General features: G+C 32.0%; 85 protein-coding genes and 3 tRNA genes (1 of these 88 running past the window's edge). 35 read left to right on the top strand and 53 right to left on the bottom strand.

Annotation, left to right across the window (positions count from 1 at the left end; all coding sequences use genetic code 11):
* The 5 genes from HY951_06555 to HY951_06575 all read left to right on the top strand — a co-directional run.
* The coding region (locus HY951_06555; protein ID MBI5539702.1) for a gliding motility-associated C-terminal domain-containing protein at positions 1-445 on the top strand (445 nt) is incomplete at its 5' end.
* A gap of 104 nt (positions 446-549) precedes the next feature.
* Positions 550-1224: a hypothetical protein gene (locus HY951_06560; GenBank protein MBI5539703.1), complete on the top strand. Its 675-nt coding sequence runs from the start codon at positions 550-552 to the stop codon at positions 1222-1224.
* Positions 1225-1370: 146 nt separating this feature from the next.
* The gene (locus HY951_06565; GenBank protein MBI5539704.1) at positions 1371-2237 is read left to right on the top strand and encodes an SPFH domain-containing protein; all 867 of its coding nucleotides are present in this window, start codon (positions 1371-1373) and stop codon (positions 2235-2237) included.
* Between the two features lie 27 nt (positions 2238-2264).
* Complete coding sequence (locus tag HY951_06570; GenBank protein MBI5539705.1) at positions 2265-2468, top strand: hypothetical protein; 204 nt, start codon at positions 2265-2267, stop codon at positions 2466-2468.
* A 9-nt stretch (positions 2469-2477) separates the two neighbouring features.
* Positions 2478-2651 (top strand): Arc family DNA-binding protein, encoded by a 174-nt coding sequence (locus tag HY951_06575; GenBank protein MBI5539706.1) that lies wholly within the window; start codon positions 2478-2480, stop codon positions 2649-2651.
* Positions 2652-2662: 11 nt separating this feature from the next.
* Here HY951_06575 and HY951_06580 read toward each other — a convergent pair whose 3' ends face one another.
* Both HY951_06580 and HY951_06585 read right to left on the bottom strand, forming a co-directional pair.
* Entirely contained in the window at positions 2663-3241 is a 579-nt protein-coding gene (locus HY951_06580; GenBank protein ID MBI5539707.1) for a tetratricopeptide repeat protein, read from the bottom strand.
* Positions 3242-3248: 7 nt separating this feature from the next.
* Positions 3249-3965: an SH3-like domain-containing protein gene (locus HY951_06585; GenBank protein MBI5539708.1), complete on the bottom strand. Its 717-nt coding sequence runs from the start codon at positions 3963-3965 to the stop codon at positions 3249-3251.
* A 258-nt stretch (positions 3966-4223) separates the two neighbouring features.
* On the opposite strand from HY951_06585, the gene ccsA reads away from it, so the two are divergent.
* Positions 4224-7355, top strand: a complete 3132-nt coding sequence (gene ccsA / locus HY951_06590) for a cytochrome c biogenesis protein CcsA (protein MBI5539709.1) — start codon at positions 4224-4226, stop codon at positions 7353-7355.
* A 114-nt stretch (positions 7356-7469) separates the two neighbouring features.
* Here the strand turns inward: ccsA and HY951_06595 are convergent, their stop codons facing one another.
* The 7 genes from HY951_06595 to HY951_06625 all read right to left on the bottom strand — a co-directional run bounded on the left by HY951_06595 (position 7470) and on the right by HY951_06625 (position 21250).
* Complete coding sequence (locus HY951_06595) at positions 7470-10562, bottom strand: SBBP repeat-containing protein (GenBank protein MBI5539710.1); 3093 nt, start codon at positions 10560-10562, stop codon at positions 7470-7472.
* Between the two features lie 31 nt (positions 10563-10593).
* A complete protein-coding gene (locus HY951_06600; GenBank protein MBI5539711.1) occupies positions 10594-12222 on the bottom strand; it encodes a PD40 domain-containing protein in 1629 nt (542 codons plus the stop codon).
* Positions 12223-12309: 87 nt separating this feature from the next.
* Complete coding sequence (locus HY951_06605) at positions 12310-15198, bottom strand: OmpA family protein (protein ID MBI5539712.1); 2889 nt, start codon at positions 15196-15198, stop codon at positions 12310-12312.
* Positions 15199-15281: 83 nt separating this feature from the next.
* Positions 15282-15818 carry a GNAT family N-acetyltransferase gene (locus tag HY951_06610; GenBank protein ID MBI5539713.1) on the bottom strand — a complete coding sequence of 179 codons (537 nt, stop codon included), beginning with the start codon at positions 15816-15818 and terminating at the stop codon, positions 15282-15284.
* Between the two features lie 3 nt (positions 15819-15821).
* Complete coding sequence (locus HY951_06615; protein ID MBI5539714.1) at positions 15822-17435, bottom strand: PD40 domain-containing protein; 1614 nt, start codon at positions 17433-17435, stop codon at positions 15822-15824.
* A gap of 19 nt (positions 17436-17454) precedes the next feature.
* Positions 17455-19842: a PD40 domain-containing protein gene (locus tag HY951_06620; protein MBI5539715.1), complete on the bottom strand. Its 2388-nt coding sequence runs from the start codon at positions 19840-19842 to the stop codon at positions 17455-17457.
* A 106-nt stretch (positions 19843-19948) separates the two neighbouring features.
* Complete coding sequence (locus HY951_06625) at positions 19949-21250, bottom strand: 2-oxo acid dehydrogenase subunit E2 (GenBank protein ID MBI5539716.1); 1302 nt, start codon at positions 21248-21250, stop codon at positions 19949-19951.
* A 112-nt stretch (positions 21251-21362) separates the two neighbouring features.
* Between HY951_06625 and HY951_06630 the strand changes: the two genes are divergently transcribed.
* Positions 21363-22055, top strand: a complete 693-nt coding sequence (locus tag HY951_06630) for a hypothetical protein (GenBank protein MBI5539717.1) — start codon at positions 21363-21365, stop codon at positions 22053-22055.
* On the opposite strand, the gene purN is transcribed toward HY951_06630, so the two are convergent.
* Complete coding sequence (gene purN, locus HY951_06635) at positions 22044-22643, bottom strand: phosphoribosylglycinamide formyltransferase (protein MBI5539718.1); 600 nt, start codon at positions 22641-22643, stop codon at positions 22044-22046. The two genes, HY951_06630 and purN, sit on opposite strands and share 12 nt — an antisense overlap.
* A gap of 152 nt (positions 22644-22795) precedes the next feature.
* On the opposite strand from purN, the gene HY951_06640 reads away from it, so the two are divergent.
* Genes HY951_06640 through rnc form a run of 3 tightly spaced genes read left to right on the top strand, consistent with a single transcriptional unit; the run spans position 22796 to position 25045 of the window.
* Positions 22796-23032, top strand: a complete 237-nt coding sequence (locus tag HY951_06640) for an acyl carrier protein (GenBank protein ID MBI5539719.1) — start codon at positions 22796-22798, stop codon at positions 23030-23032.
* A gap of 16 nt (positions 23033-23048) precedes the next feature.
* On the top strand, positions 23049-24302 hold the full coding sequence (gene fabF / locus HY951_06645; protein MBI5539720.1) for a beta-ketoacyl-ACP synthase II: 1254 nt from the start codon (positions 23049-23051) through the stop codon (positions 24300-24302).
* A 5-nt stretch (positions 24303-24307) separates the two neighbouring features.
* Positions 24308-25045: a ribonuclease III gene (gene rnc / locus HY951_06650; GenBank protein ID MBI5539721.1), complete on the top strand. Its 738-nt coding sequence runs from the start codon at positions 24308-24310 to the stop codon at positions 25043-25045.
* A 43-nt stretch (positions 25046-25088) separates the two neighbouring features.
* On the opposite strand, the gene HY951_06655 is transcribed toward rnc, so the two are convergent.
* The 18 genes from HY951_06655 to HY951_06740 form a co-directional block, all read right to left on the bottom strand.
* Entirely contained in the window at positions 25089-25409 is a 321-nt protein-coding gene (locus HY951_06655) for a hypothetical protein (protein ID MBI5539722.1), read from the bottom strand.
* 77 nt (positions 25410-25486) lie between these two features.
* Positions 25487-27124, bottom strand: a complete 1638-nt coding sequence (locus tag HY951_06660) for an amino acid permease (GenBank protein ID MBI5539723.1) — start codon at positions 27122-27124, stop codon at positions 25487-25489.
* A 170-nt stretch (positions 27125-27294) separates the two neighbouring features.
* Positions 27295-28095 (bottom strand): acyl-ACP--UDP-N-acetylglucosamine O-acyltransferase, encoded by an 801-nt coding sequence (gene lpxA, locus HY951_06665; GenBank protein MBI5539724.1) that lies wholly within the window; start codon positions 28093-28095, stop codon positions 27295-27297.
* A gap of 23 nt (positions 28096-28118) precedes the next feature.
* Positions 28119-29537, bottom strand: coding sequence for a bifunctional UDP-3-O-[3-hydroxymyristoyl] N-acetylglucosamine deacetylase/3-hydroxyacyl-ACP dehydratase (locus tag HY951_06670; GenBank protein MBI5539725.1), 1419 nt, complete (start codon positions 29535-29537; stop codon positions 28119-28121).
* Between the two features lie 132 nt (positions 29538-29669).
* A complete protein-coding gene (gene lpxD / locus HY951_06675; GenBank protein MBI5539726.1) occupies positions 29670-30722 on the bottom strand; it encodes a UDP-3-O-(3-hydroxymyristoyl)glucosamine N-acyltransferase in 1053 nt (350 codons plus the stop codon).
* Positions 30723-30815: 93 nt separating this feature from the next.
* Positions 30816-32051, bottom strand: coding sequence for an HD domain-containing protein (locus tag HY951_06680; protein MBI5539727.1), 1236 nt, complete (start codon positions 32049-32051; stop codon positions 30816-30818).
* Between the two features lie 6 nt (positions 32052-32057).
* Entirely contained in the window at positions 32058-32744 is a 687-nt protein-coding gene (locus HY951_06685; GenBank protein ID MBI5539728.1) for a ComF family protein, read from the bottom strand.
* A gap of 96 nt (positions 32745-32840) precedes the next feature.
* Positions 32841-33836, bottom strand: coding sequence for a ketoacyl-ACP synthase III (locus HY951_06690; GenBank protein ID MBI5539729.1), 996 nt, complete (start codon positions 33834-33836; stop codon positions 32841-32843).
* Between the two features lie 4 nt (positions 33837-33840).
* On the bottom strand, positions 33841-34779 hold the full coding sequence (locus tag HY951_06695) for a phosphate acyltransferase (GenBank protein MBI5539730.1): 939 nt from the start codon (positions 34777-34779) through the stop codon (positions 33841-33843).
* A 9-nt stretch (positions 34780-34788) separates the two neighbouring features.
* Complete coding sequence (rpmF, locus tag HY951_06700; GenBank protein ID MBI5539731.1) at positions 34789-34974, bottom strand: 50S ribosomal protein L32; 186 nt, start codon at positions 34972-34974, stop codon at positions 34789-34791.
* 11 nt (positions 34975-34985) lie between these two features.
* Complete coding sequence (locus HY951_06705; GenBank protein MBI5539732.1) at positions 34986-35498, bottom strand: DUF177 domain-containing protein; 513 nt, start codon at positions 35496-35498, stop codon at positions 34986-34988.
* A 139-nt stretch (positions 35499-35637) separates the two neighbouring features.
* Positions 35638-36789, bottom strand: coding sequence for a HAMP domain-containing histidine kinase (locus HY951_06710; GenBank protein ID MBI5539733.1), 1152 nt, complete (start codon positions 36787-36789; stop codon positions 35638-35640).
* An 87-nt stretch (positions 36790-36876) separates the two neighbouring features.
* The gene (glgP, locus tag HY951_06715; GenBank protein ID MBI5539734.1) at positions 36877-41121 is read right to left on the bottom strand and encodes an alpha-glucan family phosphorylase; all 4245 of its coding nucleotides are present in this window, start codon (positions 41119-41121) and stop codon (positions 36877-36879) included.
* Between the two features lie 132 nt (positions 41122-41253).
* Complete coding sequence (locus tag HY951_06720) at positions 41254-42339, bottom strand: T9SS type A sorting domain-containing protein (protein MBI5539735.1); 1086 nt, start codon at positions 42337-42339, stop codon at positions 41254-41256.
* A gap of 133 nt (positions 42340-42472) precedes the next feature.
* Positions 42473-45823 carry a T9SS type A sorting domain-containing protein gene (locus tag HY951_06725; protein MBI5539736.1) on the bottom strand — a complete coding sequence of 1117 codons (3351 nt, stop codon included), beginning with the start codon at positions 45821-45823 and terminating at the stop codon, positions 42473-42475.
* A 125-nt stretch (positions 45824-45948) separates the two neighbouring features.
* The gene (locus tag HY951_06730) at positions 45949-49245 is read right to left on the bottom strand and encodes a T9SS type A sorting domain-containing protein (GenBank protein MBI5539737.1); all 3297 of its coding nucleotides are present in this window, start codon (positions 49243-49245) and stop codon (positions 45949-45951) included.
* 75 nt (positions 49246-49320) lie between these two features.
* Positions 49321-50745 (bottom strand): T9SS type A sorting domain-containing protein, encoded by a 1425-nt coding sequence (locus HY951_06735; protein ID MBI5539738.1) that lies wholly within the window; start codon positions 50743-50745, stop codon positions 49321-49323.
* Between the two features lie 187 nt (positions 50746-50932).
* Positions 50933-55816, bottom strand: a complete 4884-nt coding sequence (locus HY951_06740) for an ATP-binding cassette domain-containing protein (protein ID MBI5539739.1) — start codon at positions 55814-55816, stop codon at positions 50933-50935.
* Positions 55817-55935: 119 nt separating this feature from the next.
* On the opposite strand from HY951_06740, the gene HY951_06745 reads away from it, so the two are divergent.
* On the top strand, positions 55936-56334 hold the full coding sequence (locus tag HY951_06745; protein ID MBI5539740.1) for a hypothetical protein: 399 nt from the start codon (positions 55936-55938) through the stop codon (positions 56332-56334).
* 3 nt (positions 56335-56337) lie between these two features.
* Here HY951_06745 and HY951_06750 read toward each other — a convergent pair whose 3' ends face one another.
* A complete protein-coding gene (locus tag HY951_06750; protein MBI5539741.1) occupies positions 56338-58383 on the bottom strand; it encodes a Na/Pi symporter in 2046 nt (681 codons plus the stop codon).
* Between the two features lie 241 nt (positions 58384-58624).
* Between HY951_06750 and HY951_06755 the strand changes: the two genes are divergently transcribed.
* The gene (locus HY951_06755; protein ID MBI5539742.1) at positions 58625-59806 is read left to right on the top strand and encodes a PLP-dependent transferase; all 1182 of its coding nucleotides are present in this window, start codon (positions 58625-58627) and stop codon (positions 59804-59806) included.
* A 90-nt stretch (positions 59807-59896) separates the two neighbouring features.
* The gene (locus HY951_06760; GenBank protein ID MBI5539743.1) at positions 59897-61171 is read left to right on the top strand and encodes a tyrosine--tRNA ligase; all 1275 of its coding nucleotides are present in this window, start codon (positions 59897-59899) and stop codon (positions 61169-61171) included.
* Positions 61172-61187: 16 nt separating this feature from the next.
* On the opposite strand, the gene HY951_06765 is transcribed toward HY951_06760, so the two are convergent.
* Positions 61188-62639: an oligosaccharide flippase family protein gene (locus tag HY951_06765; GenBank protein MBI5539744.1), complete on the bottom strand. Its 1452-nt coding sequence runs from the start codon at positions 62637-62639 to the stop codon at positions 61188-61190.
* Positions 62640-62785: 146 nt separating this feature from the next.
* On the opposite strand from HY951_06765, the gene HY951_06770 reads away from it, so the two are divergent.
* Positions 62786-63808, top strand: a complete 1023-nt coding sequence (locus HY951_06770; GenBank protein MBI5539745.1) for a hypothetical protein — start codon at positions 62786-62788, stop codon at positions 63806-63808.
* A gap of 56 nt (positions 63809-63864) precedes the next feature.
* The gene (locus tag HY951_06775; GenBank protein ID MBI5539746.1) at positions 63865-64788 is read left to right on the top strand and encodes a hypothetical protein; all 924 of its coding nucleotides are present in this window, start codon (positions 63865-63867) and stop codon (positions 64786-64788) included.
* Here the strand turns inward: HY951_06775 and HY951_06780 are convergent.
* Positions 64760-65053 carry a hypothetical protein gene (locus HY951_06780; GenBank protein ID MBI5539747.1) on the bottom strand — a complete coding sequence of 98 codons (294 nt, stop codon included), beginning with the start codon at positions 65051-65053 and terminating at the stop codon, positions 64760-64762. The two genes, HY951_06775 and HY951_06780, sit on opposite strands and share 29 nt — an antisense overlap.
* Before the next feature lie 142 nt (positions 65054-65195).
* On the opposite strand from HY951_06780, the gene HY951_06785 reads away from it, so the two are divergent.
* Complete coding sequence (locus tag HY951_06785; protein MBI5539748.1) at positions 65196-66251, top strand: O-antigen ligase family protein; 1056 nt, start codon at positions 65196-65198, stop codon at positions 66249-66251.
* Positions 66248-67060 (top strand): methyltransferase domain-containing protein, encoded by an 813-nt coding sequence (locus HY951_06790; GenBank protein ID MBI5539749.1) that lies wholly within the window; start codon positions 66248-66250, stop codon positions 67058-67060. Before HY951_06785 ends, HY951_06790 begins: the two co-directional genes overlap by 4 nt.
* Positions 67061-67072: 12 nt before the next feature.
* On the opposite strand, the gene HY951_06795 is transcribed toward HY951_06790, so the two are convergent.
* The 9 genes from HY951_06795 to HY951_06835 form a co-directional block, all read right to left on the bottom strand.
* Complete coding sequence (locus HY951_06795; protein ID MBI5539750.1) at positions 67073-69418, bottom strand: tetratricopeptide repeat protein; 2346 nt, start codon at positions 69416-69418, stop codon at positions 67073-67075.
* Between the two features lie 104 nt (positions 69419-69522).
* A complete protein-coding gene (locus HY951_06800; protein ID MBI5539751.1) occupies positions 69523-71004 on the bottom strand; it encodes a PD40 domain-containing protein in 1482 nt (493 codons plus the stop codon).
* Positions 71004-71906 carry a type IX secretion system membrane protein PorP/SprF gene (locus tag HY951_06805; GenBank protein ID MBI5539752.1) on the bottom strand — a complete coding sequence of 301 codons (903 nt, stop codon included), beginning with the start codon at positions 71904-71906 and terminating at the stop codon, positions 71004-71006. Before HY951_06805 ends, HY951_06800 begins: the two co-directional genes overlap by 1 nt.
* A gap of 36 nt (positions 71907-71942) precedes the next feature.
* Complete coding sequence (locus HY951_06810; GenBank protein MBI5539753.1) at positions 71943-73271, bottom strand: gliding motility-associated C-terminal domain-containing protein; 1329 nt, start codon at positions 73269-73271, stop codon at positions 71943-71945.
* 377 nt (positions 73272-73648) lie between these two features.
* Positions 73649-75070: an inorganic phosphate transporter gene (locus HY951_06815; GenBank protein MBI5539754.1), complete on the bottom strand. Its 1422-nt coding sequence runs from the start codon at positions 75068-75070 to the stop codon at positions 73649-73651.
* A 202-nt stretch (positions 75071-75272) separates the two neighbouring features.
* Positions 75273-75346, bottom strand: a tRNA-Ala gene (locus HY951_06820).
* A gap of 95 nt (positions 75347-75441) precedes the next feature.
* Positions 75442-77751 (bottom strand): response regulator, encoded by a 2310-nt coding sequence (locus HY951_06825; protein ID MBI5539755.1) that lies wholly within the window; start codon positions 77749-77751, stop codon positions 75442-75444.
* A gap of 24 nt (positions 77752-77775) precedes the next feature.
* Positions 77776-78219, bottom strand: a complete 444-nt coding sequence (locus tag HY951_06830; GenBank protein ID MBI5539756.1) for a response regulator — start codon at positions 78217-78219, stop codon at positions 77776-77778.
* A 3-nt stretch (positions 78220-78222) separates the two neighbouring features.
* Positions 78223-81303 (bottom strand): PAS domain S-box protein, encoded by a 3081-nt coding sequence (locus HY951_06835; protein ID MBI5539757.1) that lies wholly within the window; start codon positions 81301-81303, stop codon positions 78223-78225.
* A 341-nt stretch (positions 81304-81644) separates the two neighbouring features.
* Between HY951_06835 and HY951_06840 the strand changes: the two genes are divergently transcribed.
* On the top strand, positions 81645-83735 hold the full coding sequence (locus tag HY951_06840; protein ID MBI5539758.1) for a tetratricopeptide repeat protein: 2091 nt from the start codon (positions 81645-81647) through the stop codon (positions 83733-83735).
* A 194-nt stretch (positions 83736-83929) separates the two neighbouring features.
* On the opposite strand, the gene metG is transcribed toward HY951_06840, so the two are convergent.
* Positions 83930-85963: a methionine--tRNA ligase gene (gene metG, locus HY951_06845; GenBank protein ID MBI5539759.1), complete on the bottom strand. Its 2034-nt coding sequence runs from the start codon at positions 85961-85963 to the stop codon at positions 83930-83932.
* A 189-nt stretch (positions 85964-86152) separates the two neighbouring features.
* On the opposite strand from metG, the gene HY951_06850 reads away from it, so the two are divergent.
* Together HY951_06850 and HY951_06855 are read left to right on the top strand one after the other, a co-directional pair.
* Positions 86153-88435, top strand: a complete 2283-nt coding sequence (locus HY951_06850; protein ID MBI5539760.1) for a hypothetical protein — start codon at positions 86153-86155, stop codon at positions 88433-88435.
* Entirely contained in the window at positions 88432-89337 is a 906-nt protein-coding gene (locus tag HY951_06855) for an LD-carboxypeptidase (GenBank protein ID MBI5539761.1), read from the top strand. Before HY951_06850 ends, HY951_06855 begins: the two co-directional genes overlap by 4 nt.
* Here HY951_06855 and HY951_06860 read toward each other — a convergent pair.
* Positions 89331-90047, bottom strand: a complete 717-nt coding sequence (locus HY951_06860; protein MBI5539762.1) for a DUF4412 domain-containing protein — start codon at positions 90045-90047, stop codon at positions 89331-89333. The two genes, HY951_06855 and HY951_06860, sit on opposite strands and share 7 nt — an antisense overlap.
* 96 nt (positions 90048-90143) lie before the next feature.
* Between HY951_06860 and HY951_06865 the strand changes: the two genes are divergently transcribed.
* The 8 genes from HY951_06865 (at position 90144) to HY951_06900 (ending at position 95698) form a co-directional block, all read left to right on the top strand.
* Positions 90144-90524 carry a YraN family protein gene (locus HY951_06865; protein ID MBI5539763.1) on the top strand — a complete coding sequence of 127 codons (381 nt, stop codon included), beginning with the start codon at positions 90144-90146 and terminating at the stop codon, positions 90522-90524.
* 5 nt (positions 90525-90529) lie between these two features.
* Positions 90530-90982 (top strand): D-tyrosyl-tRNA(Tyr) deacylase, encoded by a 453-nt coding sequence (locus HY951_06870; GenBank protein MBI5539764.1) that lies wholly within the window; start codon positions 90530-90532, stop codon positions 90980-90982.
* 88 nt (positions 90983-91070) lie between these two features.
* Entirely contained in the window at positions 91071-91319 is a 249-nt protein-coding gene (locus tag HY951_06875; protein MBI5539765.1) for a pyrophosphatase, read from the top strand.
* Entirely contained in the window at positions 91316-92284 is a 969-nt protein-coding gene (locus tag HY951_06880) for a lipoate--protein ligase (protein MBI5539766.1), read from the top strand. The genes HY951_06875 and HY951_06880 overlap by 4 nt, the downstream gene beginning before the upstream one ends.
* Positions 92285-92349: 65 nt before the next feature.
* Positions 92350-92790 (top strand): hypothetical protein, encoded by a 441-nt coding sequence (locus HY951_06885; protein MBI5539767.1) that lies wholly within the window; start codon positions 92350-92352, stop codon positions 92788-92790.
* A gap of 226 nt (positions 92791-93016) precedes the next feature.
* Positions 93017-94564, top strand: coding sequence for a HAMP domain-containing histidine kinase (locus HY951_06890; GenBank protein ID MBI5539768.1), 1548 nt, complete (start codon positions 93017-93019; stop codon positions 94562-94564).
* On the top strand, positions 94561-95253 hold the full coding sequence (locus tag HY951_06895; protein ID MBI5539769.1) for a response regulator transcription factor: 693 nt from the start codon (positions 94561-94563) through the stop codon (positions 95251-95253). The genes HY951_06890 and HY951_06895 overlap by 4 nt, the downstream gene beginning before the upstream one ends.
* Positions 95254-95257: 4 nt before the next feature.
* Positions 95258-95698, top strand: coding sequence for a PaaI family thioesterase (locus HY951_06900; protein ID MBI5539770.1), 441 nt, complete (start codon positions 95258-95260; stop codon positions 95696-95698).
* Between the two features lie 32 nt (positions 95699-95730).
* Here the strand turns inward: HY951_06900 and HY951_06905 are convergent, their stop codons facing one another.
* From HY951_06905 to HY951_06920, 4 genes are read right to left on the bottom strand one after another with little or no spacing between them, the layout of a single operon-like run.
* Positions 95731-96162, bottom strand: coding sequence for a lasso peptide biosynthesis B2 protein (locus HY951_06905; GenBank protein ID MBI5539771.1), 432 nt, complete (start codon positions 96160-96162; stop codon positions 95731-95733).
* On the bottom strand, positions 96159-96437 hold the full coding sequence (locus HY951_06910) for a PqqD family protein (protein ID MBI5539772.1): 279 nt from the start codon (positions 96435-96437) through the stop codon (positions 96159-96161). The genes HY951_06905 and HY951_06910 overlap by 4 nt, the downstream gene beginning before the upstream one ends.
* Positions 96438-96439: 2 nt before the next feature.
* Positions 96440-97303 carry a sulfotransferase domain-containing protein gene (locus HY951_06915; protein MBI5539773.1) on the bottom strand — a complete coding sequence of 288 codons (864 nt, stop codon included), beginning with the start codon at positions 97301-97303 and terminating at the stop codon, positions 96440-96442.
* The gene (locus HY951_06920) at positions 97300-98199 is read right to left on the bottom strand and encodes a hypothetical protein (GenBank protein MBI5539774.1); all 900 of its coding nucleotides are present in this window, start codon (positions 98197-98199) and stop codon (positions 97300-97302) included. Before HY951_06920 ends, HY951_06915 begins: the two co-directional genes overlap by 4 nt.
* A gap of 181 nt (positions 98200-98380) precedes the next feature.
* Between HY951_06920 and HY951_06925 the strand changes: the two genes are divergently transcribed.
* The 3 genes from HY951_06925 to HY951_06935 are packed head-to-tail and all read left to right on the top strand — an operon-like array spanning position 98381 to position 102499.
* Positions 98381-99289 carry a T9SS type A sorting domain-containing protein gene (locus HY951_06925; protein MBI5539775.1) on the top strand — a complete coding sequence of 303 codons (909 nt, stop codon included), beginning with the start codon at positions 98381-98383 and terminating at the stop codon, positions 99287-99289.
* A 44-nt stretch (positions 99290-99333) separates the two neighbouring features.
* Positions 99334-101721, top strand: a complete 2388-nt coding sequence (locus tag HY951_06930) for a TonB-dependent receptor (GenBank protein ID MBI5539776.1) — start codon at positions 99334-99336, stop codon at positions 101719-101721.
* Positions 101722-101725: 4 nt separating this feature from the next.
* Positions 101726-102499, top strand: a complete 774-nt coding sequence (locus tag HY951_06935) for a PCMD domain-containing protein (protein ID MBI5539777.1) — start codon at positions 101726-101728, stop codon at positions 102497-102499.
* Between the two features lie 92 nt (positions 102500-102591).
* On the opposite strand, the gene HY951_06940 is transcribed toward HY951_06935, so the two are convergent.
* Positions 102592-103149: a polysaccharide deacetylase family protein gene (locus HY951_06940; protein ID MBI5539778.1), complete on the bottom strand. Its 558-nt coding sequence runs from the start codon at positions 103147-103149 to the stop codon at positions 102592-102594.
* 24 nt (positions 103150-103173) lie between these two features.
* On the bottom strand, positions 103174-106407 hold the full coding sequence (locus HY951_06945; protein ID MBI5539779.1) for a DUF2723 domain-containing protein: 3234 nt from the start codon (positions 106405-106407) through the stop codon (positions 103174-103176).
* A 169-nt stretch (positions 106408-106576) separates the two neighbouring features.
* On the opposite strand from HY951_06945, the gene HY951_06950 reads away from it, so the two are divergent.
* The 4 genes from HY951_06950 to HY951_06965 all read left to right on the top strand — a co-directional run bounded on the left by HY951_06950 (position 106577) and on the right by HY951_06965 (position 108543).
* Positions 106577-106647 (top strand) — tRNA-Gln (locus HY951_06950).
* Positions 106648-106658: 11 nt separating this feature from the next.
* Positions 106659-106729 (top strand) — tRNA-Gln (locus HY951_06955).
* A 235-nt stretch (positions 106730-106964) separates the two neighbouring features.
* The gene (locus tag HY951_06960) at positions 106965-108230 is read left to right on the top strand and encodes a site-specific integrase (GenBank protein MBI5539780.1); all 1266 of its coding nucleotides are present in this window, start codon (positions 106965-106967) and stop codon (positions 108228-108230) included.
* Between the two features lie 142 nt (positions 108231-108372).
* Positions 108373-108543 (top strand): hypothetical protein, encoded by a 171-nt coding sequence (locus HY951_06965; GenBank protein MBI5539781.1) that lies wholly within the window; start codon positions 108373-108375, stop codon positions 108541-108543.
* 65 nt (positions 108544-108608) lie between these two features.
* Here the strand turns inward: HY951_06965 and HY951_06970 are convergent, their stop codons facing one another.
* From HY951_06970 to HY951_06990, 5 genes are all read right to left on the bottom strand, one after another.
* Entirely contained in the window at positions 108609-109142 is a 534-nt protein-coding gene (locus HY951_06970; protein MBI5539782.1) for a hypothetical protein, read from the bottom strand.
* Positions 109143-109183: 41 nt separating this feature from the next.
* Positions 109184-111001: a fibronectin type III domain-containing protein gene (locus HY951_06975; GenBank protein MBI5539783.1), complete on the bottom strand. Its 1818-nt coding sequence runs from the start codon at positions 110999-111001 to the stop codon at positions 109184-109186.
* Positions 111002-111688: 687 nt separating this feature from the next.
* Positions 111689-112078: a hypothetical protein gene (locus HY951_06980; GenBank protein MBI5539784.1), complete on the bottom strand. Its 390-nt coding sequence runs from the start codon at positions 112076-112078 to the stop codon at positions 111689-111691.
* 4 nt (positions 112079-112082) lie between these two features.
* Entirely contained in the window at positions 112083-114875 is a 2793-nt protein-coding gene (locus HY951_06985; protein ID MBI5539785.1) for a class I SAM-dependent DNA methyltransferase, read from the bottom strand.
* Between the two features lie 58 nt (positions 114876-114933).
* Positions 114934-115343 carry the final stretch of an AAA family ATPase gene (locus HY951_06990; GenBank protein ID MBI5539786.1) on the bottom strand. It continues 1495 nt past the right edge of the window, so only the last 410 of its 1905 coding nucleotides appear in the window; its start codon lies off the right edge, out of view; its stop codon occupies positions 114934-114936.

Genomic DNA, 115343 nt, shown 5'->3' on the forward strand with positions numbered 1-115343 from the left:
GTGGAGAATTTATGATGAAACAGGTGACCTTGTTTATTCAACTACTCAGGAAGCTCCAAATTATATTTTCGAAGACGAGGGTTGTTTCCAGATAGTATTAGTTGCAGAAAGCAAATGGGGATGTAAAGATACAACAGAGTACAACCCACTTTGTGTTGATGCATATCCTTCTTTAGAGGTACCAAATTCATTTACACCTAACGGTGATGGAATGAACGATGTATTTAAAGTACATGGAAAATCAATAGTTGAGTTTCATGGTGTAATCCTTAATCGCTGGGGTAAAAAACTATACGAATGGAATAATGCTGATGAAGGCTGGGATGGAAAAATTAGCGGAAGTGAAGCCTCTCCTGGTGTTTATTACTATATAATTACAGCAAAAGGGAAAAAAGAAGTAGATTATGAATTCAAGGGATTCTTCTATCTGCTGAAAGAAAAATAAGATTTAAACGAAAAAGGAGGCATTTGCCTCCTTTTTCGTTTAAAAGTTTCTTTAAAATAATCAATATTTATACAGATCTTTTTATATTTACAAAAACATTTTATATGAGATTTATTTACCTTTCATTTGTCGCAATTTTATTTTTTTCTTGTCAATCAAACGAAAAAATTAATTCAAATCAAACAGATTCATTATTAACCAATGCAAGTAATTCACTAAATTCTGACATTAAAATTCTTGAAGATTTATTTTTAATAAAAAATGAAAAAGAATTAAAACAACTTTTTGGCGATCAAAATGTAAGTTTTGATACTATTTGGGGTGCAGAAGGTATGTTTTATATGGGCACAAAATTATTTAACAAAACTCCTAATGAAGTAATAATAACATGGGGCGACACTTTATCAAATTCAAATATTACAAATTTAGGTATCCGTTGTTATTATGATATTAACACCAATGAATATGATTTAAAAAGCTGCTGGAAATCAAAAACCGGAATCTCACTTGGTACAACTCTTACAGAACTAGTTAAACTTAACGGCAAAGATTTTACATTTTACGGTTTGGGTTGGGATTATGGTGGATTAATTTCTTCATGGAATGGTGGTAAACTAGAAAATGCCGGCATCGGTATTAGCTTAGGTACAGTTTCTTTCGACAATCAGACTAATGATTATAATAACATTGTAGGAGACACTGAGATAAATTCATCAAACTCAAGTGCAGTAAAAGTTAATCCTATTGTTTTAGAACTATTTGTTTCAAAAGCAAAATAAGCTTAATTCCTTTTTCGAAAAATATTACTATTTTTTATGTCACATTATCAGCTTGTTATACAATGCTGTTCAAAATTTATTGAAAAATATTTGCAATACGACATTTTGAACGATATCTTTGTGATATCATTTTAATATCATTCATTATGGAAAAAGCTAAAACATTATCAGCAAATTCGGGTTATTATGGTCTACTAATTGGATTTATTATGTTATTATCGCCGTTAATTAACATTTTAATTCTTGAAAACCCTGTAATAATCGGCATTACAATTTTTATTGCATTACTTGGGATATTTGCATTTGCAGGCTTAATGGTTGTAGATCCAAATGAATCAAGAGTTCTTATTCTGTTTGGAAAATATAACGGAACAGTAAAGCAAAATGGTTTTTATTGGGTAAACCCGTTTAATATTAAAAAGAAAGTAAGTCTTAGAGCAAGAAATTTTGATAGCGAACTTATTAAGGTTAATGATAAAATTGGAAATCCAATATTAATCGGTGTTATTTTAGTTTGGAAAGTTGACGAAACATTTAAGGCAGCTTTTGCAGTAGATGATTATGTTAACTTTATTAAAATACAGACCGAATCTGCAATAAGAAAATTAGCTCATTCGTACCCTTACGACAATTTTGACGACGAAGAAAAAGATATAAGTTTACGTTCTGGTGGCGACGAAATAAACCACAAACTCGAAGAAGAAATACGTGAAAGATTAGAAATAGCGGGAATTAATGTACTCGAAGCTCGTATCAGTAACTTAGCTTATGCCCCTGAAATTGCAAGTGCTATGTTACAAAGACAACAAGCAACAGCTGTTGTTGCAGCAAGATTTAAAATAGTTGAAGGTGCTGTAAGTATGGTTGAAATGGCATTGGAACAACTTTCAGAAAAGAAAATTGTTGACCTTGATGAAGAAAAGAAAGCTGCAATGGTAAGTAATTTAATGGTTGTTCTTTGTTCAGATAAATCTGCCTCCCCTATTGTTAACGCAGGAACATTAAACCATTAGCATATTGTTAAACTAAAAAATAATATTATGGAAACGCAAATGTGTTCTCATTTTACATGGTTAATTCCTTTAATACTTTTTGCAGCATTATGGGAAACCATATGGAAAATAATAGCTATGTGGAAAGCTGCTCGAGCTAATAAAATAGCCTGGTTTATTTGCATTGCATTAATAAATACTGTTGGAATTTTACCAATAATATATATTTTAACACATCGTAAAAAAGAATAAACTTTAGCTGTGGGAAAAAAGAAAGCTTTTGTATTACGATTGAACGAGGAAACTCTTGAAGCTGTACAGAAATGGGCAGATGATGAATTCAGGAGTATTAACGGACAACTTGAGTGGATAATTGATCTATCGCTTAAAAAAGCTGGTCGCCAGAAAAAATCCAAAGAAGAAAAGATACAATAATCTGAACTTTGTTAATTTGGTGTAATGGAATTAAATATTTTCATCTCGTTATCAGATTCCTTTATTTTTCCTAGCTGTTTGTATATTATAGCTAAGTTATAATGCGACTGAGCGTGATTAAAATTTCTTTTTATATTCTCATTCAAAATTTCAATAGCAATTTCGGGCTTATTTATATTTAAATAACAAGTTGCATAATCGCACCTGACGTTTATATTGTTATCGTCAAGCACAAGCGCTTGCTGATAATATTCCAACGCTTTATCGAACCGCTGGGTATCATAATAAACATTTCCTAAATTGATAATTGCATCTAAATTTTTACTGTCAATATTTATTATTTTAGAAAAATGAAATATGGCCTTTTCAAATTCATATTTGGAATAATACCTTAAAGCAAGATCAAGTCTGTTATCAATATTTAACGAATCCTGAATTAGTGCATTTTCAAGCATTTGCACTGTGTCAGTTTCAATAGCAATACTATCCACAAATTGCTTGTTATTTTTATCGGATTCGCCGGAATTGCACGATATTAGTAATGTGCAGAATAATGCAATATTGCAAAAACAAAGTATACGTAAAAACATTAAGAAATTATTTTACAACTTTTGCATCTTCAACCAAAACATCATAAAAATAACCATAACCAAAGTCTTTATCAATAGCAACAGTTCCTTCTATGGTTACAATATCTCCAACCTTAAATTCTTCGGCTGTTGTAACTGTCAAGTCAAATTTGCCGTCCGCTTCTGTTCCATCCTGTAAATGAATCCAGTTCTTTTTCATAATTTCTACGCTGAACTTTGTTACTTCGGCTTTTATCTTTACAGTTTTACCAGCATAGTTTGCTTTATTCTTAAATAATTCACCAACAGTAATTGTACCTGCAGCCGCTTCAATTTTAATTTCTTTTTTCTCAACAGTAACTGGACCCGGACTTGTCATTGCCTGCTGTGTATTACCCATTGCATTTGTAGTTGCAGCTTTATCTGTAATAGGTTCTTTAGAAATTTTATCTACAAAATAAACTGACTCAAAAGTTCTGTTTAACTCTTTACTTTTAAATTGATTCATTTCCATTGCACCTTCATAATAGTAAACATCACCAACTTTAGCATCCATTGCTGTAACAGCAAGCCATATTTCTTTATCATTTTCTTTACCTTTTAAATATGTATATGAGCCTGCACCAAGAACTTCTGTTACTTCAATTTTGTGCGAATTTGGATTTTTGTTTTCGGTCTGATCTGTCTGACAAGAAGATGTGAAACCAATTACAAATAATGCTATAGAAATTAAAAAGAGTCTCATTTTTTTTAAATTTAAATTAATAATGGTGCAAAATTAGTCAGAAATTTTTAAAATACTATAGTTGGCATTTTATGTTTTCTAACATTTATTAATAGCATTAAGATTGCCTACAGATTGCGATTTTTATATTAACTCTTTTTATGAAATTGACTGATTTTTAATTCTATTATTATTTCTAAATTTACGAACTTTTAAAGCTTATAACTTTAAGCACTTAAGGCCTGTATATTAGAATATTAATTAATACTTTTTCTTATTATGAAGCGCATTTTAGACCTTCTGTTTTCTTCAAAACTTACAGTTATATTATTAATAATTGTTGGATTTGCATTAGGATTAGCAACATTTATTGAAGATAAATATGATACAGCAACAGCAAAAGTTCTTATATATAATTCAAAATGGTTAGAGTTTCTTTTCCTTTTGATGATTATTAATTTTATAGGACATGTTAAAAAATATAATTTTTTGAAAAAAGAAAAGCTTGCCGGTTTCTTATTTCATCTATCGTTAATTGTAATGATACTTGGAGCCGGAATTACCAGATATTTTGGTTTTGATGGCAGCATGCATATCCGTGAAGGAGAATCATCTAATGTAATGTATACATCCGAAGCCTACTTTCAGGTATTAATGAACGGAAAAGATGGTGATTACAAATATGAAAAACCCATGATGTTTAGTCAGGTAAGCAGTAATACTTTTAGCATTAGCATACCATCAACAGATAAAGGTGACATTAAAATTGATTTTGATAGTTTAATTAAAAACCCTGTTGAAAAAATCGAAGAAAATGTTGAGAATGGAGTAAATATTATTGAATTAATGAGATTTACGCAAAACGGGCAAGAAAAAATACTTATTGAAAATGGCGAAACAAAAAATATTGAAGGAACAGATATTGGCTTTAATGTTAACAATAACAACACTTTTAATATATCAGATAAAACCGGTAATTTAACTTTTACTGCTCCTTTTGACGTTGTAGCTGCAAGCATGAGTGATCAGGCAATTCAAGATACAATTAAAAAAGATTCTATTGCAGAATTTAAATCGGGTTTTGTATATAAAGCTAATTCAGGAACCTTTTTATATGCAAATTATTATAAAAAAGCCAAAAAGTTTCTTGTAAGTGGTGGTGTTGAAATGGAAAATCCAGGACCCGATGCTTTTATTTTAACTGTAACTATTAATGGCAAAAAACATACTGCAAATGTGTTTGGTGGTGCAGATTATTATGAAAATTTTCAGGAATTTAATTTTGACGGAACAAAAATAAATTTTAGCTATGGGAACAAAAAAATTGATCTTCCTTTTTCTCTTAAACTAAATAAATTTGAACTAGAAAGATATCCTGGCTCAATGAGCCCATCTTCATTTGCTAGTGAAGTTACCCTGATTGACTTAAGAAATAACCTAAATGAAAATCATCGAATTTTTATGAATAACGTTCTTGATTACGACCAATACAGATTCTTCCAGTCATCATATGACAAGGATGAAAAAGGAACCATTTTATCTGTAAATCACGACTTCTGGGGTACATGGATTTCATATTTTGGTTATGCTTTGTTATCTTTGGGATTTGTTGTAACATTCTTTACTAAAAAGTCTCGCTTTTTAACACTTCGTAGAAATATTGTTGAAATAAGAAACAAAAGAAAAGCCAGTCTTCTAACAATTGCATTTTTACTCGTTTTTAGCACATTCTCATTCTCGCAGAATGTTAGCACTGTTAACGACAGTACAGCTGACAAATTTGGAAAATTACTTGTACAAACATACGACGGCAGGTTTTCACCAATAAGTTCTCTTACAAATGATATTATGCATAAAATTTCCCGCAAAGATAAGTTTGAAATTGAGGGAAAAGGGAAAATGGATGCTGTTAAAGTAATTATTGACATGTTGATTAATCCTGAATTCTGGAAAGAACAAAAGATTATATATATTAGAGAAAAATCAGTTCGTGATGTTATTGGTATAAATGACGGCTATGCATCTTTTTCTGATTTCTTTGAAAAAGACGGTAAATATAAATTACAAACATACGGCGAAGAAGCTTTCAGAAAAAAACAGCAGGAACAAAACAGATTCGACAAAGAAATAATAAAAGTTGACGAACGTGTAAATATTTTTATGATGGTTTTAAATGGAAGTATTTTAAAAATATTTCCTGAACAAAACTCACCTGAAAATAAATGGGTAAGCTGGGATGAACCTACTGCATCTGTTCCACTTACAGGCATGCTTACTATAATTAACGATGATTTAAAACTAGCTAATTTTAATTACTCTAACATTTTAGTCACATTCTTAGCTGAAGTAAAAAAAGGTGATTTTGCAAGAGCAAATGTTATTATTTCCTACATTTCAAAAATACAACGATCGGGAGCCATTGCCGACCAATTACCATCTGACAATAAAGTTAATGTTGAAATTTTTTATAATAATGCCAATATCTTTATTTTCCTTAAAAACTTTTATGCAGGAATTAGTGTTATTTTGTTATTACTTGCATTTATTGATAACTTAAGAACTAAAAAGAGTAAATTTTTAACTTACTCATTAAATGTTCTTATTGGAATTCTAGCATTAGCTTTTATATACCATACCGTTGGCCTTGCTATGAGATGGTATTTAACCGGTCATGCGCCATGGAGTAACGGTTATGAGACATTGCTTTTAGTTGGTTGGGGAGCATTGTTAGCAGGCTTTACTTTTGTAAGGTATTCTAAAATTACATTGGCGGCAACTGCGTTACTTGCTTTCTTTGTATTAATGACTGCCAGTCATAGTAGCTACGATCCTCAGTTAACAAACTTACAACCCGTATTAAAATCTTATTGGTTAATTATTCATGTGGCAACACTAACTATTAGCTATGGCTTTTTAGGACTAGGCTTTATGCTTGGAATTATGAATCTGTTAATTATCTTTTTTAAATCAAAAAAGAACAGCGAAAAACTCGACCTAATAGTTACCGAACTTACATTAATTAACGAAATGAATCTTGCTGTTGGCATTGTGTTAGCAACAATAGGCACATTTCTTGGCGGTGTTTGGGCAAACGAATCGTGGGGAAGATACTGGGGTTGGGATGCTAAAGAAACATGGGCATTAATTATTGTTATTGCTTACACTATTGTTTTACACTTAAGGCTAGTGCCTAGTTTAAAAAGTAAATATATATTTAACGTTGCCTCAATAATTGCATTTGGAAGTGTTGTTATGACTTTTGTTGGAGTAAATTATTACTTGTCAAAAGGAATGCATAGTTATGGAGCTGGCGACACACCCGTATTCCCACTATGGGCATGGGGTTTAATTCTTGCAACTTTGCTTTTAATCGTACTTTCGGGATTACGTGAAAAGTTTTCGAAAAAGTAATACCGATGTTCGTCATGGCGGTCTCGAACCGTCATCTCATTTTAACGCGAGTTAGATTTGGAAATCTTAAACAGAGTCCCTTTCAGAAGACTCTGTTTGAGAAAATCTGATCAACTAATCTTTAGCAAATTTGCGAAACTTAAATGAGTTACCAGCACTAAGTTTTAAAAGATAAAAACCTGAAGTAAACCCAGTTGTGTTAACAATAGTTTTTTGTATTAAGTTCCCCTGAAAAACAACTTCCCCGATTGAATTTATAATTTCAAAATTTTGTTTTTCAAAGTTACCGTTATATTCAATTATTAATTCATTGCTAACCGGATTGGGATAAATAAACAATTTATCTGTTTTTTCTAAATAAACCCCAACTGTTGTTATATAAACACAATAAGATGTATCTGAGCATAATCCCTGAGTAATTATTACCGCATAATTTCCATTTACAGTGGCTGTGAAATTTTGATTTATTTCACCACTGATGGGTGCATAACCATTATCGCAATCAAGCCATTGATATGAGCTGCCATTCATATTTGCTGTTACTGTAGGTTCAGAAACAGTAAGTGAAGTATCAATATTTACAACAGATAAATTCAACTCAAATATACTATCGCAGCTATTTGTAGTTAGCAAACTATCATAGTAATGTCCGGCAATTGAATATGTTGAATTATGCCAGTTATAAGATTCACCACCACAGATTGAATAGTTTTCGGAAAAAGAATAAACGGGATTAACGGTTAAATTTAAAGTATATATACTGTCACATCCATTTATGGTGTTGTGAGAAGAAAAATATGTGCCTGAAGTTGTGTAATTATTGCCATGCCAATTGTAAACAACACCATTGCAGATAGAATGATTTTCGTCAAAATTAAAAGCCGGATAAACAGTAAGATTAAGTGTGCTAATGCTATCGCAACCATGAATAGAAATTAAACTGTCATAATAAACCCCCGCTATTGAATAATCAATACCATGCCAGTTGTAAGTTTGATTATCACAAATCTGTACGTTGTTAGTTGTGTTGTATAACGGACTTACATCAAGCGAAAGAATGTAAATGCTGTCACAATTATTAACAGTTTGCAAACTATCATAATATATACCAGACGTAAAATACGTATTACCATGCCAGTTGTAGTTTTCGCCATTGCAAATAAATTGAGTTTCTGCAAAAGAATAACTTTGATTAACTGTGAGATTTAATATAAATATACTGTCGCAACCATTAATAGTATTTAGGCTATCATAATAAGTTCCTGTAATTGTATAAACATTTCCATGCCAATTATAGGTTTCACCATTACATATATCAATGTTATTTATAAATAAATATGTTGGAGAAACCGTTAGATTTATTACAAATATACTATCACAACCGATAGTATTAAAAATAGTGTCATTAAAAATACCTGATATTGTGTATGAATGTCCATTAAATATATAACTATCACCATTGCAAATGGACTGTGGATTATTAATTGTATAAATGTTGGTAACTGTTAAAGTTGCAGAATTTGATGTGTCGGCTCCAAAATTATTGGATATAAAACATCTGTATTCATAATTACCAGATACAAGAGTGCCGCTTACAATCATTGTGTCGGCAGTTTGATTGTTATATAAAGCACCTGAAGGGTTACCATTTACGACATTATTCCAACTACCATTATAAAATTGCCATTGATAAGACAATGGTGCTGTACCTGATGCATTAATACTTAAACTTGTACTACTTTCTTCACACATTGTCACGTCCAGTGGTTGAGAGATTATTGTAGTTTGTTTATATTTTGCAAAAAAAGCATCAATAGTAATTGCTGTAAGATTTGCTATTCCTGTGTTAGGATCAAAGTCAGCTGTACCTTGGAAAGATCCTGTTATATATACATTTCCTGAACCATCAAATGTTATGTAGTTGGCCACATCAGAATTTGTGCTACCTATGTTTTTTGCCCAAAGATAATTTCCGAAAGCATCGAATTTGGAAAAGAAAATATCATAAGAGCCAGCCGATGACAGATTTGTTATTCCTGCATCAGGGTCAAAGTCAGCTGTATTTTGAAAAGTACCGGCAACATATATTTTACCTAAACTATCTATAGCAATACTGTTACTATAATCATAATTTGTACCCCCAAAGATTTTGGCAAAATTATAGTTTCCACTATTATCGTATTTAGCAACAAATATGTCAGTATAGCCATGCGACAATAAGTTTACTATTCCTGTGCCAGGGTCAAAGTCCGCACCTTCAGACTCTCCAGTAATATATACATTTCCTAAGTGGTCAACATCTATGCTCCTTCCATAATCAAAACCAGTACTTCCGATATCTTTTGCCCAAAGATAATTTCCGTTAATATCATATTTAGCAAAGAAAATATCATCATAATTATTTGAACCATGTACAGACAGATTTGCAGTACCTGAGCCTGGATCAAAGTCGGCTATTCCTTGGAACGACCCAGTAATATAAACATTACTTAAGTCATCAATTGCGATACAATAACCTCTATCGTTAGAGGTTGACCCAATACTTTTAGCCCACAGGTAATTCCCAATATTATCGTATTTGGCAAAGAAAATATCATCATAGGTAGAAACAGTTGTGAGGTTAGCTGTACCTGTACCTGGATTAAAGTCAACTGTATTTCGGAAACACCCTGTAATATAAACATTTTCTGAGCCATCAACTTTTATGCTGTAACTGTGATTACTAGATGTTGAAACACCTATTTTTTTTGCCCAGATATAATTCCCGTTATTATCATATTTAGCAAAAAAAAGACCATTAGGACCTGAAAGATTTGCTGTTCCTGTGCCAGGGTCAAAGTCAATGTCTCCTTGATACTCTCCTGTAATATATACATTTCCTGCGCCATCAACTGCTATACTTCTACTATATTGATCGTTTATATTGCCTATTCTTTTTGCCCAAAGATAATTCCCATTATTGTCATATTTTGCAAAGAAAATATCATTACCACCTGCAGATATTAAGTTTGCAGTACCTGTGCTAGGGTCAAAATCGGCTGTACCACTAAAATGCCCTGTAATATATACATTGCCCATGCCGTCAACTATTATACAATAACTAATTCCTTTTCCGATTGTATTTGCCCATTGATATTCCTGAGAATAACAAGGATTACAAAAACTAACAATAATCAGAAAAAAACTAAAGTGTAATAAACTTTTCATAAAGCAAAGATTATTTGAGAATTTTAATCTCCTACCTCTTCTTCACCACCCCAATAGGATTTAAAATAATAGGTTTATTAATTTCTTTGAACGCTGTTTTTTCGGGTATGCTTATTTTTTCAGGTGAAAAAATATAGTCGGGTGTTTCGCATGAAAACAAATAATCTTTTCCTTGTTTCAATATAATGACATAGTTGCCCGTTTCTTTATTAGGTTTATAACTTCCGATTAATTTTCCTGTCTTTGATTCCTTAACATTAATCACAATATTTTTAGGAACTTCTGCATTACCTTCCATTTTTATTGTACCCTTTATTACAGCCGAAGATCTTTCGGGAAGCGAAAGTAAATTCATTACATAAATATCTCGACCTCCTATTCCATCCTCCCTAACAGATGAAAAATAAGCTCGTTTACCATCAGCCGACATAACAAAATACACATCATCAGATGTTGTATTTACAGGATAACCCATATTTGTAGGTGCTCCCCATGTTCCGTCTGCTTGTAATTCGCTGTAAAATAAATCATATCCTCCCATACTATTATGTCCCTTAGACGAGAAATAAAGCGTGCTTCCATCAGGGTGTATAAATGGTCCTTCTTCGTCATACTGTGTATTTAAAATATCGCCCATGTTTTGAGCTAAACCCCATTCACCTGTAGGGTTACGACGAACTATATACAAATCCTTACCACCTTTTCCATTACCTCTATCGCTGGTAAAAATTAGTGTTGTTCCCTCTGAAGAAATTGTTGCATGACTTTCATTAGCAGAGGTACTAATATTTGAGCCAAGCTTTACAGGCACAGTCCAGTCATTGTTTTCAAATTCGCTTACATATATATTTCCATCACCATAATCGTCTTTGTAAATATACATTTCCTGTCCATCGGCTGATAAACCAATAGTAGCTTCATGCCCTTTAGTGTTAATTTTATCACTTATTTTTTCAGGAAAACTCCATTTCCCATCAACTTTTTTTATAATATAAATATCTTCAAAATATTTTCCGTCATCAGTAAGTAAACCGCCGGTATTTCCTCTTCTGCGGGAGGTAAATACCATAGTTTTTTCATCAGCGGTAATACATGGTGTATGCTCATCAAACTCGGTATTAAAATTAGCTCCTAAATTTTCAATAGAAATTTCGACAGAATCTTTTATCAGTTTTTGTGCATTCTTACACATTTCAATATACCTGTCGGCAAGTTGAAGTTCTTTAGGATTACTAAAAACAAGTTCTTTATATTTTACAAAAAAATTATCTGCTTTATCAAACTGGTAAGCAAAATGATATGCCTGACCAATATGATACATTGTTTTGTACGGGGATTTTTTTTCTTTAAAATTTAACTCTTTATATTTTGCAGCCATATTGCGTGATGCAACATTAAAATAAGGAATTGATTTTTCCTTTTCGAAGGGACTATTAAGATAACACAATCCAACCAGATAATTCAAATTTGCATTAGAGGTATCTGCACGCTGTAACTTTAAAAACAAAGGCAATGCTGCGGAATAGTTTGAAAATAAAATAAACCTCTTAGCATCATTAAAATTACTCTTCTTCGCAGACTTTGTTTGTTCTTGTGCACCAACTGCAAAAGCAATAAAAAGAAATGCTGTTGAAAAAAATAACTGCTTAAACTGCTTCATGTTTATTAGTTTTAAACAAAAATACAGTATTGCAAACTCAAAACAAAATAATAATAAAGAATCGGGTTTTTTTACCTATAAAAGCAGTTATTTGTATTTCTCTGTATTAACAATAAAAGCATTACCATAACCGGCTTTCTGAATTTTCTTAATTTCCTTTCTTGCCTCATCCACAGTTGTATATTTACCGTACAGATATTTATACTTTCCATCGTTACCAATTATTTCGCGTACACCTTTAAGATTTTCATAACGACTTAAATTTACGGGTTCAGATAATGATTCTAGCTGAATTGTAAACTCACCCTTTTGCTCAACCTTTTTATTAAAGTTTTCGAGTTTTACAAGAAATGCTCCCGGAAAACCAAGTTCTATCATTCTTTGTTTTTCTTTTTGAGCAGCTGCCAGACCTTCTATTTCACCATAAGTATATCTATAAAATCCATCAAGGCAGAGGTTTTCTTTAACACCCTTAACATTCTTAAATAAAGCCATTTCAGCAGGTTTTGTTAGTGCACTTAGCTGAATAGTATATAAGGTTTCATCATTAACAACTGATAAAGCTGAATCTGATTGGTTAAGGTTATATGAAATATTTATTTCATTCTTAATCTTTCCTATTGCTGATTGGTTTTCGATAGTTGCCTCGGGGAAATTCTCATCTATAACAATGTTCAAAAGCTTCATCGCATCTGATTTGTTAGCAAAATCACCAACAGTGTACATCACCATATCATCAACCTTTGTTTCATTTATTGGCGATCCTGTTGTTTTTGAGAACATCTCTGTTTTAGATAGAGTGCCAACAAGTGTCAACATTTTATTTGTTATATCGAAAGTAATGGTATTACCTTTTTGTTTAAGTAAAAGTATGGTATATCGTTCTGAAGAATGTTGTTGTCTTCCTTCACGCGAAAATCTTAATGTTTCTGGAACTTTAATATCTTCAACTACAATATTCTCTGCTGTTGAATTTAGAAGTTTCATTTCTACACGACGGTTAAGCTGACGACCTTCGGGGTTATCGCTTCCGTCTGCATTCTGATTAATTGCTATAAAATGTGATTTACCCATCCCTTTTGAAACAAAGCGACTCTGATCAATACCTTGAGCCACTAAGTAATCAATTGATGCTTTTGATCTGTTCTCTGAAAGTTTCTGATTAAATTTATCGCTACCAAGAGCATCGGTATGTCCAACAATTTCGATATAAAGTGAAGGATTTTTTCTCATTAAATCAGCAAGACGCTGTAAATCTTCCTGTGATTCTCTTCTTAAATCAAACTTGCCATAGTCAAAGAAAATACTTCTGATTACGTAGTATTCACCTTTGGTAACTTCAATTGGAACCATTTCTACGTTAATAACAACTTCAGATCTGGTATAAACCTCAGGTATATACAAATTCTCATAATGAGTTTTATACCCATTACACTTATATTCTATTTTAAAGTTTCCTGATTTTATTTGTGTTAAATAATTACTTAACAAATAATTTGGTTTACATTTTATTAGTGTATCACCTTTTATGCTATCAATTAATGAAATTATAAAGTCATGGGGCAATTCATTTTTCTGATCCTGAAGTGTTATATCTCCTTTTAGAATAATCTCGGTTTCGTGCCCATCAGGAATACTAACAGCAATCTTAAAAATATCATTTGAGCCAATACCTCTTTCGTTATTATTTAGAGGGAAAAAAGCATATTCTCCATTTGCTTTAGGCAGATAAAACAAATCGTTACCTACTGTATTAATTGGATATCCAATGTTTAATGGCGACGACCAAGTATTATTGTCTAACAACGTAGTGTGAAAAACATCAAAACCTCCCATGCTGTAATGTCCCTGCGAACTAAAATAAAGAGTTTTACTATCATTCAAAATAAACGGAGTTTCTTCATCGTATTTTGTATTAATTGTTGGACCAAGATTTACAGCTGGTCCCCATTCTCCCTGCTCATCTTTTACCGAACGGTAAATATCAAGGCCGCCGAAGCCACCAGGTCTGTCGCTTGTAAAATAAAGAGTTTTTCCATCTATTGTAAGGGTTGCATGAGATTCCCACTGTTTTGTGTTAATGTTCTTGTTTAGTAATTTCATGTCGGACCACTTATTATTCTTATAATAGCTAACACAAATATTACCGTTGTCATTATCATCGCGAACTAAATAAAGCTCTGTTCCATCTGCGCTTATAGTAACAGGAACAGTTCTGGAAGTTGCGCCAATTTGCTTTGTTACATTTACAGGATCAGTCCATTTACCCTCAGCTTTTTTGGAGAAATAAATATTATCCATCTGATAATCATAATTGATAACATTAATATCTATTTCTGCTGAAAAAACATTTTTATCACCGGCTGTAAAAATAAGTACAGTTTCATCATCAGAAATAACCGGACAATTTTCAACTTTTGATTCGGAATTTATTACTTCTCCAAGATTTTCTGTGATTAATTTTAGTGGCAACTTAACCAGCTCTTTTGCGTTTTGTGTACATTGAATTTCACGGTCGATATAGTCAATATAAAAAAGATCTTTTGTATTTAATATTTCGCGATACTTTTTATAATTTTCTACTGCTTTATCAAACTCTAAAAGGTTTCTATACGCATTTCCTAAATAAAATAATGCATCTTTTGGTGCACCTTTTTCTAAATAAGAACCCTCTTTATATTTAGGATTTATATTTGTAATCGCCTTTTGAAGATATTCAAGTGCTTTTCTGTTTTCGGCAGGATCGGGAACATGTAATAAACAAATACCAATTCGGTAATTTATATTTGCATTGTCGGGTTCTAATTTTATTAACTCAAGGTAAATTGGCAATGCTTCACTAAATTCTTCGTAAAGGAAATAATATTCCGCATTTATAAACTTCTTTTTAAAATCCTGGGCAGTTGCAGCATTTGCTAACACAAAAAAAATACTTATGCAAACAACTGTTTTTATTATTGCTATAAATTTCATCATTTTCCTTTGAACTTTTTTCTAAAATGGCTTATACGTTGTTTTTGGTTAATGGTTTAATAATATGAGCCGAAAATAGAAAATATTTATTGTTTATTATTAATTAATTGAAAAAAACCTGCCTGTTCCCATTTGTTTGAATTTAAAATCCAATCGTTAATAATTCCACATTTCTCAAATTTACTTTTTAAAAACAAGTCTATACTTGCCTTATTATTTATTGAAATAAAGCAATATAGTTGATGTAAATTTAATATTGAAAAACTATAGTTCACTAAAATTTCCAGAGCAGTACATGCAACACCCTTTTGTCGGTAATTATGATTTCCGATTAAAATTCCAATACCTGCTTTCCTGTTTATAGCGTCATAATCAAACAGATCTACCATTCCAACAGTTATCTCTTCTGAACCATCAATAACATCAATCATCAGTCTGAGTTGTTTTGCAGTTTGTATATCAGCATTTGCAAAAGAACAGTACTCTTTTAATGTGTATTTTGAAAATGGCGAAATTGTTTGACTTACCCGCCAAACCTCTATCTCGTTTTCCCAAAGATACAGACTTTCCAGATCTGAAGGTTCTACCGCACGAAGCTTAACATTTTCTTTTTCAAGAGTCATATCTTATTCTACCTCAACTATCGGATCTAACACAATTGGTTTCTGTAAATAATAGAATGAAGAATTATCTGGTATACTTAAAGGTTCTGTTGGAAAAGTTAACCCGCAACCATTACAGGATAAAGTATATTGCTTTGACTTTGGCAACACAATAGTGTATTTGCCTGATTGTCTGTTTGGTTTAAATTCTCCGATAAGAGTTCCAGTCTTAAAATCATTTATTTTTAAAATAACATCCTTAACGACTTCTCCGGTTTTTTTGTTTTTAATAAAACCATTAACCACTACTAATGCACGCTCTGGCAATGAAAGTAAATCCATTAAATAAATATCTTTTCCGCCTACTCCTTCTTTCTGAACTGTTGAATAATATGCTCTTTTGCCATCAGCCGATAAAACATAAAAAACATCATCATCAATTGAGTTAATAGGATATCCCATATTTTCTGGTCGCGAAAATGCTCCATCATCTTTCAAAATTGTAAAAAACAAATCATAACCTCCCATACTATTGTGACCTTTAGAGCTAAAATACAAAGTACTTCCATCTGGATGAATAAATGGTCCACTTTCATCTTTTTCTGTATTAATAATACTTCCTGCATTTTTTGCTAAACTCCAATCTCCGTTTGGCAAACGATATGAAATATACAGATCATAACCACCTAAACCACCGGGTCGGTTACTTGAAAAGTATAATGTTGAACCATCTGAAGATATTGAGGCATGGCTTTCATCATAACTGGAATTTACATTAGAACTGAGTTTTTCTGGCTTAGCCCATTCTGTTCCATTAAAATGACTTAAATACAAATTACCATCTCCAACATCATCTTTATAAATAATCAAATCATTTCCATCAGCAGAAAGGGCAACAGAAGCCTCGTGTTCCATTGTATTTATGTTTTCACTGATTTTTTGAGGAGCCCCCCATTGTGAATTTTCTTTACGTGAAATATAAATATCTTCGAAATATTGTTTATCACTGGTTTTAAAATTACCTGTACTTCCCTTTCTTTTGGAAGTAAAAATCATTACAGTTTCATCAATATTAAATACCGGACTGTGATCATCAAGTTCTGAATTAATAACAGCACCCATATTTATAAGACTGATCTTAACCGGATTCTTTATTAATTCCTTAGCGTTATTAGATAAAGAAATCATTTTTTCAGCATCTTTACTTTTCTGTACATCAGTTTTTACAAATTCTTTATATTTCTCGAGTGAGGTTAATGCATTATCAAACATACTATTCTTATATTGAGCCAAGGCTAATATCCACAATGCCTCAGGTGAAGCTTTGTTTTCTTTTGCGTTTGATTCCTGATACTCCGGATTTATTTCTGTTGCTTTTAAAAGATAAGGAATACATTGACTTTTAGTAGCATCGGTTTTAAAATAACACGAACCAAGTAAATAGTTAACATTTGAATTTGTGGAATCATTTTTAAAATACAAAAGTAAATCTTCAATAGCTAATTGGGTTTCGCCCAGCTGCATATGCTTTTGTGCATTAATAAATGTTTGCTTGGCATTAAATTTTTGAGCAAATGCCGGCATTTGTAACATTATAACTGCCACAAAAAGCGATAGAAAAACCAGTTTCTTAGTCATAAAGTTTAATTCTGAAATATTATTTGTTATTAATTTTATATTGTTCCGGTACCTCAACAGGCTTAAATGTTATTGGTGTTTTGCCTTCTTTTAAAAGTTTAAATTCTACTCTTCTGTTTAATTTTCTCGATTCAATATTTAAATTTTTGGCTACTGGATTTTTTTCACCAGCACCCTTAACAGTTATCTGTTCCTTTTTAGAGCCTTTATCAATCAAATAATTTTTCACAAAATTTGCTCTTCTTAAACTTAGAGTTTTATTATACTTGTAACTCCCTTTATTATCGGTATTACCGGTAATTTCAATTATTGCATCAGGATTTAACACAAGCCACTGAGATAAATTATTTAAATTTTCGATAAATGACTTTGTTGAATATTTATCGAATTTAAAAAAGATACATTCAATAATTAAACCATTTTCACTATTAATTTTATTTATTACGTCAGTATTGGTATTTGTCTGTACCTGATTTTGGGTTGTGTTTTTTTCATCAGAAACAATATATAATAATATCGCTTCTTTATTTCCTGAAGGTTTCTTAAGTGTTTTAATCTGACCTTGAGGAACCTTTAGATCTAATAAATTCTCAGTAATGATTTCTGCTCTAATGTTATTTAGGTCAACATTTGAATTATTTGAAGGAAGAATAATTTCAGCATTATATTTTTCGGCAAACAATAATATTTTAGCTATTGTTATAAAATTATTGGATTCTTTATCATTTAACACGGTTCCCGAAGGGTCAAAATGAAAGTAATATTCCTTTGTTAGTTTGCCAAGTAAAATCGGATCTAATTTAATTGCTCTTTGAATTTGCTGATAAGATGTACCGTCTTTTACCATTAAGTCGTCGCTAAAAGGCAAAAAGCCTTCAGCATCAACTGTAACAGTATAATTTTTACCAGGTTTTAAAATAAACAAATACTTTCCTGTTTTTGAGTTGGGTGTATATGTACCAACAACTTCTTTTGTATCCTTATCAGTAACTGTAATTGAAACGCTATTAAGCTGGGTTCCGTCGGCCATTGTTATAACACCAGACATAACAGTAAGTGATTTCTCTTCGCTTTCAGGGAGAGTTATCAAATAAATATCATTTCGTCCAACACCTCCTGCTTGCTGAGATGCATAATAACCTCTTTTCCCATCAGGAGTTGGAGTATAAAAAATGTCATCAGCAGTAGTATTTATAGGATATCCAAGGTTAGTTGGTTCTGCCCACACACCTTCTTCGTCTTTACTAGTAAAGAAAATATCAAAACCACCCATATTCATGTGACTTTTACTACTAAAGAATAAAGTTACTCCGTCAGGATGAATAAAAGGACCTATTTCATCTTCTGAAGAATTTACTATTGTTCCAAGATTCTGTGCAGGTGCCCAATCTCCATTTGGTAATTTATTTGAACAATAAATATCCATGCCGCCATATCCACCTGGCCTATCACTTGTAAAAAACAACTGAGAACCATCAGCAGAAAGTGATGCATGGTTTTCGTTATCTTTTGTGTTAATTGTTGGTCCTAATTTTATTGGAGTTGACCAAACTTCACCATCCAATTTACTATAATAAATATTACCGTCTTTTTCATTTACAACATTTGATTCATCTTTGTAAATAAACAACTCCTGACCATCAACAGAAAGACCAATTGTAGCCTCGTGGCCTGTGGTATTTATATTTGAACTTATTGAAACAGGACTATTCCACGCTCCATCTTCTTTTTTATGAGAAATATAAATGTCCTCGAAGTACTGCCCATCTTCAGTAGTTTTTTCGCCTGTACTACCTGTTCTTTTAGAGGTAAAAATTAAGGTGGATTCATCAGCGGAAAAAACAGGGCTATGTTCATCGAACTCTGAATTAATTGCATTTCCCAAATTGGTAACAAACATTTTAACTGGATACTTAATTAGGCTAATACCATAATTACAGTTTTCATAAAGATTATCTATGTTCTCAACAAATTCTGCTTTATAATCCGGAATCATAATTTTTAATGTGTCGAGTAATTTTATGGCTTTTTCAAATTTATAATCTAAATGATATGCTTTTGCTAAATAAAGATATGATTCTATAGGAGCAGATGTTTCATAATAAAATTCGGGTTGTGCTTTTAAATTAATATTTTTAATTGCTTTCTCGAGATATGGAATTGATTTTGATTTTTCGAGTACAGTATTCATGTAACAAAATCCAGCTTTAAAATTAAGGTTTGCATTTTCCGGATCCATCTGTAATAATTCTTTATATACAATAAGTGCTGCTGTGAAGTCTCCCTTTTCCAGCAAATTTTCTGCATTTGTAAAGTTCTTTTCAAAAAGATCTTTATCAATTTTCTGAGAAAATGAATTTAAGGCTAAAAACCCAATAAAAACAAATACTACAAATACCTGCTTCATAAACTGTAATTTAATAATAGCATGATTAGCAATGCAATAGCCGCAAAACTAGTCAAAATTAATCATGCAATTTAGTATAATATTTTAAGAGATTGACCTTTGGTGATTAAAATTTCCTTAAAATGTCGAAATTTTCAAGGTATTCTGCAGTTCTTTTTAAAAATGCTCCGGCTAATGCTCCGTCAACAATTCTATGATCAAAAGTTACCGAGAGCATTGTTATTTGTCTTATAGCAATCGCATCACCAGCAGGAGTTTCAATTACGGCTGGTTTTTTATTAATTGTACCAATAGCAAGAATCGCAGCCTCGGGTTGGTTGATAATTGGTGTTCCGGTATATGTCCCGAACGAACCAAGATTAGTTATTGTAAAAGTTCCACCCTTTATTTCATCCGGCAAAAGTTTGTTTTGACGGGCTCTGTTTGCTAAATCGTTTACTGACTTTGAGAGTCCTATTAAATTTTTTTGGTCGGCATTGTGAATTACAGGCACAATTAAATTCCACGAAGGAAGTGCTGTTGCAATTCCAATATTGATATTCTTTTTTATCAGAATTTTTGTACCATCAACAGAAACATTTATTAAAGGAAAATCTTTAATTGCCATTGCTGTAGCTTCTATAAACACCGGCATAAACGTTAGTTTTTCACCATGTTTATTCTGAAATTCTTCTTTCAGTTTGTTTCTCCATTCCACAATTCTTGTAACATCAGCTTCAATAAAAGAAGTAACATGTGGTGAGGTATGAACAGAACGAACCATATGTTCAGCAATTATTTTTCTCATTCTGTCCATTTCAACTACCTCAACTTCACCGGTCGAAATTGCAACTTCTGATTTAATTGGTTCTTCTATTAATTGTGGTTTAACATCGTTAACAACTACAACTTTTTGAATTTGGCTTTTAATATTTATAAAATTTTCAATATCTGTTTTTGTTATTCTTCCCTCAAGACCTGAACCCTTTAAGTTTTTTATATCATTTTCGGTAATCAGATGTTCTTTCATTATCTGACGAACAAGCGGGCTTAAAAAAGCTTTGCCAGATGTTTTTACTATTTCATTTTCTGTAATTTGGTTTTCCTGTTTAAAATCTGGAGTTGCAACTGTAGAAATTTCGTTAACTTCAGTTAAAATTACTTGCTTATTTAAATTCTCGCCAGCAACATTAGTTTTTAAAATTAAAATTGGAGTACCAATTTGAACTACATCTCCTTCGTTAAACAATAGCTTTTGTACAACTCCCTGCTTTGGCGATGGAATTTCAGAATCAACCTTATCAGTTGCAACTTCAACTATTGGCGTATCCTCATTAACAGAATCACCTTCCCTAACAAGCCATTTAGTTATCGTTGCATCGGTAAAGCCCTCACCCATTGAAGGTAAAAGCATTTCGAAATCAGCCATTTTTAATATTTATTTAGTCTAAATAATGCGCTAAATTAATTCAATTGTATAAAGATTCAAAATTATTTTGAAGAAACCTCTATTTTTAAATACATTTGAAAAAATATTTTATATGAAAAACCTGATTTACTTTTCGTTCATAATTATTTTAGCTGTTTCCTGCGCACCAGCTTATACACCTAATATGGTAAACACACCTCTGTTATCAAATGAAGGAGAATTTCAGGCAACAATTGGAACAGGGACATCCGGAATTGATCCTCAGGTTGCTTATGCAATAACAGATCAGATTGGAATAATGGCTAATGCCAGCTTTGCAAATCGAAGAGACAGTTCAAATTTTCACAAACATTCTTTTGCAGAAGCGGGACTTGGTTATTTTTTAACTATAGCAAAAAGAGGGCGTTTTGAAGTTTACGGTGGTGCCGGATATGGAACTGTTGATGCTATGTATCGTCAAGACATCTTTTATGGCAGGTCACATGCAAAATTAACAAGGGTTTTCATCCAACCTTCAATTGGATTATCTTCTGATGTTTTTGAGGGAGCATTTACACCTCGTATTGTTTTTTTAAACATCAATAATTACAGTAATGTATTACATTCAAGTTCTTTTGAGCCTTTTATTGAACCAACTTTTACTGCTAAAGTTGGATGGAGATATGTAAAAATGATGTTTCAGGTTGGATTATCCTTACCATTAACCGAGTTAAGAACATATTCAAACCAGCCATTTATGTTTTCAATAGGATTAGTTGGAAAAATTCCTGGCAAAAAGAAAACAACAACTGAGTTAACAGAATAAAAGCTTTTCTATTTCTTTTGGGAAGTGTTCGTACTCTAATAAATGAATCTTTTTTGCTAAACTATCTGGTGTATCATCTTTTGTAATGGCACACTTTGCTTGAAAAACAATATCACCTTCGTCATATTTTTCATTTACATAATGAATAGTAATACCAGATTCCTTTTCACCCATTTCAATAACTTTCTCGTGAACAAAGTGTCCGTACATTCCTTTACCACCATACTTAGGCAATAAAGCTGGGTGAATATTGATAATTTTATTTGTAAAATTTGAAGTAATATTTTCAGGAATAAGCCATAAAAAACCTGCTAAAACAATAAAATCAATATTCTCGGCTTTTAAATCGTCAATTATTACTGTTGATTGTCTGAATTCATCTTTATTAAAAATAAATACCGGTACATTTAATCTTATTGCTCTTTCAATTACACCGGCTTCTGCGTTATTTGTGTATATTTTTGAAACTTTTACATATAAATTGGAATTAAAATGCTTAATGATGTTTTCCGCATTAGTTCCTGATCCAGAAGCAAATATGGCGATATTTTTTACTTTTTGATTTCTTTCCTCCTTAAAAATGTTCATAAATTATTATATTATATATTGCTGAATATCAGAATCAACTTCTAATTATTTGGCAAATTTTGCTATTTTTTTTTGATTTATCGCTGTCAAATAGCTTACTTTGCAATCTCAAAATTATAAAGTTTTAGTATTAACCAATAAATTTTTTGAATATGTCTGACATTGCTTCTAGAGTTAAAGCAATAATCGTTGACAAACTAGGTGTTGACGAAAACGAAGTTACTAACGAAGCTAGCTTCACAAATGATTTAGGTGCCGATTCACTCGACACAGTTGAATTGATTATGGAATTTGAAAAAGAATTCAACATCGCTATTCCAGACGATCAAGCTGAGAAAATTGGAACAGTAGGAGACGCAGTTTCTTACATCGAAAAAAACGCAAAATAATTTTTAAAAAAGTTTTATGGAACTCAAACGGGTAGTAGTAACCGGGCTTGGAACAATTAATCCTTTAGGTAATAACATTTCAGATTATTGGAATGGCCTAGTTAATGGTGTAAGTGGTTGCGATTTAATTACCTATTTTGACACTTCCAAATTTAAAACTAAGTTTGCCTGTGAAGTAAAAAATTACGATGCAGGTAACTTCTTCGACCGCAAAGAAGCCAGGAAATTGGACAAATATGCCCAGTTTGCCCTGGTAGCTGCGGACGAAGCTATTAAAGATTCAAGTTTAGCGTTAGACCAAATTGACCTCGACCGCGCAGGTGTAATTTGGGCATCTGGAATAGGTGGTATCGAAACATTTCTTGAAGAAGTAAGAGGATATGTACTTGGAGATGGTACTCCACGTTTTAGTCCGTTTTTTATTCCTAAAATGATTGCTGACATTGCAGCTGGTCATATTTCAATAAAATACGGTTTCCGTGGACCAAACTTCTGTACTGTATCCGCTTGTGCTTCATCAACTCATGCAATTATCGATGCTACAACTTATATCAGACTTGGAAGAGCCGATATAATTATTACAGGTGGTTCCGAAGCTGCAATTAATGAAGCCGGAATGGGCGGATTTAATGCAATGCAAGCTCTTTCTACAAGAAACGACGATTTTAAAACAGCTTCAAGACCTTTCTGCTTAACCCGTGATGGTTTTGTAATGGGCGAAGGAGCCGGTTCTTTAATTCTTGAAGAATATGAACATGCAATTAAACGCGGTGCAAAAATTTATGCTGAAGTAGTTGGATCCGGCTTAACAGCAGATGCTCATCATCTTACAGCTCCACATCCAGAAGGAATTGGTGCAAGAAATGTAATGTTAATGGCATTAAAAGAAGCTGGTTTAGAACCAAGTGTAATTGATTATATCAATGTTCATGGAACTGCTACTCCACTTGGAGATATTGCCGAAACAAAGGCAATTAAAGAAGTTTTTGGCGAACATGCATACAATCTTAATATAAGTTCTACAAAATCAATGACAGGACATCTTTTAGGTGCTGCCGGAGTTATTGAGGGTATTGCATCAATACTTGCAATTAATAATCAAACCATTCCGCCAACGATTAACCATCACGAAGTTGATCCGAATATTGATCCGAAACTCAATCTTACATTTCACAAAGCTCAACAAAGAAGTGTAAATTATGCCTTAAGTAATACTTTCGGCTTTGGAGGACACAATGCCTCTATCCTTCTTAAAAAGTACCAAGGTTAATTTACTTGCCTGCTAACTTTTTTCATCGGATTAATAGACTGTTTATTAAAAAAAACAGACTATATCTTTTTATTCGTGAAATTACAGGTTACTCACCAAATAATATTGAATATTACGAACTGGCTTTTGTACATAAGTCGGCATCGGTTTACCATGGAAAAGGATTTTCGGTAAATAACGAAAGGCTCGAATTTCTTGGCGATTCTATTCTTGATGCTATTATTGCAGATTATCTTTTTGAGAAATTTTCCAATGAAAATGAAGGTTTTCTAACAAATCTAAGATCAAGATTGGTAAACAGACAATCACTAAATGAACTAGCTGCAAAAATTGGTCTCGATAAACATATAGTTGCGCATACAGATAAATCAGGACTTGCGCCATCTGTTCTTGGCAATGCGTTAGAAGCATTTATTGGTGCAGTGTTTCTAGATATTGGTTATAATAAAACACGAAAATTTATTATAAAAAAACTAATTGAACCACACATTGATTTAAAAAGATTAGGTGAAACAGACACAAACTTTAAAGGACAAATAATTGATTGGGCTCAGAAGCAAAAAAAAGAAATTGAATTTATTTGTTCTGAAGAAATATCAAACAATAAATCTGGTAAAATATTTATAGCCAAATTAATTGTAAATGGACAGGAAATTGGTTGTGGACAAGCTGAATCTAAGAAAGAGGCTGAACAAAGAGCAGCTGAATCTGCGCTAAAAAATGGAATAAAAAAAGTAGAATAAAGTTTTCACTAAATTCTACTCTCTAAAAAATCATTAAAAATTACTAGCAGCCTTCGCCGTATGTAACTTCTTTTACTTTTATGTCTTCGCCGTACTCAACGATTTTTACTTTAAATTTTTCGCCATACTCAACAGCTTTCCAGCAACCTACTTTATCTTCGCCATAATCTACGTATTTAATTTTAAGATCTTCGCCATAGTCTACAAATTTTACTTTGTAATCTTCGCCATAGTCTACAAATTTAATTTTTCCATAAACATGACAGCCTTTGCTTTGAGTATCTTTTACAGTATCAAAAGACATTAAGCTTAACAGAAGTACAGATGCTACTCCAAATAAAATGAATGTTGATTTAAATTTCATATGCAATTTAATTTAGTGATTAATAATTTTTAAGTAAAAATATAACTATTTACGAAACAAACTTAAAAAAGTTTAAACTATTTAAGTTGTTCTGTTTTATTAAGCTTACTTCTACTCATGCTATAAAAAAAGTATATCAATAATCCTGCCACAAGCCAAATTAAAAACCTCATCCAATTTGTTACTCCAAGCTCAGACATGAGATAAAGATTTGTTAATAGGCCAAGAACCGGAATTAATGACCACTCACGAATTATAGCAAATACTGTGACAACAATTGACACTAATATAAAAATTAATGTAGGTAATGATTCCAAGCTTAGATTTTTAAAAACCAACATTGAATCAAAACCCTTACGATTTAAGAAAAATAAACTTAATGCAACTGCAATCCAAATGGGGATTAAGAAATATCTTGAATTAATAAAATAAATTTTAAACTTGCCATTAAGAGGATTTTTGCTTTTTTTATCATCAAGTACAAGAACTCCACCAGAAACCAATACAAATGCAAATAAAGTCCCGATACTTGTAAGATCAGTAACTTCTGTAAGATTCATAAATAATGCTGGAATAGCAACTAAAAACCCATTTACAACAGTTGCAAACCCTGGTGTTTTATATTTCGGATGTAATTTTGAAAATCGAGGAGGTAATAATCCATCTCGACTCATGCTCATCCAGATTCTTGGTTGACCTACCTGAAATACAAGTAATACACCAGCCATTGCAATAATAGCTCCTAATGCTATGAAGCCTGAAAACTGTGTTAATCCAAGTTTTTGAAAAGCATATGCAAGTGGATCACCAACATTTAATTCAGAAGAATGAACAAGACCGGTTAAAACAAGGCTAATAACAACGTACAGAACAGTTGTAATAACAAGTGCATAAATCATGCTCCTTGGCAAGTCGCGTTTCGGGTTTCTACATTCTTCGGCAGTTGTAGAAATTGCATCAAACCCAATATATGCAAAAAAGACTCCGGCAACACCTTTCATAACACCAGGGAAACCGTTTGGAGCAAAAGGATTCCAATTATCCGGATTTACATAAAACGCACCTACGGTAATTATAATTAAAAGAATAACAAGTTTCAATAAAACCATAATATTCCCAGCAACTTTAGTTTCATATATCCCAATATAAACTAGTGTTGCAATAAGGGCAACTATGCAAAAGGCAGGAATGTCGGCAATAAGTTTAACATCAAATAAAACAGGAGCATTACTCCACGCATGATATGCTTCCTGAATATAATGCGGTAATGAAGAAAGCACATGACCGGATTGCATTTGGCTAACAGCTTCGGTAAAACCTCTGGATGCCGTAACATAATCTACAGTTAAAAATTCCGGAATATGTACCCCTAAACCATTAAGTAAACTAGTAAAATAATCACTCCACGAAATTGCAACAGCTATATTGCCCACTGCATATTCCATAATTAAATCCCAACCAATAATCCATGCTATTAATTCTCCAAAACTTGCATATGCGTATGTGTAAGCACTCCCACTAATTGGAATTGATGAAGCAAACCTTGCATAACACATTGCAGAGAAACCACAGGCAATTGCAGTAAAAACAAATAACAATGAGACTGCCGGGCCACCGCTTGATGCAGCTGTACCTATTGTACTAAAAATACCGGCTCCAATAATTGCTGCAATTCCAAGCGCTGTAAGATCAACAACGCCCAGACTCTTTTTCATTTGTGTTCCGCTGGTATCCTCTGCATCACGAAGAATAGAGGACAGCGTTTTTTTTCTGAATAATTGCGACAATTTTTTAAATGTTTAGTGTAAAGATAAAATCAATTTCATGTAAAATAAAAAAACCGCAATTTTTTTAATTGCGGTTTAAGAATAATTTTATGATATTATTAATCTACTACTGATTCTTTATCGTTAGAATAGCCACGCATAATTCCACGAGTTGAGTTTCTTACAAAAAGTAAAATTTCATCACGTTCTTTTGAAGCCGGCAATTCTTTTTCGATAAAATCCAAAGCCTGACTGATATTATGTCCTCTTAAGAATAAATATCTGTATATTTCTTGAATTTGCTGAATTTGCTCGTTAGAGTAATTTCTTCTACGTAAGCCGATAGAGTTTATTCCAACATAACTTAATGGTTCGCGAGCTGCTTTTACAAAGGGTGGAACATCTTTACGAACAAGACTTCCGCCCGTAATATATGTATGTGGCCCAATATGAACAAATTGATGAACTGCAGCCAAACCTCCGATATTTGCATAATCCTCAATAACAACATGTCCTGCAAGAGTTGCATTGTTAGCTAATATACAATTATTTCCAACGAAACAGTCGTGGGCAATGTGAACATAAGCCATTAAAAGAGTGTTATTTCCTACTACAGTTTTATAGCTTGCCTTTGTTCCACGATTAATTGTAACGAATTCACGTATAAGACAATTATCTCCAATTTCAGCAGTAGTTTGTTCGCCGGTAAATTTTAAATCTTGTGGTACAGCAGAAATAACCGCACCAGGAAATATTTTACAATTTTTCCCGATTCTGGCACCTTCCATAATAACTACGTTTGGACCAATCCATGTTCCTTCACCTATTTCAACGTTTTTATCAATAGTAACAAATGGCTCTATTACAACATTACTGGCTATTTTAGCTTCTGGGTGAACGTATGCTAAGGGTTGTTTCATTTACTAAATATTAATTAGTTCTATTATTTTTTAGGTTTATCGTCAGTAACTTTTGTAATCTGAGCAAGCATTTCAGCTTCCATTACTATCTTATTGCCAACAGTTGCAACGCCTTTCATATGGCAAAGTCCACGACGAATAGGTGACAATAAATCCAATCTAAAAATAAGTGTATCTCCTGGAATTACCTTGTTTCTAAATCTTACATTGTCTATTTTCATGAAAAGAGTTGTATAATTCTGTGGATCAGGAACTGAACTTAGAGCCATAATTCCACCTGTTTGAGCCATTGCTTCAATCTGCAGAACTCCAGGCATAACAGGTTCGTCGGGAAAATGACCAACAAAAAAACCTTCGTTAACAGTTACATTTTTTAATCCAACAACATAAGTATCTTTCATCTCTAGAATTTTATCTACTAGAAGAAATGGATACCTATGTGGCAATCTTTTTCTTATCTCATTAATATCAAGTAAAGGCTTGGCATATATATCATATGTAGGAACTTGATTCTTAACTTTTTCTTTTTTAACCTGTTGTTGAATTAATCTTGCAAGTTCGATATTGGTTTTATGACCAGGTCTGGTTGCAATTATTTTTCCTTTTATAGGTAATCCAACTAAAGAAAGGTCACCAATTAAATCAAGAAGTTTGTGACGTGCAGGTTCATTTGAATGCCTTAATTCTGTATTGTTAAGTATTCCTTTTTGTGGTTCAAAATCGAGATGCGGTTTTTGAAATAAATCTGCAAGATGATCTAATTCGCCTTTTGGTAAATCTCTATCAACAATTACAAGTGCATTATCTAAATCGCCACCTTTTATTAGCCCGTTTTTTGCTAAAATTTCGAGCTCGTGAAGAAAAACAAAAGTTCTTGCAGTAGATATTTCTGTCTTATAATTTTCAATATTTTCAAGAGAAGCAAACTGGTTTACTAAAATAGTTGAATTATAGTCAATTAACACAGTTACATTATAGCCACTGTCTGGAATTACAAGATATTCAATCCCTTTTTCGGGGACTGACAATGTAATCGGCTGTTTTATTTCAAAATAAACACGAGCCTCATTCTGTTCTAAAATTCCGGCTTTGTCAATTGCGTCAACAATTTCACCTGCACTTCCGTCAAGAATTGGAACTTCAGGTCCATCTATTTCAATAAGGGCATTGTCAATTCCTAACCCATAAAGCGCACTTAATAAATGCTCTACAGTATTCACTGTAACTCCATTTTCGCCAAGAGTAGTACCACGAGCAGTTTCAGAAACGTTATCAATAATTGACCTGATTGTAGGAGTTCCTTCAACGTCAACACGTTTAAAAATATAACCGTGATTAACTGGTGCTGTTTTAATTACAACTGTTGCAGGCTTACCTGTGTGTAATCCAATACCGGAAATTGATACCGGCGATTTTAGTGTTTTTTGTTTTTCGCCTGCCATTGGCAGAATATTTTTTATTTAAAAGGCAAAGATATAGCTTGTGATTAATTTACAAAAACAAAAGCGTAGTTTAATCACAACTTTTATGAAATAAATATATAATTTTATTAAAGGAGAAAGAAATTGAGCTTATCAGGCATTATCCTGATGTAATTCTTTTAATAATTCTAATTCGTGTTGAAGCTGATTTATTCTTTGTTGTAAATCAGGAAGATTTTTAAACACGACATAAGATTTCTGATAATTTTTAATTGAAAATGCTGGAGAGCCCTGAACAACTTCACCCTTTTGAGTAATATTATTACCAATACCAGATTGTGCTGCAATTTTCACATCATCTGCTATTGTAAGATGACCTGCTATTCCGCACTGTCCGCCAATCATACAATTTTTACCAATTTTTGATGACCCTGCTATTCCTGTTTGAGCAGCGATTACAGTATTTTCTCCAATTTCTACATTATGTGCAACCTGAATAAGGTTATCAAGTTTAACACCTTTTCTTATTATTGTTGATCCCATTGTAGCACGATCGATACTGGTATTCGACCCTATCTCTACAAAGTCTTCGATTATAACATTTCCAATCTGAGGAACCTTTTTGTAGTTAGTATCCTGCTGAGGTGCAAATCCAAAACCATCAGAACCAATAACAGTATTAGAATGAATTATACAATTACTCCCAATAATGCAATTGTAGTATATTCTTGTTCCTGAGGATATTACGGTATTGTCGCCAATTTTTACGTTTTCACCAATAAAAACATTGGGGTAAATTTTTGAGTCTTTACCAATTTTTGCATTTTTTGCTATGTAAGTAAAAGCACCAACATAAACATTTTCTTCAATAGTAGCTGTGTTATCTATAAAACTCTGAGGCTCTATCCCTTTGGGGCATGAGATTGTTTTCTGATAAAGCTCCAGTAAATCTGCAAATGCCTGATAAGCATTTTCTACCCTAATTAATGTAGCATTAACTTTTTGGCTTGGTTCAAAATCGTTATTGATTAAAATTATACTTGAATTAGAGGTATAAAAATATTTTTCATAAAGCATATTGCTCAAAAAGGATAAATCTCCTGCTTTCCCCTCTTCAATTTTTGCAATAGAAGTGACAATAACATCTGGATCTCCCTCAATAGTTCCATTTAAAAATGCAGCAATATTTTTTGCAGAAAATTCCATCAATAAACTTTTTGTAAAAGTAATTCCAAAATTAACAATATCAAAATTCCTAAACCGTTTAGCTACTGCGCTAATTAACTATTTATTATGCTATTATTTGCGACATTCTTCGGGATAACAAAAAAAGTATTTTACAACATTTTTCGACAATATCTGAAGATTCAGCATATCAGAAGCTATAGTGATATCTTTAATATCTCCTGATTTGTAAAGAATATTTATTCGGTCATCATTTGCATTATAGGCATTATTTGTTGCTGAATTTGTAAACACAAAAGACTTAGCCTCATCACCGGTAATTCCAAATATTTTTGAAGTTTTAGCAATGTATTCGTCTATTTTCTCTTTTGAAAAAGGCTCATTCTGAATTTCAATCTTTAGGAGCTGTCTGTTTATAAACCTGTTGCAAAGTAATGAAAACGCCTTATTATCACATTCTGCCCAAAGTTTTATTGATGAAAGCAAATCGTTATCATCAAGTTTTGAAAAATCATTTAATAAATTAGGATTATTACGAAAATCATTCTCAGTGTAATTGTTAGACAAAAACTTAAACATTGTTGTTGTCATCTGTAAATTTACTTTCTGCAAAATTAATTCTCTTGCCTTTTGCATTATATTAACTAACATCTGCTCTGCAGCAAGTACTGTTTTATGAAAATAAACCTGCCAGTACATTAATCTTCTTGCGATAAGAAATTTTTCTATAGAATATATTCCCTTCTCATCAACAACTAAATTATCGTTAACAACGTTCAACATTTTTATTATCCTATCACTACCTATAACTCCTTCGGAAACACCGGTAAAAAAGCTGTCGCGCTTAAGGTAGTCTAATCTATCCATATCTAGCTGACTGGAAACAAGCTGATGTAAAAATTTTTTATGGTAATTATTTTTAAATATTTTCAAAGTTAAATCAAGGTGACCGCCTAACTCTTTATTTAGGCTTTCCATAAACAATTCAGAAATCACTTCATGTCTAATGTTATATAAAAAAGTGTGTTCAAGTGCATGTGAAAATGGTCCATGTCCAATATCATGCAATAAAATTGCAGCACATATTGACGAAGATTCTTCATTAGTTATTTCAGTACCAGTACTTCTAATAACATCAACAGCAAGTGTAGTTAAATAATGTGCACCAAGCGCATGCTGAAAACGTGTATGTATAGCACCCGGATAAACTAAAAAAGCCAATCCAAGCTGTCGAATATGCCTTAATCGTTGAAACCATGGATGTTTTACGAGTAAATGATTTTTACCTAATGGCATATTAATAAATCCATAAACAGGATCATTAATAATTTTATATTTTTCTGTTGTCATATTAATTTAAGCTGTTGCCAATGCGGCAATATTTACTTTTACACCTTCGGTTTTTAATATTGCCTGAGCACATGCTTCTAATGTTGCACCTGTAGTTACAACATCGTCCACTAAAAGGATATGCTTGTTATTAAGTTTTTCGGGTTTCTTTATTTTAAAGATGGAGTCTAAATTTTGCCACCTTTCAATTCTTGACTTTTTTGTTTGAGTTTGGGTTTCAACACTTCTCACCATATTTCGGGACTGAATCTCAATTCCCATACTATCTGCAATTCCTTTAGCAATGCATTCTGCTTGATTATATCCACGTTTTTTCTCGCGTTTAGGATGTAATGGTACCGGAATAACAACGTTAACAGAATTAAATAATTCAGATTTTTTTAATTCAAAGCCTAATTGTCTTCCTAATTCTTCTCCAATATCTTGCCTACCATTATATTTAAGTAAGTGTAATAAGTCCTGAAAACGAGACCCTTTTTGAAACCGGAATAATGCTGTTGCATTTTGTACGTTTACTCTACCCCAAAACAACTGGCTTACAGGGTTATCATGTTCATAATGAAAATTGGTACGAGGCAAATCTACAAGACATCTAGTACAAATAACTTTCTCTTGTGTTAAAAGTCTTTCACCACATGCAGCACAAATATTCGGATAAAAAAGCTGAAAGAAATCAGCAAGCCAATTTCGCATTAACTAAATAATTTTAAAGAAGTAAAATTATACAGAAAATTAAGAAATGGAAATACAGAGTAAAATAACAAATTACAAAAAGAAAATAAATAGAAATCAGCTATTATAGCCCCATTTTAAATAAATAGCTCCCCATGTAAATCCGGCTCCAAATGCAGATAAAATAATATTATCGCCTTTTTTAAGTTGTGGTTCCCAGTCACTCAAACATAATGGCAAGGTAGCAGAAGTTGTATTGCCATATTTCTGTATGTTAATCATAACCTGCTTCTTATCTAATTTCATACGATTAGCAGTTGCATCAATTATTCTCATGTTTGCCTGATGAGGAACAAGCCATGCAAGATCTTCGGGTTTAATGTTATTTCGTTCCATAATTTCAACGGAAACATCTGCCATTTTAGAAACAGCCCATTTAAAAACGGGTTGACCTTCCTGATATATAAAATGCTCTTTAGCTGCAATGGTTTCAAAGGATGCAGGTTTTACCGATCCTCCTGCTTTTTGATGTAGATGAACTCTGCCAACTCCATCTGAAAGTAAAATCTCGTCAATAATTCCGATATTCTCAGTTGTTGGCTCTAACATTACGGCACCTGCACCATCGCCAAAAATCGGACAAACAGAACGATCTGTATAGTCAACAATTGATGACATTTTTTCGGTACCTACAACAATTACTTTTTTATATTTTCCTGTTTCAATAAACTTACAACCAGTAGCTAAAGCATAAAGAAAACCGCTGCAACCTGCATTTAAGTCATAACTGAAAGCATTTTTTATTCCTACTTTATCGCAAATAACATTTGCAGTTGCAGGAAATTGCATATCAGGAGTAACTGTAGCACAAATTAGCAACTCTATTTCTTCAGGTTTTATTTTTGTTTTTTGCAGAAGTTGATTTACCGCCTCAACACCTAAATCACTAGATCCTTTTCCCGGTTCGCGTAAAATATGTCTTTCTTTAATACCAATGCGTGTCATTATCCACTCATCAGTAGTGTCAACCATCTTACTAAGTTCCTCGTTAGTTAAAATATAATCAGGAACATAACTGCCAACTCCAGTAATTACAGCTCTTAAGTTTTGCATGATTTTAAAAAATTTCTTTCAGTTTGTAAATTAATTTTGAATTTTCAACATTATAGGTGAGAATAATCATATTCATTATTGCTTTAGAAGTAGAAGCTCCATGACCAATAACAACAGTTTTGTTTACACCCAAAATTGGTAATCCACCATAATTTTCAAAATTAAACCTTTCAACATATTCGTTAGCTAAATTGCCTTCTTTAAGCATTTGGTAAAATCCTTCGGCTTGTTTTAATAAAATATTTCCAACAAAGCCATCACAAATAGCAACATCGGCTTTATCACTATTAAATAAATCGTTTCCTTCTATATTTCCAATGAAATTAAAATGAGAAGTTTCTTTCATTAAATCATAGGTTGCTTTAGCAAGAAGATTCCCTTTTTCTGGTTCAGAACCAACATTTAAAAGTCCAACGCGTGGATTGTTAATGTTATAAATATGTTCTGCATACTTTGATGCCAGAATTGCATACTGATATAACACATCAGGTTTGCAATCGGGATTAATACCAACATCGGCAAGAATCAGATTACTTCCGTCTTTACGAGGTACGGTAGCAGCAATACATGGGCGAATAACACCTGGTATTGATTTTATTGTATAAGTTGCCCCAACTAAAACAGCACCAGTATTACCAGCACTTGCAAAGCTATCAATTTTACCAGTATTTAACAGGTCGAAACCAACAGAAATACTGGATTTTGGTTTTTGAGCAAATGCTTTTGCAGGATGATCGCCCATTTCAATAACATCAGGGGCATCAACAACCTCATAATTATTTAAATTTTCATTTTGTTCTAAAAGAAGTGTATTAATTCTTTCGGCAGGGCCTATTAAAACTAATTTTACTTCCTCAGAAAGTTGTTTACGTGCCATTACAGCACCTTGTAGTGTAAACTCGGGGGCGAAATCGCCACCCATAATATCAACACCAATCTTCATTAACGAAAATTAAACAGCTACTTCTTTCTCAATGGCTTTTTTGCCTCTGTAGAAACCGCATTCTGGACAAACATGATGAAATTGTACAGTTGCTCCGCAATTTGAACAAGTTGCTAAGGTAGGAGCTATAGCCTTATCGTGGGTTCTCCTTTTGTCTCTTCTTTGTTTAGAGTGTTTTCTTTTTGGATGTGGCATTTTCTTATTATTTAATTATTCAACAAATTTTTTAAATCATTCCAACGTGGATCTGATGTTTCTTCTACATTATCAACTAAATGTGACTTTAGTTTTTTAATCATTTCCGGATTACATTTATTTTTTCCTCTCTTATCAGGATGAACTCTTCTTAAGGGCAAAGAAAAAACAATGCATTCGTAAATAAATTGTGATATATCTATCTCGCTCTCATCTGGTTTAAGATACACTATATCATCTTCTGCATCCTCAACATTTTCGCGTTTTGCAATAAGGTATGAATGATAGTCAACAGGTAAGCTTACATCGTCGAGGCAAATATCGCACTCAACCTGCACACTTCCATTTAGCTGAAAATTGAATTCCAGTAAATTATTGTTTTTTATCATTTTCACTTCCACGTTCAGCTCAATGTCTTTTATTTCAGAATTATTAAAATTCTTCAAAAATGAAGTCCCTATCTTATAGTCGAATACGTGCTCACCCGTCTTCAATCCTATGAAAGGAATTATAAACTCTTTCATCTTTTTCACTTTCGAAAAAATTTTCGCAAAGGTATAAATATTATCAGAATAAAAAACTCAAAAACTAATTTTATAAAGGTAAACAAGTGTTATTTAAGGAAATAAATATACTTTTTGTCAAAAAGTATAAATCCGACAATTATTTTTTCAAAGCAATACGAAATGTAGTACCCACATTAACTTCCGAAGATTTTACAAATATTTTTCCATTATGATACACCTCAATAATTCTTTTTGACAGGCTCAAACCCAAGCCCCAACCACGTTTTTTGGTAGTATACCCAGGTTGAAAAACTGTTTTTTGTTTTGACTTTGGAATTCCTCTTCCGGTATCCTTTATATCAATAAAAAGTACCTGCATTTGATCAAACAATGAAATTTCAATTGTACCAGAACTTTCCATTGAATCAATAGCATTCTTACAAATATTCTCTATAACCCACTCAAAAAGGGGAGGGTTTAGTGGAACTATCAATTCTCCTGTTACTGGAAATTTTAATATAAACTGAACTTTTGATGAAGTTCTAGTTCGCATGTAACTAACAACATTATTAAGTACTTCTATAACATTTACAGGTACCAGGCTTGTGCCAGAACCAATTTTAGAAAACCGTTCGGTAACAATTTCCAATCGTTTAATATCCTTACCAATTTCTAATAGTATTTCCTGATCTACATTTTTTAGTGATAGTAATTCTATCCATGCCATTAATGAAGAAATTGGCGTACCTAATTGATGAGCTGTTTCTTTTGCCATTCCAACCCAAACCTGATTCTGCTCTGCTTTACGTGATGAACTGAAAGCAAAATATGCAACCAAAATAAAAAGAAATATTACAGCTAATTGAATATAAGGGTAATAAAGAAGTTGAATAAGAATGGTAGAATCTTCGTAATAAACAATTCGAGTTAATTTCTCTGACCTTATCATTTCTATTGGTTCGCAGTGCTTTTTCATTTCCGTAAGCCTGCTTTTTAAATATGATGGATCATTAGTTTTTAGAGAATCAAGATTACGAAATACAACTATACTGTCATTTTCGTCAGCTATAATTACAGGAACAGTTTCGTTATTTTTTATTACTTCAAAAATAAAAGTTATATCCTGATTGGGGTTTTCAGTATTAGCCAGAGCTTTCATTCCTTTTGCCCAGAGTTCGATTTTTTTTCTTTCTTCAAGTTCTAACTTATTTACTAAATTATTTGTAACCCAAAGAGATGATATTCCAATTATTACGGCAATAATCAGAAGTAAAAGTTTCCAGACTTGTTTTCTTGAGTATATGTTCAATGATCTAGTGCTAAAATGAAACGCAAAAGTAAAAAATTTTAGGTGGAATTAAAAATTAATCCCACCTAACAATAGCATCTAAAATCACTAAATCCATTTAACCAAAGGGAAGTCCATTCGATGAGGCAAATCGTGATTTTTAGGGAATACCCTGAAAGAGTAGTCATAAACACCTGAACGGGTTGCCGGAACAACACATTTAAATGTAACGACTCCACCATGTTCTGCAATTGGTTTCATTTCTTCAATAAAATGTATTTCTTTCACCTCGTCAAATACTTTTTGTCCAAAAACAATTTCAATCCCTATATCAGAAGTTGGTATTTCGTGGAGGTTTAATACTATTTCTGCAACAAAGTCTTCACCAAGTAATAATGGTTTTTGTGTAGAATCGTGACAATCGACTGAAACAATTTCAACACTTTCCCATCCTCTAATCATTTTTTGTTTCCAGGCAGCAATCTTTCTAACCATTTCGAAATTGTTCTCAAAAAGCAAGCTTCTTCTTTCTAACAATTTGTTATAATATTTTGAATAATAGTCGTCAAGCTGACGTTTCATTGTAAAGCGTGGAACTATATCAGCAATTGTTTTCTTAATGTGAGCAATCCACTTTGTAGGCAAACCAGATTTATCATTATTGTAGAATGTTGGAACAATCTCATTTTCGAAAAGGAAGTATAATGTTTCTGCATCCAGTTCATCCTGAAAATTTTGATTGTCATATGTACGTTCTTCTTTAAGAGCCCAGCCTGCACCTTTAACATATCCTTCTGCCCACCATCCATCTAACACACTGCAATTAACTACTCCGTTCATTACTGCTTTTTCTCCACTTGTTCCGGAAGCCTCTAGTGGTCGGGTTGGAGTGTTTAACCAAACATCAACACCTTGCACTAATTTTTTTGCAAGCTCAATATCATAGTTGTCAAGGAAAAGGATTTTACCTACAAACTCTGGTAAACGTGATATTTCTACTATTTTTTTAATTAAATCCTGTCCGGCTTTATCTGCAGGGTGTGCTTTTCCTGCAAAAATAAATTGTACTGGCTTTTCCTTATTATTTACTAATTCTGCTAATCGTTTTAAATTACTAAAAATTAAATGAGCTCTTTTATAAGTTGCAAAACGACGTGCAAAGCCTATTGTTAATGCGTTTTCGTTAAGTCTTTCAACAGTTTCTAAAACTAATGTAGGATTTTCCTGGCGATTTTCAAGTCCTTCCATTAATTTTTTGCGAATTGTTACAAATAATTCCTGACGCAATTGTGATCTTACTTCCCAGATTTTTTCATCGGGAACTTTATTTATTGCCGACCACGAATTTTTATTTGACTGATCGTTAATAAATTCTTTTGGTAAATATTCGTTATATAATCCCCACCATGGTTTTGCAACCCAGGTTGGAAAATGAACTCCATTTGTTACATAACCTACATGTAATTCCTGCGGAAAATAATCACTCCACAAAGGATTAAACATAGTACGTGAAACTTTTCCATGTATTTTACTTACACCATTTACTTCCTGAGAAAATTTACATGCAAGAACCGACATCGAAAATGTTTCCTTTATATCATCTTCGCGAACACGACCCAGTCCCATTAATGTTTCCCAACTAATATTTAGTTTATCTGTAAAATATGAAAGATAAGTTCTTATCATGTCTTCGCGGAAGGCATCGTGCCCTGCAGGAACCGGTGTATGGGTTGTAAATAATGAAGAAGCGCGAACAACCTCTAATGCTTCATAAAAATTCATGCGTCTTAATTCAACACATTTCCTTAACCTTTCTAAACCAATAAAAGCTGCATGACCTTCATTACAATGATATATTTCAGGTTTTATACCAATAGCATCAAGCATTTTAATACCACCAATACCTAACAGAATTTCTTGTTTAAGGCGATGTTCCAAATCTCCACCATAAAGTTGATAGGTAATTGATTTGTCGGCATCAGAGTTTTCTTCAATATCTGCATCAAGTAAGTACAATGGAACTCTTCCCACATCAACTCTCCAAACTTTTGCATGTAACAAACGACCCGGCATTGGTAAATTAATAATTACCCATTCTCCTTTTTCATTTCTAACAGGGTGCAAAGGAAGTGCAGTAAATCTTTGTGGAACATAATTTGCAATTTGTTCGCCGGAAACTGAAAGAGATTGTGCAAAATATCCATATCGATATAACAAACCGATTCCAACAATATTAGCTCCTGAGTCGCTTGCTTGCTTTAGATAATCCCCTGCCAATATTCCCAATCCTCCTGAATATATTTTTAAAGTATCGTGCAAACCAAACTCCATACTAAAATATCCAATTTGCTTATCATTGGTAGTATGTTTGGATTTCATATATTCATCAAAAGCAGAATTTACTCTGTTTAATTTTTCGAGAAACATTTGATCTTTTTCCAGTTCTCTGTATTTTTCAAGTGTAATTGACTCAAGCAATACAATTGGATTGTGTCCTACCTCTTCCCATAATTGACTATCAATCATTTCGAACAGCTCGTGAGCATCGTAATTCCACGACCACCAAAGATTTTTAGAAAGTTTTTGTAAATTAAAAAGACTTTCAGGAATAAATGATTTAATAAAAACTTTTTTCCATGCAGGTTTTACTGTATCAATATTTTTAAGTGATTTTAACCCTTCTGGTAATTGTTTGTGTTTATAATCCTCTATTCTTAATTCGGCTTTTGTAAGAGCAACATGATATGCTTCATGATAATAAGCTATAAGATTTTTCCATAAAACAGTTTGAGAAATTTCATATGCGATTTGTCTGGCCGATGCAATTTCACTTTCTGATTTAGAATCATATTCCAAAATAAATTTTGCAATTTTATGAAATACCTCATCCTGATTAAAATCATCACGTTCAATAACTTTGATGCCATCACCTCTTTCGTCTCCCTGTTGTTTTATCCATAGTCCAAATCCAGCTAATGTTGTTGTAACTGTTGGAATATGAAATGCAACACTTTCTAACGGAGTATATCCCCATGGCTCGTAATATGAAGGAAATACCGATAAGTCAAAACCAATTAACAAATCATAATAAGGTAAGTTAAATACTCCATCTACTCCATTAAAATAACAAGGAACAAATATTATTTTAACTTTATCATTAGGACCATTGTTAAGATTTTTCTCTTTTATTCTTTTTAAAATCGGATCGTACTCAAAATCGTGAAGATTATGAGTTAAATATTCATGTGAAATAGGATTGTTAAAATCACAGTTATGAATTCGCTCTATTAATTCGGTACGCGGACCAGCATGATTTGCCGGAACAGTAATATAAGCAACAATTTGTTTCTTAAAATCCGGATTATCATTTATTTCGGCCATCGAATCAATAAAAAGATCAATTCCTTTATTTCTAAACTCATAACGACCACTATTGATAATCAACAGGCTGTTTCGGTCAATTTCCTGATTAAGTAGTGCTTCGGTAACGTTAAATAATTTATTTCTTGCAACTTGTCGCTTTTCTTCAAAATCACAATCTAACGGTACAAATGAATCTTCAAAACCATTTGGTGTAATTACATCTGCTTTTTTATTATGAAACTGAATACATTCCCTATCGGTAATTTCACTAACAACGGTAAATGCGTCACAGTTATTTGCAGAAAGCATTTCGAGTGATTGCTTTGACTGAATATTAAATTTTTCGGCAAGTTCGTTTGCATTATATTTTTCAAGATCTCTGTATAATGGTAATCCGTTTCCTGCAATTGAACGACCAACAGTTGTGGCGTGAGTAGTAAATAGCGTTCCAATTTGTGGAACTTCTTTTTTCAAATATAGTATTCCTGAGCCTGTCATCCACTCATGAAAATGAGCTATGATGCGATCTTTTGAGGTATGCGAAAATTCATAAAAACTTTCAATAAGCTTAGCAGCAGCATACCCAAAAAGAGTAGGCTCCATATAATCCCACTGACCATGAAGTGAATCCAAGTGGTAATTTTCCCAGAAATCGTAAAATATTTTATCTTTCTGACTGAAGTATGGAGTAAAATCAACTAATATAACTACTGGTGAACCAGCAATATCCCAACGACCAATCTTAAATTTATGACCTTCAATCTCAGCCTGCCTGCGCCATGTTTTAAATAAAAATTTATCTTCAATAAATTCTGTATTATGATGTGTTTCTTTCCAAACATCAGGTCCGATTAATATGTAATTATCTTTTAAATCATCTACTATTGACTTTGCTTTTGTTGAGATTACAGTGTAAATACCACCAACTTTATTGCATACTTCCCAGCTTACTTCAAAAAGATAGTCGGGTAAAAGTTTAATTTCAGCCATTTAAATAATTTTATTTTGTAATGATATATATCGAAATAATCTCGTAAAGTTAAAAGCAAAATGAATATTTCACCTATTAATAGATAAAATATTCACCTTGTTTGAAAAAAATATTTTCTTTGTCGTAACTGTCTATTTTACAACAAAATTTGATTTAAATACTTTGCCGGTTTCTGTTTCAATTTCTACAAAATATAAACCTTGGTCAAAAGTTTTTACAGAAATTGAATTTAGATTGTCTTTAGAGCTTTGCTTAAAAATCTCTTTACCCGAAAGATCTAAAATTCTAATTAAATATTTTTCACCCTTTAAATTACCATCGATTTTAATTGTTGCATAATCTGAAACAGGATTTGGGAAAACAGAAATTGAAACTTCATCAGAATTAACCTGATTAACATTCAGATGTGCCCATGACACATACTCTATTCTTTGCAAAATCCCTGCATTATTACAATAAGCAATTGCTACAGGATGCCTTTCGGTTGGAGCCCAGAATAAATATTTATTTATTGTGTCTTTCTTAAATAACAATGAATAATACGTTGTACCACCAAATGATGCAAATACACTATCTGTTGTAACTGAAAACTCATGTACTCTTATAACATTTGAAAACACTCCATAAGGTGTGGTCATGCTTCCCCATGCATCGCAATTAATATTTTTATGGGTACGGCTTCTGTATAAAGTGTCAAAGTCAGTTGGAACATATGCAATACTCACTTCCCATTTCGAATCATAATTCTGATTATGACCATAAGTACAAGGAACAGGCATCAGCATTTCTTTTGGATTTGGATTAATGTTTTTCTCACCATGTCCATCATAATCGCTGCGATAACCTTCAACCCACATTCCGGTTGAATTTACAGACCACATTGTATAACCAACGCCGGCACCCGGACTTGGAGCTCCTGGCCCGCCATACAAAACAGCAGGACCGTAAGTATAAGTATTAGAGTTTGGAAAAGAAGCACTAAAAGCAAGATTTGCTGTTATTCCGTATGGCGCATATTTGGTTGAATCATTTGCCAATGCACTATAGTTCCAAACCTGAGCCGAAGCAGATGCTGTTCCCAAAGAAACAGTTGGAGTTTTATCTACATAAAGCATAAATGTATCTCCCGGTTGAGGAAGATCCTGTTGATAAATTGTAATTTGTGCGTTTGAGTACAAACATAAGATAACTAACAGAATAGGTAATAGTTTTTTCATAATAGTTTATTTTTGTTGAGGTAAATATACAAATTTCTGGAAATAAAAAAAAGCTGCAAATTTCGAGCAGCTTTTAAATATAATGTTATAACATTACCTGTTGTCAGGTCTTTCGACTTGACAACATTTCATATTACAGTTTTACAAATTTCTCTCTTTTTACAAACTTATCGTTTTTAATTTCTATTGTATAAATTCCTGAACTAAGTGAACCTAGGTCAACTTTCGTTTCAGACCGTAAAATTGTTTTTTCTATTACTGCCTTGCCTTCAATGTTGTATATTGTTATTATTGAAGATTCATTAATTTCATTACTAAAAATTATTTTTATAAAATCAGACGCCGGATTTGGGAAACATATAAAATCATTGTTCTCTACAAAAATTTCATTTACTCCAATAAAACCTGTAGTGTCGGCATAAATTCCAAATCCATAGTCTTTGTAAATAGAAGTAGTGTCAACAATAAAATTAACATTTGCAAATACTGTATCGTTTGAATTTATAACTATATGATGATTTGTTACCTGAGGTAATCCGGGCATATCAACATACAATTTATAATTACCGTTTGGAATATTGTTAATTGAATAATATCCATTCTGATTTGTTAATTCAAATCGTGCAGGAAGCTGATTAGGTTGATACCTAATATATACAGTAGCATTTGCAACAGGAGCAAGAGAACCATCATACCTAACAAAACCATAAATTCTGCATTGTCCCCCAGTAGCTGGTGTCATTGTATACAAAGGTAAATTTGCCGCTAATGTATCACAACTACCAGTAGCTGTTAAAATAGTTGCATTTTCCCAGCTGTAAGAGTTATTGTAATATGAATTTGCAATGCCCGGATAAAGTAACGGATTAATTTTAGATAATTTTAAATAGTAGTTTTGATTAGGTTCAGCCCAAAGAGAAAAACTTCCTGATGAAGTAAGATTGCAATTGCTAAATGGACTATTTTCGTAACTAACATCATTAAATAATTCTGCCTTAAAATTAGAGAAATCAGTAACCAAAGATGATTGAGCAATTCCTTCTATTTTATTTGTTTTAAAATTAACCCTGACAACAGTTGACGTGTCTCTACAAATTCCATTTACTGTAATCCAGTAAAAATCGTGATAACCATAATTATTGCTGTTAATTGTTACAACAGGATTTAGATTTGTAGGGAGAGGCGTGAAAATTGTTGACATTACAGTATCTAACCAATATCCATAACCATACCCTGATGATTGTGCATTCAAAAGATTAAAAACAGGACCACAAACTACAGAATCAGCAGGATTTACAAGATGGTTTGCAGGCATAATACTGCCAAAGTATACATTTACTGAATCGTAATTTGTACAGGAACCATTATTTTCGAACCAATACATTGTAACGGTATCATTTTCATAAACTATAGCACGAATCCATGTACTGGAAGAATCGGCATAAGTAGGATTATAGTGACTCGTAGAATCAATAGGGGCATCATAATATGCTATACCAGCTGGACCACTCCACTGACCACCAGTAGTAGTTGTTGTTGCAGAAATATGTGCAAATTTTCCGCATACAAAAAAATCTAAGCCCGCATCTGGCATTGGTACCGAATTAAAAATAATTGTAACAAAATCTGAAGAATCGCAAATGCCATTAATTTCGTGTAATTGAAAAGTATATGTCCCAGCTGATGTAACAGTAACATTATAGCCAATAATATTAGAAATTCCAGGACCAGATACCATAGACCAACTTGATACATTCCCCGGAGCAGGTAAAGAACCTTGTAACTGATATGTTAAACCACATACTGCAGTATCGGGTCCGGCATTTGGCGTTGGAATAATACAGCAACCTGGGGTTCCAGAATTTACCTGAACCTGATGATTGGTTAATATGCTCATACAACCATTATTTTGAACAACAAGGCTAATATCATAAATTCCCGCAGCACTCCATGTAACATAAAATGGTCCGACACCAGTGCCAGATAATACTGTTGCGGTTCCAAAATTCCATGAATAAGTAGACATAAATCCTCCGGTACCAGTGTAAACAACAACACCTGAATCACCTAAACAAATAGGAGATTCTGCGGCAAAAGTTGAAGTAGGAACCGATTGAAAATTAATTGTTACAGTATCAGAATCAACGCAGCCACCGTTGGTTTCAGTCCAAATGAACGAATAAGACCCTGGTTGAGGCACAGTAAAAGAAGAAGTTGGAGAAGTCGGATTTGTTAATACACCCATTACTGGTCCACTTAATTGAGTCCACACTGCAGCACCCATTACACTAGGAATTGCTGCCATTGTATAATTTAGTTGACAAACATTAGCATCGGGTCCTGCATTTGCAACAGGTTGTTGAGTAAAAGTTACTTTAACAGTATCAGTACAAGTAATTCCAACAGAATTTGTTACCTGCCATATTAAATTAAATATTCCAGGATAAGAAGCAGTAATTACGGCAGTTGGAGAATATATATTAGTATATGTTATACCTGATTGTGGTAGCCATTGAGTATTAACATCGCCTGTATTTACTGTAGCATTAAGCGTTGTAGTTAAACCACACACTGAAATATCGGGACCTGCATTTGCTGTACAAGTTAAGCATGCAGCAGGTGCAATATATGTTGTAGTATACATACAATTAGGGGCATTAGTAAAGATTGCAGTTAAAGTGTGTGAAGCTCCATCAGAAAAATTACCATATAGATTAAATGCTACAGGACTTGAAGAGTTTATGAATGGCCAATTAAAAATATAGGTGATTCCACTTGGTTGATCAGTTAAAATAATCTCGCCAGTCATTAAATAATTTGATGGGGAAAAATGAAAATACATATCACCAGAAACAGAATATTGATTTGTTAATGGATTACAAGCTCCAACAATTGTAGTGATTGTATCAAAATTACAATAAACATTATAATTGTTAATAGTGCCTGCACCTCCCTGCCCAATATTAGTTTGCTTAAATATAATATTTGCTGCCTGATTTAACGGATTTGTAAATAAAATAATATAGTATTGTCCGGTTTGTGAATTTGGAATATAAGCATACTCCTGCCATGAAGGATCGGAACTACAATCTATCATATTGCCATCAGGATAACCACCCCCGGCACCTGAACTATGATGCGATACTGGAGTTCCAATTGCAGTAAGTTGATTTAAACAAGGTGCAGTATTGGAAGTAAATGGTCCCCACAAAACAAAATCAACATCTTGTTGTGGAACTGTATGAATTTCAATAGAGATATCTCCCGGTTGTTCTACTAATAAATAGTACCATGAAGGATTTGGTAACGATGTTAGACATCCATAATTTGGACCTACTTCAGCTGTTCCTGTATTAATACTTAATGGAAAAATAAATGTTGTGTCGGTTCCTAAAGGTAATGCTCCATTACATAAACTATTTTGAGAATTTCCTTTAAAAGTTAACAAAGCAAATAATAATAACAGATAAATATAGTTTTTCATAATTATAATTTTAAGCAGTATGTTAATAAGACAAATTATTTTTGATTTGGTTGCCCGATAAATTAATTTTATTAAAACTGTTGGTATACTGTAGTCAGGTCTTTCGACCTGACTACAACAATAAGTTATAGTTTTATTACTCTTTTTACCGACTGCCCTTCATTAGTTACCATTCTGATTAAATAGAATTGTTCTGTGGTGTTATTCTGAAAACTATAATTAATGGTGTGATTGCCTTGTTGCTTTGTTTCGTTACATATTGTTGCAACTTTATTTCCAAGCAAATCATAAATTTCAATCACAACAGGAGATGATTCCTGCAAATAGAAATGAATGTTGCAATTATCTGTAAATGGATTTGGTGAAACATATAAATTACTTTCATCTATTGTCTGTTCGCTTACCGAAATCGGATCATAAATGTAAGATGATGTAGTATTCGTAACAACTGGTAAGTTATAATCGAAATAAATATAAGCTGTATTTTCTATCAAATCACCAACAGTTAAATTTGTTTTTGGTTTAATACTGTAACTTATATAACCATTACTTAGTGGTTCGTTAACATTGCTATCTGGCAATAAGATATTTGGGAATGTCCAAATTACAGTACCATGATCAAGTATTTGCATGTTTACAGGATGACTTGAACCTATTATTTGTAATGTTCCAACATCTAACAATGAACTTAATGTGTCTTTTAAAACAACAGTAAATGCAGTATCTGTTCCTGTATTTTGAAAATGTATTGTATAGTCCAGACTATTACCTGCTGCTAATTGCGCTGGTGTAAGCCCATTTATTGGACTAACTGTCTTTTCATTTGGATCAAAAGATCCAGCAACTGCTCTTTGAGGAAAAGTTGAATTATTTAAAGGTTGTATATCTCCTATAACAGGAAAAACATATGCAGAATCTTTAAGTAAAGTTCCTATTGCTAAGGTAGAAGGAATTGTTGTATTAATACTAATTCCTCTATAAAAATTGGCAGGCAATAGAATATTATTCCATTCTAAAACATTACCATTAATAACATCCGGAGCAATTGAAGCTGAATCAAAAGTAATTCTTGAATCAATAATAATTTTAATACTTGTGATAATTGAATATTGACCATTATTACATGCATTAAAATTATGCATACAAGTAAATCCGGGTCTTGCATTAGTTAAATAACCATATATAGATAAACTTGTATCAGTACATAATGTTAATGCAAAATTATTTAGAGAATCTATTGCCCCCGACCCCGAAAAAACAGCAGTGTGTGTATTTGGACTTGCCTGAATTGAATTTGGAAGAGACGGAATTGAAATATTATGATTACCTGACAAAGCAATATAATTATACTTACCAAATAAATCGGTAGCTACATAATCATTATCTATTTTAACAACAATATTAGCTGCAGATTGATCTCCATTATCAAAGGTTCCATTTAAATTTAAATCATAAAAAACAGTCCCTTTTATTTCATTACAGCCGTCAAAAAAAGTAATGCTTACTGTATCTGAGTTACTAAAAGAATTTAAAAGATTTGTTTCGGTAAGCACAAAAGTATAAACAGTACTAACAGAAGAATAATTTGGTAAAATTACTTGTGGATTTAACAACGTGCTATTTGAAAACAATACAGGTGCTGTTAAACAACTCCATTGAAAAGAACTGCCATTAATAAAATTCGGTATAGCATTAAAAGTATAAGATTGCCCACAGGTAATATCATCAGGTCCGGCAAATCCACAATCCTGAAAAGAAACATCAATAGTATCAACAGACAAACAATCGTCAAATAATACCCCCCATCTCATCATCTTTAAAACATTTACAGATGAAGACTTAATCCAGGTGGATGGTAATAAACTATTTGTAGGCATAAGATTCCCGTTTATTGTATCATAAAACTCTACACCGCCAGAGAGGCAAATCCATTGACCAACCCCTTGAATTGCAGGCGTTGCATTTAGATGAGCCCATTGACCACAAACTGTAATATCGGTTCCGGCAACAGCTCTTGGAGACTCTTTAAATCTAACCCTAACAACGTTTGAAGTATCTCTGCATATACCATTAACAGTAATCCAATAAAAAGAATGAATACCAGAATAATTTATACCACCGGTATCAATTAAAGCATAAGGATCTGGAACATTTGCTGATGGTATAAATTGTGTGTTCATAACAGTATCCATCCAGTATCCATAACCATATGCAGGCAATTGGGCATTTAAAACCGGGCAAACAGGACCGCAAACTACTGAATCTGCCGGATCACCTAATGAAATAGCTGGTTGAATAGAAGCAAAATAAACATTTACAGAATCATATCCAGTACAAACACCATTACTTTCAAACCAATACATTGTTACTAAATCATTTTCAGATGGGTATCGAATCCAGGTACAAGCAGAATCTATCTGTGAAGGAGTATAAGTTCCATTTTGTATATCATAATATGCTATGCCTGCTGGGCCACTCCATTGGCCACCAGTCACGCTTGGTGTTGCACAAATATGTGCCCATGAACCGCAAACTGTTATATCTAAACCTGCTGATGGCATTGGAACAACTTTAAATTCAACCCTTACTGTATCTCTGTCAAAACATACTGAATTGTTAATATTTATTTCTTTCCAGACAAAATAGTAAATACCATAACTTGAAACCGTAACAACACCATTAGGATCATTTGCAGGCACAAAATTAGAAGAACCTGGACTAGGTGGAACTGTTTGCATTGACCAAATACCACTGTGACCTGTTATACTCCACGCAGCGCCCAAATCATAAGATTGTCCGCAAATAGCAGTATCCAATCCTGCATTTGCATCGGGTTTCTGATAGAATGTTACAAGAACACTATCTGTACTAAAACATGCTTGTGAATTTTGTCCATGCCAGTAAAACCAAACAGCCCTTTGACTATTTACCCAAAAACCAGAACCTAATACCGAAGCATCAACAATGGGATTCCAGGGAATAGGATCTAAAGCTGAAGGTGTAATGAGTATTCCGGGTACACTTGAAGTCCACCAACCATTTACAATACCCGAGCCTAATGTATCAGCTGCTAGTTGCATTGTTGTTCCACAAACAGATTGGGACATTCCGGCTTCTGAATGAGGTGGTTTAATAAATGTTATAACTACGTCATCAGCAGGTGTACAACCTGTTTCGTTCCATGTAAACGTTGCCTGAACTGAAGCACCTACATATGAAGGAATAAAAACATTAGCATTCGGATCAGTATTGGAAGGCGAATAAATTGCACCTACAGGTCCGGTCCAATAACCACTTACACCCAAAGAATGTAATTGTGTTGTTTGTCCACAGGCAATAGCATCGGGTCCTGCAGAAGGACATTGTGCAAAAATGCTAAATGTTATTACCAAAAATAACATTATAGATAAAAAGTATTTCATAATTAGTTTATTTAGTTGTTCTGCTATTTAAGACAAAATAGGGGTAAGTTTCGTTGCCTGTGACAGCTTATTATTTTATAATTTTATTACTCTTTTTACCGATTGCCCTTCATTAGTTACCATTCTGATTAAATATAATTGTTCGGCATTACTATTCTGAAAACTATAATTAATGGTGTGATTGCCTTGTTGCTTTGTTTCGTTACATATTGTTGCAACTCTATTTCCAAGCAAATCATAAATTTCTAGCACAACAGGAGATGATTCCTGCAAATAGAAATGAATGTTGCAATTATCCTTACAAGGATTTGGAAATATTGATAAATTATCAAATACGATAGTATTATATAGGTTAAATATATTTTGTGGGTTATTGAAAGTAACATTTAAAGTATCAAAACCCGTACAAACGCCATTACTTTCAAACCAGTACATTGTTATAGTATCATTTAGGGAAGAATTATAAATCCATGTACAAGGTTGAAATTGATTTAAAGGAGTAATGTTACCATTTTGAGTATCATAATATACAATACCACCCGCAGGACTTGACCAAGATCCACCAGGAACAGATGGAGTTGCACAAATATATGCCCAATTACCAGCAACAGAAATATCTAAACCTGCATCAGGCATTGGAACAACTATAAACTCAACCCTTACTGTATCTCTGTCAAAACATACTGAATTGTTAATATTCATTTCTTTCCAGACAAAATAGTAATCACCATAATTTGTAACTGTTACAGTTGCTGTTGGAGAAGTTGGTGGAATAAAGTTAGATGAACCTGGATTAGGTAGCGGTGCTGTTGACATAGACCACATACCACTGTGACTTGTTATACTCCATGCAGCTCCCAAATCATAAGACTTTCCGCAAACAGCAGTATCTATTCCTGCATGTGCATCGGGTTTCTGGTAAAATGTTACAAGTACACTATCCGTACTTAGGCAGCCTGAGGTGTTTTGTCCGTTCCAGTAAAACCAAACAGATCTTTGACTATTTACCCAGAAACCAGAACCTAATACCGATGCATCAACCATTGGATTCCACGGAATAGGATCAGTTCCTGAAGGTGTAATAAGTACTCCCGGCACACTTGATGTCCAATAGGCATTAATAATACCTGTACCAATAGTATCTGCAGCTAACTGTGTTGTTGTTCCACAAACAGAAAGTGACATACCCGCCTCAGCATGGGGAGATCTCATAAATGTAATAATTACATCATCAGCAGGTGTACAACCTGATTCGTTCCATGTAAATGTTGCCTGAACTGAAGCACCTACATATGAAGGAATAAAAACATTAGCATTCGGGTCAGTATTGGAGGGCGAATAAATTGCACCTACAGGTCCGGTCCAGTAACCGGCTACACCTAAAGAATGTAATTGTGCTGTTTGTCCACAGGCAGTTGCATCTGGTCCAGCAGAAGGACATTGTGCAAAACTGCTAAATGTTATTATCCAAAATAACATTATAGATAAAAAGTATTTCATAATTAGTTTATTTAGTTGTTCTGCTATTTAAGACAAAATAGGGGTAAATTTCGTTGCCCGGGATAACGTATTTTACATAATTTCAACACTATTACAACATGCAACTATTTACATATTTTAATGTCGCGCTTTACATTAAACAGCATTTTTTAGAAAAACATAACAGTATATTACACAATTATAACATTTAATACTTTGATAAGCTTACTCTGCCCGAATAAACAATTTCTCCCCCCTTTGCCCCAGCACCGGGTCCAGTTTCTATATGCCAATCTGCACACTTTAATAATAGCGGTTCGTGACTAACACAAATAATAGAACTTCCTTTTTTTATAATTTGCTGAAAAAGATTTATTAATTTTTCAATATCATAAGCATGAAGTCCCCCAGTTGGTTCGTCAAGCAAATAAAGTGTTTTACTTTTTAAAGATTCCGAAATTGCCTTTACTAATTTTAACCTTTGCATTTCACCGGTTGACAAAGTATTTAAAGGTTGCCCAAGTGTTAAATATCCCAATCCAATTTGTTCAATTAATTGCAATATCGAATTAAATTTTGCTTTGTTCTTCTCGGCTAAGTTCTTTTCGAAAAATAATTTAAGTTCAGAAAAAGATATATTTAACAAATCGCCTATTGAAAAACCATCTATTTTTATTAATAAAACTTCTGAATTATATCTAAATCCATTACAAATTTCACAAGGCACTTTTGCATCAGTAAAATAATCAAGGCTTACAGATATACTTCCCGCTCCTAAGCAATTAGGACATTGCCCATCTTTCGTGTGATATGAAAAATGCGATAATTTATAGCTTTTTGTTACACCTTCTTTCGATTTTGCAAATGTGTCGCGAATTATATCAAATATTTCAAGATATGTAGCCGGAATGCTTAAAGCAGATTGAAAGGGCATTTCCTGCTCAACAGAAACTATCTGTTCAAATTTATTAAACCCTGAAATATTCTTACAGTTAACAGGTTTTTCGGCTAAATACGATTCGTAAATAACATCGTTCAGTAAACTTGTTTTTCCACTTCCGCTAACTCCAGAAATTACAACAAACCCACCTTCGGGAATTTCTAAATTAATTTCTTTTAAATTATTTGCAAATGCCTTTTCTATTATAATTCCCTTTGTTAAAGAGAAATTAAATGGCAATACTTCTGATTTTTTTCTTTGAGATAGAACTCTGTCTGGAACTCCTTTTGCAATAATACTTCCTCCTTTTTTACCTCCTTCTGGTCCAAGTTCTATTACATAATCTGAGATTGAAATTAGTTCCTCTGATTGTTCTACCATTACGACAGTATTTCCTGCATCTTTTATTCCTGTTATAACTGATTTAATTTTTGACAAATCATTAGAATGTAACCCGAAAGATGGTTCGTCAATTAAATATGTAATTCCTGTTAATCCCGAACTTAGTCCGGCAGCTAATTGCAATCGCTGAAATTCGCCACCAGAAAGACCTGAAAGAATTCTATCAATAGAAATATATCCAAGTCCTACATTTAATAACGGTTCAAGCAAAGCTATAATTTCTTTAGAAATAGTTAGAGTAATTGAGCTTTGTTGTTGAGTTTTGAAATTAATTAAAAACTTATTGTCATTTAATAGATAATAACATTCTTCAATAGGTAATGCTGAAAACTCTGAAATATCCATACCTGCAACAGTTACAGAAAGAGATTCCTGATTTAATCGTTTACCATTACATACAGGACATTTTTCATGTCTCATTAAAGAAAGCATCGCTTCACCACGACCATCTTCATGTTTTCTAAAATATTCATCATTAACAAGGTTCACAAATCCTTTCCACTCTGTTTTAAAATTATGAGTTCCTTCAACATTTCCACGTTTATAATTCCAATCTACATCGAACATTCCGGAATGACCATACATTGCAATATTTTTCTCTCCTTCTGATAACAATTGCCACGGTTTATCATAATCAATGCCTAATGATTTACCAACTGTTATTAACGCAGCAACATATTGTCCGAATGGATCTCCATAAAATTTTCCGGTTTTTGACCCATTCATTGCACCATTAATTAGTGACAATTCTTTATTAGAAACTAATTTATCCGGATCACATGTGGTAACATACCCCATTCCCTTGCAATCTTGACATGCACCTGATTCGTTATTAAAAGAAAAAGAAGATGCTAAAAGCTGGTTTACTCCTTCAGGATATTTTCCGGCGCGACTATAAAGTAGTCGTAACAAATCATAAATCCCTGTAAAAGTTCCTACTGTTGAACGGGGATTTGAACTTACTCTTTTCTTTTCAATACTTACCGATGGTGTTAAACCAAAAGCTGAAACAACCTCAGCATTTCCTGTTTTTCCTATAAATTGTCGGATATAAGACGAAAGACTATCATTAAACCGTCGCTGACTTTCTGCATTTAAAGTATCAAAAACCAATGAGGATTTACCACTTCCAGAGACTCCACAAACTGTTGTTATGCTGTTTAATCGAAATGCTAATTTTAAGTTTTTTAAATTATGAGTAGTTATTCCGTTTAGTTCTATTTCTTCTTTGAAAGAAGAGTGGACATATGTTTCATTTTTTTGCGAAAAACAACTAAGCTTTTCACCATCATTTGCAATATGTTTTTTTAGTTCTATTCCGGTAATACTATTTGTACAATCAATAAGTTCTTTAGGAGTTCCTGAAAATAACAATTGCCCTCCATTTTCACCACTTCCCGGACCAAGATCAATAACGTGATCAGAAGATAAAATAAAATCAGGATGATGTTCAATTGAAAGAACAGTATTTCCTTTTTCTATAAGCTTTTGTAGCGCTAAAAGTAAAACTTTAATATCGGCTAAATGAAGCCCGGTTGTTGGCTCATCAAGAATATACAGAATTTTTCCTGTTGAAGTTTTGGCAAGTTCTGTTGCAAGTTTTACGCGTTGAGCCTCACCACCAGAGAGAGTATTACTTGATTGACCAAGTTTAATATAACCAAGCCCCAAATCAAGTAATACCTGTGTGTATTGTGTTATTTTATTTTCTTTCTCAAAAAACTCATGCGCTTCTTTTATTGAAAGCTCAAGTACTTCATATATATTTTTGTCTTTGTATTTAATTTCAAGAGTTTCTTTATGAAATCGCTTTCCATCACATTCTTCACATACCACTTCAACATTTCCTAAGAAATGCATTCCTACTTCCTGCACTCCAGCACCCTCGCATGCTTCACATCTTCCACCTTTAACAACAAAAGAAAACTGTCCTTTTTTATAGTCACGTTTTTGTGATTCTGGCAATGCGGCAAATAGATCACGTATGTAATCTGACATACCGGTATAAGTAGCCGGATTGCTCTTTGGTGTTCGTCCAATCGGGGATTGGTCTAAATGAATAACTCTTTTGAAAATTTCTGTGCCATTTGTTTTATTTGCTACAGACTTTTCTATTAATTCATCTATTAAACTTGATTTACCACTACCCGATACTCCTGTTATTACATTAAAACAATTTGCTTTAAATTCTACAGTAATGTTTTTAAGGTTGTGTTTTATTGCGTTTGGGATGCCAAAAGCATTAATTTTCGTAACAATACTCCTGCCAGATAATGGTTCGACTCCGCTCACCATGACATTACTGGCAGGTCGTTGCTCAGTATGACTATAAATAAATTCTTCTTTATTTATTAGAAAATTATGAGTTCTACTATTTGGCAAATCACTTTTTAAAAACTCTTCAAGACTTCCGCTAAAAAGAATTTCGCCTCCAGCTTCACCTGATCCGGGACCAATATCTATTATATAATCTGCTTCAAGCATTGTTTGTCTGTCGTGCTCAACAACGATTACGGTATTTTTATTTTCAACCAGAGATTTAATTACTTTCATCAATCGTTGATGGTCTGCAGGATGCAATCCGGCACTTGGCTCATCTAAAACATATAGCACATTTCTTAAACCTGTAGCAGCCTGATTACCTAATCTTATTCGTTGATATTCTCCACCAGAAAGGGTTGTGGATTCGCGATCTAACGACAGATAACCTAATCCCAAATTCATTAAAATCTTTGACCGATTTAAAATAAGTTCCCGAACAGGATCAACAATTTCCTTTTCTTGTACTGATACTTTAAGATTAGTAAAATATTCAAAAATCTGATTAATGTTATATTCTGTAAAATCGGAAATACTTTTTCCCCATAAATAAACAGAAAGTGATTGATCGCTCAACCTTTTTCCATTACACTTATTGCAATTAACCGATTTAACAAATCGAAGAATGTTTGGATTTCTGTCGCGCTTAAGAATTTCTTCCATCACGGGTAAAATTCCTTTATAAAAACCTTCTTCACGTGGTTTGGCTGTAATGCCTGTCCACTTCATTCGCGACTCCAAAGTGTGTTTGCCAAATGGAATTTTGATTTTCTCTGTTCCGTTCCAGATAATATTTTTCTGGTAATCCGTCAACTCATTCCATGGAATATCTACATTAAACCCTTCAGCATTGCAAACATCGTTCAAAACATCAATTGTTACCTGAGAATAAATAATGTAGCCATTTGGGGTTGACAAAACCATGCACCCCTGTCGCAATGTTTTTGTGGAATCTGAAATAATTAAGTCAGGGTCTATTCTGTCTTCTACACCCAACCCCTTACAAATCGGGCATTGTCCTTGAGGAAGGTTAAAAGAAAAAAGGCTTCGATTTATTTTTAAATTTTCGACTTCAGTTTTACCAAGTCTTGCAAATAAAAGTCGTAAATAGTCATAAAGTTCAGTTAATGTTCCAACTGTAGATCGTGGGTTTCGTACCGAATTCTGTTGATTTACTGATATAATCGGGAAAAGACCTTTTATTTTATTTACATGTGGCTTTCTAAGCTTTTTTCCTGCCTGCTGACTCCCAGCTAGAAAATTTTCTAAAAATAATCGTTGACCTTCTCTACAAATAACATCATACACAAGACTGGATTTACCACTTCCTGAAACACCTGTAACAACAGTTAACTTATAATGCGGTATTTTAACACTTACATTTTTTAAGTTATTTTCGTTTGCGTTTTCTATTATTATTTCTGGATTCAAATCTTTATATTTTGGGTTGAAATTAGAAAATTTTCTTCAAAATATTTTTATAACTCGATTTATAAAGTTTAAAAACACATTTATTTTTTTATTTAATTTGCTTTTGAAAACCAAAAACTATGAAATACAAACAAGCTAAAAACCGGTTTGCCTGGCATGTGCTGTCTATGCCGGTAATTTACAGCATGATAATTCCACTGGTAGTTCTCGACATTTGGATTGAAGTATACCATAGAATATGCTTTGCTGCATATGGTATTCCTTATGTAAAAAGAGGCAAATACGTTAGAATTGACAGACATAAGCTACAATATCTTAAACCTTTTGAAAAATTTAATTGTATGTATTGCGGTTATGCAAACGGGTTACTTCAATACTCGTGTGTAATAGCTGGCGAAACAGAAAAATACTGGTGTGGAATAAAACACAAGCCTGATAATGAGTTTTGCGAGCCTCAACATCATGCAGATTTTATTCCATATGGTGATGAGGAAGCATATAGGAAATTACAAGTCTAAGATCTAATTAATTCCTTTCAGCAATATTCTTGCAATATTAGATGCATGACGATTTATTGCATTAAACATTCCCAGCAATTCCATATGAAACCGGCTGCTATCAACTGATTGCCGAACCTCTCCTGCAAGTCTTAAAAAATGACTTTTTTCAAGTTCAATTGCTAAATCACTGTATTTCTTTCCTTTTCTATTAATGACTTTTGCTTTTTCTAAATTCACATCTCTAAATACTTCTATTGCACGTGACAATTGCTTTTGACATCGATTATGAAAATCAACTATTTCCTTTTTTCCCTCATCGCTCAAGCTATGGCCACACACAACCCATTCTTTGGCTTTTGACAAAAGATTTACAGCAACAATATCCGCCATTTGTTCAAGTTCCTTAACAACAGATAACATTTGAAATGCTTCATTTGTGTTTTCTTCATGAACATTTAAACGACTGATTTTTACCAGATATTCTGAAATTATATCTCTTAAATAATCAACCTGTTTTTCATTTTTTTCAACTTCCGGTATAACGTTTCCTTCATTTAACAGAAACGGTAACAATACATCATTAACCATATCCTGAACTATATGTGCCATTCGTATTGTTTCCTGTTTTGCAAGGTTAAGCGCAAGTGGCGGAGTAGATAAAAGATTATCATCAATAAACTGAACTGAAAGAAAAGTTTGAGTATCGGTTTTTTTTGTTGGAACAAGTTTATCAATAAACTTTGCAAATAAACTTGTTAATGGAAGTGAAATAATTGTTAGACCCAAATAAAACAATGTATGCGAATTTGCTATTTGTCTTGGAATTGCAACAGAAACACCTGCAGTAGCTTCTGAGACAGAAACAGACCTAACAATCTCTGCAAAAGCAGGAATCCACCAAACAATTAAACCTGCACCAATAATTCTGTAAACGGTATGAGCAACAGCAACTTTTTTGGCTTCTGTAGAAACCCCAACAGCAGCAATAATTGCTGTAACAGAAGTCCCAACATTTGCACCGATTAAAAGTGGAATTGACGCTTCTAATGAGAGTAATCCTTGCGAACCAAGAATTATTACTATTCCAATAAATGCACTTGCGCTTTGTGTTATGGCAGTAAAAATTATTCCTGCAAGAACGCCAATTAGTGGATTTTCCATTTCAAGCAAAGCATCTATTACGGGCTGAAAGGTTTTAAGTGGAGCAATTGATTCTGACATTAACATTAAACCCAAAAACAATAATCCCAATCCAGTTATTATTTGCCCCAAATGTTTAAAATAATGCCGCTTTGCAAAAAAATTAAGAATAAAACCCACAGCAACAAAAGCCAATGCATATTTACTGATATTTAGAGCAACAAGTTGAATAGTAAGCGTAGTTCCAATTGCAGAGCCTATTATAACCGGAACAGTTTGTCGGAATTTCATAAGCCCTGAATCTACAAAGCTTATAAGCATTACAGACATTGCACTACTGCTTTGGATAACCGTAGTAATAAATGATCCAATTCCTAAACCCGCAAGTCGGTTTTGTGTGAGATTACTTAAAATGGTACGCAATTTATTCCCGGCTGCACGCTGTAAACCATCACTTAAATAATTAATACCAAATAAAAATAATCCCAACCCTCCAAGCAAACCAAATACAACCCACCACGCCCAATAATTATTTCTAACTGTAGCTTTATATGCAAGTATTCCTGAGTTTGTGTCATTTGTTAAGGATGCTGCTAATAAATAATCACCCGATTCCTCAGCAGGTAAATAATTAAACTCGGCAATCCCATTATTATTTGTAATTATGGTTGCAGGAGAGACTATTCCTTTATTATTTATATCCGGAGATAATAAAACTTTTAACTCTACAGATACTCCAGAAACCGGATTACCTTTTTCTGAAACTAAAACTTTTATTGTTTTAAATAAATGCTGACCTGAAGTTACTACTTGATTATCTCCACAATAATTTAACGAATCTTTTATTGTTGGCTTAGACAAAACATTTTGGCCACTGACAAAGCCGGTAAAAAAAAGTAAAACAAAAATAAAAGTTATACTTCTCATAAAGTATTTAAGAGTCAGTTTTAATATTCAAACCTACATTTTTTTGAAGATTTCACAAAATTAATATTTAATAAGTGCCTTAAATACTTAAAGTTTAAAGTACTTAAAGTTTATTAAAAAAATCTGGGGCAATTCACAATCAGTTATCTCGAGCTTAAATTATTTTTTTGTCTAAATTATTACTTTACTCTATTTCGCTATATTTTATAACAGAACATTATCTTTGCAAAAAATTTAAATAATGGAAAATACAAACAGTGGTTTTAACACAAAACTGATTCATGCAGGTGATGCTCACGATCAGTGGGGAAGTGCAGTAACTCCTATTTATCAGACTTCAACTTTTGCTTTTAAAAATGCAAAACATGGTGCAGATTGCTTTGCCGGCAAAGAAAAAGGATTTATTTATACCAGAATTGGCAATCCAACAATTGAAGCCTTAGAAAAAAAGGTAGCGGTTTTAGAAAATGGTTTTGGTGGAATCGCGTTAGCGTCTGGAATGGCTGCCGTTACTGCTGTTTACATGACTCTTTTATCAAAAGATTCACATGTGTTAAGTACAAGTGCTGTTTACGGTCCGAGCCGAAGTGTTTTAGAAACTCATTTCATGAAATTTGGAGTTGAGTGCACATTTGTTGACACTTCAAATATCGAAAATATTGAAAAAAATATTCGCCCAAATACAAAAATGCTTTATATCGAAACCCCTGGCAATCCAACTATTTCTATTACAGATATTGCTGCATGTGCTGAAATTGCTCACAAACATGGAATTCCGGTTGTTGTTGACAATACTTTTTGCAGTCCATATTTACAAAAACCTTTAGACTTAGGTGCAGATATAGTTTTACATTCTATAACCAAATTCATTAATGGACACGCCGACGTTGTTGGTGGAGTTATAATTGCAAAAGATTCAGAAATGTATGCAAAACTTCGTAAAACAATGGTTTACATGGGTGGCAACATGGACCCACATCAGGCATATTTGGTAGTGCGTGGTATTAAAACTCTTACAATTCGTATGGATCGCGCTCAGGAAAATGCAATTAAAATTGCAGATTATTTAGAAGCACATCCAAAAGTTGAAAAAGTAATGTTTCCTGGACTAAAATCACATCCACAATACGAACTTGGAAAAAAACAAATGAAAGGTCCGGGTGCTATGATCAGTTTCGAACTTAAAGGTGGATTTGAAGCAGGTGAAATTTTAATGAATAATGTAAAAATAGCTATGCTAGCTGTTTCACTTGGTGGAATAGAAACTTTAATTCAACATCCTGCATCAATGACACATGCGGGAATGGGAAAAGAAGGCAGATTGGCGGCAGAAATCACCGACGGACTAGTTCGTTATTCGGTAGGAATTGAAGACGTTGAAGATTTAATTCAGGATTTAGACCAGGCTTTAGCAAAAATTTAACAAGAATAAATTCCAAATCTCAATCCGCCTCGGCGGAACAAATTCCAATTTAAAAAGGAATAATAATTAAGATTTAGCAAAAACAACCCTATGAATTTGATTCAAGAATTACAGTGGAGAGGCATGGTTCAGGATATAATGCCGGGAACAGAAGAAAAACTTTTAAAAGAAAAAACCATAGGTTATATTGGTTTTGATCCCACAGCTGATTCACTTCACATAGGAAGTTTAGTACAAATAATTTTACTTATGCACCTTCAAAGAGCCGGTCACCAGCCGGTTGCTTTGGTTGGTGGTGCAACAGGAATGGTTGGTGATCCATCCGGAAAATCTGAAGAAAGAAACCTGCTTTCTGAAAATATTTTGAAACACAATGTAGAATGTGTTCACAATCAACTAGCAAGATTTCTTGATTTTACTTCTACAACAAATCCTGCAATCATGGCAAATAACTATGATTGGTTTAAGGATATGGGTTTTTTAACTTTCATCAGAGATGTAGGTAAACACATTACAGTTAATTACATGATGTCGAAAGATTCTGTAAAAAAGCGTATGGAAACAGGCATTTCATTTACAGAATTTAGTTACCAGCTTTTACAGGGCTACGATTTTTACTGGCTCTTTAAAAACAAAAATTGTCACCTTCAAATGGGTGGTGCCGACCAATGGGGAAACATGACCACAGGTGCTGAACTTATTCGTAGAATGTGTGGTGGCGAAGCATTTTCGTTTACAACACCATTAATTACAAAAGCAGATGGTGGCAAATTTGGAAAAACAGAAAAAGGTAATATCTGGCTTGATGCAGCAAAAACATCACCTTACGAATTTTATCAATTTTGGGTAAACGTTTCAGACGAAGATGCAGAAAGGTATATTAAAATTTTTACATTCATTTCAAAAGAAGAAATAGACACTTTAATAAATCAACACAGGCTTGAGCCACATATGCGTTTACTTCAAACCAGGCTGGCAAAAGAAGTTACGTGTATGGTTCATTCAGAATCTGATTATAATACTGCTGTTGAAGCATCGCAAATACTTTTTGGAAAAGGCACAAAAGAAATGCTTGAAAAAATGGATGAAAATTTATTTTTATCAGTTTTTGATGGTGTACCACAATTTAATATTTCTAAATCAGAACTTGAACAGGGAATTTTGATTACAGATTTACTCGCAGTTAAAACACAGGTTTTTCCAAGTAAAGGCGAGGCAAGAAAAATGATTCAGGCAGGTGGATTAAGCATTAATAAAGAAAAAGTAGGCGAAGATATTAATCTAAATTCAGCCGGTTTACTTAATGGAAAATTCTTGCTAATTCAAAAAGGAAAAAAGAATTATTTTATTTTAAAAGCAGAATAAAATACAGAAAGTAATCTTATTCTTCGTCCCTGTTTTTAATAATTTGAAACATCCCTTTTAAATCAATGAGTTTTAAAGCAAACGCTGCTAAAATTCCGGTAACTCCAATTAATACAAATCCAGTAAACCAACTTTCGAAAGTGTTTTTGAAAAGAATTCCTATTCCTGTAACACCAACCACAAAAACAGAAAGAATAAATATAAATGTATAATTTGCCTTAAATTGAAATGCCTTATTTGCAATAAGTATTTGAATAATAGCAGTAAGAGATTGAGTGGTTAGACTTGCCACTGCAGAACCAAGTGCCTGAAATCTGGGAATCAGAATAATGTTTAAAATTATATTTAATACCATTGCCGAAGCAGCCATTATATTTAATTGCTTAAAACTTCCATTAGCCGTAAGCAAAGTTCCATATATATAAGTTGTTGACATTGCTATTAATCCCGGAATGATAATAGCGAATATCTCTGCAGAATATGATAATCGACTACCATGATATAATAGTTTAATTATTTCTTCTCTGTAAATAATTGCGCCAATTACAAAAACAAGTGCAGGAACAATAATCAACCTATAAGAAAATTGAACTAATTGATGAACCGGATCTTTATGCTTAAGCATTTTAGAAAAAATAGGCAATAAAAGACCTGCAAAAAGATATGCAATCATTGAAGCTGCATCCAAAACTCGGTATGACTGAGCATAAATACCCGCTTCTTCCGCACCATTTGGCAGCATTCTTTCAAGCATAACAGAATCAATTCTGTTATAAAATGCCATTAAAAAAATTAAAAGAGCAAAAGGATAACTTTGCTTTAAAAAAACAACAAAAAAGTGCCAGTCGAAATTTAATTTTAATAAACCCGACTTTCTTAATACCAAAAAGAAAGTAATTACTGCGGTTGTAAGATATGCTGCAGTTTGAGAATAAACAAACCATTCTATTTTAAAAGGAGTAGAGGTTATATGCCCCCAAAGTAAAACACTACAAATTAATATCATTAACAAACGATCAAGTACAGAAATAAAACTATCTGTCTTAAACATGTGCAAACCACTTAAATTTGACCGTAAATAAAGAATAAACGAAAGCAGAAACTGATTTGCAACAAGAAACAGCAACATCTGTATTTGTCTGAAATCATATTTGATAATAAATGCAATTGTTAAGCAAACAATAGTATAAAAAACTGCCAATAAAAATTTTAAAACGATTACGTTAGATAAGTGCTTGTTAAGCAGCTGATTGTTTTGTGCAATGTTTTTATTGTTGTAATTAGTTATTCCTAAATCAAGTAAAATATTTAGAATTAAGCTAAAATTAAAAAGTGCTATATAAAATCCATAATCTCCTGATCCTACAACATTTTGAACGCTTCGGTCAATGCCAAACATCCAGAATGGTTTAACAAGCAGGTTAAGAAAAAGTACTAATCCAAGGTTTGTAACAAATAGTCGTTTCAACTTTTTACTTATATAAAAGATGGCAAAAGTAAAAAAATATGTGGTATTTATTGAAAATTAGACTGAACTCTTATATAAAAGGTTGTTTTTTTAATGTTTTTAATTTCCCGTTAATTATTTTAATTTTGACCGAAATTATTTGAAGATTGAATCAAACAATAGAACAAAACGGTTTTAACTCAATTAAGCTTTACGAATTTATTTTACGTAATCTTAAACCATTAATTGTTATTGGTATAGCTGCTTTTATTGTTTCTTTAGTTATAGCAATTATCCTTCCATCGAAATACAGAGCAACTGTTGTTTTGTTTCCGGCAACTTCAGAATCTGTATCAAAATCGCTGCTTTCAGACAATCAAACTACAAAAGGATTATTAAATTTTGGTACATCAGAAGAAGTTGAACAATTTCTTCAGGTTCTTTATTCTGATGACATCAGAAAAAAAATTACAAAAAAATACGATCTGTTTAAACATTATAATATTGATACTGCTTCAGATTATCCCAATACTCAGCTTCGTAAAAAATTCGAAAATAACGTTTCATTTAGAAGAACTGAATTTTTATCAATTGAAATTGAAGTTTTTGATAAAAATCCGATAATTGCAGCTGATATTGCTAATGATATTTCTGATTATGCTGATAGTACAATAAATATTATGCAACACGAAAGAGCGTATAAAGCATACACTTTGGTTGAAAAAGAATATTTAAATGCAAGTAATTATCTTGATTTTATTCAGGATTCATTAACAAAATTAAGAGAACTTGGAGTATTTAATTATGAGGCACAATCAGAAGTTTTTAGCGATGCATATGCTGTTGCTATTGCAAAAGGAAATAAAGAAGGCGTTCGCGATTTAGAAGAAAAATTTAAAATTCTGGCAAAATATGGAGGCGCATATCAGAATTTTAACGAAATGGTTACCAATGAAACCAAACGCTTAAGTCAGTTAAAACAAAAGCTTGCAGAAGCAAAAATTGATGCAGAACAAAATATTCCTCATAAATTTGTAGTTAGCCGGGCAGAGGTTGCCGAAAAAGAATATTATCCCATCAGATGGATGATTGTCTTTTCGGGAGTGTTATCATCACTTTTCTTTGGTTTAATTATTCTTGCATTCGCTGAACTACTAAAAAAAAAACGATATACTTCACCCAAAACTTAAACATAAACAAACTTAAAGCCCTCGAAAATAAAGTAATATTATTTAATTACGATAATATGGAAGCGTTCTTCAAAAACAAAAGCCTAATTGAAATGGCAAACAGATGGAAAATACATCTGATAATAATTACTGTCATTTCTGCTGCAATTGGTGTATTTATTTCTTCACCCATTGTTATGACACCAAAATTTAAATCATCTGCAATTTTATATCCAGTAAATATTTATACTTACTCTAAAGAATCAACAACAGAACAGATGTTGCAGGTGTTTAATTCTAATGACATCAAAGAAAGAATGTTAACAACATTTAATTTGGCAGAACATTATAAATTGGATAAAAAAGATCCACAGTTCTATACCACTTTCTTAGGTGAATTTAAAGATAATGTTAGTATAAGTAAAACAGAATACGAATCAGTAGAAATAACTGTTTTAGATGTAAATCCTGTAATTGCAAGTAATATGGTTGATAGTTTAATAACTTTTTACGACCAAAAAACAGCATCAATGCATAGGAAAAAACAAAAAGAGGTTATTGTTATTTCCACACAACAATTTAAAATAAAAAGCCGAGAGTTAGATAGTCTTGAAAGATTATTAAATAATCTTAGGCAAACTTATGGGATAATGAACTATAGTACTCAGGTTTCTGAGGCAACCAAGGGCGTATTATCTGGCAACAATTTAGCAAAAGATTTATATAAAAAATTACAAGATCATGGTGTAGAGTATCAAAGAATAGACTCATTGGTTTCAAATATTAGAAGAGAATTTCTTTTTAACAAATATACCGTTGAAGTTGCTGAAAAAGAATTTAATAAAAAAATCTCTTACTCTCAGATTGTATCAAGTCCATACCCTGCCGACAAAAAATCGTATCCTGTAAGATGGGCTGTTGTTGCAATGACAGTAGTAACTTCACTCATATTCTCACTTATTATAATTGCATTCATTGATAGTAAACGAAAAAAGGCATAGCCTTGCCCGAACGTAAAAGCATATTATGGGTATATGGGTTTTCAGCGCTTTTTATTGCGCTGAATGCTTTTTTTATTGTAACTGAACAATATCTTTTTTCACTTGTTCCATTTGTGCTATTAATTATTCTTGTTGCCATTTTCTCTTTGGACAAACTTATTCTGGGTATTGTTTTCTTTACACCACTTTCTTTACCATTATATGAATTAACGCCAGGACTAGATTTTAATATGTTCTTGCCAACAGAGCCTCTTTTATTTGGCATATTGTTAATTTTTATTTTCAAACTTATTCTGGATCGGTCCTTTGATAAAAAAATATTTTTTCATCCCATTTCAATAATTATTGGAATAAACCTTCTTTGGATATTGTTTACGAGTCTTACCAGTACCATGACAATAGTTTCATTGAAATTTTTCCTATCTCGCCTGTGGTTTGTTGTCGGATTTTATATCTTTGCCATTCAGCTGTTTAAAAACAAACAAAACATAGGAAGGTATTTTTGGTTTTATACCTTCTCACTAATAATTGTAATTAGTTATACTCTTATCAGACAATCACACTACGGCTATCTTGATCAGGAAGCGGCAAACTTTATGGTTAATCCATTATTTAACGACCATACAGCTTATGCTGCAGCTCTAGCAATGATATTGCCAGTAATGATTGGATTATTATTTCTTAAAAATTATTCATACTGGCAACGAATAGCAGCTTTTGCCGTAACAATAATACTAATAATTGCCATAATTTTTTCTTATACAAGAGCAGCATGGCTTAGTATGGTTGTTGCTCTGGTAATGTTTATTTTAGTTGTTTTAAAGATTAAATTCAGAACATTTGCTATTATTGTTGTAAGTTCAGTGGCAATAATTCTTTTATTCTGGACACAGGTTTATATGAAGCTTGAGAAAAACAGGCAAGATGCATCTTCAAATTTTACCGAACAAATACAATCTGTAACAAATATCTCAACAGATGCTTCAAACAGAGAGCGATTAAACAGGTGGAGTTCAGCAATAAGAATGTTCAGAGAAAAACCAATACTAGGATGGGGTCCGGGAACTTATATGTTTAAATATGCCCCTTATCAATTTTCTTATGAAAGAACTGAAATAAGTACTAACTCAGGAGATTTGGGAAATGCACATAGCGAATATCTTGGACCACTTGCAGAATCTGGTATTTTTGGGTCACTCACATTTTTGGCTATTGTTATTGCAACTATTTTTTATTCCATGAGATTATACAGAAATACAAAAGATCGTAACACAAAAATTATTGTGCTTTCTGTTTTAATTGGATTGGTAACTTATTATGTACACGGAATACTTAATAACTTTTTAGATACAGATAAACTTTCTGCACTTTTCTGGGGATATACTGCTATAATTGTTGCGCTTGATATTGCAGAAAAACAAAGTTTAAATGTACCAAAACCTGAAGAAGAGGAGAAGAAATGACAGTTGAAGTTTTTTTTAATTTACTGGTTGAAGAACTTAAAATAAATGAAAATTTAAGAGGATATTACAGATTTCTTAATAATCCTAAACTATTTAATTTCAGAAAAGCATATTTTTGTCAACGTCTGCAATATGTTATAGATAATATCCCCGAAAATAAAAACATTAACATTTTCGACATTGGCTGCGGATATGGCACAACAGCAATTTTTTTAGCTATTAACGGATACAAGGTTACAGGAAGTACTCTTGAATATTATTTTGAGCAAATAAAAACCAGACTTGATTACTGGTCGGCATATGGCGATATGTCTAATGTTGATTTGAGATATGAAAATCTGTTTGATAACCCACTTACCAAAAATAATTTCGATGTGATTATTACAATGGACGTACTTCACCATTTGGAGCCATTAAATGACGCTTTATTTATCATTGCAAACAGCCTTAAATCGAATGGAATTTTAATCGCATGCGAAGAGAATGGTAATAACTTGATAAATTCTTCTAGGTTATTTGTTAAGCGTGGTAACAAAAGGATAATTGAATTTTACGACGAAACCCTGAAAAAGAATATTAAAATGGGTAACGAAAATATCAGAAACCTTGTAAAATGGAAAAACGAATTGCTTAAGGCAAACCTAAAAATTAATAATTCAACGATCTGTTATTTAAGATATTATTTCCCTGCAAAATATAAAAAATTATCTATTGAAGAAATCATAACAAAGGAACAAAGCATAAGTAAATCTAATAATTTTTTAAAACAATACTTTTTTCACGGATTAAACTTTGTTGCATCAAAGTAAACTTTGGCTCAGTTAAATTTTTATACCCATTACAGTAATATCATCTGTTTGTTCAAATGATTTTCCATAGCCATTAATCCATGTTTCAATCGCTTCATTAAGTATTGTTTTCTGTTCTTTCATTGCTTTATGAGAATTTTCCAACAATAATTTTTTAAAATTCTTTGAAAGATATTTTCGTTCGCAAGGGCCTCCAAACTGATCAGAAAAACCATCTGTACACAAGTAAATTGTATCTCCTTTTACTAAAGTAAATTCATGATTACTAAAATCTGCCATGTTTTTGTACATTGATATTGGCATCTTATCGCCCTTTAACTCCATTAATTTATGAGTTACACCCATCACATTCGAATTGCTAAGTGAAGTGCTTTCTTCATTACCTTCAACTCCTCCTTGATCGAGCTTAGAACTGTAACTCGGGCTGACTGAAGAAGATATAATATAAAGTGAATTGTTAGCTCCTGAAAACTGAACAGAATATTTTTCTTCGCCTTTATCAGAAAATACAGATTCAAGATTAATACAAATTAAAGAAATATCCATTCCATCCTGAACAAGTGGATTTGATAAGGACTGTTCTCCTAAAACACCTTTTTGCTGAAGTGAGATTAATACATGTTTTCTTAACTCATTTAATAACTGGCTTGCTGTTGATACTTCCTGTGTATTTACTATTTCATTTAATAATGATATCCCCAACATTGACATAAAAGCACCGGGAACACCGTGTCCGGTACAATCGGCAACAGCAACAAATAATAAATTCTTTTTAATTGTAAGCCAGTAAAAATCTCCGCTAACAATATTTCTGGGTTTTAATAAAACAAAATAGTCGGTCAATAAGGTATCTGTAAATTCCTTATTAGGTAACACAGCATTCTGTATCCTTTTTGCATAATGAATACTTGAAGTAAGCTCTGTATGAATTTCCTCAATTTTTTCTTTTTGTAATGTTACAAGATCACGCTGGCTCTCTATTTCGTCTCTTTGTGCAGCAATTTCCTCGTTTTGCTGATTAAGTTCTTCGTTTTTTTCCTGAATTTGTCTTTTCTGTTCAGTCAGTAATACATTCGCTTTCTTTTTGTTATTATAACTTCTAAATATTACTACTGCAAAAATAAGAACAAAAATAAATCCGATGATAAAACCAATTTTTTGTGTTTCCTGCTTGCTTATTTCTGCTTTTTGAAGTTCTTTATCTTTACTTAATAATTCTATTTCCTTCTGCTTTTTTTCTGTTTGATAAACTGCTTCCATTTCTTTTACCTGCCTGGCAGATTCTAAATTAAAAATACTGTCATTCATCAGTTTAAATAACTTAAGATACTCAGTAGTTTTTTTATAATTACCTATACTGTCATAAATTGCAGATAAATATCCATAAGCACATTTTTCCTCATCAAGACTACCTATTTTTCTAGCTATCTCTAAACTCTTTTCTGCATAAACAATTGCTTCCTTATACTCTTTTAATTGAATTTTCAATAAAGAAATATTCCCTAACACAATTGCCATTCCTCGCTTATCGCCTAGTTCCTCGTCTATTTTTAAAGACTTTAAATAAAAGCTTATAGCCAGATTATTATTTCCTTTATCGGCATATACAAGACCAATGTTGTTGTATCTTTCTGACATGCCCTGTTTATCATTTAATTCTTCAACAACTTTTAAAGATTTCTGATAATAAACGATTGCATTAGAAAAATCACCCTTCATATAATACACATTTCCAATATTATTATAACATCCTGCTATAACTCTTTTATCACCAATTTTTTCTACTACGGATAGTGCCTTTCTAAAATATTCATTAGCTCTGTCATAATTACTGTTTTCAGCATGAACTCTGCCAATGCTATTATAACTTCTTATTATTCCTTTTTTTCCGGATAAAGAAATCTCAGGATCTTTTGAGATAATTAAACGTTCATAAATTTTAATCGATTTTTGAAATAAATCAAGAGATTTAGGATAGTTGCCCTGACAAATAAATAATTCTCCAAGATTCAAATAACAACTTGCAACTTCTGGAAGGTTGTTCTGGATCTCTACGATTTTTAATTGCAAATTAAATGCTTTATGAGCTAAATCATAGTTTCCGTTATTACTGTAAAACAGTCCTTGTTTATTGTAACATTTTGCAATACAGGTATTGTCTGAACCGTTTTTCGCAATACCAAGCGCAATTCCATAGTACGTATCGGCAGAATCGGGCATATCTACTTCAAATACGTCACCGAGTTTTAAATAAAGATTAATTTTTGTGCTGTCTTCTTTTGTTTCAACTAGCAGTTTCCTTAAACTATCCGCACTATTTAAGGTTTGCGAATATAAACTTTGAGTAAAAAAAGCCAAGAAAAATATAATATAGATTATAATATTATTCAATTTTAAAAAAAACTTATAGCAAAGTAAACTTACAAATAATTCTTAGAAAAAGAACGCTTATTTATTAAAAATCAAAACATATCATCAGTATTCTGTTGTTCCGGCTTTAGCATTATATATGAGTTTTTCTTTAAATCAAAATAAATAACAACCCTTTTACCAAAACCATCATATACAGCAATAAAAGTATCGGGCACACTATGATATTCCTTTAAACACTTTTGCTGAAGAACAGCAGCACTATCAATACTTTCAAATGTTTCTCGCATCAAAAAACGATTATATTTCTCATTTCTTATCATTATTACTTTATCGCCAAGCAGCGGAAAGCGTTTGTTAAACTCAATTATTGATTCCATTGTAGAAAAAGCACCAACCTGCACTTTACAATACTTTATGTCAAAATCAATTTTATCCTTAATTTCTTTTAAAGAAAGATTCTCGGTTCTTTTATATAATATTTTGATCTTAATGATAGAATCGGCAGGATTATCAAGTACTTTAATTTTTTTATCTGCTAACAGATTCTCAACTTTTAAAATGTTAGTTGAATCTTTAACTATATTTAAATCAATAGTTATTTTATTTGGAATATCTCTTTTATAACCTTCTACTTCAACAAATTTTTTAACCTGATCAACAGTTCCAACATTTGATTCAACAATTGGTGATGCCCCGGTAAGTTCAATTGGAACTTTTACTCGTATTTTATTTTCTATACAAGTATAAATATTGTATCCTTTGTTATTTTCATCGGGGCGGTTTGATGAAAAATAAATTCTTCCAGAAATATCTTTTGTAAAGCAGATTTCATCAAAGCTAGTATTTATTAAATCTCCAACATTTTGTGGCAATGACCATTGCAAATCTCCATTTTTAACAGATTTAAAAATATCATACCCTCCTTTGGTACCATTACCATTAGAACTAAAATAAAGCGTGTTTCCGTTATCTGTTATAAATACATAATTCTCGTCTTTATCTGAATTAACTACATTCAGATTAATTGGCTCCGACCATTTATTGTCTTTATTCTGTATACTATAATAAATATCATGCCCCCCTTTACCTCCGGGTCTGTCGCTAACAAAGTACAATATACCATTAAAAAAACAAGCCGAGGACTCGTGGTAAATTGAATTAATGGATAACTTTTTAGGCGAACTTAATACCTGGCCGTTAATATCTGAATAGTATAAATCACCTCCATAATATGACTTATAAATAAACAAAGTATTTCTATCGGCAGAAATACCTGCAGATGTTTCGTAATTGTCTGAATTATTAAGATAGGAAATAAATTTTGGTATAGTCCAGTTTCCGTTTTCCTTTTGGCTTACAAACATATTATGGTTATTCGCCATAATTCTCTCTGCAAGAATATTTGGTCGCGATGATGTAAATATTATCAGATTAGTATCAACATTTACAGGTGCATAATCATCGTACTGCGAGTTAAGCTCATTAACCTGAACAACAAGTAAAGTATCATCAACCGCAAACAAATTTATGTTTGCAAGCAAAAATAACACTATACTAAATATTCTCATCATTACAAATCTGCTTTTGAGTTATTAAGCTTTAAAATCAGCATTATTTCATGATTACCAACTGAATATTTTTTCACATCACTTGTAATAATTCCATAGGAATAACCAAATACAACATATTTTGTATCAACACCGATAAAAGGCAGTATAGCTTCTCCCGTTCTGTAATATACTCCAATAGCAAACATGTCAGAAAAAATAGATTTAATTCCTAAATCAGCCTGTAAAATACCTTTTTCGTTTAATTTTAACATAGCCGATGGTTCAAGTTTTACTTTTTTCCCTGCAGCAAATAAACCTCCGATATTTAAAAAGTGATGACGTACTCTTTTGTTATCAATTAAAGAATTATTAAGGAAGTTTACCTCACGATCTATTAACTGATATACTCCATAATTAATAAAAAACTTATTCGGCTTATAAATCGAAAAACCGAAAGAGGCATCAGGAACAATAATACTATTTTCGGCATTATTTATTGCCTCATCATCTTTGTCGGCAATAATAAATTCATCTTTATGCAGACTGTATTGCGAGAGTAATGCAGATAATCCGAGAGAAAGTTTTGTACCACCGGTGCCAAGCGGCATATGATATGCATAAGTAAATTCGGCACCAAACTGACCGCTTAATCCGGTGTTTTCGTAAAATATTTTTCCTCCCAAACCCACTCTTTCCGAAACCAGTGAGTGAACCGTTGCCGACTGAATATTTGGAGCCCCTTTTATTCCCGACCAGTTTTGCATATAACTGGTACTAAAAAATACATATGGTTTTGATCCTGCAGCTGCCGGTGATTGCAGATACTGATTCATATGAAACAATCCGTAAGAACTAAGCTGTTGTGCCGACATTTCTGACACAAATATTATAGTAATTGCTATAAAAAGAAGAATTGATTTCATTATTACTGTATATTTTGTATTTATCATTGTTAAATGTTATTTTAAAATTTTTAATGGTCCCGTATAAGGCGGGTAATCTCTTGAGTTAAGTATAACAACATAGTAATAATCGCCACTGTCAAGTAAATCTCCATTATATTTTCCATCCCAGGTATTATCATAACCATTGGATTTAGAATAAACTAAAGTCCCCCAACGGTTAAATACTTTTACTTCTGCCTGAGGATATAAATTTATGTTTTCTATTTTCCATGTATCATTTTTTCCGTTTCCATCAGGTGTAATAACATTATAAATAGTAATGCAATCACAATCTTTCATTCCAATATGAAAATCGCGCAAAGCTCTGCAACCATTGGCATCTGTTACTGTAATACTATAATTTCCCGAATCGAGCTGATTTATATAATAATCGGTACTGCTGTTTGTCCAAGCATAAGTATATGGTGCTTTAGCATTCTCAATATTTAGTATTGAAATTTTTCCGTCATGGTTATCACGACACGAAACATCCTGCGTATCTGCAATTAAAATTACTGGTTGAAAAGGATCGTTAATTCCAATGGTTTCGGTTTTAACACAACCTTTATAATCTGACACAGTAATTGTATATAATCCGGTTTTAAGATTATTTATCATGCTCGTTGTTGCACTATTCGACCAATTATATGTGTAAGGCGGTGTTCCGCCATCAGGAACAATAGAAATCCAGCCTGAACTGTCATATTTGCAAATATTATGAAAAAATGTTTTATTTAATGTTACAGGAGATGAAGGCTGGCTTATTACCACAGTCTTTACAATAGTACAGCCCAATCCAATATTGTCGGTTATGTATATCTGATATCTGCCGGCAACAACACTCCATACAAAACTTAATGTGTCTATTCTTGTAAACTGTGTATCAACCTTTGCGCTATCTAGCAACCAAACCTGTTGGTAAGTATCCCACTTCTCGGGATAAAGTATTCCGCGGTAAAAACCAAAACCGTTTTGTGGGGTTATATTAATTGTTCCGGTTGATGAATAACACGAAACATCAACAATTGTATCAATTGTTGCTATCTGATAAGATGATGATAAAACAGTAGTGTCAATTACACTTAAACCGGCACTATCAATTACCTGAACAATATACTGACCAACAGTTAAACCAGTTAAATCTTCCTGAGTTGAAAATAAATTTCCGTTGTGATACCATGTAACCGAATATGGAAAAGTGCCACCGGTTATTGTTAAGTTAACAGCACCATCACTGTACCCATAGCATGTTGGCTGCGTATTGGCAAAAGACAGGCTTAGCTGAGCCGTGCCCATAAAGGTTAGCCCAAATAACATCCAGATAAGAACTATAGTTTTAAGCATATTATCAATTTAATTATTAAAACCACAAAATATAAAAACAAATATAAAACAATTTGAGTTTTTAAATATGTCAATTTAAATGCTTTTAAATACTCCTTTTGCTGCGTTAAAGGCATTAACCCTTTAAGCTATTAAAAATTTGCTGCAGTTATTCCTATTTAATTACAGAGAATAAATTTCAACTCATAGCATCATACAATTAACTGCCTAGCATGTTTGAAAGAAAATAAAAAAATTAATGTGTATTCAAAATAATATTGCAAAGTAAAAACAACAAATACAACATTATATAGAAAAGAATATTAAAGAAAGGCATAATATTGTGATAGTTATTGCATAATAATAGGAAGTTCTTATTTCGAATTCCCATTATAATATTACCCTACAAACCATCTGAACAACAAGAATAACCCCCCTGACATTAATATTGTAACCGGAATCGTAACAACCCACGCAATTAAAATGTTTTTAACGGTAGCATATTGCAAATTTTTTCTTCCGCCATGAGCAAGCATAGTACCTGCAACGCCTGATGAAAGCACATGAGTTGTGCTAACAGGTAAGCCTAAAACTGTTGATATTCCAATTGTACTTGCAGCAACAAGTTCGGCACTTGCTCCCTGAGCATATGAAAGATGTGATTTTCCTATTTTCTCTCCAATTGTTACAACAATTCGCTTCCAACCAATCATTGTTCCTAATCCTAGTGAAGCAGATATTAAAAGAATAACCCACCATGGTGCATATTCTGTATAAGTTGATAATTCTTTAACATTCTTTTTAAAGTGATCTGCTTCTTTAGCAGTAAGGTTAATTACTGTAACGTCTTTATTGGATTCACTTTTAAAGAATTTATCGCTAAGTTTTGAAATTGATAATATGTTTTTTCTTACATTTATTCTTTCTGCGTATGGAATTTCCTCCGGACCCTGTGACTTATCAAGTACTAATTTAAGAGAAGACACTTTATTTTTTAATTCAGAATACACTTTGTAATCTGCAACAGCTAATTTATTTGTATCAATTTTTGTAATATAATTTCCAAGGTGTATTATATTACCATCCATATTGGTTGTGTTTTTAGATGAATCGAGTGCAAATTGTGCAGGTAAAAAGGCAATAAGAATTATCATTATTAACCCAACACCCTTTTGACCATCATTTGAACCATGCGAAAAACTAACACTGGTACAAGTTAATACAAGAAAAGAACGAATCCAGAATGGGGGTTTCTTTACAGGATCGGGTTCTCCAAAAAACTTTTTCTTTTTGATTATTTTTTTGAAAATGAACATTAACATCATTGATAACAATAAACCTACAACTGGCGATATTAATAATGAAATACCTGCATCTGTAACTTTTTTCCAGTTTAATGCAACATTACCATCTACCGAAATAAACATAAAGGCTATTCCTACCCCAAAAATTGATCCTAACAAAGTATGTGAACTTGAACATGGAATTCCTAAATACCAGGTTGCAAGATTCCAAACTATTGCTGTTATTATTAAAGCAGCTATCATTGCCACACTATGATAAATATTCTGATCAACAAGAGCATCTAATGGAAGTAAATTTACTATACCCATTGCAACAGCAATTCCACCAAAATAAACACCAATAAAATTCCATATTCCAGACCAGACTACTGCTACATGAGGTTTTAATGATCGGGTGTAAATTACAGTTGCAACAGCATTTGCAGTATCGTGAAAACCATTAATAAATTCAAATGCTAAGGCTGCAATAATAACAACTACCAGTAATATTGATAATCCAATTGTTAATCCAAACATAAAAATAAGTATTAGTTTTTTTGTACAAATTAACAAGATTAATATTGCCGAAAAATTAACTTACTGTTAAGTTTATGTTAAGTTTATGTTGTCGGTTGTTGAATAATGAATAGAAAAATCTAATTATTTTATGTACTGCTCAATCGTTTCATACCTAAAACATAAAAAGCCTCATCTGCTTCCATATGAGACCTTTTAAAAGTGGAGAATAGGGGAATCGAACCCCTTACCTCTTGCCTGCCAGGCAAGCGCTCTAGCCAAATGAGCTAATTCCCCATATTTTACAACTACAGCAAAGAATTAATAAACTCCTGCTTTTGCAAAGATAAATTAATTTCTTTTTTATTTCTAAAAATCCTTTTACAATAAATTTATTCTTTTGGGTTTTTAATCAAATAATGAGATATTTTAGCTATAAACTCACTTATATTAATTGGCTTTGTTATATAATCATCAAAGCCTTGTTTTTTAAACCCTATAACCTCATGTTCTAATGCATAAGCAGATTGTGCTATTATCGGCAAATTGGGGAAAATTTCTTTAATCTGTTTTGTAGCTTCAAGACCATTCATTACAGGCATTTTTATATCCATCAGAACAAGATTTATTTCATGATTTTTTTTGCAAATATCTACAGCTTCTTTTCCGTCTTTTGCATAAAGAATTTTAAATTTATATTCTATTAATAGTTCTTCAAGATATCTGAAATTATTTTCTTCATCTTCTGCTATAAGTATTGTACCTGTTTCATTAATCTGACCGCCAGATTTTATTTTAACCTCCTCTTTAACACCTTTTTTATATGGAATTGTAAAATAAAAAACAGTGCCTTTGTCATGAACGGATTCTAACCATATCTTACCTCCCATTAATTCTACAAAAGCTTTTGAAATAGATAGCCCAAGACCTGTTCCACCATATCTTGACTGTATTGATTTATCTGCCTGTCGGAATCTCTCAAAAATTTTATCTTTAAATTCAGGCTTAATACCAACACCTGTATCTTTTACAAAGAATTGTAAATTATTTTCTTGGTGTATGTAACCAAATTCTATAGTTCCCTTAGAAGTAAACTTTAGCGCATTGTTAATTAAATTGGAAAGAATTTGATATAGCTTAGTTCTATCGGTATAAATTTCCGATGCTTCATTATTTAACCCTTGTTGCATCTGTAACAAAATAGACTTACTATTTGCCTGAATTTTGAATATAGAAAGTAATTCAGCAATAAGTTCATTTACATTTACGATTTCATAATTTATCTTTTCCTGATTTGTCTCTAATGATGAAATTGTAAGAATATCTGTAACAACAGACAGTAATCGATTGCTGCTATTTATAATTATATTGGTAAAATTTTCCCTTTTCTCAGCAGTTAAATCAGCTTTGCCCAGCATTTCCGAAAATCCACAAATAGCATTCATCGGTGTGCGTATTTCGTGAGACATGTTTTGTAAAAATGCAGTCTTTAAGCGATCACTTTCTTCGGCTTTTTCTTTTGCAATTAATAATTCTTCTTCAACTGATTTTCTCTCTGTAATATTTGTTATTGTTCCTATATACCCTTTAATTACATTATCTGTTATTTCAGGAACTGCATTCCCAATAACCCAAACAACACTTTTATCGGGTTTTAAAAAACGATATTCGGCAAATGATTTCTGTTCCTTTTTAACATCAGATTTCCAATCTACAAAAAGACGTACCCTATCATCGGGATGTACTGCATGTAGCCAATTGTTACCAATTGCTTCTTCAAATGATAATCCTGATAATTCTGACCACTTTGGATTTACATATGTCGTATTTCCATCAGTATCAGTCCTGAAAATTCCAACTGGTGACGCGTCTGCCAGAGTCTTAAACAACAACTGGCTTTCTCTTAGTGCGTCTTCTATTTGTTTCCGTTCTGTGATATCTTCTGAAATTCCGAGTAAAAAAGCAGGTTTTTCACTTTTGTCAAGAATAACTATTTTCTTAGTATGAAGTATTCTTTTGCCAGATTTTGTATCAATAGGCTCTTCCGGAATATCAAGCATCTGTTTAGTCTGCAATACATCTCTGTCTATTTTCACAAAGAAATCGGCCTGATTCTTTGGGAAAAAATCATAATCGGTTTTTCCAATAATCTCTTCACTTTTAACTCCTAAAAGATTTTCACCAGCTTTGTTGAATCTTACAAATTTCAATTCTTTTGCATCTTTCATGAAAATCATATTGGGAATATTATCAATAATTGTTGTTAAAAACTCTTCCCTTTTTTGCAATTCTTCTACAGCTTTTTTTCTTTCTTCCTCAGCTTTTTTACGTTCAAGTACGGCTTTTATTGTTGGAGCCAAACCCTTAATATGGCTAACAGATTTTATTACATAATCTGCAGCACCCATTTTCATTGCCTGAATAGCGATCTCTTCAGAACCTGTACCAGTAACAATTATCACAGGTAAATCCGGATTTATTTCTTTTACAACCTGAAGTACTTGCAATCCATCAAATCCCAGTATATTAAAATCACTAAGCACTAAGTCGAAATTATTTTTCGTTATATATTTTTCAAATATTTCACGACTGTCTGCTTCTGCTAAATCAAATTCATCATGTTCTTTTTGAAGTGCATCTCTTATGAGCATGCGGTCATGTATATTGTCGTCAATGTGCAGAATGCGAATTTTTGTTTTCATAATAAATTAGAGTGTTGTTATTTGTTATATTCCGGGAGCATTTATATTTAATGTAAACCAGTAATCATCTATTTTTTTTACAACTTCTGTAAATCCCTCAAACGACACAGGTTTTAAAAGATAACTATTAGCACCGATATCATAACTCAATGTTCGATCTCCTTCTTCTTTGGATGATGTTAAAATAATTACCGGAATGCGTTTTAGCATATCTGTATTTTTTATCTGACGTAATACCTCAAAACCATCAATTCCTGGCATTTTAAGATCTAGTAAAATAAGACTGGGCATAGGATATTCATCCCTATTAACGTACTTATCTCGCCCAAAGAGATAATAAAGAGCTTCCTGACCATTACTGGCGACATTTATTTTATTTTTAAGTTTTGCCTCCTTAAAAGCATCCAGCGTAAGTACAACGTCCATGTGGTTATCTTCCACCAATAATATTTGTGCTAATTTTTCCATTTATTATAACATTTTACATTCAGGCAATAGTATATAAAAAACACTTCCTTTACCAACTACTGACTCTACCCAGATATTTCCATTAAGCATGTTTACTGCTTTTTTTACTGTAGCCAAACCTATTCCGGTTCCGGGGTACTTATCTTCATTATGCAGTCTTTGAAAAATATTAAATATTTTCTCCCAATATTCTTTTGGAATACCAATACCGTTATCTGAAATTTTTATAAGACACCCTTTGGCAGTATAGTCACAATTTATATTAATCTCTAAATTTACATCTGTCCTTCTGTATGTTATGGCATTTTCAATTAAGTTAGTAAAAATCTGACGTAAAAGACTTTCGTCTCCTGAAATTACGGGAAGTTCGTGATCTATATTAAATCCGGCACCAACTTCATCCAATCGTTGTTTAAAATCGGAATAAACATTATTTATAATGTTACACAGCGAAATAGGGCGCATGTCTAGTGACTTACGACCAAGTCGCGAATAGTTTAACAAATCATTTATAAGTTGTTCCATTCTAACACTGGCTTCAACAATATAATCCATGTATTGCTGGCCTTCTTCTTTAAGAGATGAGCGATGGCGCGTAGAAAGTATTTGCGAAAATCCATAAATAGCCCTAAGTGGTGCGCGAAGGTCGTGTGAGATGGAATAACTGAATGACTCCAGCTCCTTATTAGTGGACAAAAGCTGAGCTGTTCTGTCGGCTACACGTTTTTCAAGTTCATCATTTAATTTAAGAATCTCTAACTCTGCATCTTTTCGTTGAGTAATGTCGTGAAAGAAAATAGATAATCCATCAGAACTTGGATAAATTCTATTTTCGAACCATTTGTTATATGGCGGATAATACTCTTCTAAAAATTGAGGCTGTTGTAATTCAGTTGCCTTGTAATAAGTATGATAAAAAATCTGACCCACTCCTTCAGGAAATTCTGTCCAGATATGTTTGCCTATCATTTTTTCAGGGTCCCTTCCAAATATTTCACCTGCCTTTTTATTCATATATGTATAGCACCAATTTGTGTCAAGCGATATAAAAGCATCGCTAATGCTTTCAAGTACACGAATCATGCTTTGAGAATGTTGTTTTTCAACTTCCTCAATTTTTTTCCTTTCGGTTATATCTTCACCGATTGAAGTAGTACCAATTATATTTCCAAAAGCATCATAAAGCAAGGTGTTACTAAATTGAATAGTTAGTAATTCTCCGTTTTTCTTTTTAATCTGATTTTCATAACTTGACTCGATTTTTCCCTCTTTTATACTATTCAAAAATATTTGTTTCACATCCAAGCGAAATTCTGGAACAAATAACTCAAACCAATCGTTGCCAGTAACTTCTTCATGAGAATATCCGGTTCTTTCGAGTAAAAAATCGTTACAAAATGTGATCTTTCCATTTAAATCAAGTAATACTGAGATTAGGCTGATATTTTCGATTGTATCCCGAAATCTTTTTTCCAATCCCAAAACTTCTCTTTTTATATTTTTATATTCTGTAATGTCACGTATTACAGCAAGAATACATTTCTGATTATCAATTTCAATTATTTCACCGGAAATCAATCCATTTCTAATTTCACCGGATTTCAATTTAAAATCAGCTTCCTGATTATAACTTTTTCCATTTTTTTGTAGCAATTCTATGAATGTAGCTCTATCAGACCCATTCGCCCATAATCTTAAATTTATGGTAGAATCGTTTATAAATTCACTTGGTGAATATCCCGTAATTCGTAAGAGAGATTCATTTACTTCAATTATTTTTCCATCTGCAAGTGAAGTAATTGTAATTACATCAGGGCTATTTTTAAAAGCTTTTAAAAACTTTTCGTTTGCTTTGTTATAATTATATAATGCTCTTTTCTTTTCTTCAACCATTATATTAGCGGCATCAGCTAATTTTTCAAATTCCTTAAAACTTACTTTTGAAGAATCTATTAATCTATCTTCGTTGGCAGCTTTTTCAAAAAAGCTATTAAATAATCCTATGTTTTTTAAAACCCGTTTAGAGAAATACAACGATAACAAATAACACAAAAAAGAAGAAATAATCAGATACAGAATAATCTGAAACACTGCTTTTTTTAATTCCAGAGTTAATTCTTTTCTTTTTGATTCAATAATTGGGTTAACATCATCCTCATAAAAACCAGTACCAATAATCCATTTCCAGTTGGGAATAAAACTAAAATATGATGTCTTAAGAGAAGAGTCGGAAGAAGATAATAGTAGCCACTTATATGTATGAAAAACCCCATCAGAATAACCTTTAGAAGATTGTTGAACTTTAAAAATATCGGTCCATGTTTTATTCCCCGATTTTAGAATATTTATCGGGTTTTTGTTAACTTTTCCATTTGTAACAAGTGCTTCGCCTTCAAAAGTATTAATAAAAATGTATTCGTTTTCAGAAAAACGAAGGTTGCTTATAGAATCCAATAAGTACGATTTTAATATATTTTCAAAATTTATCGAATCTACAATCGAAATTATTTTATATCCAGGCAAGATTGTATAATTAACAACACCGATAGCGCACAAAACTGAATCATCAGAATTGATATGTTTATAATGACAGAAAGTGGTTTTTTTCTCGTTTTTATTCTTTTCAATATAATTAAGCAAGCTTAACTCCACTTCGTTAATTTTTTCTACTGTTGTTTTCGAAAAAGGATTATAATAATGCAACCTGTCGTTCTTGTCATTTACAATAAAAATCGGAACCTGTGAATTACAGATAGAATCATTTATCGTTTCTGATAAAGAAGCAGAACTACCTGATTTATTAACGGAAAATTTTAATTGATTTATTTGACTCTTTAATGTGTTAGAAATGGCATTTAAAGGAAAGTATTGCGACCATTGAATATTGTTTTTTATTTCGAATATTTTATTCTTAATCTCATTTTTTTTTGTTTGAGAAAACGAATTTTTTAATACGGTGACTTCCTCGTAATAGTTATTTAATTTATTCTCAATCCAGAAAAATCCTAATGTAAAAACCGAAAGAAATATAACTATTAAAAAATAAAGAAATAATCTCCTGTTAAAACTGGATTTTTTTTTCATCTATTTTTATATTTTTCAAACAGAGACCTTATATACTTTTAATTATAAATATTTATGCAATATATAAATATAAATATCTAAAATTAAAACATTTTCGATAAATTTTCAAATAAAAAGTTGTCACTTCACAGTTTAATTAAAAACTAATACGGGACAAGTCATTAAGCAAATATCTATTTTTATTCATGAATATATTTCTCTTAAAAAAGAACAAAACATACTTATTTATATATAGATAACCATTCATTTTTATTTACAAAAATTCCATTACAACATATTTTTATTTCTTTTTTTGATTTATTCAATATTTAAAATAATTTTAAACATCTAATAATCTGAATATGACAATTAAGCTATTTATACCTGTTTTACTCTTTGTTTTGTCAGCGTTAATAACAAATGCACAAAATAACGAATACCCTAATTTAGCAGGCTTCGACACTATTAAAACCATAAAAGCTAAGGTAGATTTTCTGAACGAAACAGCTTTAGAGGCAATTAATAATGATCCTGAAGAAGCAAAAAGCTATGCAAAAGAGGCCATGAAAATGGCTAAACAAGAAAAATACAACATAGGAATTGCTTATGCATACTATAATCTTGGCAATGTGAATTATTATCTTGACGAATATGAAGAGGGGTTACAAAACATGGATTCTGCAAAAACTATTTTCGAAAAAGAAAAAAATGAAAAGGGATTGGGTTTTGTTTTTAATACAAAAGGAGAAATTTATTCATTAATGGGAAATTATGGCGAAGCATTAAAACCTCTATTTACCGCATTAAAACATTTCGAAAATGCAGGCGATGATGTCGGGAAGGCTCGTGTAAACAATAACATAGGACTAATTCAATATTATCAGAAAAATTATCAGGAAGCTCTCAAATATTTTAAACAGGCCTTAAAAACTGCTGACGAAACCAGAACCGGTGATGCAAGTCTTTACATGGGAAAAGTGTATGTTGACTTAAACAATTTTTCGGAAGCCAGAAAGTATATTTCAAAAGCTATGGAAATTGGTCAAAAAAATCAGGATCAATATATACTTTCAGACGGATATTATTTATTGGGAAGGGTTGACGCTTTTTATGGAGAAACGGATTTAGCAATGATTGAATTAATGAAAGCTCAATCTATTAAAGAAGAATTAGAAGATAACCAGGGAATCGCTCTTGCATGTGTACAAATTGGAAATTTATTTTTATCCAAGAAAGATCCTTTAAGTGCAAAAAAGTATTATCTCTTATCAAGAGATATTGCAATTCAGATTGGTGCAAAATATGAAATTAAAGATGCCAACATGGGACTCTCAAATACCTATAGTTATTTAAATCTTTTTGATAGTGCATATTATTATTTAAATGAACATAACAAAATATACCATGAATTACAAAGTGAAGAAGCGTCAAAAAAATTAGCTGAACTAGAAGCTTCTTTAGCAGCACAACGCAGAGAAGAACAAATTGCAGCTGAACGTAAAATTGAAGCTCTTACAAGAAACATTATGATAGTTTCTGGCATTGCTATAATATTAATTCTTTTAGGTTTTTCATTTATGATGTTTAATCGCTTTAAAATGAAGATAAAAGCCAATGAACAACTGGAAAAATATAATGTAGAAATATTAAAACAAAAGGATATCATTGAAGCTAAAAATAGAGATATTATGGATTCTATAAAATATGCCAAACGCATACAGGAAGCCATTTTACCATCAAATGATGTACTTGCAGAAAACTTAAGAGAATTTTTTGTTTTTTATAAACCAAAAGATATTGTAAGCGGTGACTTTTACTGGGCTCATCCTTTAGGCGAAAAAAAGATTCTTTTTGCTGCTGTTGATTGTACGGGCCACGGTGTTCCCGGAGCGTTTGTGTCTATTGTTGGATTTAATGGATTAAACCGAGCAGTGAAAGAATTTGGCATGACTCAACCAGCAAAAATTCTGGATGAATTAAATATACTTGTCGACGAAACCTTTGTCACACACGGTTCATCTAACATCAAAGATGGCATGGATATTAATCTTTGCTATCTTGAATATCTTCCAAATGGAAATGCTCATATGGAATTTGCTGCTGCTAACAATCCACTCTGGATTTTCAGAAAAGGTGATACTGTGGTTTTCGAAGAAATTAAAGCCGACAAACAACCAATAGGAGCTTATGCTGACAGAAGACCATTTACAAATCATTCTGTTGAATTAAATGCCGGCGATTGCTTTTACATATTCTCCGACGGTTATGCCGACCAGTTTGGTGGCGAAAAAGGAAGAAAGTTTATGTATAAGAAATTTCGCGAATTTCTTCAGACATTAAATCCGCTTCCGATGGAAGAACAAAAATTGAAAATACAATCTGAAATGGAATCCTGGATGAAAGACGGTTTCGAACAAGTTGACGATATGTGTGTTATTGGCGTAAGGGTTTAAAAAGTACTTAAAGTGCACTTAAGTACTTAAAGTGCCTAAAGTACTTCAAACAACCATCATTTTATAACACTGAGCGTCCGCCGCGGCGGATCGAAGTGTCTAGAAGCAAAAGAATATATTTTCCTTATTATACAAAGTTTCAAAGTTGCCATGATAAAAAGCTACTCAGAGTTTCATGAATTGACTCTGAGAAACTATTTTACAATTGCGCCATTTTGGCTTACCTCAGCAGGAGAAACCAGCTTTAAAGTCCCATCTGGTCCCTCAGCCATAAGAATCATTCCTTTTGATTCAACGCCTTTAATATTTCTAGGTTGTAAATTAGCCAAAATACAAACTTGTTTTCCAATCATGCTTTCCGGAGAATAAAACTCTGCAATACCAGAAATTAATGTGCGAACATCAAGGCCAGTATCAACTTTTAATTTTAAAAGTTTTTGTGTTTTAGGAACTCGTTCGGCTTCTAACACTGTGCCCACACGAATATCCATTTTAGTAAAATCATCATAAGAAACTTCTTGTTTCCCTTCCACTACAGGCAAAGCTTTTTCATCATTTGCTTTTTTTGTTGCTAAAAGCTTATCAATTTGTTTCTGAATTTCTTCATCTTCTATTTTTTCAAAAAGCAAAAATGATTCTCCTAACAAATGTCCTTCGCTTAATGGATGAACGTTTCCAACATCTTCCCAATTCTGTGTTGAAACATTTAACATTTTACACAACTTTTGCGTTGTAAATGGTAAAAATGGTTCACACAAAGAAGTCAATGCTCCTGCAATTTGTAATGAGTAATATAAAATTGTTGAAACTCTCTCAGGGTCTGTTTTATAAATTTTCCATGGCTCAGAATCAGCAAGGTATTTATTACCAAGCCTAGCAACATCCATTAATGCTTTTAACGCTTCACGAAATTTAAAGTTTTCTAAAGAGTTTTCAATATCAGCTTTTAAAGCAATTATTGCTTTATCTAATTCTCTTTCAATGTCTGTTACGTTTCCTATTGTAGGAACTTTCCCCTCATAATATTTTGAAGTAAGCACCATTGCACGGTTAACAAAATTCCCAAGTATTGCAACTAACTCACTGTTATTTCTTAATTGAAAGTCCTTCCAGGTAAAATCATTGTCTTTTGTTTCGGGCATATTTGCACAAAGTGTATAACGCAAAACATCTTGTTTATCAGGAAATTCTTGTAAATATTCGTGCAACCACACTGCCCAGTTTCTTGAAGTAGAAATTTTATCTCCTTCTAAATTTAAAAATTCGTTTGCAGGAACATTCTCAGGTAATATAAAACTCCCCTCAGCCTTTAACATTGTAGGAAACACTATGCAGTGAAAAACAATATTATCTTTTCCAATAAAATGAATTAATCGGGAATCTTCGTCTTTCCAGTATTTTTCCCAGTCTTTTGTTAATTCTTTTGTTGCTGATATATATCCTATTGGCGCATCAAACCAGACATATAAAACTTTTCCAGCAGCACCCTCAACAGGAACAGGCACTCCCCAATCCAAATCGCGACTAACTGCACGTGGCTGCAAGCCCATATCCAACCACGATTTGCACTGACCATAAACATTTGTTTTCCATTCTTTATGGTCTTCCAGTATCCATTTCCTTAAAAATGCTTCATATTTATCTAAAGGTAAAAACCAATGACTTGTTTCTTTTTTTATTGGCTTACTTCCGCTAATTGTACTTTTAGGATTAATTAAATCAGTTGCATTTAGTGAGGTTCCGCATTTTTCGCATTGGTCACCATAAGCCTTTTCGTTGCTGCAATGAGGACAAGTTCCTGTAATATATCTGTCTGCTAAAAACTGGTTTGCTTCTGTATCAAAATATTGTTCAGTAGTTTTTTCGACAAATTCTCCTTTCTCATATAATTTTTTGAAAAAATCTGATGCTGTTTCGAAATGAGTTTTATTAGAGGTTCTTGAATAAATATCAAAAGAAATTCCAAAATCTTCAAACGATTTCTTAATAACGCTATGATATCGATCAACAATATCTTTGGGTGTAACACCTTCCTGACGAGCCTTAATTGTAATCGGTACACCATGTTCGTCGCTTCCGCCAATAAAAATAACATCTTTACCCCGTTGACGCAAATAACGAACATAAATATCTGCAGGAATATAAACTCCCGCTAAATGTCCTATGTGAATTGGTCCGTTGGCATATGGTAAAGCCGATGTAATAGTATATCTTTTCCAGTTTTTCATTTGATAATTGCAAAACATTAATGTAGCCGCAAAGATATATGAAATATAAATATTTCGCTTTATAAACAGACGATTAAACTAAAAAGCAAGAAACTAAAACATCAATTGATTATATCTTTGTAAAATAAACTCATAATTTTGTAAGCCAAAACATAATTCATTTTAGAATTAGAATCAAATAGATTAGATATGATAAGCTCAAACAAAATAAAAGGTTCGGTTAATTATATAAAAAAAGTAATTAAACCCGAAAACAGTTCTCACATATGGCAATTTTCGAGAGTAGGAGGAGTAAACAGAGTTAATCTTGAGAAAGGGGTTGACATTGTTTCTCTTGAGCATTTGGATCAGAAACTTTGGACCGCATTAAGTTGCCCAACTCACGGACTTGAAATTGACAGCAAAACACTTGATTTAATTGACAAAGATCAAGACCAAAGAATAAGAGTTCCTGAAATTATTGAGGCAGTTAATTGGATTACTTCTGTAATTAAAAATCCAGATGATTTAATAAGAGAAAATAAAACATTGACTTTATCGGCAATAAATGAAAATACAGAGGAAGGAAAAAAGCTTTTAATTTCTGCTAAGCAAATTTTAATAAATATTGGAAAACCTGATAGTCAGGAAATTTCTGTTGAGGAAACTTCAGACACTGATAAAATATTTGCCAACACAAAGTTTAATGGAGACGGCATTATCACAGAAGATTCATCAGAAAACACAAAAGAAAAGGAATTAATAAATAACATCATTTCAACAGTTGGTTTTAAAATTGACAGAAATGGTAAAAATGGTATATCTATAGACCAAATTACAGACTTTTACCAAAACTGTGAAGATTACTCTAACTGGTATTTAAAAGCCGAATCAGACTTACAGAAATACTTGCCATTTGGCGATAAAACAAATGATGCATTTATCGTATTAAATTCCATTAAATCAAAAATTGACGATTACTTTATTCGTTGCAGACTAACAGAGTTTGACTCAAGCTCAACAAATATCTTAAATTCACTCGACGAAAAATTTGAAATCTTTAGTAAAAAAGACTTAACAACGTGTATTGATGAAATAGCAACATTGCCACTTCTGAAAATTGAAGCCAATAAACCACTGCCTTTAACAAAACGCATAAACCCTGCATGGGAAAATGCCTTTAACAATTTTAAGGAGATTGTAATTAAACCAATATTTCCTAAAATTGAATTCTTAACTGAAACTGATTGGGAAATAATTAAAAAGAAGTTTGAAAATTACAGTCAGTGGCAAAATGAAAAAACAGGTACAACTGTTGAACAATTAGGATTAGCATATATTCGGGAAATAATTGCAGATGATTCAAAAAATAATCTAATTGCACTTATTGACAAAGATAAAGCACTTGAATCAGAAGCAGATTATTTCTTTCAGGTAGATAGATTAGTAAGATATTACAGAGATTTATTCACTTTGCTTAGAAATTTCGTGACTTTTTATGATTTTTATTTACCAAACTCAAAAGCAATTTTTCAGGCTGGTAGTTTATATATAGATCAACGCTGCTGCGATCTTTGTATAAAAGTAAGCGATATGAGTAAACACCTTACACTTGCCGCATCGAGTGGTATTTGCCTGATTTATTGCGATTGCTATTCTAAATCGTTAAATCAAAAAATGACCATACTGGCAGCACTTACAGATGGAGACATTGATAATATGGCAGTAGGCAGAAATGCTGTTTTTTATGACCGCAAAGGAAACGACTGGGATGCAACAATTATCAAAATTATTGAAAATCCAATTAGTATAAGACAGGCTTTTTGGTCACCATACAGAAAAGTTTCTAAATTTATTAATACCCAGATCGAAAAAGTTGCTGCCGAAAAAGATAAAGAAATAACATCTGTTGCAACAACTCATATTGAGCAACATTCTGAAAAAGTGGAAAAGGGATTAACAGAATCCATTAAAAGTTCAACACCTGCACCAGCTGCAACTACCCCACCGCCACCGGCAACACCTCCGGCACCTTTTGATATTGGAAAATTTGTTGGAATATTTGCTGCGTTTAGTCTTGCACTCGGTGCTATTGGATCTGTTGTTGTATCAGTATTAACAGGATTCTTTGGTTTGGAATGGTGGAAAATGCCACTGGCTATTATTGGAATAATTCTGACCATTTCAGGACCTTCCATGATTCTTGCATGGCTAAAATTAAGAAAACGAAATTTAGCACCAATATTAGATGCTAATGGTTGGGCAATTAATGCCAGAGCAACTATTAATATTCCGTTTGGAACTACTCTTACCCATATTGCTTCATTACCTACAAATGCAAAACTTAACCTTACCGATCCGTTTTCAAAAAAGAAAAAACCATTTCTACCAATACTTATAATTTCATTTTTAGTGTTACTTGTTATAACATATATATTATGGCACTATGGCTATTTAAATGAATGGGGTATTGTTAAATTCAGACTAAAATGATAAAACCAAATAATCTTTCCGCAGGTGATTCTGTTGCAATTGTTGCCCCTGCCGGTTTTATTAATCCGGAACAAGTATCTGCATCAATAGAAATATTAAACTCATGGGGACTAAAAGTTGTATTAGGAAAAAATTTTTACTCCAAACATTTTACTTTTGCAGGAACAGACGAACAAAGATTAAAAGATTTTCAGGAAGCTATTGATAACCCTGAAATTAAAGCTGTTTTTTGTGCACGAGGAGGTTATGGTGTAATTAGAATTTTAGAAAAATTAGATTGGTCTAAATTCACCAAACAGCCTAAATGGATTATTGGATACAGCGATATTACTGTTATACATGGATGTTTAAACAATTTTCTGAATATCTCCTCTGTTCACGGGCCCATGCCAATTAACTTTGATAAACTAAAAGAAGAAAAAAGTTCACTTAACAGTCTTAAGAAATTACTTTTTGGTGATGAAATAAAATATAGCCTTCCAAATAATAATAACATACAACCCTCAAATTTTGAAGGAAAATTAATAGGTGGAAACTTATCTATTCTATATAGCCTTAGGGGCACAAAATACGATTTCTCAAGTAAAGAGAATATTCTCTTTATTGAAGAAATTGGCGAATACATGTATCATATCGACAGAATTTTGCAAAATTTTAAACTTGGTAATAAATTCTCCGACTTAAAAGGAATAATTGTTGGTGGTTTCACAGAAATAAAAGAAAACGATTTGCCTTTTGCATATTCGTTGTTAGAAATACTTAATGAGGTAACAGAAAATAAAATTCCAATAGTTACAGGCTTATCGGCAGGACATATTACACCAAACTTACCATTAATATTGGGAAGTAATCTGAAAGTTAAAATAGATAAAGAATATATTGAGCTATCTCAAAATCAATGATCGTATGGCTGATATTCTTTAGGAATTGCAAAAAAATCTGGGTCCAAATTTCTTTTAGAAACCTCTAACACCTTAAGAGTCATTTTTTGTTCGCGTAAAGTAGTACGTTCTTCACTTTGCATTGGAAAATACCCATCGCTTTCAGGTATTTGTAAAAAATATACCGCATGTTTTTCAGAACGATTCCACAATTTTAAAAAATCCTCGAAAAAATTAAAATTATCCTGAGCTACCCAATATGCAACTTCTGTATTTTGCGACTTGTTCTTAACTCTCCATTGGTAACATTTATAACCCTGAATTTTTTTGTTATTTTTTGATTTAATAATCTGATAATTTTGTTCCTTACTCTCAGTATACGGTTTTGGGGGAACATTAATAAACATTTTACGGCTCGGCTTAATTGCAGTAATAGTGCTTTTGCTAAGATCAAATATCATGTAATTATCAGTTATTTCACAATTTTTACAATTTTCGTGAACATCCAGACGAACCATTCTGTTTTTTACATAATAAGTATAATATAGAGTGTCTTCTATGTTTTCCTGAACAAACCGAATACTCCCTTCAAAATTCTTGTCTTTTAAATTATTATTCCTTGCCTGGTCTTCTGCAGCTTTCTTATTTGGTTGGGAAAACGCAGAAAAACTTACAGCAAAAAATAAATACAAGACGATTTTTAATTTAAAATTGTTGTAAAGTTTTATCATTCAATATTTTTTATTGGTCCGCTTTTTTTAACATGAAAAATTCATTATGTTTATACGGTGAAACATCAGTAATGTTACCTATTTGAACAATTTTTTTTGAAAAAAAATTCGGCACATATTGAATTGGGCAAGGAAGGAGAATTAATTGCCAGGCAATATCTTGAAAATAAGGGGTATTATGTTTTACAAATTAACTGGCGACATAAACATAAGGAGATTGATTTAATTTGCAAAGACAAAACTTTTCTTGTTTTTGTAGAAGTGAAAACAAGAAAAAATGATTTTTTTCAAAAACCTTACGAAGCTGTCGAAATAAAAAAACAAAAATTACTTGTTGAAGCTGCTGAAGCATTTATTACTGAATACAAAGATTTTAACGAAATTAGATTTGACATTATTTCTATTGTGTACAATAACAACATCTTACAATCCATTGAACATATAAAAGAAGCATTTTTTCCTCAAATTAATGATTAGTAAAAATGAAAGTTGTAATTCAAAGAGTATCTGAGGCATCAGTGAATATTAACAAAAAAAAATATTCTTCAATAAAACAAGGTCTCTTGATACTCGTAGGAATTGAAAATTCTGATAATAATGAAGATATTGATTGGCTTTGTAAAAAGATCACAGATCTGAGAATTTTTGATGACAGTAATGGAATAATGAACTTATCTGTAAAAGACATTTCAGGAGAAATTTTAGTTGTCAGCCAATTCACCTTACATGCCCTTACAAAAAAAGGAAATCGTCCTTCGTACATTAAAGCGGCTACTCCCGAAATTGCAATTCCGGTTTACAATGAGTTTATTAAAAAGCTTAATATTGAAACTAAAAATGAAATTAAAACCGGCATTTTTGGTGCAATGATGGATGTTTCATTAGTAAATGACGGTCCGGTTACAATAATAATTGACACAAAAAATAAAGAATGATGAACTCTTTAACAATTTCAGAAGCTCAGAAAATGACCGATAATTGATAAACACAATTGGCATAAGATATTTTAATGAGCTTACTAACATGACTTTATTAACCGAAGAAGTGGGAGAGCTTGCACGTGTAATGGCACGCACATATGGCGAACAGTCGTTTAAAGAAAACGAAAAAGCAAATATTGGCGAAGAAATGGCAGACGTTCTCTGGGTTTTAATTTGTCTTGCAAATCAAACCGGAGTTGATTTATCTGCAGAATTTATTAAAAAATTTGACGCTCGGACAAAACGTGATGAGCAAAGACATAAATTAAATTCAAAACTTAAAAATAAATGATAGAGGTTTTAAATAATTCTTTAAACCCTTATTTTAATATTGCTTGCGAAGAATATATTATTAAAAATTTTTCGCAGGATTGCTTTGTGTTATGGCAGAATTCACCTTCCGTAATTGTTGGCAAACACCAGAACACGTTTGCAGAAATTGACAATAACTTTGTAAATGAAAAGCATCTGGCTGTAATCAGAAGAATTTCAGGCGGCGGTACTGTTTACCACGATTTAGGAAACTTAAATTTTTCGTACATAACAAATGTAAAAACAGACAGAATAATAAATTTTGATTTTTACACTAAACCCATTATCGATCTGTTATCAGAACTTGGAATTACAGCAACATTAAATTCAAGAAATAATATTTTTATTGGAGAAAAGAAAATAACCGGTACTGCTGCTCATATTTTTAAAAACAGGGTTATTCATCATGGAACACTCTTGTTTTCAACTTCAATAGAAGATCTTGAAAAATCTATAGAAAACAATAAAACAGGATACAAAGATAAAGCTATAAAATCTGTCAGAAATACTGTTACAAATATCTCTGATCATTTAACTTCAAAAATCAACTTAGAAATATTCAGAGAATTGTTAAGAAGTAAAATAAATACATACTTTGAGATCGTTAAAAAATATCATTTCACCGACAATGACATTACAAATATTAATAATTTAGTAATCTCTAAATATCAAACCTGGGAATGGAATTATGGATATTCGCCCGCATTTAAATTCTCTAACTCAACAAGCGACAATTTAATTTCTACTGAAATTTCAATTAAACAAGGCATAATAGAAACAATACTATTTACCAGTAAAAACAAGCAAATTACTAATTTTGAAAATATAGCAAAGGCTCTAAAAGGGAAGTCTTTTAATAAAGCATCTATTAAAAAAACATTACAATATTCCTTGCTTCCAATGGAAGAAGATGATTTTTATAATTTGTTAGGACTAAACAATTAATGTTAAATTTAAAGCAATAAATCTTAAAAATATTATTATATTAGTTGCTAATTATTCAGCTTTAAATGGCAAAGAAAAAATCACATAAACTAATAGTAAATTATTCCATTCCATTCACTGTTTTTGGCATTATATCAAGCGAAAAAGGGTTTGTTGTATCAAATGAATTAAATAATTTACTTAACACAAATCTTAGTTTAACAAAGCAAATTGAATTAATAATTAACGGTAATGTAAAATTATTCGACGCATTTTCTTTTAGAACAGACGATACGGGTATGATGTATTCTCTGTTATCAATTTCCAGTAGCACTGGTCCATTAATTGAATTTTACAAAAATATAGATTACTTTTTAATTATTTCCGGAACAATAGAAACTATTAATGTAAAAGAAATTATTAATAATATTAAATCGCCTATATTCTTAGCCGTCTCGCGCGTAGAGATTAAACAAAAAAAAGAAAAAGAGATCTTTCAGGAAATTTTACAACAGCTTTGGATTTAATTAAGGCTAAAAAAAAGAAAGAAGTGCTTTGCACTTCTTTCCCTTAACCTAAAACATAACCTAAAGAAAACCCTACTTCACATTATCAACATTACAAATTTACAACTGAATTCGGTTAATGAATTTTAATCGATGTTAAAGAGTGTTAATCTTTTTCGTATGGTTGTTATATACATTTATCTTTGTATTCATGCCAAGGCGACAAATCTGGATATTAATTGTTATTATGACTTTTGCACTTGTTGGATTAATCATTCTGCAAGGCTATTGGTTAAATAGTGCATATAAAGTAAAAGAAGATCACTTTAACTTACAGGTAACTCAGGCATTATCAGAAATTTGTAAACGAGCTGAAGAACGTGAAACTATAGTTGAAATTAACAACGAAATGTTTTCGTTAAACAACGGAGTAAAAAACATTCCTGCTCTATACAGATACAACAATCCCAATGCTGTATTAATTGACTCTGCAAAAAATCGAATTGCTGTTTCAAAACAATCTGTTCTTTATAACCAAAATAACAACCTTCATTCTAACACAAAAATTACCATTTTAAATGGTGACTCTGTTTTATTTAATAAGGTTATTTCAAAATGCAAACCAGAAACATTTTGCAAAACCGTTTCACAAATTGATATAGGAAAAGAACTACAAAGCAAGCTTACCAACAAAACCCTTTTTGTAGAAAAAATTGTAAACAAACTTTTGGATTACAATGAGGATGTATCTAAAAGAATTGAAAAAGGAATACTTAATGCAATTATTGAATCCGAACTTAAAAATGTAAACGTAAAACTTCCCTATGAGTTTGCTGTAAAAAACAGCGACGACAAAACTGCATATTCTACTAATCATTTTAAAAATGGCATATCTGATATTTATAAAACTCAACTTTTTCCAAATGATCTTTTTTCAGCTCCGAATTATTTATTACTTTATTTTCCAAAAAAGGATAACTTTATTGTTAAGTCAATTGGGTTCATGGGTATTTCCAGCATACTTTTAACATTGATTGTCATTTTCTCATATACATTAACACTGGTTATAATTTTAAGACAAAAGAAACTGTCAGAAATGAAAAATGATTTTATTAACAACATGACCCACGAATTAAAAACTCCAATTTCTACTATTTCACTTGCCTCACAAATGCTTAAAGACAAAAGCATTGGAAAAGATTTGAAAAATTATGATAATATTGCATTAATAATTGAAGAAGAAAGTAAAAGATTGGGATATCAGGTCGAAAAGGTTTTACAAATGGCAATTTTTGAGCAAGGTAATTTTAAGTTCAGAATAGAAAATCTTGATATTCACGATTTGATTTTAAGTATTCAGAATAGCTTTATAATTCAGGTTGAAAAACGTAATGGTACATTAACAACACAACTTGAAGCAACAAAATTTTTTGCAGAAGGTGATGAAGTTCATCTTTCAAATGTTTTTTTAAATCTGCTTGAAAATGCTTTAAAATATTGCGACAAAGATCCTAAAATAGTTATTTCAACAAAAGACACAAGAAATGGAATATTAATTTCTGTGAAAGATAATGGACTTGGTATAAGCAACGAAGATCAAAAAAAGATTTTTGAAAAATTCTATCGCGTACATACTGGAAATGTGCATAATGTTAAAGGATTTGGACTTGGGTTAAGTTATGTTAAGTTAATTTGTGATGCCCACAAAGGATATATAAAAGTTGAAAGTGAATTAAATAAAGGATCAGAATTTATAGTATTTTTACCTTATAAACATAAAACAATTAACACATGAAAGACATTAAAGCTAAAGTACTGATTGCAGAAGACGACCAAAATTTAGGTCATCTTTTAAAAGAATACATGACTGCTAAAGGTTATGATACAGATTTGTTTGTAAACGGTGAAGTTGCACTAAAGGGATTTAAAAACAACAAATACGATATTTGTATACTCGATGTTATGATGCCAATTAAAGATGGATTTACATTGGCTCAGGACATAAGGGTTATGGATACAGAAGTTCCAATTATTTTCCTTACAGCAAAGGCAATGAAAGAAGATGTGGTTGAGGGATTTAAAATCGGGGCTGATGATTATATAACAAAACCGTTCAGCATGGAAGAATTATTATTCCGTATTGAAGCTGTACTTCGCAGAACAAAGGGCACAGTCAACCAAGATCAAACAGCATTTCAACTTGGAAAATATTTATTCGAATCGAATAAACAAACTTTACAGCTAGGTAACAAATCTATTAAATTAACAACAAAAGAAGCTGATTTATTGCTTTTACTTTGTCAGCATACCAATGGTGTTCTTGACCGTAATTATGCTCTCAAAAAAATCTGGCTCGACGATACATATTTTAATGCAAGAAGTATGGATGTATATATCACAAAGCTCCGTAAACATTTAAAAGACGACGAATCAATTGAAATTATTAACGTGCACGGAAAAGGGTTTAAGCTTTTAATTAATTAAAACAATGAGTATTTGGAATAAACCCTTTTTGATAAAAGACCTTCAGCACCAGATTAAAAATACTCTTGCAGAAACCATTGGCATTGAATTAACCGAAATTACTGACGATTCTTTAAAATGCAGAATGGAGGTTAACAATAAAACCAAACAATCAATGGGAATTTTACATGGTGGTGCTTCGGCTGCTTTAGCCGAAACACTTGGAAGTATTGCATCTAATATGATTGTAGATAAAGATAAATATTTCTGCGTAGGATTAGATATTAATGCCAGCCACCTTCGACCCGTAAAAAGCGGTTATATTTATGCCGAAGCAAAACCCATTCACCTTGGAAAAAAAACTCATGTTTGGAGAATTGACATTGTAAATGATATGGGAAAGTTGGTTTGTACAAGCCGGCTAACTATGGCAATCCTTAATGTTGCAAGTAAAAGCTTAGAATAAGCTTATATTACATTAGAACAATTAGGTCCGGTTTACGAGTAATATGCAACCACAGTATATGTTTCGTGGTTTCTTTCGCCAACTACAAATGTTTCACCTATTTTTACCCATGCATGAGCTTCAAGTTTATTATTTGTTTTTCTAACACCAAAATATATAGTTGAAGAAATTCCTCGTTTTTTAAGCATCTTTTTTGCAGTTACTGATTGTTCTAAACACTTATTTCTCCAGATAGAATAAGCAACTGCACGTTTTATTGCCTGCTTAATTTTTGTCACCAATACAATATCAAAATCAGATGATTCTTTGGGCAAATAATTATGCTTTCCCAGACGCTTGGAATAAATACTGAATGGAGTAAAAATTAGTTTTAATCGTGCAAAAAAAGAAAAAGTCCATGCTTCAAAAAAAAGAGCTCTCTCTTTTGAGGAAACAGTAAAAAACTTGTGAAAAGCTAATCTCATTTGCTTACATCAATAAGCTTCTTTTCCAAAACATTTTCAATAAACACAGTAACTTCATTCTTGCAAGTTTCAGAATCGACATCAAATTCTCTTTGCAACTTATCAACCAGCTCAATAATGCTATGCTCTGTTTCCATTAATTCCCAGATTCTGGCTGCTACCGGATTGAGTGCAAAATATTTACCACTCTCGGGATGCATCATTACAATCTCGTTATCCATCCTGCTAGAAAGCAACTCTTTTTTTCTAATGTATTTTATATTTTCGTTTACCATAATCAAATTAAAATTTCACCTGAATCAGAAAGATAATTATATTTCTTCATAATTAAAGAATGCTCATTTACAATTCTTTGAATGGATTCTTGCGATAACATGTTTTTATAATAACCACTTTTACCAATATTAAAAAAGGTATTACATTTTGCTGGCTTTTCTTTAAAACCATTTTCCTTTTCTGCTTTTTTTATATTATCAAAACTACTAAAAGCAATTGCATTTAAAAACTTTTCATCATTATAAGGAATACTCAAAAAATTAAGAATTTTTTTAAATTCAGCTACCGGGTTTTGCAATATATCTTCGTAACATATAACTAATACAGGAAAATGGTTTTGTTCTGTCCAGCTTTTAACATGACCACTCCATGTAAGCAATCGTTGCCGAACCTGCTGGTTATATTTTTTTGTACTTGCAGCTAAACAAAAATCCTGCTCACACATTTTTTCTACTGTTTTTTCTACTGTAGTTGCCATATGATTTGCAAACGAAACTGCAACATCTAATGGATTGCGAACAATATAAATTGCGGATTTTGTTGCATTAACCGGAAACATATTTTCTCCCGAAATTAATGGCGTATACGCATCGTGTGTTTTTAAAAAAGCATTCTCGTCTTGATTTTCAGCCCATTTTGAAAAAGCAAAACTTCTTAGCTCATCACATTCATTTGCTGTTAATTCAGAAATATCAAAACCTGTATTCTCTTCAATTACATTACGACTACTAAAAATCGTACCGATATCTAATTTATTGATATCAACAGGCACATTTGTTTTACTCAAATAATTTGACAAAAACACTCTACACCAGGTATTTCCCGACTTTGGATAAGATGCAAGCCAAACTATATTCTTTTTCATTTCTTTAAAATATTTTGAACAACTGAGCATAACTGATCAATACAATTAATGTTTTTAGGTTTTAAAATCTTATAACACCTTGCAGAATTAAGCAATAATGTTATTATTTTAAAATGATTACCTGAATATAAATCACCAACCATACCTAACCTAAAAATATGAATTCTTAGTGCATTAAATTTTTCTATGCCTTTTATTTCCGTCAGTTCAACAATGTCTTTATCGGTATTTTCCAAAATAAAAATTACTCCCGGCACAAAAATTCCATTAATAAATTCTGCTCTGTTATCGTAACGATATTTAAACACGTCATTTCTTATAAATTCTAATCCATCACTTGAAATACCAAGCATTTCAACACTATCCTTCCATAATTTTGAAGAGGGAAAAGTTGAATAAACTATTGGGGTCCTATCTTTCTCTGAAATTACAGCAATATCATCTGCAATTAAAGGATATCCGAATTTTTTATTTAAAGCTAGTGCAATTGTTGATTTTCCAATTCCGGAATTTGCAGTAAACAAAATCGCTTTATTATCAACAACAATTCCGCTTGAATGTATAGGTAGCCATCCTCTTTGATGTAAAAGTATTGCTATTACAGAGCTAAACAAATATACTCTTACATCTCTCGCATCTGCATCTGTTTCGGGCTGAACAATAATTTTATCACCATTACAAACATAAAATGATGCCCAAGGCTTAAATCTTATAATAAACTCGTTTGCTGATATTTGAAATCTAAAGCCATCATAAGTGCTGCCAGAAATACTTTTTGGAATCTCACCTAAAGAAATTGTTGCTTGAATTTCTCCTGTAGCTTCTAGAAATTCAGGTATCTCTATTTCTGAAGAAAAGATTAAGCCAAAAGCAGTATAGATGTATTTTGAAACCAACTTATTTTAAAATATCAAAAATACAAATAAATACTTATTGATAATTGACTTCAAAACACTCCTTTTGTGACTTCTGTTTTTAATCATTTTACAACTAGCTATATTTCTTCGCATTACCTTTTTAAAATGATTTTGCAGTAAAACTCGAATTTTCTTAATTTTGCCTTTTAAAAACTTAACTATGAAAAAATTTACTTTTTTAATTTTTGGCTTATTTGCATTTACTCAAACCACTTTATTTGCCCAACAAATTTCAAATGCAGGTTTTGAAGTTTGGGAAAGTACCGAAAAAGCAACCGGTTGGGATGGTTCAAACATTCATACCACTTATTTGGGTTTTCCTGTTAATGTTGTTACAACTACTCAGGACAATACCAACCAGCATAGTGGAACTTATTGCATTAAAACAACTTCCAAACAAATAATGACAGGATTTCCTGTTAACCCTGGATTTTTCACTCTTGGAACCTTCTGGTTTACAATCAGTCCGCAAAACGGTGGTGCAAAAGGTGGTATTCCTTTCGTTGGTCGCCCCGATTCACTTGTAGGATATTACAAAGGAACACTTATGGGAAACGATAAATTTACATTCTTTTTCGAATCCTGGAAAGGAAACCACACAACTAGTGTTGGACACGACACTTTGTTAATTGCAAGTTCTACAAATAGTTATAACAGATTTGCTCAAAAAATTAATTATTCCGACTCATCTACTCCGGATAGTATGAACATAGTAATTAGTAGTTCGGACATGTTCACTCAGGCAAACATTACAGCAAATTCAGTATTGTATGTTGACGATTTATCATTGATTTATGGTTCAGTAAGCGTTTTGGATATTAATTTTAATAATAATTTTAATGTTTACGCAGATGCATCTGATGTTATTGTTGATTTAAAATTTGAAAAAGAAACAAAAACAGATATTTCAATATTTAATTATGCTGGACAATTATTGTATAATAAAACAGTACGCTCAACGGCTTCACAAGAAAAATTCAGTTTAAATAATTTCAGTAAAGGAGCATTTGTAATTTTTGTTACAACAGATAGCAATAAAAAGTTTTCACAAAAAATTATTATTAACTAATTTTAAACACCTAACTCATTAAACTACCATCTGTAAAGTAATTAATGAAAAAACACTCCACAAAATATTTTCTAATTATTAGTATAATACTTTATGGTACTTTGTTTTCGTTTTCTTCTTTTTCGCAAAAAAGCACAGTAAAAGGAAAGGTAACCGAACAAGATTCAAATGAGCCTATTCCATTTGTTAATATTGAAGTAAAAGATCAGAAGAAAGGTACATTAACCGACCTTAATGGTGATTTTATTTTAGAACTAAATCCCGGCGATTATAATTTAGTGTTTTCATCCATTGGATACGAAAAATATTTAATGTCGGTAAGTATAAAAACATATAATACTGTAACTTTAAATATTGTAATGAAACCATCTGTTCAAGAGTTAAATCTTGTTGTGGTTTCGGCATCAAAATATGAACAGAAACTTGAAGATGCAACTAATACTATTGAAATCATTAAACCAAGTTCACTAGAAAATAAAAATATTTTAACCATAGACAGGGCTGTTGAATCTGTTCCGGGTGTTGCAATTGTTGATAATGAGCCACAAATAAGAGGTGGAAGTGGGTTTAGCTCAGGACTTGGTAGTCGGGTAATGATACTGATTGATGAAATTCCTATACTTCGTCCAGATGCCGGCAGACCTGTATGGAATTTTTTACCCGTTGAAGACGTTGAACAAATAGAAGTAATTAAAGGCGCATCATCAGTTATGTATGGCTCATCTGCATTAAACGGTGCAATTAATATCAGAACCTCTTACCCTAAAGAAAAGTCCTTAACAAAGGTCACAATGCATAGTGGTATTTACAGTGTACCACCAAGAAGATATAATAAATCGTGGGCAGGTTTTAACCCAGTAATTTCCGGCACAAGCTTTTTACACTCCAAAAGAATAAATAATTTCGATTACGTTATTGGTGGAAATTTTCTTTCAAATCCTGGATATATAAGCGGTCCGACACAAGATACTACAGGAGAATACAATAAGGGAGAATACGAAAAAAACTTCAGGGTTAACTTTGGAACCAGAGTTCGTTCAAATAAAATCGAGAATTTAACATATGGTATTAATGGCAATTGCATGTATTCAAAAAACACACAATCATTCTTTTGGATGGATGCTGACACAAATATGTTCAGATCATATCCCGGTGCCATAACAAATTTCAGCGAATATCAGTTTTATATCGACCCTTATGTAAAATACTTCGGCTCTAAAGGCGCCTCACATGCATTTAGAAACCGTTTTTACTACAGCAATAACGATGCAAATAACAACCAATCAACTATGTCGTATTTTATTTATAACGAATACGCATTTTCTAAAAAATTCAGCAAACTTAAAGACCTGGTAATAAACTCAGGAATAATGAATATGTACTCCTATTCATTTGGAAAGGTCTTCTCTGGTACTTTTGGAGAGGAAGGCGCTAAATCATCAGAAAATTTAGCAGTAAATATTCATGTAGAAAAAAAGTTTTTTAATATTGTTACAGTTTCAGGAGGATCAAGATGGGAGTATTATAAGCTTTCAGAATTTGAGGACAATAAACCAATCTTTATGGCAGGAGTAAATCTTAAAGCAACAAAGATCACTTACGTTAGAGCCTCATTCGGACAAGGGTTCCGGTTTCCAAGTATTGGAGAAAGATATATTTCAACTTATTCCGGCAGTTTTGGTATTTACCCAAACCCAGATTTAAAATCGGAAACAAGCTGGAATGCAGAAGTCGGCTTAAAACAACTTTTTAAAATATCAAAATTTGAAGGTTTTATTGATATCTGTGGCTTCAGGCAAGAGTATAAAAACTATGTTGAGTTTAATGCAGGGCTTTGGGGTACAAATACTGACTTTACCAAAAACCTTGGTTACAAATTTTTAAACACTGCCGACGCACGCGTTTTAGGAATTGATTGCTCAATAATGGGTGAAGCTAAATTCAGTAAAGATTTTTCGATGGGACTTTTATGCGGTTATACTTATTCAAAACCTGTTTGCCTTGAACCCAATGAAGTTTACTATAAAGATCCGAATCAATCTATGGTTTTTGATTACACTCACACCTCATCTGATACAACCGGATATATTTTAAAATACAGATTTGAACAACTTGCAAAATTTGATATTGAATTTAATTATAAAAAAGTAACGTTAGGTGGAAGTGCTAAATATTACGGCTATATGCGAAATATTGATAAATTCTTTTATAATTTTGATCGTCCGGGTTATTTTCAAACTGGTATCAAACAATACAGACAAGAACATGATAAAGGAACTCTTGTATATGATGTCCGCATAAGTTACGACACTAAAAAACATTTTAAATTTGCATTTTTAATTAATAATCTTTTAAATACTGAATATTCATTACGACCTATCTCTGTTGAAGCACCCAGAGTAACCTCACTTCAAATTGTTTATAAAATATAATCTGATGAATAATAAAAAAGCATTTTTTGTTCTTGGTTTAATTGCAGTTTCTTTGCTCCTTGTTTTTGTTAATGCATGTAAGAAAGATCCTGCCGAGACAACTCCTGTTGATACAACAAATCACACTATTACATGTCAGTTAAATATTCCGGGCGGCTGTCTCGACCAATGGGTAACTGTTGGAGCAGATGGCTCAACATGGATTGAACCAGGGGGTGATTTTTTAAGAACATTAAATGAATTAAGTTCCATGCCTCCTGAAATTGGTGGTCCCGGACCCGTTACTGTTGTAGAAACTACAGATTCGTACTCTGGAAAAGCCGCAAAACTTACTACAAAAATATTTCATCCATTACCAACTACAAATATTGTATTGCCAGGAATGTTAGGTGCAACAAGACTTGACATACCCAATCAGACTATTCACATCGGCAAACCATATACCTTTAAACCAGTAAAATTTCAGGGTTATTATAAATACCAGCCTGTAAATGGTGACTCTGCACTTGTACTGATTTTACTGTCGAAGTATAATTCCGGCACTGGCAAACGCGATACTATCGGTTATGTGAGACAAACCTATACCGCGGCCATAACAACTTATACTAAAATAGAGCTTCCTATTTATTATTATCCGGCACATATTTCTGAAACACCTGACTCATTATCATTAATTATTATTTCAAGTGCAGGATTAAATCTTCAAAGCTTAACACAGTGTACAGGACAAGATGGAAGTACTTTATGGATGGACGAAATTTCGTTTATAATGCCTTAAATTTACTCTGGGTAGTGCAAAGCGATCAAGAACTTACGCAACACTAAGTTTCTAACATTAAAGAATAATACCTCGGCTTTAATATGAGCTTCTTAAGCTGTTATTGGCAAACACTGATACTGTTCTGATTGTAAATATTCTAAATATTTTGGAAGCACTTTTTCAAGATTATTCCAGGCTTTTTTACTATCATGAAAAACCAGAACTGCACCAGGTCGTGTGGCTTTAATAATTCTGTTTAAAATTTTCTTTGCAGATTCTTTTACTTCGTAATCCTTACTTAAACATGTCCATGCAACTATTTTATACTCTTTTCTGATTGCAAGCCATTGTAGTGGCGATATTTTACCATAAGGTGGACGAAACAACTTAGATTTAACAAAATGTGCTGCTTTTTTTACATCGTCTTTGTAAATCTTGTTCGAACTTTTCCACCCGTTTCTATGAGAATAGGAATGATTCCCTACTGAATGCCCCTGTTTTAATATATCTGAATAAATTTCAGGAAAGGCTTCAACATTTTTTCCTAGACAAAAGAATGTTGCCTTAGCATTAAATTCTTTTAACAACGACAACACCCGAGTTGTAATCTCGGGTGTTGGTCCGTCGTCAAAAGTTAAAAAAATTTGTTTCTCGTTTATCGACTTCATCTCTAACAAAAGTCTAAACAGTTTTTATTGTTGCTGCGGAAATAAAGTTACAAATTTTTCGTAATAGATTTTAAATTTATCTTCAATCTTTTTAGACATTTCTAATTGATTAAATGTCTTTGTAAGTCTTTGTAATTCCTGCATTATAGACATTGCTCTTTTGGTTTCATTTGCAACCATTTCGGTATATTTTTTATCAAGTGACAAATAATAATCTAACTCACTTTCAGTCATTTTTGTCATTTTTTCGAGTATTGCAGTTGCTTTTGCTATTTCGCCTGCGCGATAATATGCTTCCGCAACACCTAGCACAAACACATTATATGGTACAGTTTCACCTGGCATAACTTCCATACATTTGTCTAATACTTTAATTGCAGAATCGCGTTTACCTTCATCAAGTAAAGAGGAAGCCAATCGAGCAAAATTATTTCTGAAGTTCATTGTCATTCGTAAGTTGTTTTCATTTAAGTAAACATCTTTACGGTTTATACCACCCCAGGTAAACTTGTTCATTAAATTATCATATAGTATATCGGTATCAATCCAACCAGTTTGCCCGTCTTTGTTGTTAGCCTTAACAGGAGTTAGTCTGTAAGCTAATCCATCCAAACGGAAATAATCATCAAGGTTCATATAACTGTCGCCACCAACCGTAATAGCAAAATTAACCGGTCTGTCCCATTTATTATTTGCTAAAATATCAAGAATTGCTAATTCTGATTTATACAAATAATTTTTAGTAATATTCCAGTTAATTACAGGAACCATCATTGGTGCCATTGAAGGTTTGATGGTTTTGTTGTTAATTACCTTTAAAGAATCAACCTTCAAGCTTAACTGTCTGGTTGGAATAAAATTTATCATTTCGGTTTGTGATAAAGGAACTTTCGCTTCCTGTAAATCGCTTTTAACAAACTCTATGACTTTTCCAATATCAACAGGATTTTTTATTTGTTCAATAACTGGCGCATAAACTCTTCTTTCTCCGGCAATCTGATCATAAGTAAATGAGATTGGCAATGGCTCTGAGTCATATGCTTTGCGTTTCATTTGCTCAATATACCAATCGGTATTTAAAAGACTTAAATTAACAACACGCACATCTGTTCTTACACCCTCAACTTCCTGAGCGTACCAAAGCGGGAAAGTGTCGTTATCACCGTTTGTAAACAATATTGCATTAGGCTCACACGACTCGAGATAATTCTTAGCAAAATCTCGTGCCGAATAACAGTTAGAACGATCATGATCATCCCAGTTTTCTTTTGCCATAATGCCTGGAACTGCAACCAAACAAACTGCTGTAACGGCTCCTGCAGTTAATACTGCCGGCATTTTTTTACTTAACAGCTGGTATAAAGCTGCAACACCCAATCCAATCCAGATTGTAAAAGCATAAAAAGATCCTGCATAAGCATAATCCCTCTCACGTGGCTGATAAGGCGTCTGATTCAAATAAATTACAATTGCAAGACCTGTAAAGAAAAATAACAATGCTACCAAAACAAATCCCTTAGATTCCTTAACAAAATGAAAATACATTCCAATTAGACCTAAAAGAAATGGTAACATAAAATACATGTTCTTTGCTTTATTGTTTGCTAATGGCTCTGGTAAATTGTCCTGAGGTCCAAGTCTGGCTTCGTCAAGAAATGGAATTCCAGAAACCCAGTTTCCGTTTATAATACTACCGTGTCCCTGAATATCGTTCTGACGACCTGCAAAATTCCACATAAAATACCTGAAATACATAAAACCTACCTGATACTTAAAAAAGAATTTAATGTTTTCTGCAAAAGTTGGTTTATATATTTTTTGCACAGATCCATCTTGTGGTGAACCATTTTCATCAATAACATAGTTAATGGGAGTTCCCTCAAAATTACACCATGTTTTATATGCGCTCACATGATTAGGATCGGGACTATACATACGCGGAAAAACCATACAAAACTGGCTGTCATAATTTGGAGATTCTTTATGATCAATTTCCTCATAAAAATCCTTACCGTCTTTAGTTTTTTGAATATATACAGGGTCACCAATTTTATAAGGCTCCGATTTGTTTAACTGAGCAACAAATGTTTGTCCGTAAAATAAAGGACGATCGCCATACTGTTCACGATTAAGATAAGAAATAAGTGAAAAAACATTCTCGGGATTATTTTCGTCAAGCGGAGTATCAACATTTGATCTTATTAAAATAATTGCAAAAGTTGAATATCCCAGCAAGATCATTGCTATACATAACACCAAGGTGTTTAAAATTGATTTTAATTTTTTAATATAAAATACTGCAAACCAGCTACCAATTAGAAACAAAATAAAAAACGCTATAGAATTAATCATAAGCGGAATTCCGGATAAGGATAGTAATAAAGAAATTACAGTTGCCTTAACGAAATTAGGAACTTCTTTTGTTGTAACATAAATACCGGCAGCAATTAAAACCACAAGTAATCCAACATAAAACAAAAGACCTGAGTTAAAACCAAGCCCCATTCCATTAACAAAACCTAGTTCGAACCATGATGCAACTTTAAATACACCCTGAATAATTCCATACATAATTGCAGCTAATGAAACCACAGAAATTAATGCAGAGTATAGAATGCCCTTTTTGGTAACTTTAAACTTGCGGAAATAAATCAAAAATACAATTGCTGGAATTGCAAGTAAGTTTAATAAGTGGACTCCGATAGAAATTCCCATGAAGAATGCAATAAGTACTATCCATCTTGAGGAAAACTTTTGATCGGCAACAGCATCCCACTTTGTTATGAGCCAGAAAACAAGGGCAGTAAACAATGAAGAAGAAGCATAAACTTCACCTTCTACAGCCGAAAACCAAAAAGTATCAGAAAAGGTATAAGCTAAAGCACCTACCAATCCACTACCAATAGTTGCTACAAGTTGTCCGGCAGTCATTTCACCCTCTTTAACCAACATTTTCTTTGCAAAATAAGTAATTGTCCAAAACAGGAATAATATTGTTAAGGCACTAAAAATTCCCGACATTGCATTAACCATCATTGCTACCTGAGTATTATCAGAAGCAAATAGTGAAAAGAATCTTGCGGTAAGCATAAAGAACGGAGCTCCAGGGGGATGTCCTACTTCAAGTTTAAATGCTGTGGCAATAAATTCTCCACAATCCCAAAAACTGGCCGTAGGCTCAATTGTCATTAAATAAACGACAGCTGAAATAATAAATGCTATCCAGCCACCAATGTTGTTCCAAAGCTTAAATCTCATAAATATGATATTGAGGTTTTTAATTATTCATTACTCGTTTAGAGGCACGAAATTAAGATAATTTTCCGGTGAAGAATTTAAATTTTACTTAAAAAATCAAAAATATTTTATTATACTTTTCAAAAATTTATAACTTTGCACTCCGATTTTAAGGTTCTTTTATAAAAATTGTTCGATGGTGTAACGGTAGCACCGCAGATTTTGATTCTGCTAGTTCAGGTTCGAATCCTGGTCGGACAACACTCTTTTATTGTCCCGTTGTGTAATGGTAGCACAACAGTCTCTGGATCTGTTTGTCGGGGTTCGAGTCCCTGCGGGACAACATCTATCAGTGCAAATTTTGGAAAAAGCCTTAAAACCAACCGTTTTAAGGCTTTTTCTTTTTCCATTTCTGCGGTATTTTTGAAAGAAATGACCTGATTTAGCTGGTTATTTAGCTGGACTAAAAAATTCTGGTTTAGTCCAGCTAATCCGGTGCTTATTCCATGATTTTCAAACATTTTCATTTTTCTTTAAGAGCTTTCTGGCTTAATTTTAATCATTAAAAACTGTGAAAAATGGAAACAAGAAATCGAGTAGGATTATCGTTCTATGTAAAAAGAACAAAACCCTTAAAAAATGGCGAAGTACCCATTTATGTGAAAATCTCAGTAAATGGAACCACCGATGAATTAGCCACTTTAAAAAGTATTTTACCTGAAAAATGGAGTGTTGAGAAAAACGCAGCATTCGTTAAAACAAAAGAAGCAAAAGAACTTAACGATAAACTTTTTGAAATTCGGAGTAAGTTAATTGACCAAGTAAGGATTCTAAAAGAAAATAGCAGGGAAATTACCGCAACGACAATAAAAGAATCTTTCTTAGGAATTAATCACGAAGAAAAAAAAGTTGTTGCAATTTTTAGTGAACATAATCAGACAATTCAGTTATTAGCCGAAAAAAGCGACGAATATTCTAAAGAAACATGTAAAAGATATATTGCTTGTCTTAATCACTTGAAAAAATATATCAAAATTAAATATAGAAAAGATGATTTGTTATTGAATAGCATAACACATGAGTTTATTGCCGGATTCGAATTGTATCTTAAAATTGACAATAATTGCAGTCATAATACTGCCATTAAATATATCAAAAACTTAAAAAAAATAATCAATAATGCAGTAAATAACGGATGGATAAAGAAAGACCCTTTTATAAATATAAAACTAAAAGCAAAAAATGTAGATAAAGAATTCTTAAACGAAGATGAGTTATTTCAATTAATTAATAAAAACTTTTCGATTGCCAGACTTGAACAAGTAAAAGACGTTTTTATTTTTGGATGTTTTACTGGTCTTGCATATTCTGACTTAAAAGAGTTAACATTAGAGAACATTGTTACAGACGAAAAAGGGAAATTCTGGATTCACACAAAAAGAAAGAAAACTAAAATCGCAAGCCATATTCCCTTACATTTAATTCCACAAATGATAATTGAAAAATACAAGTCAAATCCTTATTGCCAATTAAACAACAAACTTTTACCTGTTTATTCTAACCAGAAAATGAATGGGTATTTGAATGAAATTTCTATTATCTGTGGAATTCAAAAAAAGCTTACATCACATATTGCACGTTATACATTTGCCACAACTGTAACCTTAAATAATGATATACCAATAGAGAGTGTTTCAAAAATGTTAGGACATAGCTCAATCAAAATGACACAACATTATGCAAAGTTACTTGACAAAAAAGTAGGTCAGGATATGGAAAAAATCAAAGATAAATTTACCAAAAATCCACTTTCCGGTTTTATTCAAAATATATGTTTAAATTAAATTTAAAGCCCTGAAAAACCAGGGCTTTTTTTATTTTAATTCTTAGAATAAAGTGCAAATATTTGAAAATTCAGACATAAGAAACGGCATTTGAAATAAACTTAACAAAGCACCGTATATTTGAAATAAAAGAAAATATTTTATGTCAAAAGCAGTAAAAACTCAAAAGCAAATAGAAGATGAATACGGTATTTGCCATAATACTTTTCGTAAATGGATTAAACCAATTGAAAAGCAACTGAAATTAGTTAAAAGAAGACCATTACTTGCATGGCAAGTAGAAATGATTTATGAGTTTTTGGATAAACCTTAAAAATAAAACTGTGTTAACTTGTTTCAATAAGCTATTTTAAAAGAATAAAATTGTGTTATCTTTAATTACTTTTCTTTATATTTCATTCTAAGTTCAATTATAGAAATAATAGAAAGTAAAGCCATTACATAAAAAAATATAAATAACAAAAAAATAATTCTTTCATAAAAATCAATATCAACCCAAATATCTTTATTATTACCATAGGAGGCATATAATTTAAATGTAAATAAAGGCTGATCTTGTTGCATTTTATTTATAATAATAAATTTTTTTGCATCTGGAGTATACTCATTACCAATAATAATATATTTTTTAATTGGTTCATAAAAAAAACTGTGTTGCCTAAAATAAGTATAAAAAGAAGCCCCAGAAATCATTGTTGATAATGCTAAAACATAACAAAACCTTTTCCATTTTATTTTTCTCCTTGCATCCCATTTTCCTCCTCTAAATAACAACGACCATAATAATATTAAAATAAATGAACAAATTAAAATAATTATTACTAAAAAAGAACTTATATCAACCTCAGTGTAATTTTCAGATAATAAAGCAATGGTTAGTGAAAATATAAGCCATGTAATTATGTTACGCAATTGTTTTAACGTAATATTTTTAAAGTCTATATTATTTAGCCTTATTTGCATTGTTCATCTAAAAAGATTTCAAAAGGGATGGCATCATATCCTTTTTCTTTATAAAATTGAAATTCTTCCATTCTTTCCTTAGTACTTAAATCCGCATCTTTATAACAAGAGATTCTTTTATTAGTTTCGTAATCTCTGAGATATATTTTATAAATATATGGCTCTAATATCAATACGGATGATGTACTTTCATTATGTTCTTTATGTTTATTTGTATCATAAAAATATCCCATTTTAGAATAAATAATCTTTTTTCCTTTTATTTCTATTCTAGGATTTTTCGTTGTTTTAGCACAGATATATAGAGGAATAGTAATCGTTTGAGTTGATACTGTAAAATTAATATTGTTAGAATTTATGTAATATTCTGGAGTAACTGCAATATTGCTTGCGTAATAAATTTCATTTGATTTAAAATAATTATCAATAGAACCTTCGATTTTATTATTAATTTGTTCTTGATATACTTTAAGTGCTTTTTTATATTTTTTATTTACCTTTCTTTTAGAAGGTATATAAGGGTACTTAATATTTTTAATTTTAGATAAATTCTCAACATTTTTCAACTCTGGATTCAATATATAAAAAGATTCTATTGCATTTTGCGATGGATAAATCCCTTTTTCTAATAATCCCTTTTTAATTTGTACCTCCTTTAGGCTATCTGAGGAATAATCTTTGCTATCATTGCTTGTAACTGATTTTCTTACAAAAGTAATAGGTCCAGCATATTCAATTCCTGTGAGTGTTACTGGATTATTATAAATTAAACGATTTAAAAATATATTAAGCGTATCTTTTACAGAAAAGTACTTACTTAAATTACTTGAATTTTCGTTTACATACCATACACTATCTTTTTGTTGATTACCGTTCGCTCTAATATCAACTATATTTTTTTCTTGAATTGTTAATGGAATATCAAAACTACAATTCCAGCCATATAATCCTTCAGTTATTATTTGTTTTTGTTTAAAAATTAATACTGTTTTATCTATATCATTACTATCAAAATAACCTATTCCAATTAGAAGATTCCCTTCCTTACTTTTTACAATTTCTTTAGGAAAATAATCATACTTATAAGTTTGTGGCGTTATCTTTATTGGAAAAACACTTCCATATTGAGATCCGTTGATATCAACTGCAACAGCTCTGAAAAAATAGGTGACCCCTTCCCTAATAGAAGATGTTTGCATTGTATAGTAAAAATAACTTGAACCACCCTTCTCTGATTGAACAGACTGGGGTATTACTCTAGTTCCATGACCTTCGAGTCCGTCAGGTAAATCCATTTGATTAGTTGAATACTCAAACATAGTTGTGGACTTCTCGCCATTAGGCACTAATACACCCATGAAAGAAATATTTACATTGCCAGATATATCAAAGTGTGAAGTGCCAACCAATGTATAAACATTAGGACCTAAAATTGCTTGGGAAGTAGTAAATTTTAACCAGTCACTTGAAATTGTATCACTACCAGGGTTACTTGCACTAATTCTAAATTTGTACGTAGTATTGGGCTTAAGTCCTGTTATAGTATATGGCATTAAAGCTATTTCGGAATTACCTTTACCTATATTTATAGATTGAAAAGTTTCTCCAGAGGGAATTTCATACCAAACTATTGTTTCTTCTCCATTAGCTTTAACTGTGCCTTTAAACATTGCTGAAATTGAATTTGGAATTACTCCGATTGAGATGATTATTGGATGATTATTTTCTTTACTCGATACTGATTGCCCAAAAAGTATTAAAGGAAATAAAATCAAATAAATATGCAAAAAGAATAATTTATTTTCCATATTTTTAATTACTGTCAATCAGCTTTAAACGTCAAAGATAAAAAAATGGTTTTTGAATTTGTAAATTGACCATATAATTGTCAAAAAGAAATGAAGCCCAAAGTTAATTGTCAATTCACTGTCTCCAGACTGTACTTATTGTTTCTATCTGAATATGGAATTAGAACAGGTATACCTTATGGAGAACAAAACTACCATCAAACTTTGAATTCATAAATATAATCAAAGTATCACTTAAGAAACGAACAGCTACTTTTGCAACATTTTTTTGAAATTAAACAAACTTGTCTTTTACATGGATATGCTTGTGTGTAATTTAGAATAAATACAAATAATGTATATTTCGAATAATTCTATATAAATTGTTTTATCTTTGATAATAATAAAGAAAGCTAGTGATTAACTAGCTCTCTTTAAACGGGCACTGGGACAGGATTCAAACCTGCATCTTTTTGGTATTAATAGGCATTAGCTGCCATCCAAAATGTTTTATTCAATTAAACTATCCAGTTAAAGGTTGTTAGGGCAACCTTTTTTATTTTTATTTTTAATATTTAAAGTAAAGGTATAAACATAAAAAGTCGTTTTTTGGGTGGTGTAAATTTTCTATTTACCAACTTATTAACACAATATATGGTATTACACTATATCAATACAATTAAATATCACATATTCTGCTAATTATTTTTATGTTTTTTTGATTTCCTTTATTTTTTTACGAGGCTTTATATAATCTCTTACAGTATTATTTAATCTCTGCGCATTACAACCATCTAATAAGCCATATGATTGCATAATTCTACCTGTTATTATGCGGATTCGATAAGGTATATTTTCTGTGTTTTTAATTGCAAAATCTTTATCTACTTTCTGATAAATATATTTACAAAATTTAGAATTACTTATAAGAAAAAGGTTTTTGTCATTAATTCCAAGCTTTTCAAAATCGTATATTATTTTTTCTAGATTTGATACAAATAATTTGTGTGACCAAGAACCATCTATATTTTTCAATTTATATTGATTCCCATATTTTAGCGAATTTAGAATAAACTCTATTTTTTCTTTTTTGTTCATCAAGTTAAAATATCCCTTTATTGTCTTTTGTTTTTTTAACACCTTTCTCTATAACAAATAAACCAGACGTATATCTATCATAAAGCTCAAACAAAAATTCAATTCGTTTTGTTTCGTTAATGAAAGGTTGAGCACGGTAACATAAATCTACGGCTTTGTCTAATTCCTGATGTGCTTTTACTAATGCTGGGGGCATGGTTAATGGATCGTATAAATCAGCTAAACTGCTTTCTGGAAATTCTAATCTTTCATCTAAAACTTTTTGTGCTGCCTTTTCAATTTGTGCAATTTGTTTTTCTGTCGGATTTTCAGGCCAAGGATAATTGTTATAAACTATATCATTTGAATATCTTAAATCACTTTTAATCCTACCACAAACATGTTTAATCCATGTCATATGCATAAGTGAGGAAACAATACCAAAATGATAAGTGTTGGCATTTGGAATTGAATTACAACTATCAGCAACAATAAATGTTTTATCAAAAAAACCAAAAGGAATATATTTTCTATTTTCAGATGAATGGCGTGGAATTAAAATATAATCTGATGTAGGTTGTCTATTCTCAGTAAATAATGTTGGAAAATCAGCCCATTTTATAGTTGCCTGTTTTGTACTTAGAAGTCTCATTTTTCTTACTTCATCAATTCTATGAAGAATTTCAGGAATTTTCTTTATTTCATCAGGTTTAATATCAACCAACCATAAACACCAACGTTGTTCATTATGAAGAAATTCTTTTGCACTAACAAAGCGAAAAATGTATTTTTCTGCATGCATAGAAGTTTTTATAAGAGTCTCTTTTTCTTCATTTGATAATAGTAAATTACCGCCATCAGTAGGTTGGCTTCCTTTTACCATTTCTGGAACATTGCAAATTGCTTTCTTTCGTGAACCTATAAAAAAGTCTTTTCCTTCAACTAAATAAGGATTAATATTTTTTGCTCTTAATTCGTGTGGTTCACCTTTTATATCTTCATATTCATATATTAATTTTTCGGACGTGTCGAAATTTGAAAAACCAACAATTACAACATGAACAGCGGCATTTCCTTTTGCTTCATTATTCCAACGAAACGTTCGATGTGCAAAATGTATTTTTATTTGATATTTGTTAAACATTTCATTCCAAAGCACACCAACTTGTTCGCCCTGTACAATAGAATTTGTAGAAACAAAAGCACATTTTATTTCTTTTTTTTCAGAGTTATATGTTTTCAGATATTGTGCTGCTTTTATATACCAAGCTGTAACATAATCCAAAACTCCCGAACCGTTAACACCAGCAAAGATTAATTCCAAATCTTTCTTTTGACTTTCGTTTTGTAAATGCTTACCAATAAAAGGAGGATTACCTAAAATGAAATGATATTTCGGTTCTTCCTTTTCCCAAGATAATGGTTCTATAAGACTTTGCCAATCTATTTGCAAAGCGTTTCCATTTTTAATTGTTGCAGATTTTTTCAAAGGTAAACGAACAAAATATTCACCAAATAAAACACTTGCTTGCATGTTCATTTGATGGTCTATTAACCACATGGCAACTTGGGCAATTAAAGAAGGGAATTCTTCGTATTCAATTCCGTAAAATTTGTCAACGTCAACTAAAAAATAAGTGCCTATATCGGTTACTTGTTGGCTTCCTAAAATGCTTTTAACAATTTCCATTTCAAGTAAACGCAATTCTCGATAAGCAATAATTAAGAAGTTACCACAACCACAGGCAGGGTCAAGAAAACGAAGAGTGCTAATTTTTAATTGAAGTTTTTTAAGTTCTCTTACGTTTCCTTTTGCTGAATTAAATTCTTTCCAAAGCCCATCAAGGAAAAGTGGTTTAATAAGTTTTAAGATGTTCTTTTCGCTTGTATAATGTGCTCCTAAATTTCGTCTTGCTTTTTCGTCCATAACAGATTGAAAAAGCGAACCAAAAATAGCAGGAGAAATTTTGCTCCAATCTAAATAACAACATTCAAGCAGTGTTTGTCTCATGCCTGAGTCAAAAGAAGCAAAAGGCAATGTTTCTTCAAATAATTTTCCGTTTACATAAGGAAATGCAGCAAGGTTTTCATCAATATTAGTAAGACGATTTTCTTTTGGTAAATTAAGAGTATTAAAAATTGCTGCAATGTGGTAGGCTAAATCGCTTCCGTCTTCTTTTGTTTTTTGCTCGATATAATCCTGAAAAATTCCTTTTTCGAAAATACTTGTATCATCGGCAAATAAACAAAATAACAATCTTACCAAATAACGTTCTAAAGAATGCCCGGAATATCCGATTGCTTTTAACCTATCATGAAGCTTACCCATTAACATGGCAGCATCAATGTTTACAGGATCTTCTTCTTTGTATGTGCGTTTTTGATAACCTGCGATAAAACCAAATAAATGAATATTCTTTACAAGTTCTTTTAATTTGAATTCTGTTGTTTTTTCTTCTTCAATGTCTATAAGCCGGAAAACATCAAAGTCTGAAACAAGTATATACTTTGGTATTTCGTGCTGTGGAAGTCCTTGTATATAATCTTTTGCTTGTGTTAATGCTTTGTCAAGGTTTTTGCCCTTGCTTTTCATTTCAATTAACAAATTGCCTTTCCATAACAAATCAATATAACCATCGTGTGCGTCAAGCTTTTTTACCTTATGTTCAAAGGTTGCAACCTTGCGTTGACTTATTCCAAACACATTGAAAAACTCATATAAAAAAGTTTTTGCTTCTGCTTCTTCATTGAAAGCATTATCCCATTCTTTTGAGAATCGGGAAGCTCGCTCTTTTATTTCGTTCCAGCTTAGGGACATTATAAATAAATCATTTTAATATTATTGTAAATATTGCTATTTTATTTATTGTTTAGTTTCATTCATTAAATTTTAAAGTCTTATTATGTTTGTCATAAAAAGCACCAATTGTATATTTTGGAATATTTAATTCTTCTGCAATCATAGATGTTGTCATAATTATCTGAAATTCTTTGTCCTTAAAATCGTCAGAGGAGGCAATTTCTACTACCTTTTTTTGAAAATTTTTACTTCTTTCTTCAACCATTCCTTTATCTTCAACATTATCACAAATAATAAATTTAGGAAACCTAAAGTAATCAAGATTTAATGAAGCAAAGAAAATGGCAAACCTTACGCTATTCTTTAAAAGAACCATTGAACTTGCAGAAAAACGATTTCTGTTATCAAGAAAAAAAGTATTCCTAGCAAAATCAACTGTTACTTGTCTACCATCTTTAAATTTTTCTTCATATTCTCCATCACCTT

Source organism: Bacteroidia bacterium, from assembly GCA_016218155.1.
GTDB lineage: Bacteria > Bacteroidota > Bacteroidia > Bacteroidales > GWA2-32-17 > GWA2-32-17.

Bases quoted from the DNA above. Each gene is read 5' to 3' on its own strand.
- HY951_06915 (MBI5539773.1), bottom strand. From the start codon at position 97,303: ATGAAAAAGAATATAGTTTGGCTTGCATCTTATCCAAAGTCGGGAAAT.
- HY951_06780 (MBI5539747.1), bottom strand. From the start codon at position 65,053: ATGCCAAATAAAAGAGGCTCTGTTGGCAAGAACATATTAAAATCTAGT.
- HY951_06890 (MBI5539768.1), top strand. From the start codon at position 93,017: ATGACTTTTGCACTTGTTGGATTAATCATTCTGCAAGGCTATTGGTTA.
- HY951_06640 (MBI5539719.1), top strand. From the start codon at position 22,796: ATGTCTGACATTGCTTCTAGAGTTAAAGCAATAATCGTTGACAAACTA.
- HY951_06815 (MBI5539754.1), bottom strand. From the start codon at position 75,070: ATGTTTGGATTAACAATTGGATTATCAATATTACTGGTAGTTGTTATT.
- HY951_06805 (MBI5539752.1), bottom strand. From the start codon at position 71,906: ATGAAATCAATTCTTCTTTTTATAGCAATTACTATAATATTTGTGTCA.
- HY951_06980 (MBI5539784.1), bottom strand. From the start codon at position 112,078: ATGAACAAAAAAGAAAAAATAGAGTTTATTCTAAATTCGCTAAAATAT.
- HY951_06610 (MBI5539713.1), bottom strand. From the start codon at position 15,818: ATGACTCTTGAAAAAGAAAATGTTAAGCTTCGTGCGGTAGAACCTTCA.
- HY951_06625 (MBI5539716.1), bottom strand. From the start codon at position 21,250: ATGGCTGATTTCGAAATGCTTTTACCTTCAATGGGTGAGGGCTTTACC.
- HY951_06655 (MBI5539722.1), bottom strand. From the start codon at position 25,409: ATGAAATTTAAATCAACATTCATTTTATTTGGAGTAGCATCTGTACTT.
- HY951_06930 (MBI5539776.1), top strand. From the start codon at position 99,334: ATGAAAAAACACTCCACAAAATATTTTCTAATTATTAGTATAATACTT.
- HY951_06825 (MBI5539755.1), bottom strand. From the start codon at position 77,751: ATGAAAACAAAAATTCGCATTCTGCACATTGACGACAATATACATGAC.
- HY951_06855 (MBI5539761.1), top strand. From the start codon at position 88,432: ATGATAAAACCAAATAATCTTTCCGCAGGTGATTCTGTTGCAATTGTT.
- fabF (MBI5539720.1), top strand. From the start codon at position 23,049: ATGGAACTCAAACGGGTAGTAGTAACCGGGCTTGGAACAATTAATCCT.
- HY951_06735 (MBI5539738.1), bottom strand. From the start codon at position 50,745: ATGAAATACTTTTTATCTATAATGTTATTTTGGATAATAACATTTAGC.
- HY951_06680 (MBI5539727.1), bottom strand. From the start codon at position 32,051: ATGACAACAGAAAAATATAAAATTATTAATGATCCTGTTTATGGATTT.
- HY951_06895 (MBI5539769.1), top strand. From the start codon at position 94,561: ATGAAAGACATTAAAGCTAAAGTACTGATTGCAGAAGACGACCAAAAT.
- HY951_06570 (MBI5539705.1), top strand. From the start codon at position 2,265: ATGGAAACGCAAATGTGTTCTCATTTTACATGGTTAATTCCTTTAATA.
- HY951_06660 (MBI5539723.1), bottom strand. From the start codon at position 27,124: ATGAAAAAGAGTCTGGGCGTTGTTGATCTTACAGCGCTTGGAATTGCA.
- HY951_06940 (MBI5539778.1), bottom strand. From the start codon at position 103,149: ATGAAGTCGATAAACGAGAAACAAATTTTTTTAACTTTTGACGACGGA.
- HY951_06870 (MBI5539764.1), top strand. From the start codon at position 90,530: ATGAAAGTTGTAATTCAAAGAGTATCTGAGGCATCAGTGAATATTAAC.
- HY951_06835 (MBI5539757.1), bottom strand. From the start codon at position 81,303: ATGAAAAAAAAATCCAGTTTTAACAGGAGATTATTTCTTTATTTTTTA.
- HY951_06790 (MBI5539749.1), top strand. From the start codon at position 66,248: ATGACAGTTGAAGTTTTTTTTAATTTACTGGTTGAAGAACTTAAAATA.
- HY951_06695 (MBI5539730.1), bottom strand. From the start codon at position 34,779: ATGAAGATTGGTGTTGATATTATGGGTGGCGATTTCGCCCCCGAGTTT.
- HY951_06775 (MBI5539746.1), top strand. From the start codon at position 63,865: ATGGAAGCGTTCTTCAAAAACAAAAGCCTAATTGAAATGGCAAACAGA.
- HY951_06605 (MBI5539712.1), bottom strand. From the start codon at position 15,198: ATGATGAAATTTATAGCAATAATAAAAACAGTTGTTTGCATAAGTATT.
- HY951_06685 (MBI5539728.1), bottom strand. From the start codon at position 32,744: ATGCGAAATTGGCTTGCTGATTTCTTTCAGCTTTTTTATCCGAATATT.
- lpxA (MBI5539724.1), bottom strand. From the start codon at position 28,095: ATGAAACAACCCTTAGCATACGTTCACCCAGAAGCTAAAATAGCCAGT.
- HY951_06585 (MBI5539708.1), bottom strand. From the start codon at position 3,965: ATGAGACTCTTTTTAATTTCTATAGCATTATTTGTAATTGGTTTCACA.
- HY951_06760 (MBI5539743.1), top strand. From the start codon at position 59,897: ATGAATTTGATTCAAGAATTACAGTGGAGAGGCATGGTTCAGGATATA.
- HY951_06755 (MBI5539742.1), top strand. From the start codon at position 58,625: ATGGAAAATACAAACAGTGGTTTTAACACAAAACTGATTCATGCAGGT.
- HY951_06960 (MBI5539780.1), top strand. From the start codon at position 106,965: ATGGAAACAAGAAATCGAGTAGGATTATCGTTCTATGTAAAAAGAACA.
- HY951_06580 (MBI5539707.1), bottom strand. From the start codon at position 3,241: ATGTTTTTACGTATACTTTGTTTTTGCAATATTGCATTATTCTGCACA.
- HY951_06800 (MBI5539751.1), bottom strand. From the start codon at position 71,004: ATGATGAGAATATTTAGTATAGTGTTATTTTTGCTTGCAAACATAAAT.
- HY951_06725 (MBI5539736.1), bottom strand. From the start codon at position 45,823: ATGAAAAACTATATTTATCTGTTATTATTATTTGCTTTGTTAACTTTT.
- HY951_06880 (MBI5539766.1), top strand. From the start codon at position 91,316: ATGATAGAGGTTTTAAATAATTCTTTAAACCCTTATTTTAATATTGCT.
- HY951_06670 (MBI5539725.1), bottom strand. From the start codon at position 29,537: ATGGCAGGCGAAAAACAAAAAACACTAAAATCGCCGGTATCAATTTCC.
- HY951_06875 (MBI5539765.1), top strand. From the start codon at position 91,071: ATGACTTTATTAACCGAAGAAGTGGGAGAGCTTGCACGTGTAATGGCA.
- HY951_06935 (MBI5539777.1), top strand. From the start codon at position 101,726: ATGAATAATAAAAAAGCATTTTTTGTTCTTGGTTTAATTGCAGTTTCT.
- HY951_06595 (MBI5539710.1), bottom strand. From the start codon at position 10,562: ATGAAAAGTTTATTACACTTTAGTTTTTTTCTGATTATTGTTAGTTTT.
- ccsA (MBI5539709.1), top strand. From the start codon at position 4,224: ATGAAGCGCATTTTAGACCTTCTGTTTTCTTCAAAACTTACAGTTATA.
- HY951_06730 (MBI5539737.1), bottom strand. From the start codon at position 49,245: ATGAAATACTTTTTATCTATAATGTTATTTTTGGTAATAACATTTAGC.
- HY951_06830 (MBI5539756.1), bottom strand. From the start codon at position 78,219: ATGGAAAAATTAGCACAAATATTATTGGTGGAAGATAACCACATGGAC.
- HY951_06620 (MBI5539715.1), bottom strand. From the start codon at position 19,842: ATGAAGCAGGTATTTGTAGTATTTGTTTTTATTGGGTTTTTAGCCTTA.
- metG (MBI5539759.1), bottom strand. From the start codon at position 85,963: ATGAAAAACTGGAAAAGATATACTATTACATCGGCTTTACCATATGCC.
- HY951_06945 (MBI5539779.1), bottom strand. From the start codon at position 106,407: ATGAGATTTAAGCTTTGGAACAACATTGGTGGCTGGATAGCATTTATT.
- rpmF (MBI5539731.1), bottom strand. From the start codon at position 34,974: ATGCCACATCCAAAAAGAAAACACTCTAAACAAAGAAGAGACAAAAGG.
- HY951_06720 (MBI5539735.1), bottom strand. From the start codon at position 42,339: ATGAAAAAACTATTACCTATTCTGTTAGTTATCTTATGTTTGTACTCA.
- HY951_06975 (MBI5539783.1), bottom strand. From the start codon at position 111,001: ATGGAAAATAAATTATTCTTTTTGCATATTTATTTGATTTTATTTCCT.
- HY951_06985 (MBI5539785.1), bottom strand. From the start codon at position 114,875: ATGTCCCTAAGCTGGAACGAAATAAAAGAGCGAGCTTCCCGATTCTCA.
- HY951_06705 (MBI5539732.1), bottom strand. From the start codon at position 35,498: ATGAAAGAGTTTATAATTCCTTTCATAGGATTGAAGACGGGTGAGCAC.
- HY951_06850 (MBI5539760.1), top strand. From the start codon at position 86,153: ATGATAAGCTCAAACAAAATAAAAGGTTCGGTTAATTATATAAAAAAA.
- HY951_06750 (MBI5539741.1), bottom strand. From the start codon at position 58,383: ATGAGAAGTATAACTTTTATTTTTGTTTTACTTTTTTTTACCGGCTTT.
- HY951_06690 (MBI5539729.1), bottom strand. From the start codon at position 33,836: ATGCAAAACTTAAGAGCTGTAATTACTGGAGTTGGCAGTTATGTTCCT.
- HY951_06925 (MBI5539775.1), top strand. From the start codon at position 98,381: ATGAAAAAATTTACTTTTTTAATTTTTGGCTTATTTGCATTTACTCAA.
- HY951_06900 (MBI5539770.1), top strand. From the start codon at position 95,258: ATGAGTATTTGGAATAAACCCTTTTTGATAAAAGACCTTCAGCACCAG.
- lpxD (MBI5539726.1), bottom strand. From the start codon at position 30,722: ATGGAATTTTCTGCAAAAAATATTGCTGCATTTTTAAATGGAACTATT.
- HY951_06860 (MBI5539762.1), bottom strand. From the start codon at position 90,047: ATGATAAAACTTTACAACAATTTTAAATTAAAAATCGTCTTGTATTTA.
- purN (MBI5539718.1), bottom strand. From the start codon at position 22,643: ATGAACATTTTTAAGGAGGAAAGAAATCAAAAAGTAAAAAATATCGCC.
- HY951_06905 (MBI5539771.1), bottom strand. From the start codon at position 96,162: ATGAGATTAGCTTTTCACAAGTTTTTTACTGTTTCCTCAAAAGAGAGA.
- HY951_06630 (MBI5539717.1), top strand. From the start codon at position 21,363: ATGAAAAACCTGATTTACTTTTCGTTCATAATTATTTTAGCTGTTTCC.
- HY951_06910 (MBI5539772.1), bottom strand. From the start codon at position 96,437: ATGGTAAACGAAAATATAAAATACATTAGAAAAAAAGAGTTGCTTTCT.
- HY951_06840 (MBI5539758.1), top strand. From the start codon at position 81,645: ATGACAATTAAGCTATTTATACCTGTTTTACTCTTTGTTTTGTCAGCG.
- HY951_06565 (MBI5539704.1), top strand. From the start codon at position 1,371: ATGGAAAAAGCTAAAACATTATCAGCAAATTCGGGTTATTATGGTCTA.
- HY951_06810 (MBI5539753.1), bottom strand. From the start codon at position 73,271: ATGCTTAAAACTATAGTTCTTATCTGGATGTTATTTGGGCTAACCTTT.
- HY951_06560 (MBI5539703.1), top strand. From the start codon at position 550: ATGAGATTTATTTACCTTTCATTTGTCGCAATTTTATTTTTTTCTTGT.
- HY951_06745 (MBI5539740.1), top strand. From the start codon at position 55,936: ATGAAATACAAACAAGCTAAAAACCGGTTTGCCTGGCATGTGCTGTCT.
- HY951_06885 (MBI5539767.1), top strand. From the start codon at position 92,350: ATGGCAAAGAAAAAATCACATAAACTAATAGTAAATTATTCCATTCCA.
- HY951_06965 (MBI5539781.1), top strand. From the start codon at position 108,373: ATGTCAAAAGCAGTAAAAACTCAAAAGCAAATAGAAGATGAATACGGT.
- glgP (MBI5539734.1), bottom strand. From the start codon at position 41,121: ATGGCTGAAATTAAACTTTTACCCGACTATCTTTTTGAAGTAAGCTGG.
- HY951_06615 (MBI5539714.1), bottom strand. From the start codon at position 17,435: ATGACTAAGAAACTGGTTTTTCTATCGCTTTTTGTGGCAGTTATAATG.
- HY951_06600 (MBI5539711.1), bottom strand. From the start codon at position 12,222: ATGAAGCAGTTTAAGCAGTTATTTTTTTCAACAGCATTTCTTTTTATT.